General features: G+C 63.4%; 97 protein-coding genes (1 of these 97 running past the window's edge). 39 read left to right on the plus strand and 58 right to left on the minus strand.

What is annotated here, in order from left to right:
* Positions 1–137: 137 nt before the first annotated feature.
* Positions 138–2,399 carry a TonB-dependent receptor gene (locus tag RLO07_RS01780; RefSeq protein WP_462290417.1) on the minus strand — a complete coding sequence of 754 codons (2,262 nt, stop codon included), beginning with the start codon at positions 2,397–2,399 and terminating at the stop codon, positions 138–140.
* A 405-nt stretch (positions 2,400–2,804) separates the two neighbouring features.
* Between RLO07_RS01780 and RLO07_RS01785 the strand changes: the two genes are divergently transcribed.
* Positions 2,805–3,491 (plus strand): GntR family transcriptional regulator, encoded by a 687-nt coding sequence (locus RLO07_RS01785; protein WP_462290418.1) that lies wholly within the window; start codon positions 2,805–2,807, stop codon positions 3,489–3,491.
* Positions 3,492–3,503: 12 nt separating this feature from the next.
* Here the strand turns inward: RLO07_RS01785 and RLO07_RS01790 are convergent, their stop codons facing one another.
* Together RLO07_RS01790 and RLO07_RS01795 are read right to left on the minus strand one after the other, a co-directional pair.
* Positions 3,504–5,615: a serine hydrolase domain-containing protein gene (locus RLO07_RS01790; RefSeq protein WP_462290419.1), complete on the minus strand. Its 2,112-nt coding sequence runs from the start codon at positions 5,613–5,615 to the stop codon at positions 3,504–3,506.
* Positions 5,530–7,860, minus strand: coding sequence for a serine hydrolase (locus RLO07_RS01795; protein WP_462290420.1), 2,331 nt, complete (start codon positions 7,858–7,860; stop codon positions 5,530–5,532). The genes RLO07_RS01790 and RLO07_RS01795 overlap by 86 nt, the downstream gene beginning before the upstream one ends.
* 305 nt (positions 7,861–8,165) lie before the next feature.
* Between RLO07_RS01795 and RLO07_RS01800 the strand changes: the two genes are divergently transcribed.
* From RLO07_RS01800 to RLO07_RS01815, 4 genes are all read left to right on the plus strand, one after another.
* Positions 8,166–8,864: a GntR family transcriptional regulator gene (locus RLO07_RS01800; RefSeq protein WP_462290421.1), complete on the plus strand. Its 699-nt coding sequence runs from the start codon at positions 8,166–8,168 to the stop codon at positions 8,862–8,864.
* Positions 8,865–9,181: 317 nt separating this feature from the next.
* Complete coding sequence (locus RLO07_RS01805) at positions 9,182–9,937, plus strand: Ntn hydrolase family protein (RefSeq protein WP_462290422.1); 756 nt, start codon at positions 9,182–9,184, stop codon at positions 9,935–9,937.
* A 4-nt stretch (positions 9,938–9,941) separates the two neighbouring features.
* Positions 9,942–11,528: a thymidine phosphorylase family protein gene (locus tag RLO07_RS01810; protein WP_462290423.1), complete on the plus strand. Its 1,587-nt coding sequence runs from the start codon at positions 9,942–9,944 to the stop codon at positions 11,526–11,528.
* Positions 11,528–12,424: a ribose-phosphate diphosphokinase gene (locus tag RLO07_RS01815; protein WP_462290424.1), complete on the plus strand. Its 897-nt coding sequence runs from the start codon at positions 11,528–11,530 to the stop codon at positions 12,422–12,424. Before RLO07_RS01810 ends, RLO07_RS01815 begins: the two co-directional genes overlap by 1 nt.
* A gap of 36 nt (positions 12,425–12,460) precedes the next feature.
* On the opposite strand, the gene RLO07_RS01820 is transcribed toward RLO07_RS01815, so the two are convergent.
* From RLO07_RS01820 to RLO07_RS01830, 3 genes are read right to left on the minus strand one after another with little or no spacing between them, the layout of a single operon-like run.
* The gene (locus RLO07_RS01820; RefSeq protein WP_462290425.1) at positions 12,461–13,528 is read right to left on the minus strand and encodes a zinc-binding metallopeptidase family protein; all 1,068 of its coding nucleotides are present in this window, start codon (positions 13,526–13,528) and stop codon (positions 12,461–12,463) included.
* Positions 13,525–14,463, minus strand: coding sequence for an alpha-E domain-containing protein (locus tag RLO07_RS01825; RefSeq protein WP_462290426.1), 939 nt, complete (start codon positions 14,461–14,463; stop codon positions 13,525–13,527). Before RLO07_RS01825 ends, RLO07_RS01820 begins: the two co-directional genes overlap by 4 nt.
* Positions 14,460–15,908: a circularly permuted type 2 ATP-grasp protein gene (locus RLO07_RS01830; protein ID WP_462290427.1), complete on the minus strand. Its 1,449-nt coding sequence runs from the start codon at positions 15,906–15,908 to the stop codon at positions 14,460–14,462. Before RLO07_RS01830 ends, RLO07_RS01825 begins: the two co-directional genes overlap by 4 nt.
* Before the next feature lie 134 nt (positions 15,909–16,042).
* On the opposite strand from RLO07_RS01830, the gene RLO07_RS01835 reads away from it, so the two are divergent.
* Positions 16,043–18,169 (plus strand): molybdopterin-dependent oxidoreductase, encoded by a 2,127-nt coding sequence (locus RLO07_RS01835; RefSeq protein ID WP_462290428.1) that lies wholly within the window; start codon positions 16,043–16,045, stop codon positions 18,167–18,169.
* Here RLO07_RS01835 and RLO07_RS01840 read toward each other — a convergent pair.
* On the minus strand, positions 18,135–19,511 hold the full coding sequence (locus tag RLO07_RS01840) for an MATE family efflux transporter (protein ID WP_462290429.1): 1,377 nt from the start codon (positions 19,509–19,511) through the stop codon (positions 18,135–18,137). The two genes, RLO07_RS01835 and RLO07_RS01840, sit on opposite strands and share 35 nt — an antisense overlap.
* A 172-nt stretch (positions 19,512–19,683) precedes the next feature.
* Here RLO07_RS01840 and RLO07_RS01845 point away from each other — a divergent pair, with 172 nt between their 5' ends.
* From RLO07_RS01845 to RLO07_RS01860, 4 genes are all read left to right on the plus strand, one after another.
* Entirely contained in the window at positions 19,684–20,280 is a 597-nt protein-coding gene (locus RLO07_RS01845) for a LemA family protein (protein ID WP_462290430.1), read from the plus strand.
* Between the two features lie 35 nt (positions 20,281–20,315).
* The gene (locus tag RLO07_RS01850; protein ID WP_462290431.1) at positions 20,316–22,292 is read left to right on the plus strand and encodes a M48 family metallopeptidase; all 1,977 of its coding nucleotides are present in this window, start codon (positions 20,316–20,318) and stop codon (positions 22,290–22,292) included.
* 240 nt (positions 22,293–22,532) lie between these two features.
* Positions 22,533–22,928 carry a helix-turn-helix domain-containing protein gene (locus tag RLO07_RS01855; protein WP_462290432.1) on the plus strand — a complete coding sequence of 132 codons (396 nt, stop codon included), beginning with the start codon at positions 22,533–22,535 and terminating at the stop codon, positions 22,926–22,928.
* 67 nt (positions 22,929–22,995) lie between these two features.
* A complete protein-coding gene (locus RLO07_RS01860) occupies positions 22,996–23,379 on the plus strand; it encodes an MAPEG family protein (protein WP_462290433.1) in 384 nt (127 codons plus the stop codon).
* A gap of 18 nt (positions 23,380–23,397) precedes the next feature.
* Here the strand turns inward: RLO07_RS01860 and RLO07_RS01865 are convergent, their stop codons facing one another.
* From RLO07_RS01865 to RLO07_RS01920, 12 genes are all read right to left on the minus strand, one after another.
* On the minus strand, positions 23,398–24,693 hold the full coding sequence (locus RLO07_RS01865; protein ID WP_462290434.1) for an adenylosuccinate synthase: 1,296 nt from the start codon (positions 24,691–24,693) through the stop codon (positions 23,398–23,400).
* A 23-nt stretch (positions 24,694–24,716) separates the two neighbouring features.
* Positions 24,717–25,886 (minus strand): ATP phosphoribosyltransferase regulatory subunit, encoded by a 1,170-nt coding sequence (locus RLO07_RS01870; protein ID WP_462290435.1) that lies wholly within the window; start codon positions 25,884–25,886, stop codon positions 24,717–24,719.
* An 8-nt stretch (positions 25,887–25,894) separates the two neighbouring features.
* The gene (locus RLO07_RS01875) at positions 25,895–26,110 is read right to left on the minus strand and encodes a DUF2065 domain-containing protein (protein WP_462290436.1); all 216 of its coding nucleotides are present in this window, start codon (positions 26,108–26,110) and stop codon (positions 25,895–25,897) included.
* Between the two features lie 99 nt (positions 26,111–26,209).
* On the minus strand, positions 26,210–27,085 hold the full coding sequence (gene hflC, locus RLO07_RS01880; RefSeq protein ID WP_462290437.1) for a protease modulator HflC: 876 nt from the start codon (positions 27,083–27,085) through the stop codon (positions 26,210–26,212).
* Position 27,086: 1 nt separating this feature from the next.
* The gene (hflK, locus tag RLO07_RS01885) at positions 27,087–28,250 is read right to left on the minus strand and encodes an FtsH protease activity modulator HflK (protein ID WP_462290438.1); all 1,164 of its coding nucleotides are present in this window, start codon (positions 28,248–28,250) and stop codon (positions 27,087–27,089) included.
* Positions 28,251–28,309: 59 nt separating this feature from the next.
* Positions 28,310–29,587: a ribosome rescue GTPase HflX gene (hflX, locus tag RLO07_RS01890; protein WP_462290517.1), complete on the minus strand. Its 1,278-nt coding sequence runs from the start codon at positions 29,585–29,587 to the stop codon at positions 28,310–28,312.
* A 56-nt stretch (positions 29,588–29,643) separates the two neighbouring features.
* Complete coding sequence (hfq, locus tag RLO07_RS01895) at positions 29,644–29,895, minus strand: RNA chaperone Hfq (RefSeq protein WP_462290439.1); 252 nt, start codon at positions 29,893–29,895, stop codon at positions 29,644–29,646.
* 152 nt (positions 29,896–30,047) lie between these two features.
* Positions 30,048–30,992 (minus strand): tRNA (adenosine(37)-N6)-dimethylallyltransferase MiaA, encoded by a 945-nt coding sequence (miaA, locus tag RLO07_RS01900; protein ID WP_462290518.1) that lies wholly within the window; start codon positions 30,990–30,992, stop codon positions 30,048–30,050.
* 38 nt (positions 30,993–31,030) lie between these two features.
* A complete protein-coding gene (gene mutL / locus RLO07_RS01905; RefSeq protein WP_462290440.1) occupies positions 31,031–32,836 on the minus strand; it encodes a DNA mismatch repair endonuclease MutL in 1,806 nt (601 codons plus the stop codon).
* 21 nt (positions 32,837–32,857) lie between these two features.
* Positions 32,858–34,174 (minus strand): N-acetylmuramoyl-L-alanine amidase, encoded by a 1,317-nt coding sequence (locus RLO07_RS01910; RefSeq protein ID WP_462290441.1) that lies wholly within the window; start codon positions 34,172–34,174, stop codon positions 32,858–32,860.
* A gap of 30 nt (positions 34,175–34,204) precedes the next feature.
* Positions 34,205–34,678 (minus strand): tRNA (adenosine(37)-N6)-threonylcarbamoyltransferase complex ATPase subunit type 1 TsaE, encoded by a 474-nt coding sequence (gene tsaE / locus RLO07_RS01915; RefSeq protein ID WP_462290442.1) that lies wholly within the window; start codon positions 34,676–34,678, stop codon positions 34,205–34,207.
* Positions 34,675–36,186, minus strand: coding sequence for an NAD(P)H-hydrate dehydratase (locus tag RLO07_RS01920; RefSeq protein WP_462290443.1), 1,512 nt, complete (start codon positions 36,184–36,186; stop codon positions 34,675–34,677). Before RLO07_RS01920 ends, tsaE begins: the two co-directional genes overlap by 4 nt.
* A 90-nt stretch (positions 36,187–36,276) precedes the next feature.
* On the opposite strand from RLO07_RS01920, the gene queG reads away from it, so the two are divergent.
* Entirely contained in the window at positions 36,277–37,362 is a 1,086-nt protein-coding gene (gene queG / locus RLO07_RS01925; RefSeq protein ID WP_462290444.1) for a tRNA epoxyqueuosine(34) reductase QueG, read from the plus strand.
* Positions 37,363–37,437: 75 nt separating this feature from the next.
* Here queG and RLO07_RS01930 read toward each other — a convergent pair whose 3' ends face one another.
* Together RLO07_RS01930 and orn are read right to left on the minus strand one after the other, a co-directional pair.
* The gene (locus tag RLO07_RS01930; RefSeq protein WP_462290445.1) at positions 37,438–38,178 is read right to left on the minus strand and encodes an FHA domain-containing protein; all 741 of its coding nucleotides are present in this window, start codon (positions 38,176–38,178) and stop codon (positions 37,438–37,440) included.
* Between the two features lie 254 nt (positions 38,179–38,432).
* Positions 38,433–38,996 carry an oligoribonuclease gene (orn, locus tag RLO07_RS01935; protein WP_462290446.1) on the minus strand — a complete coding sequence of 188 codons (564 nt, stop codon included), beginning with the start codon at positions 38,994–38,996 and terminating at the stop codon, positions 38,433–38,435.
* Between the two features lie 83 nt (positions 38,997–39,079).
* Between orn and rsgA the strand changes: the two genes are divergently transcribed.
* Positions 39,080–40,096: a small ribosomal subunit biogenesis GTPase RsgA gene (rsgA, locus tag RLO07_RS01940; RefSeq protein ID WP_462290447.1), complete on the plus strand. Its 1,017-nt coding sequence runs from the start codon at positions 39,080–39,082 to the stop codon at positions 40,094–40,096.
* Here the strand turns inward: rsgA and asd are convergent.
* From asd to RLO07_RS01960, 4 genes are all read right to left on the minus strand, one after another.
* Positions 40,084–40,971 carry an archaetidylserine decarboxylase gene (asd, locus tag RLO07_RS01945; RefSeq protein WP_462290448.1) on the minus strand — a complete coding sequence of 296 codons (888 nt, stop codon included), beginning with the start codon at positions 40,969–40,971 and terminating at the stop codon, positions 40,084–40,086. The two genes, rsgA and asd, sit on opposite strands and share 13 nt — an antisense overlap.
* Positions 40,968–44,078 (minus strand): efflux RND transporter permease subunit, encoded by a 3,111-nt coding sequence (locus RLO07_RS01950; RefSeq protein ID WP_462290449.1) that lies wholly within the window; start codon positions 44,076–44,078, stop codon positions 40,968–40,970. The genes asd and RLO07_RS01950 overlap by 4 nt, the downstream gene beginning before the upstream one ends.
* Before the next feature lie 2 nt (positions 44,079–44,080).
* A complete protein-coding gene (locus RLO07_RS01955; RefSeq protein ID WP_462290450.1) occupies positions 44,081–45,211 on the minus strand; it encodes an efflux RND transporter periplasmic adaptor subunit in 1,131 nt (376 codons plus the stop codon).
* Between the two features lie 128 nt (positions 45,212–45,339).
* Positions 45,340–46,776, minus strand: coding sequence for a PhoH family protein (locus RLO07_RS01960; protein WP_462290451.1), 1,437 nt, complete (start codon positions 46,774–46,776; stop codon positions 45,340–45,342).
* Positions 46,777–47,075: 299 nt separating this feature from the next.
* Between RLO07_RS01960 and RLO07_RS01965 the strand changes: the two genes are divergently transcribed.
* On the plus strand, positions 47,076–49,052 hold the full coding sequence (locus RLO07_RS01965) for a ribonuclease R family protein (RefSeq protein WP_462290452.1): 1,977 nt from the start codon (positions 47,076–47,078) through the stop codon (positions 49,050–49,052).
* Between the two features lie 21 nt (positions 49,053–49,073).
* Here the strand turns inward: RLO07_RS01965 and asnS are convergent, their stop codons facing one another.
* A complete protein-coding gene (gene asnS / locus RLO07_RS01970) occupies positions 49,074–50,471 on the minus strand; it encodes an asparagine--tRNA ligase (RefSeq protein ID WP_462290453.1) in 1,398 nt (465 codons plus the stop codon).
* Positions 50,472–50,653: 182 nt separating this feature from the next.
* Between asnS and qhpG the strand changes: the two genes are divergently transcribed.
* Positions 50,654–51,991 carry a flavin-dependent monooxygenase QhpG gene (gene qhpG, locus RLO07_RS01975; protein ID WP_462290454.1) on the plus strand — a complete coding sequence of 446 codons (1,338 nt, stop codon included), beginning with the start codon at positions 50,654–50,656 and terminating at the stop codon, positions 51,989–51,991.
* Positions 51,992–52,015: 24 nt separating this feature from the next.
* Here the strand turns inward: qhpG and qhpE are convergent, their stop codons facing one another.
* The 9 genes from qhpE to RLO07_RS02020 form a co-directional block, all read right to left on the minus strand.
* Positions 52,016–52,714, minus strand: coding sequence for a subtilisin-like serine protease QhpE (gene qhpE, locus RLO07_RS01980; protein WP_462290455.1), 699 nt, complete (start codon positions 52,712–52,714; stop codon positions 52,016–52,018).
* The gene (locus RLO07_RS01985; protein ID WP_462290456.1) at positions 52,693–54,411 is read right to left on the minus strand and encodes an ABC transporter ATP-binding protein; all 1,719 of its coding nucleotides are present in this window, start codon (positions 54,409–54,411) and stop codon (positions 52,693–52,695) included. The genes qhpE and RLO07_RS01985 overlap by 22 nt, the downstream gene beginning before the upstream one ends.
* A 3-nt stretch (positions 54,412–54,414) precedes the next feature.
* Positions 54,415–55,572, minus strand: a complete 1,158-nt coding sequence (peaD, locus tag RLO07_RS01990; protein ID WP_462290457.1) for a quinohemoprotein amine dehydrogenase subunit beta — start codon at positions 55,570–55,572, stop codon at positions 54,415–54,417.
* 11 nt (positions 55,573–55,583) lie between these two features.
* A complete protein-coding gene (gene qhpC, locus RLO07_RS01995) occupies positions 55,584–55,910 on the minus strand; it encodes a quinohemoprotein amine dehydrogenase subunit gamma (protein WP_462290458.1) in 327 nt (108 codons plus the stop codon).
* Complete coding sequence (gene peaB / locus RLO07_RS02000; protein WP_462290459.1) at positions 55,910–57,334, minus strand: quinohemoprotein amine dehydrogenase maturation protein; 1,425 nt, start codon at positions 57,332–57,334, stop codon at positions 55,910–55,912. Before peaB ends, qhpC begins: the two co-directional genes overlap by 1 nt.
* A 20-nt stretch (positions 57,335–57,354) precedes the next feature.
* A complete protein-coding gene (peaA, locus tag RLO07_RS02005; protein WP_462290460.1) occupies positions 57,355–58,974 on the minus strand; it encodes a quinohemoprotein amine dehydrogenase subunit alpha in 1,620 nt (539 codons plus the stop codon).
* Entirely contained in the window at positions 58,971–60,677 is a 1,707-nt protein-coding gene (locus RLO07_RS02010; RefSeq protein ID WP_462290461.1) for an AMP-binding protein, read from the minus strand. The genes peaA and RLO07_RS02010 overlap by 4 nt, the downstream gene beginning before the upstream one ends.
* 76 nt (positions 60,678–60,753) lie before the next feature.
* The gene (locus RLO07_RS02015; RefSeq protein WP_462290462.1) at positions 60,754–62,373 is read right to left on the minus strand and encodes an AMP-binding protein; all 1,620 of its coding nucleotides are present in this window, start codon (positions 62,371–62,373) and stop codon (positions 60,754–60,756) included.
* Positions 62,374–62,403: 30 nt separating this feature from the next.
* Positions 62,404–64,629, minus strand: coding sequence for a TonB-dependent receptor (locus RLO07_RS02020; protein ID WP_462290463.1), 2,226 nt, complete (start codon positions 64,627–64,629; stop codon positions 62,404–62,406).
* Positions 64,630–64,929: 300 nt separating this feature from the next.
* Here RLO07_RS02020 and RLO07_RS02025 point away from each other — a divergent pair, with 300 nt between their 5' ends.
* From RLO07_RS02025 to RLO07_RS02035, 3 genes are read left to right on the plus strand one after another with little or no spacing between them, the layout of a single operon-like run.
* The gene (locus RLO07_RS02025) at positions 64,930–66,438 is read left to right on the plus strand and encodes an aldehyde dehydrogenase family protein (protein ID WP_462290464.1); all 1,509 of its coding nucleotides are present in this window, start codon (positions 64,930–64,932) and stop codon (positions 66,436–66,438) included.
* A 59-nt stretch (positions 66,439–66,497) separates the two neighbouring features.
* Positions 66,498–67,631 (plus strand): FIST signal transduction protein, encoded by a 1,134-nt coding sequence (locus RLO07_RS02030; RefSeq protein ID WP_462290465.1) that lies wholly within the window; start codon positions 66,498–66,500, stop codon positions 67,629–67,631.
* Positions 67,628–68,944: a hybrid sensor histidine kinase/response regulator gene (locus RLO07_RS02035; RefSeq protein WP_462290466.1), complete on the plus strand. Its 1,317-nt coding sequence runs from the start codon at positions 67,628–67,630 to the stop codon at positions 68,942–68,944. Before RLO07_RS02030 ends, RLO07_RS02035 begins: the two co-directional genes overlap by 4 nt.
* 151 nt (positions 68,945–69,095) lie before the next feature.
* On the opposite strand, the gene RLO07_RS02040 is transcribed toward RLO07_RS02035, so the two are convergent.
* The 4 genes from RLO07_RS02040 to RLO07_RS02055 all read right to left on the minus strand — a co-directional run bounded on the left by RLO07_RS02040 (position 69,096) and on the right by RLO07_RS02055 (position 72,792).
* A complete protein-coding gene (locus RLO07_RS02040; RefSeq protein WP_462290467.1) occupies positions 69,096–70,409 on the minus strand; it encodes an IS1380 family transposase in 1,314 nt (437 codons plus the stop codon).
* Between the two features lie 217 nt (positions 70,410–70,626).
* Positions 70,627–71,283: a response regulator gene (locus tag RLO07_RS02045; protein WP_462290468.1), complete on the minus strand. Its 657-nt coding sequence runs from the start codon at positions 71,281–71,283 to the stop codon at positions 70,627–70,629.
* Between the two features lie 13 nt (positions 71,284–71,296).
* On the minus strand, positions 71,297–71,836 hold the full coding sequence (locus RLO07_RS02050) for a lipid-binding SYLF domain-containing protein (RefSeq protein WP_462290469.1): 540 nt from the start codon (positions 71,834–71,836) through the stop codon (positions 71,297–71,299).
* Positions 71,837–71,838: 2 nt separating this feature from the next.
* On the minus strand, positions 71,839–72,792 hold the full coding sequence (locus tag RLO07_RS02055) for an SDR family NAD(P)-dependent oxidoreductase (RefSeq protein WP_462290470.1): 954 nt from the start codon (positions 72,790–72,792) through the stop codon (positions 71,839–71,841).
* A 72-nt stretch (positions 72,793–72,864) separates the two neighbouring features.
* Between RLO07_RS02055 and RLO07_RS02060 the strand changes: the two genes are divergently transcribed.
* Positions 72,865–73,263, plus strand: coding sequence for a PPOX class F420-dependent oxidoreductase (locus RLO07_RS02060; protein WP_462290471.1), 399 nt, complete (start codon positions 72,865–72,867; stop codon positions 73,261–73,263).
* Here the strand turns inward: RLO07_RS02060 and RLO07_RS02065 are convergent.
* Positions 73,227–74,429 carry a tetratricopeptide repeat protein gene (locus tag RLO07_RS02065; protein WP_462290472.1) on the minus strand — a complete coding sequence of 401 codons (1,203 nt, stop codon included), beginning with the start codon at positions 74,427–74,429 and terminating at the stop codon, positions 73,227–73,229. The genes RLO07_RS02060 and RLO07_RS02065 overlap by 37 nt on opposite strands.
* A 171-nt stretch (positions 74,430–74,600) precedes the next feature.
* Here RLO07_RS02065 and RLO07_RS02070 point away from each other — a divergent pair, with 171 nt between their 5' ends.
* Positions 74,601–74,735 carry a hypothetical protein gene (locus RLO07_RS02070; RefSeq protein ID WP_462290473.1) on the plus strand — a complete coding sequence of 45 codons (135 nt, stop codon included), beginning with the start codon at positions 74,601–74,603 and terminating at the stop codon, positions 74,733–74,735.
* Between the two features lie 20 nt (positions 74,736–74,755).
* Here the strand turns inward: RLO07_RS02070 and RLO07_RS02075 are convergent, their stop codons facing one another.
* Entirely contained in the window at positions 74,756–75,382 is a 627-nt protein-coding gene (locus RLO07_RS02075) for a phosphoadenosine phosphosulfate reductase domain-containing protein (RefSeq protein ID WP_462290474.1), read from the minus strand.
* Between the two features lie 208 nt (positions 75,383–75,590).
* Between RLO07_RS02075 and RLO07_RS02080 the strand changes: the two genes are divergently transcribed.
* On the plus strand, positions 75,591–76,718 hold the full coding sequence (locus RLO07_RS02080) for a nitronate monooxygenase (RefSeq protein WP_462290475.1): 1,128 nt from the start codon (positions 75,591–75,593) through the stop codon (positions 76,716–76,718).
* A gap of 86 nt (positions 76,719–76,804) precedes the next feature.
* On the opposite strand, the gene RLO07_RS02085 is transcribed toward RLO07_RS02080, so the two are convergent.
* From RLO07_RS02085 to RLO07_RS02100, 4 genes are all read right to left on the minus strand, one after another.
* Positions 76,805–77,593 (minus strand): ParA family protein, encoded by a 789-nt coding sequence (locus RLO07_RS02085; RefSeq protein ID WP_462290476.1) that lies wholly within the window; start codon positions 77,591–77,593, stop codon positions 76,805–76,807.
* A 93-nt stretch (positions 77,594–77,686) separates the two neighbouring features.
* On the minus strand, positions 77,687–78,850 hold the full coding sequence (locus RLO07_RS02090; protein WP_462290519.1) for an iron-containing alcohol dehydrogenase: 1,164 nt from the start codon (positions 78,848–78,850) through the stop codon (positions 77,687–77,689).
* A 5-nt stretch (positions 78,851–78,855) separates the two neighbouring features.
* The gene (locus tag RLO07_RS02095) at positions 78,856–79,488 is read right to left on the minus strand and encodes an FKBP-type peptidyl-prolyl cis-trans isomerase (protein ID WP_462290477.1); all 633 of its coding nucleotides are present in this window, start codon (positions 79,486–79,488) and stop codon (positions 78,856–78,858) included.
* 79 nt (positions 79,489–79,567) lie between these two features.
* Positions 79,568–80,143, minus strand: coding sequence for an NUDIX domain-containing protein (locus RLO07_RS02100; protein WP_462290478.1), 576 nt, complete (start codon positions 80,141–80,143; stop codon positions 79,568–79,570).
* 122 nt (positions 80,144–80,265) lie between these two features.
* Here RLO07_RS02100 and RLO07_RS02105 point away from each other — a divergent pair, with 122 nt between their 5' ends.
* Positions 80,266–81,549 (plus strand): CinA family nicotinamide mononucleotide deamidase-related protein, encoded by a 1,284-nt coding sequence (locus RLO07_RS02105; RefSeq protein ID WP_462290479.1) that lies wholly within the window; start codon positions 80,266–80,268, stop codon positions 81,547–81,549.
* Here RLO07_RS02105 and RLO07_RS02110 read toward each other — a convergent pair whose 3' ends face one another.
* From RLO07_RS02110 to RLO07_RS02120, 3 genes are read right to left on the minus strand one after another with little or no spacing between them, the layout of a single operon-like run.
* Entirely contained in the window at positions 81,550–82,005 is a 456-nt protein-coding gene (locus RLO07_RS02110) for a lipocalin-like domain-containing protein (protein ID WP_462290480.1), read from the minus strand.
* 34 nt (positions 82,006–82,039) lie between these two features.
* Complete coding sequence (gene pdxH, locus RLO07_RS02115; protein WP_462290481.1) at positions 82,040–82,678, minus strand: pyridoxamine 5'-phosphate oxidase; 639 nt, start codon at positions 82,676–82,678, stop codon at positions 82,040–82,042.
* 28 nt (positions 82,679–82,706) lie between these two features.
* A complete protein-coding gene (locus RLO07_RS02120; protein ID WP_462290482.1) occupies positions 82,707–83,012 on the minus strand; it encodes a hypothetical protein in 306 nt (101 codons plus the stop codon).
* Positions 83,013–83,098: 86 nt separating this feature from the next.
* Between RLO07_RS02120 and ggt the strand changes: the two genes are divergently transcribed.
* The gene (ggt, locus tag RLO07_RS02125; RefSeq protein ID WP_462290483.1) at positions 83,099–84,841 is read left to right on the plus strand and encodes a gamma-glutamyltransferase; all 1,743 of its coding nucleotides are present in this window, start codon (positions 83,099–83,101) and stop codon (positions 84,839–84,841) included.
* 19 nt (positions 84,842–84,860) lie between these two features.
* Here ggt and RLO07_RS02130 read toward each other — a convergent pair whose 3' ends face one another.
* Positions 84,861–85,670: a thioesterase family protein gene (locus tag RLO07_RS02130; protein ID WP_462290484.1), complete on the minus strand. Its 810-nt coding sequence runs from the start codon at positions 85,668–85,670 to the stop codon at positions 84,861–84,863.
* A 154-nt stretch (positions 85,671–85,824) separates the two neighbouring features.
* Here RLO07_RS02130 and RLO07_RS02135 point away from each other — a divergent pair, with 154 nt between their 5' ends.
* Genes RLO07_RS02135 through RLO07_RS02195 form a run of 13 tightly spaced genes read left to right on the plus strand, consistent with a single transcriptional unit; the run spans position 85,825 to position 100,028 of the window.
* The gene (locus RLO07_RS02135; RefSeq protein WP_462290485.1) at positions 85,825–86,991 is read left to right on the plus strand and encodes a hypothetical protein; all 1,167 of its coding nucleotides are present in this window, start codon (positions 85,825–85,827) and stop codon (positions 86,989–86,991) included.
* Positions 86,975–88,042 carry a hypothetical protein gene (locus RLO07_RS02140; RefSeq protein WP_462290486.1) on the plus strand — a complete coding sequence of 356 codons (1,068 nt, stop codon included), beginning with the start codon at positions 86,975–86,977 and terminating at the stop codon, positions 88,040–88,042. Before RLO07_RS02135 ends, RLO07_RS02140 begins: the two co-directional genes overlap by 17 nt.
* Positions 88,039–89,235 (plus strand): hypothetical protein, encoded by a 1,197-nt coding sequence (locus tag RLO07_RS02145; RefSeq protein ID WP_462290487.1) that lies wholly within the window; start codon positions 88,039–88,041, stop codon positions 89,233–89,235. The genes RLO07_RS02140 and RLO07_RS02145 overlap by 4 nt, the downstream gene beginning before the upstream one ends.
* Positions 89,236–89,270: 35 nt before the next feature.
* Positions 89,271–90,806 (plus strand): coiled-coil domain-containing protein, encoded by a 1,536-nt coding sequence (locus RLO07_RS02150; RefSeq protein ID WP_462290488.1) that lies wholly within the window; start codon positions 89,271–89,273, stop codon positions 90,804–90,806.
* Positions 90,807–92,876 (plus strand): PEGA domain-containing protein, encoded by a 2,070-nt coding sequence (locus tag RLO07_RS02155; RefSeq protein ID WP_462290489.1) that lies wholly within the window; start codon positions 90,807–90,809, stop codon positions 92,874–92,876.
* Positions 92,877–92,882: 6 nt separating this feature from the next.
* Positions 92,883–93,092, plus strand: coding sequence for a hypothetical protein (locus tag RLO07_RS02160; protein ID WP_462290490.1), 210 nt, complete (start codon positions 92,883–92,885; stop codon positions 93,090–93,092).
* 9 nt (positions 93,093–93,101) lie between these two features.
* Positions 93,102–93,899, plus strand: coding sequence for a MotA/TolQ/ExbB proton channel family protein (locus tag RLO07_RS02165; RefSeq protein ID WP_462290491.1), 798 nt, complete (start codon positions 93,102–93,104; stop codon positions 93,897–93,899).
* 1 nt (position 93,900) lies between these two features.
* A complete protein-coding gene (locus RLO07_RS02170) occupies positions 93,901–95,181 on the plus strand; it encodes a hypothetical protein (protein WP_462290492.1) in 1,281 nt (426 codons plus the stop codon).
* Positions 95,182–95,187: 6 nt separating this feature from the next.
* Entirely contained in the window at positions 95,188–96,276 is a 1,089-nt protein-coding gene (locus tag RLO07_RS02175; protein WP_462290493.1) for a vWA domain-containing protein, read from the plus strand.
* 9 nt (positions 96,277–96,285) lie between these two features.
* Positions 96,286–97,284 carry a VWA domain-containing protein gene (locus RLO07_RS02180; protein ID WP_462290494.1) on the plus strand — a complete coding sequence of 333 codons (999 nt, stop codon included), beginning with the start codon at positions 96,286–96,288 and terminating at the stop codon, positions 97,282–97,284.
* Complete coding sequence (locus tag RLO07_RS02185; protein WP_462290495.1) at positions 97,256–97,924, plus strand: hypothetical protein; 669 nt, start codon at positions 97,256–97,258, stop codon at positions 97,922–97,924. Before RLO07_RS02180 ends, RLO07_RS02185 begins: the two co-directional genes overlap by 29 nt.
* A complete protein-coding gene (locus RLO07_RS02190) occupies positions 97,921–98,598 on the plus strand; it encodes a hypothetical protein (protein WP_462290496.1) in 678 nt (225 codons plus the stop codon). Before RLO07_RS02185 ends, RLO07_RS02190 begins: the two co-directional genes overlap by 4 nt.
* Positions 98,595–100,028, plus strand: a complete 1,434-nt coding sequence (locus tag RLO07_RS02195; RefSeq protein WP_462290497.1) for a M48 family metalloprotease — start codon at positions 98,595–98,597, stop codon at positions 100,026–100,028. The genes RLO07_RS02190 and RLO07_RS02195 overlap by 4 nt, the downstream gene beginning before the upstream one ends.
* A 515-nt stretch (positions 100,029–100,543) precedes the next feature.
* On the opposite strand, the gene RLO07_RS02200 is transcribed toward RLO07_RS02195, so the two are convergent.
* The 4 genes from RLO07_RS02200 to RLO07_RS02215 all read right to left on the minus strand — a co-directional run bounded on the left by RLO07_RS02200 (position 100,544) and on the right by RLO07_RS02215 (position 103,750).
* Complete coding sequence (locus RLO07_RS02200; RefSeq protein ID WP_462290498.1) at positions 100,544–101,194, minus strand: MBL fold metallo-hydrolase; 651 nt, start codon at positions 101,192–101,194, stop codon at positions 100,544–100,546.
* Between the two features lie 3 nt (positions 101,195–101,197).
* Positions 101,198–102,484 carry a dicarboxylate/amino acid:cation symporter gene (locus RLO07_RS02205; RefSeq protein WP_462290499.1) on the minus strand — a complete coding sequence of 429 codons (1,287 nt, stop codon included), beginning with the start codon at positions 102,482–102,484 and terminating at the stop codon, positions 101,198–101,200.
* A 9-nt stretch (positions 102,485–102,493) separates the two neighbouring features.
* Positions 102,494–102,619, minus strand: a complete 126-nt coding sequence (locus RLO07_RS02210) for a hypothetical protein (RefSeq protein ID WP_462290500.1) — start codon at positions 102,617–102,619, stop codon at positions 102,494–102,496.
* Between the two features lie 291 nt (positions 102,620–102,910).
* Positions 102,911–103,750, minus strand: a complete 840-nt coding sequence (locus tag RLO07_RS02215) for a pirin family protein (RefSeq protein ID WP_462290501.1) — start codon at positions 103,748–103,750, stop codon at positions 102,911–102,913.
* A 104-nt stretch (positions 103,751–103,854) separates the two neighbouring features.
* On the opposite strand from RLO07_RS02215, the gene RLO07_RS02220 reads away from it, so the two are divergent.
* Positions 103,855–104,733 carry a LysR family transcriptional regulator gene (locus RLO07_RS02220; protein ID WP_462290502.1) on the plus strand — a complete coding sequence of 293 codons (879 nt, stop codon included), beginning with the start codon at positions 103,855–103,857 and terminating at the stop codon, positions 104,731–104,733.
* 98 nt (positions 104,734–104,831) lie between these two features.
* Positions 104,832–105,803: a glutathione S-transferase family protein gene (locus tag RLO07_RS02225; protein WP_462290503.1), complete on the plus strand. Its 972-nt coding sequence runs from the start codon at positions 104,832–104,834 to the stop codon at positions 105,801–105,803.
* A gap of 104 nt (positions 105,804–105,907) precedes the next feature.
* Here RLO07_RS02225 and RLO07_RS02230 read toward each other — a convergent pair whose 3' ends face one another.
* Complete coding sequence (locus RLO07_RS02230) at positions 105,908–106,405, minus strand: SixA phosphatase family protein (protein ID WP_462290504.1); 498 nt, start codon at positions 106,403–106,405, stop codon at positions 105,908–105,910.
* A 152-nt stretch (positions 106,406–106,557) separates the two neighbouring features.
* On the opposite strand from RLO07_RS02230, the gene RLO07_RS02235 reads away from it, so the two are divergent.
* A complete protein-coding gene (locus RLO07_RS02235) occupies positions 106,558–108,894 on the plus strand; it encodes a Tex family protein (protein ID WP_462290505.1) in 2,337 nt (778 codons plus the stop codon).
* Between the two features lie 65 nt (positions 108,895–108,959).
* Here the strand turns inward: RLO07_RS02235 and RLO07_RS02240 are convergent, their stop codons facing one another.
* The 4 genes from RLO07_RS02240 to RLO07_RS02255 form a co-directional block, all read right to left on the minus strand.
* Positions 108,960–110,774: a hypothetical protein gene (locus RLO07_RS02240; RefSeq protein WP_462290506.1), complete on the minus strand. Its 1,815-nt coding sequence runs from the start codon at positions 110,772–110,774 to the stop codon at positions 108,960–108,962.
* A gap of 34 nt (positions 110,775–110,808) precedes the next feature.
* On the minus strand, positions 110,809–112,089 hold the full coding sequence (locus RLO07_RS02245; RefSeq protein WP_462290507.1) for a putative bifunctional diguanylate cyclase/phosphodiesterase: 1,281 nt from the start codon (positions 112,087–112,089) through the stop codon (positions 110,809–110,811).
* A gap of 25 nt (positions 112,090–112,114) precedes the next feature.
* The gene (locus tag RLO07_RS02250; RefSeq protein WP_462290508.1) at positions 112,115–113,347 is read right to left on the minus strand and encodes an HD-GYP domain-containing protein; all 1,233 of its coding nucleotides are present in this window, start codon (positions 113,345–113,347) and stop codon (positions 112,115–112,117) included.
* 93 nt (positions 113,348–113,440) lie between these two features.
* Entirely contained in the window at positions 113,441–114,403 is a 963-nt protein-coding gene (locus tag RLO07_RS02255) for a hypothetical protein (RefSeq protein WP_462290509.1), read from the minus strand.
* 67 nt (positions 114,404–114,470) lie between these two features.
* Here RLO07_RS02255 and RLO07_RS02260 point away from each other — a divergent pair, with 67 nt between their 5' ends.
* Positions 114,471–115,343: the 5' end (the start) of a PQQ-dependent dehydrogenase, methanol/ethanol family gene (locus RLO07_RS02260; protein ID WP_462290510.1), read on the plus strand. Its footprint extends 1,236 nt past the window's final position; only the first 873 of its 2,109 coding nucleotides appear in the window; the start codon lies at positions 114,471–114,473; its stop codon lies off the right edge, out of view.

The following is a 115,343-nucleotide window of genomic DNA, read 5'->3' on the forward strand; positions in this document are numbered from 1 at the left end:
GTTGGGGGAGCTGTGCCTGAAAAAAGCAAAAACTCCAAAAACGACGAAAAAATGTACAGATGAAGGCGTGACTGCGCGCTACGGAATCGCTACGGCAAAAATATCGCCTTCACCGGCACACTCGTGCAACATTGGGGCTAGAAGGCATAGCTCAGAGCCACACCAACCCGTCTCGGTTCGTTGGCGTACCCAACGCCACTCACTCCTGTTCCGGCGTTAACCGTATAACCGTTCAGATATGTGTACTCGTTTAACAGATTGTTGACGTACACATTCAAGGAGATGTTTCCTCGAGTAAATTCTGTGTTGAAATCCACCAGGAAATAGTCCTCTATCGGAAACTCAAACGTACCAAGGCTGACATCCATAGCAAACTCTGAGCTATACCCCCCCAAGTACACGGTATTATAGTCACCAACATAGCGAACACCGAGAGTCGAAATTGCGCTAACCGAACCAAGTTCAAAGTGGAAATTACCCTGTAACGATGCGGTCCAGTCAGGTATTTCGCGCGTCTTCTCACCGTCTAGAGCCCCCAGCGCCGGGCTGTCACCCTGCAGCTCGCTTCTGACACGAGCAATACCGAGCGAAATATCCAGTTGGCTGTTCAACCGTACCTGCACGCTGCCTTCAAACCCTGATGCAACTACAGGAGAGTCGCTGTTACCGCCAGTGTTCACGCCACCCAGCCTGAGTGTTGACTGGAAATCCTCCCAGTCAGCGTACCAAAGTGACAGCTCGTACGAGACCCGGTCGTCGAAGGAGTTCCCTTTAACGCCAATCTCGTAATTCCATAAACTGTCGGAATCGATAATAGTCGACGAACTCGCACCGGTATTGGGATCAGTGATTGGCGTGTTGACGTATGCCGGTCGGTATCCGCTGGCGATACTGGCATACAGTGACATCTCGTCGGAGGGTCGCCACCTCGCATTGAGCAGATAGGTGGCGACCTCATCACTTACGTCGGCTTTCATTACACTCTGAGGCCCCACAAGGAAACCACCAAAGGCAAATTCCGAGTCGAGGGAATTTTCACTAAACCTCAGCCCCACGGTAAAGTCGATCTCGGGAGTCAGGTAATAGGTGATGTCTCCAAAGAACGCGAGTTCTTCGTAGGTTGAGGGGAATGACACATCTATCAGGGAAGCGCCGGATGGTGCTGCTCGCACATCCTGTATATTATTGGTCTCTTCATGCGCGTAGAAAATTCCGGCTATCCATTCAATTTTTTCGTTGTTCAGGGAGCTGAGTCTCAACTCCTGAACAAAACGTCTGGAGTCGCGGTAGAACGTAGTCGGAATGCCGGTGGTTGTGCCAATCGGAACACCCAAAATCGAATCGACAAAGGCATTCAGGCCCGGTATGTTCCCCTGATTGATAACTGTTGGAGTCTCATATTCGGAGTAACCAGAGACGGCGGTGAATTCAGACCAACCCAGATCATAGTTGAATGTCATGCTGGCAGCCGTGTAATCCAGACCAACGCTACCCGGTTCATCGGCCGCCAGGGACAACTCTCCATCGACCCTCGAAAAGTCAGGCTTCGAATTGTCGAGTTCCGGAGAGAACAGCGCCACCTCGTTGGTGCCGAACGTCTCTGTTTCCTGCCTGAGACCAGAGAATTTCACGCGAGCTCGATCATTGATATTCCACAACACGGCGGCGCTGAAGCCTGATATTTCAGCTGAATTGTAGTCCTTTTCCACCACATCCAATGTCGCAGGGTCCAACCGATCGATGTAGCCGCCCTTGTCATTCCAGAATCCGCTGAAGGTAATGCCCAGACGATCCCTGACCACGGGAACGCTTATCATCCCGCGATAGATCTGGCTGGTATCACCATCCTTGATGGTAGCCATATTCACCGAAAGATTGCCGCGCATTTCGTCCGTGGCAGGCTCTCGGGTCACATACTTCACCACCCCACCCATGGCGCCAGCACCATACAATGTCCCTTGCGGACCTTTAACAATCTCTATTCTCTCGAGATCCCCCAAGAGCCCATCAAAGAAGAACGAGTTGGCAGCGGCAAATGGTGACGCCGAAGTAATCGGCACGTCGTCAATGTAGATACCGGTAACCGGTATTTGACCTTCCTGACCGATACCCCGCAGGACCACCTGCCCCTGCCCAGGGGCGGCTCCGTTCACAAAATTGGCGCCCGGAGAATAATCGATCATGTCTTCGATCGAAGACAGGCCCGTCTTGAGAAACTTCTCTGGATTAAAGGTCGTCACCGACGCCGGAACATCCTGTAGGCTTTGCTCGCGCCTGCTCGCTGTCACTATCACTTCTTCCAGTGCAGCGCCCTCTCCATCCTTTGCCGCAGCCTGACCCGCCGGCGCACAAGCGCAAAGCACACCCGCGAAATATATCCAAGTACTCATACTGTTCATGGCTTCCCCTCTCTACTGGCAAGTGGATGGATTACACCGAGCCTATTGCGGAGCTATTGTCATGCATCCAGCCGCATATTATGACTGTCATGTAATTTACTAAAACGATTTGTGACGGTCTAGTTTTATTTTAATGTATTTTATGACTGACTTGAATTCCTGCACTTTCATTCCGCCAGGCCAATTCAGGCCCACCCGGAACACATATAACCTTTTCTTATATTTAAAGTTTTTTTATTCTGCTTTCGACTATCATGGAACATCGGAGCGCTGTCCGCACCCATTTGGGTTTGCGGGAAGAGGGACTTGCGGTGACGAGGCCTCGACTCTATTCGAAAAGAAAGGCACGCATTCGGTGTACAATCTCGCGGATTAGTCTGCGGGTAAAGCCAAAAAGGACTCTCAATGTCTGCACGGGATTTCAGAAGTCACGACGAGGAAAGCGCCTACGAAGCCATAATGGATGCTATCGTAACCCAGGAACTCGCCCCCAATCAGAAGGTGTCTGAGCATATTTTCAGCGACATGTTCAGCATCAGTCGCAGCACTGCACGTACCTTGATTGAGCGGTTGATATCAAAGCAGTTTCTTGTCTCAAACTCTCCTCGGGTCACAGTGGTTACGCCTTTGAGGGCACTTGAAGTGCGCCAAAATTTTACCCTGCGCAAGATCCTGCTGCCACCGCTTTGGACTAAAGCAGCAAGCAAAGTAGACCACAAAAAGCTTTGCAAATTACATCAGGAAATCAAGCAGCTGCATCCAATTGACAGTGACGACACCGCACTGCAGCTACTCAAGAAAAACAAGGAATTTAATATGAATATCTGCGAGAAGACTGGCTTTCCAGTGGCTGTGGAGTGGGCAAGCCAGCTGGAAGACACGGCAATGCGCATATATTGGCTATATATAAAGCTTAACAGGCAATCCCCTTATTTGCCGGAACATCAAGGGATGTTGATAGAGCAATTGCGGGCATATGACCCTGCTCGAATTCAGTCTGCGGTGCACGACATCATTACCCAAGCAGAAGACAACGTTCTTGATTCACTGTTCTCCAGTCAGCAGTTTAATAGCCACGAGCTCCGGAACTAAATATCGCAAGGCCTAGTTTATGTAGTTGAAGCCTAGAAGGTGAATGGCGTTCAACTGCGCAACAAGTAGCCAGACAGCCAATACAAGCAGGGTGTAGTAACATCGCCATCCGATTGACCACGCTTTCTCGCGCCAAAGCAGGATAGCTGTCCAAGTGGGAAGCAGTGCCACCAGGCAAGCAACGATGCCGATCGCCAAGGCACCAACCACAAGTTGAGACGGGAACTCAGTAATAAGGTCATTCGCCCAGATATGCTTGATTATTCCTGCAATCAATGCAACAAAGAAGGCGCCCCAGACCGTCAGGCTTGCTAGAAGCCGTCGCCGAGCTTTTTGGAGCAAGGCCCCATCTTTCCGGGAAAATCGACCCAATGAGCGTATCCCCAGGACAACATACCCCACACCCAGGAAGACAAGCGTCGCTGCCAGCAGTAGCAAGCGGTTCTCTGGCGCTTGGTGCCAAGCCACCTTGTCGTGGGACGCCATGGTCTTCAAATAAAGGACATCGCCAGATTTATCTTCAACAAATTCGAAATATTCATCCTTATCGACTGCCCGAAAGAGGTTTGGCTTCACCTCCGCGGCCTTGACCGGCTCTGCGTCCGAATTGATGACCAGATAACCTTCTGAATCCACCGTGACCTTCACCGATCCTTGAAAAAGCGAATTCAGCACTTCAATGCTACTATAGTTCCGCCGCGTGGACTGGTAATAACCAACATACTTGTCTGCACGAGCCGCAAAATCACCCGGGGGCTCAATGGCTTCGGGCATGACGGTGTTGTCGCCAAACATCCATTTGACTATCGTTTCTTCCATGTGTTTATAAAGCTGCGGCCCTGTGTTTGTGTTGGTGGACATTAGAAAGGCGAAATCCAGATCAGGATACAAGCTCATTTGTGAATGGAAAAATATCGTGCCGCCATTATGCCAAAGACGGTCATGTCCACCGATCGAATAATCCTGGAAAAAGCCGTGATTGTTGCTCATCTTGCCGCCCGCATTCAACGGCAACAGGCCAGAATGCATAAGCGTGCAAGTCTCTGTCTGTAGGATGCGAGCACCGTTCAAAGCACAGTCTTCGAGATGCGCACGGGCAAATTTCGCCATGTCGATTGCGGTCGAGGAGATTGCACCAGCCGGCGCGACCTGGCTAACAAAGGTAAATCCGTCAATTTGCCGAGGTCCGTTTTCCGCTGCCAGAAATCCCTTGCTCACTCGCTCGTATAGTCTTGGCGCCATGATGTCACCAAAGGCTTCAGGCAGCGGCTCGAGGAACGTGGTGTCCGTCATATCCAATGGCCTGAAGATATTGGCCTGGAGGTAGTCCTCAAATGACATACCGGTAACATTCTCGACGATGTGGCCAGCCAAGGCGGAACCATAATTTGAATAGGCGAGAGCTTCGCCTGCAGGTCGGACACGATTTGGCCGATACTTGAGTAGATAATCCTTGAGGGTAAGCACTTCCTCAGGGTTCTTCTCAAATAAATAGCCAAGGCCTCCATCTTCGAAGCCAGGTGTGTGCGACAACAGATGTTTCACGCGTATGGGACCATCAAAAGCAGGAGGAATAGAGACCTCATCAAGATATTCGTTTACATCAGCCTCAAGGCTTACCTTGCCCCGCTCCACCAACTGCATAATTGCAGTCCAGGTAAAAGTTTTTGAGATCGATCCCCAGCGAAATAGCGTCTCCTCGGCAACAACCTTTCTCCCTGCCTCGACGTCGGCATCCCCGAAGCCTCTAGCGTAGATAACTTCTCCGGCGCGGACGAGCGCCAAGGTAGCTCCAACAACTTTGAACTCCCGCATCTTTTCCTGCATCTCACGCTCAATAAACGCTTCCAGCGGTTCTCCCGCCTCTGACGGAGGCTGATCTGGCAATGGCGCAACCTCTGTTAGCGCAGCCGCACTACCAGCATGGAATGCCAGCAATAGCGTTACGACAGACATGACCTTTGCCAGGGTCACTTCGATTTTCTGTTCCATTTTGCCAAGCATTACATTCCCTACTCTACTGGGAGAAAAAGCCGTCTTACTCAATATTTTCAAGTGCTTCAAAGGTCTCGTTTCCGAGCGGGTATTGCTCCCAGCCGTCGAAATCGAAATGCCACCATTCATACTCGTACACCTTGAAGCCGCCGCGCTCCATTTCCTGCATAAGCAAATCACGGTGCCAACGCTGCAACGAGGATCCGCCCGGATAGTGCGGGTATGAGCGCTCCGACATTTCATCGTAGACGCCAACCATCTCGATCGGTTTACCAGTTTTCAGGTCATATAAAGTGAGGTCAACGGCACACCCGCGGTTATGGCGAGACCCGTCCGCCGGATTGGCGACGAATATTTTCTTGTCTTCAGGTGTCGCCTCCCAAAACACCCGGGTTACGTACCAGGGACGGTAGGCATCATGGACTAGAAGTCCATAGCCCAACGCCTCCAGGCGCTTGCTGATCAGAGCGAGGGACTCTGCCGCTCTGCGCTGCAAGAACGCCTTTGATCTTGAATAGACAGGCGTGCCAAGAAAGTTATCGTTAGAAGCATACCGGATGTCCAACTTGACGTTGTCTACAAAGTTCGTGATATCGACCAGATCGGATTTCACGAAATCACCCTCCTCTTGTGGAGGGGCAACCAGCAGCGCTTCAGCCACCAGCTCGCTCACAGGCCGCTGCGGGGAAATTCGGTACACCCCGTCGCTTACACCAACAGTGTCGCGGCGATGGAACAGGATACCTCCCAGGTCTGCGGCAACCACATCGCCGTTACTCTCTGATCTGCGGAAACGGATCGTCTCATGGGGATAAAGTCCATAGTCGGGAAACTTGAAAACATCCTTCCCCACCAGTTCCAGCGGATACTCTGCTTCCCATTCAATGAGCGCGTGAAGCTTGCCGTACTTCTCGCTAATGTAGAGAATATTGTAGTCCTCGCCATATTCACCGAAAAACATGTCAAGGCCTGTGGTATCGTAATCCGGCATTTTTGATGGGATGCGGTCATAGACAGAACCAGACACTTCAATCCGATCCGGGCCTATATGCACGCTGTCATCGTAGGTCATGAGACCATCCACGATCACACGCTGTCCGGTTTGCATCAGCTCCAGAGGAAAGCCGCCAACGCGCTCCAGGAATAGCTTTCCATGCCTCTTCTTTACTGACACACGCTGGCCCTGAGCGCTTTGAAACTCTCCCTCCAGGGCAAGCGCCATTTGCGCGCTGATGGGCTGGGATATTTCGAATCCAGGGGCCGCGTCACCATTTGACAGGGCCAGGGCATAGCGCAGAGCATAATCTGCCAATCTGTTCACCGCTCCATTGGCAAAATCCATGTTTGTTGAAACAACCACACCAAGTTTGCTCGCTGGCAACACCTTGAGTTGTGAAGAAAACCCGTATATTGCTCCGCCATGCCCGACAGACAATTCCCCCTCAAATTCCTCCAGGATAAAGCCGAGACCAAACTGGCGGTTCCTTGCGCTTTGGGTAGCACCAGCTGGTGTCCACATTAGCGTTAATGTCTCTGGCTCCAGAATTTTCGCATTCTCTCCCTGCCCCATATGGAGCAGCGCCCAGACCAGTTTTCCCAGATCATTCATGGATGTGTAGAGATTGCCGGCAGGTGAAATTCCCAAGGTGAAATTTGGGGCAGGAAACGGGCGAGCATGGTAGGGCCGCATATACCCGACTGGCATCTTGGAGTTCAGGCTTTCTGATTGCTCAAAACTACCCTCCATGCCTAGTGGCAGCAGAAGACGACTATGAATGACTTCGTTAAAGGGCTTTCCCCTCATAACCTCGACGATCCGTCCAACAACAGTCACTGCCGCGTTGGAATATTGCATCCGGGTACCCGGCTCATACACCAGTTCTGTGTCATTCAGGCTTTCGACAATTGCTTTGATCGTAGGCTCGGTGTCATCAAAGTAATTGCCTAGCGGTGGTTCACGTACCAACCCAGAGCGATGAGACATCAACGCCTCAACCGTGACCTCGGCCTCAAATGGATTTATTGGCGAAAACGAAGGCAGGTAAGTGGAAACCGGGGCGCTCAAGTCAACGATGCCTTCCTCGACGAGCTGCATCAATGCGATATCAGTGAACAACTTCGAAATCGAGCCGATACGGTAGACCGTGTTGGAATCCACGGTTGCTTCCCCTGGCTCCGGCGTGGCGGCAAATCCCGCTGACCAGAGAGGACCATGTTCGTTCACAATCTGAATGGATAGAGCTGGAAGCTGTTTTTGTTCAACAAACTCCTGGATATTTTTCTCCAGGTCCACGTAGTCAGTCTGTGCGACTGAGACCTGTGCAAGCCCGAAGAAGCCCCAAAAAAACATGATCGCCTTAAGATAGTTGGTCACCACCTTCCTCCTCGCTTTTCCTTTCGAATCTCACTGGGTTTCGCCCTCCTTGGTTATACAAAGGGGTATCGGACCCGATTTAGAGCCCACAATACCCTGCAGCCGCCCAATACCATCCCCCAGAACAGGCCCGACAAGCCAAGGGCGACGTGAGATACCTGAGAAACTAAACCATATTGATGCCTCTTGTACAGCTTTATTATCATTTATGGCTGCATTATTATTCATTGTAATAAATTTAATCAGTGTTTGCAGCGGGGTGCTTTGCTATCCTACTTTCAGAGAAGGATCGAGGGCCACGAAAAATGAAGCAACCAGAAATCAAGGAAGACAATAGAATCAATGACCTGGAAGCTGCTTCAACTATTATCATGGACGCGATCGTCACTCAGGCACTGGCGCCGGGGCAGAAGGTATCTGAGAATATCCTGAGTGATAGTTTCGGTATCAGCCGAACCATCTCCCGCAATCTTATAGAGCGCCTGATTGCCAAGCATTTTCTGACAACAGTCTCTCAGCGAGTGACCCAGGTGTCCGCTCTGACACTTCTGGACATCAAGCAGAATTTCATTCTCCGTAAAACACTGCTCCCTGAAATCTTCTCTTTGGCTTCAACCAATATAGATCATGAACACCTGATGACGCTGAACGGCCGGATTGACACGCATCTGCCAATCACCGGCGACAGCACCGCGCTTGATATCCTGAAGACGAACAAAGAACTGAATATAGCCATTTGTGAAAGGTCAAGTTATCCGCTAATGCTCGATTGGGCCGAACAACTTGAGGATATGGCGATGCGGATCTATTGGCTTTACATTAAGACCACAAGCCATTTCCCCTATTCCAGCGAGCAACAGGCAACAATAATCGAGATTGTCAGGAACGGAGATGCAGCAGCGATCCGCCGGGCCATTCACGACATGCTTTCCCAAACCGAGGATAGAATCCTCAATGCGATTTTTTCACATGAACGGTTCTATACACAGAATCTGACTTTATAGATGCGGTGCGGTTATTCCGTCGCTTGCAGCAGGGAGTAGACTGACGTTCCGAGGATTATCCTCAAGACCGAGTCTCGGAACTTCGAATTCCTGGCCAATCTGGCCATTGAGAAAAGCCCCTGGCTGGTGGCCTCCCGTCCATGAAGCCAGCGAAAACAGAAATAACACCACCAGTTCCCCCACATCTCCACCTGCTATTTTTCTACCCGAATCTATCGCCGGCTGGGAGACAAGGTAAGGTCCGCGCCTGTAGCAATAATCCTCTGCTGCCAGTATGCTTGCGCGCAGTAGCAGCCGATGGACCCCGACCCCGCCCCATGACCTATTGCCTCGCCATCGCCGTGGAAGACGGCCTGATCTTCTGCTCCGACTCAAGGACCAATGCAGGCCCCGACCGCGTCAGCACCTACAGCAAGATGCACCGGTTCTCGGTGGCCTACGATCGTTCCCTGATCCTGCTCAGCGCCGGCAATCTGGCCACCAGCCAGGCGGTGATCGCCCAGATCCAGCGCGATCTGGAGGAGGACGCCAAGTTCAACATTCTCAAGGCCCGCTATGTCGCCGATGTCGCTGACTACGTCGGTGAAATCAGCGTCCGCGAGCAGGCCAAGTACACTGCTTCCAGCGCGCCGGTGGCGGGACCGGGGTTCAACGCCTCGGCCACCTTTATCCTCGGCGGGCAGATCAAGGGCCACCCGCAGGCCCTGTACCTGATCTATCCGGAGGGCAATCACATCACCGCCTCCGAGCTGTACCCCTATCTGCAGATCGGCGAGACCAAGTACGGCAAGCCCATCCTCGACCGGATCGTGCGCCCGGACACGCCCTACGAGACCGCCATGCGCTGCGCCCTGGTCTCCATGGACTCCACCATTCGCTCCAACGCCACCGTGGGCCCGCCGCTGGAGTGCCTGTACTACCGTAACGACAGCCTCAAACCCTACGCGCGTTACTTCACCCTGGAGGAGCACCACCCCTATCTGGCGAAGCTGCGCCAAAGCTGGGATGACAACATACGCGAGGCCTTCGAGAAACTGCCCTCCCTGAGCGAAGTGCTGGAAGACGACGACTAGGCCGATGAAGAAAACCGCGCCCGGATCCGAAGCAGAAAAAGCTGCCCAGGCCGCCTCTACCCTCGCCCTGCGCCGGGTAGGCATCGATACCTACCGCGAAAACGTGGCCTATCTGCACCGGGAATGCGAGCTGTACCGGGCGGAAGGCTTCCAGGCGCTGGCCAAGGTGGAGGTGAGCAGCAATGGCCACCGCATTCTGGCAAGCGTCAATGTGGTGGATGACAGCGCGATCGTGGGCTGCAACGAGCTGGGGCTGTCCGAGGACGCCTTTGCCCTGCTGGGGCTGGATGAGGGGCACCAGGTCCATGTCTCCCAGGCCGAACCGGCCAGCTCCATCCCTGCCCTGCACCGCAAGATCGCCGGGGAGCGCCTCACTGCGAAGGACTTCCAGGCGATCGTCAGTGACATCGCCGAACACCGGTATTCCAAGATCGAGCTGACCGCCTTCGTGGTGGCCTGCAACCAGTCGGAACTGGACCGGGAAGAGGTCTTCTTCCTGAGCGATGCCATGAGTCGTGTCGGTCGGCGTCTGAACTGGGGCGAACATCCGGTGGTGGACAAACACTGTATCGGCGGCATCCCCGGCAACCGCACGTCCATGCTGGTAGTGCCCATTGTCGCCGCCCACGGCATGCTGTGCCCGAAGACCTCCTCCCGGGCAATCACCTCCCCCGCCGGTACCGCCGACACCATGGAGATGCTGGCGACAGTGGAGCTGCAGTTCGAGCAACTCGAGGACATCGTCCACACCCACCGCGGCTGCCTGGCCTGGGGCGGGACCAGCGACCTGTCGCCGGCGGATGACGTCCTGATTGCAGTGGAGCGGCCGCTGTCGATCGACTCGCCGGGACAGATGGTGGCCTCCATCCTGTCGAAGAAAATCTCCGCCGGTTCCACCCACCTGGTCCTGGACATCCCCATCGGGCCCACCGCCAAGGTGCGCTCCATGCCGGAGGCCCAGCGCCTGCGGCGCCTGTTCGAATTCGTTGCCAAGCGGATGGGGCTTACCCTGGACGTGGTGATCACCGACGGCCGCCAACCTATCGGCAACGGCATCGGTCCGGCGCTGGAGGCCCGCGATGTGATGCGGGTGCTGCACAACCACGAGAAGGCGCCCAATGATCTGCGCCAGAAGGCCCTGCGCCTCGCTGGCCGTATGCTCGAATTCGATCCGGACGTACGCGGCGGTGACGGCTTCGCCATCGCCCGGGACATTCTCGACTCGGGGCGGGCGCTGCAGAAAATGCAGGACATCATCGCCGCCCAGGGGACGAAGTCCTTTGACCCGGAACACCCGCCGCTGGCGCCCCTGTGCTTCGACATCCACGCCGGCCAGTCCGGCACGGTTATCGGCATCGACAACCTGCAACTGGCACGGATCGCCCGCCAGGCGGGCGCTCCCCGGGCCACTGGCGCCGGCGTCGACCTGCTGGCCAAGCTGGGCAGCACGGTCGAAGCGGGCGATCTCCTGTACCGGGTCTATGCCGCCTATCCCACTGAACTCGGTTTCGCCCGCCAGCTCTGCGAGCGCGCCACTGGCTTTACCGTGGGCGACGCCGCCGCCATACCGCCACTGTTCGTGGAGTTCTGATGCCTGCCCAGTTGCTGCACTTTGCCGAGGATCGGGGCGCGGCCGAGCGACTGGCCCGGGCCTGTGCCATGCCGGCGGCCGAAATTGCCAGCCACCGGTTTCCGGATGATGAACTCAAGCTGACGCTGCCCGCTGCAGCCGCTGATTCGCCACCGAACACCCTGGTGATCTACCGCGGTCTTGACCGGCCCAACGAAAAACTCGTCGAACTGCTGCTGGTGGCCCGGCATGCGCGGCAACTCGGCGTGCGGCGACTCTTGCTGGTAACACCCTACCTGGGCTACATGCGCCAGGACATCGCCTTCCAGCCGGGGGAAATTGTCAGCCAGAAGATCATCGGCGGCTTTCTGGCAGAGCTGTTTGACGGCCTGATCACCGTGGATCCTCATCTTCATCGCATCAATCGCCTGCAAGAGGCCGTGCCGCTGGCGCAGGCCATAGCCCTGTCCGCCGCGCCCAGCCTGGCAGAGCTGGTGAGCCAGCGCAGGGAACGGCCGCTGCTGATCGGTCCGGATGCGGAGTCCGCACAGTGGGTTGAAAGTGCCGCCCGGGCAGAGGCCCTTGAACACGCCGTGTGCCGCAAGGTACGCCGCGGAGACACCGAGGTGGAGATCGCGCTGCCGGCCATCGACGTCAACGGCCGCGCGGTCGTGTTGCTGGATGACGTCGCCAGTTCCGGGCGCACCCTGGCCGCTGCCGCTGGCCTGTTGCTGGCGGCGGGAGCCCGCTCCGTCGATGTCGCCGTGACCCACGCCCTGTTTGCCGGGGATGCGCTGGAGGTAATGGCCGCCGCCGGCATCGGCGAGGTGTGGAGCACAGACTGCATCGCCCACCCCAGCAACGCAGTGCCCATGGCGCCGCTGCTGGCACAGGCCCTGCTCAAAATGGAACCCTGATAAAGTGGCGCCGGTTCGGACCTGGCCCCCACTTTCTCACATGGTCTGCAGCCGCCGAATTGCCTTCTCCACGAAACAGAGCTTGGACTCTACGAAACTGTTGATGACGAAGGGATAGGCATCGCCGCGGCCAACGCTGCGGTTGAGCTCATTCAGGGTGATGCTGAGGTCGCGCCAGAGGGCTATGCGGGCATTGATGTCCAGGCTATTGATGTCCTCGCTGGTCACCCCGTAGGCCGCCGCCGTCTCCAGGGCATCCTCGATGTGCAGATAGTGGCCCCAGGTTTCGGCCCAGTCCTCCGCGGGGTGGGCGCTGGCATAGGCACTGATGTAGTAGTTGCGCCACTCGGGTGACGGCCCTTCCCGGTAGTGCCGGGCCAGGGCGCCGGCGTAGTCCATGGTCTCGTCGCCAAACAGTTCGGCGAAATCCGCCCGCAGGTCGCTGTCGCGCCAGAGCCGCGACCAGTAGTAGTGTCCGGACTCGTGGCGCAGATGGCCCAGTACCGTGCGGTAGCTCTCGTTCATCTGTTCCCGCGCCGCCACCCGGGCCACTTCGTCGGCCTCCAGGGTGTTGATGGTGATGACGCCACCCAGAAAGCCGGTACTGACGAACGTCTCCGCATAATCGTCGCGGCTGCGACCATCCTCGATAAAGTCCAGCAACAGACCGTTGCGCGGGTCACGCCAGCCGTCCACCAATGGCAGGCCGAGGCTGAGCAGGGTATAGAACAGCCTCTTCTTGCCCTGCTCCAGGATCCACCAGCGCTGGATATTGCCGGGCAGGGACAGATTGGGGATGACGCGGTTGAACTGGCAGCCGAAACAGAGGGGGTGGGAGTCCTCGGCCGGGGGCGCCTCAGCCGGGCGTACCTCAGCCGGGCACACCTCAGCCGGCCGCAACCAATTACAGACGTCCCATTGGGTGGCGTTGTCGCAGAAGCGGTAGTAGCCGCCGTTGGCGCCGAGGTAGAGCCCGTCGCCCTCGGGCTGCAGGCTCTGCATGCTCAGGGTTGCGGGATCAAAACCCAGTCTGGCACCGCAGCGCACGCAGTCCCGGCTCTCGAAAAAGACCTGGCTGCCGCAGGCACACTGCAGGCGCTTCATGGCGTGTCCGGGTGGAACCAGGTCGCCGTAATCGCGCGGTGCAATTCGCTCAGCAATGACTGGAATTCATCAATATAGCGGTGCAGCTGCTCCCGCGACATGGCCTCGGCATCCAGTCGCGACAGCTTGCGGCGGCCGCGGTCGAGCACCCGCAGGGCCGCCTGGTGATTGGGCAGCGGCTTCAGCTCCTCGCGCACACCGGCGAGGCAGAACGCCACCGAACGCGGCAGTATTGCCTCCCGGAATACGAACTCCACTACCCGCTCGGCCTCCACCAGCGGCCCGATCATGCGCCGGTAGGCACCGAAAGCCGACAGGGCCTGCAACAGGGACGCCCAGATCAGCGGATCGATGGCGCCGTGGGTGCCGTCCCGGGCCAGGATTTCCCCTGCGCCAACGTCCATCAGGCGCGTTGTCATGTCCGACCGCTCCAGCAAATGGCCCAGCCTGAGAAAGCGGAAGGCGTGATCCCGCGGCAGGGTGGAGGCCAGCATGCCGTTGATCAGCTGGCAGCGGTTGACGATTTCTTCCAGGAAGGCCTGGCGATTGCGACGGCCCACGGACTTTTCCGCCGCGTCGTTGGTGTAGAGATAGAGTTCGTTGATCTGCTCCCAGGTTTCCTCGGGCAGCACATCGCGGGTCGTGCGCACGTTTTCCCGGGCCCAGCGCACCGAGAAGGGAATGCTGGATACATTGTCCTTCTCGGCCAACAGGTAGCGCAGCACGTTCTGCTCATTGCCCACACGATAATGCTCGTAGAAGGCGGGCTCGGCATCGAGAATGCGGATCAATACGTCCCAGCCCAGTTCAGAGCCCCGGGGGATATCCATGATCAGGTGGTTGTAGGCCGCCACCAGGCGCGCGGTATCCTCCGCACGCTCCAGATAGCGCGCCATCCAGTACAGGCGTTCAGCAACGCTGGAGAGCATGGTCATGTCTTGCCCTCCACGATCCAGGTATCCTTGCTGCCACCCCCCTGTGAGGAGTTCACCACCAGGGAGCCCCTGACAAGCGCCACCCGCGTCAGGCCCCCGGGAGTCACCCAGCTGTCCTTGCCCTGCAGGATAAAGGGGCGCAGGTCCAGGTGACGCGGCTCGACGGCATCGTCGATGTAGGTGGGCGCCGTGGACAGGGACAGGGTCGGCTGGGCCACGTAGTTGCGCGGGTTTTCCTCGATCAGGCGGGCGAACTTGCGCCGCACCGCGGCGCTGCTGTGTGGGCCGACCATGATGCCGTAGCCACCGGATTCGTTGGCGGGCTTCACTACCAGCTTGTCCAGGTTCTTCAGTACATACTCCCGGTCCTTCTCCCGCATGCACAGGTAGGTGGGGACGCTGGCCAGCAATGGTTTCTCCTTCAGATAGTAGCGAATCATCTCCGGCACGTAGGCGTAGATAACCTTGTCGTCTGCCACGCCGCTGCCGGGAGCGTTGGCAATGGCGACCTTGCCCGCCTTCCAGGCCCGCATCAGGCCGGGCACACCAAGCATGGAATCCGGCCGGAACACCTCCGGATCCATGAACTCCTCATCAATGCGGCGATAAATCACATCCACCGGCACCGGCCCGTCAACCGTGCGCATGTAGACACAGTCATCGTCCGCCACCAGCAGGTCGCTGCCCTCGACCAGTTCCGCGCCCATGCCCTGGGCGAGGTAGGCGTGCTCGAAATAGGCGGAGTTGTAGATACCCGGGGTCAAGACCACGATGCAGGGACGGCGGCGCTCCCGCGGCGACAGGGAAGCCAGGGTCTGGTAGAGCTTGGATGGATAGTCGTCCACCGGCAGGATGCTGTAGTTCTCGAACAGCTCTGGCAGCACGCGCTTGGTGATCTCGCGGTTTTCCAGCATGTAGGACACGCCCGACGGCACGCGCAGGTTGTCCTCCAGTACGTAGAACTTGCCGTCGCCATCGCGCACCAGGTCCGAGCCGCAGACGTGGGCCCAGACACCAAAGCGCGGTGACATGCCGGCACAGGGCGCCTTGTAGTTACTGGACTCCAGCACGATGTCCGCCGGCACTACACCATCGGCGAGAATCGACTGCTTGTTGTAGACGTCGTCAATGAAACGGTTGAGGGCGCGGCTGCGCTGGCGCAGGCCATCGCTGACCGCCTGCCACTGTCGTGCGGAGATGACCCGCGGGATGATGTCGAAGGGCCAGGCGCGGTCAATGTTGCCGCCTTCGGTATAGACGGTGAAGGAAATGCCCATCTCGCGGATGGCGAGTTCGGCGGCGGCACGGCGCGCGGCCATTTCCTCCAACGGCAGCTGCTGCAACAGCCTGATCGCGCCGCGGGCCGCTGCCCGGGGTTGCCCCTTGGGGGTGATCAGTTCGTCGAAAAAGTTGCCCGTTTGATAGGACTTCCAGCTCTCGTTCATCGTTTCCCTGACCGCTGTGGGGCATCTCGCCCGAGGTTACACAAAAGCTGCAGGCACCGCCAGCGGCAGCTGCTTAACCGCCCCGCCGAAACCCGCTACACTGCACTCACTCTCATAACCATAACGTTGTGCCCATGACCAGAGCTATCCACCATCGTGCCTGCCATCTCTGTGAAGCCATCTGCGGCCTGCTTATTGAAACCGACGGTGAGCAGGTGCTGTCAATCAAGGGCGATCCGGATGACCCCCTGAGTCGCGGCCACATCTGCCCCAAGGCGGTGGCCCTGCAGGATATCCACGAGGACCCGGACCGGCTGCGCGGTCCGGTGCGCCGGATCCGGGGCGCAAACGGCACGGCGGACCAGTGGCAGGACATCAGCTGGGACGAGGCCCTCGACACCACCGCCCGGCGCCTGGTGGAGATTGCCCAGCGCGACGGGGTCAATGCCATCGGCATCTACATGGGCAACCCGACCGTCCACAACTACGGCATGATGACCCACCAGAAGAACCTGTTCCGTCATTTCCGCACCGACAACCGTTTCTCCGCAACATCGGTGGACCAGCTGCCGCACCACCTGGTAGCGATGTGGCTGTTCGGGCACAAGTCCCTGTTTCCGATCCCGGACATCGACCGCTGCGACTATTTCCTGATGCTGGGTGCCAATCCCATCGCCTCCAACGGCAGTATCTGGACCGTGCCCGACGTGCGCCGGCGCATCAAGGATCTCAAGCGCCGCGGCGGCAAACTGGTGGTGGTGGACCCGCGGCGGACGGAAACGGCACAGCTCGCCAGCGAACACCTGTTCATCACCCCGGGCACCGACGCCCTGTTCCTGCTGGCAATGCTGCAGACGCTGTTTGCCGAGGATCTGGTCGATCCCGGCGCGCTCAACGGCTTTGTCACCGGGCTGGATACCATCGCTGCGGCCTGCGCCGACTTTACCCCCGAATTCGCCGCTGCCCACACGGGCATCAATGCAGAGACCACCCGGCGTATCGCCCGCGAACTGGCCGCCGCCGGCGCCGGGATCTGCTATGGCCGCATGGGGGTGTCCACCCAGGCCTACGGCACCCTGTGCCAGTGGGTGCTGCAGCTGCTCAATATCGTCACCGGCAATCTCGACAAGCCCGGTGGCTCCCTGTTCACCCTGCCGGCGGTGGACCAGGTCAGCAGCATCAGCCCCGGCGGCTTCGGGCGCCACCACAGCCGGGTGCGCAAGCTGCCCGAGTTCGACCGGGAACTGCCCGCCGCGGCCATGGCCGAGGAGATTACCACCCCCGGGGAGGGCCAGATCCGGGCCCTGTTCGTCGGCGCCGGCAACCCGGTGCTGTCCACCCCCAACGGTCGCCAGCTGGATACGGCACTGGAGCAGCTGGAGTTCATGGCCTGTCTCGACCCCTACCTGAACGAAACCACCCGCCACGCGGACATCATCCTGCCCCCCACCTCGCCGCTGGAGCACGACCACTACGACCTCGGCTTCCACATCAACGCCATCCGCAATACCGCCCGCCACAGCGAAGCGGTGTTCACCAAACCCGACGGCGCCCTGCACGACTGGGAAATCTTTGCCGAACTCGGCAATCGGGTGGCGACACTGCTGGGCCAGGCCACCCAGCCGCCGCTGCCACCACACCAGATTATCGACATGGGCCTGCAGATGGGGCCCTACAGCGAGCGCCAGGGCAGCCCCCATGCCCTGAGCCTGGCCAGACTGCGGCAGCATCCCTCGGGCGTTGACCTGGGCCCGCTGCAGCCACAGCTGCCCCAGCGCCTGCATACCCGGGATAAAACCATCGACTGCGCCACCCCGCAGCCGCTGGCGGACCTGCAGCGACTGCGTGACGAATTCGCCGAAACCGGGGATGGTCTGCTGCGACTGATCGGGCGACGCCATGTGCGCTCCAACAACTCCTGGATGCACAACTACCGGCGGCTGGTGAAGGGCAAGGACCGCTGTACCCTGCTGATGCACCCGCGGGACATGCACAGCCGCGACATCCGCGACGGCGCCGAGGTCACACTGCGCTCCCGGGCCGGCGCGGTCACGGTGAAGGTAAAGGCGAGCGAGGACATGATGCCCGGTGTGGTGAGCCTGCCCCACGGTTTCGGCCACGACCGTCCCGGCATCCGCATGCAGACCGCGGTGCGCCATGCCGGGGTCAGCTGCAACGACGTCACCGATGAACTGGCGCTGGACGTGCTGTCGGGCAACGCCGCGGTCAACGGCGTGCCGGTGACCGTCGCGATGGCTTGAGCTCCGCCGCCGCAGGCCGGATGCTGCGCCGCAGCGCCGGGTAGTAATACAACAGCGCCACGGCCCGCAACAGCACCAGCGCAATAAATGCCAGCCACAAGCCGGTCACGCCCAGTGCTGCCGTCAGCGGAAAGCTCAGCAGGAAAAAGGTGACCGTCGCGGCCAGGGTCGCGTTGCGCATCTCCGCGGTGCGAGTGGTACCGATAAAGATGCCATCCAGCTGGAACGCGGCAAAGGAGAGCAGGATATAAACTGCCACCGGCAGCAGCTGGTCAATGGCCGCGAGCTGCACCGCGCTGTGGCCGGTCAGGGCCCGCACTGCGAACTCGCCACCGAGCAGCACACCTGCCGCCAGCAGCAGGGCACTGCCGGCTGCCAGCTCCGTGCTGCGCCGCACCGCGATGTCAAAGCGCCGCCGACGACCGCTGCCAGCGGCGGCGCCGGTCACGGCTTCGGCGACAAAGGCAAAGCCGTCCAGGAAAAAGGCCGAAAAGGAAATCAGCTGCAGCAGGATATGGTTCGCGGCCAGCACCGCGTCGCCAAACTCGCCACTCTGCCGAACGAACCAGGCAAAACTGGAGACCAGCAACAGGGTGCGAATCATGATATCGCTGTTGGCGCCCAGGGTGCGGCGCAACGGTGCCAGCGCCCGCACCCTTGTCACCGGAATAAAGGGTTCCGCGTCCCGGTGCCGCTCGCGCAGCAGACGCCAGACGATCAGCAACGCGAACAGCAGGCTGCACCACTCTGCCAGCGCGGTACCCAGGGCGATGCCATCGGCCCCCATGTCCAGGACCCCGGCGAAGAGGATGTCCAGGGCGATGTTGAGCCCGTTGAGAAACAGCTGTACCAGCAGCAGGGTCTTGCTCTTGCCGAGGCCGATCAGAACGCCCACCAGCGCAAACAGCCCCAGCGTTGCCGGGGCGCCCCAGATGCGGATGGAGAAATAGCTGCCGGCCAGTTCGCTGACCGGATCGCTGCCGCCGAGCAGGAACAGGGCGCTGTCTCTTATCGGCACCTGCAACGACAGCAGCGTCAGGCTGATGGCCAGCGCCAGCAACAGTGCCCGCACCAGCGCCGCGCGCACCTCGGCTTCATCGCCAGCCCCCGCGGCCTGGGCCACGAAGCCAGTGGTGCCCATGCGCAGGAAACCAAAGCCCCAGTAGACGAAACTGAAAATCACCGAGCCGAAGGCCACCGCGCCCAGGTCCTCCAGGCTGGCGAAATGACCGATCACCGCGGTATCCGCCAGGCCCAGCAGCGGCACGGCGGCGTTGGCCAGAATAATGGGCCAGGCCAGGGACGCGATGCGACCCCGGGTCAGGCGCTCAGTACCACGCATTGTGGAGGATCCGCTACGATTCAGGAGGTGACGGCACAGTGCCGACGCCAATGATACCGCCATTCGGAGTTTCCGCGAAAACCCCCCCTGGACCAGCGGCAGGCAAACACGGCAGGGCTGGCGATTCTGGGATAGAATCCCGGTGACAACAACGCCTCGGGAGGGCGCAGGCATGGAAATCTCCACCATCATATTCTGGCTGGTATTGCTGGCGCTGGTGATTTACATCATCGGCATCTACAACCGGCTGGTCACGCTGAAGAACCGTTTCCAGAACGCGTTTGCCCAGATCGAGGTGCAACTCAAGCGCCGCTACGACCTGATTCCCAACCTGGTGGAAACCGCCAGGGGCTACATGAGCCACGAGCGGGAGACGCTGGATGCAGTGACCACAGCGCGCAACGAGGCCGCGGCCATCCTCAAGTCACTGGGCGCCGGCAACGTCGGTGGGGCGGACATGGCCAGGCTGGCGGGGGCGGAAAACGCCCTGCAGGGTGCGCTGGGCAAACTCAGCGTCACCATGGAAGCCTACCCCGACCTGAAAGCCAGCGACAACATGCAGCAGTTGTCCGAAGAGCTGACCAATACCGAGAACCGGGTGGCCTTCGCGCGCCAGGGCTACAATGACGCCGTGATGGCGTTCAACACCTATCGCCAGAGTATGCCGCCGGTGCTGCTGGCGGCCACGTTCGGCCATCCCGATGACGCCCAGCTGCTGGAGTTCGACGACTCGGTGCAGATCCAGGCGGCACCGAAAGTCAGCTTCTGAGCAGCCAGCTCGCAGCACCCGCCTGAGGGCTCGCAGTGGATTTCTTTGCCCAACAGGATCTCGCGCGACGCAATACACGCCTGCTGACCATTCTGTTCCTGGCCGCCGTGGCAGGCCTGATCCTGCTGACCAACGCCATGGTCGCCGCTTTCCTCTGGTGGGGCGACAGCTATAACCTGTATGCCGGCCAGCGCGGGGGCTGGCGCGAGTTTCTCTCCTACTTCAGCTGGCAGCGCTTTGGCGGTATCGGCCTCGGCATCGGCGCCACCGTGGCCTTGGTCTCGCTGGTCAAGTGGCTGCAACTCGCCTCCGGCGGCAAGGTGGTGGCAGAGGCCATGGGCGGCACCCGGGTACTGCCGCAGACCCGGGACCGGGCGGAACGCCGCTGCCTCAATATCGTCGATGAAATGGCCCTGGCCGCGGGCATGCCAGTACCGCCGGTCTATGTCATGAACGGCGAGCGCGGCATCAACGCCTTTGCCGCCGGTGTCAGCCCCGCCGACGCGGTCATTGGCGTCACCCGCGGCACCATTGAACACCTCAAGCGGCACGAACTGCAGGGCGTTATCGCCCACGAATTCAGTCACATCATCAATGGCGACATGCGCCTCAATATCCGCCTGGCAGCCCTGCTCAAGGGGATTACCTTCATCGGCGATGTCGGCTACCTGCTGTTGCGCTCCAGCCGCCATCATCGCACCGGCAATGATCGCGACCGCAAATCCGGTGGCCCGGCCCTGCCCCTGCTGGGGCTGGGGCTGTGGATAAGCGGCTGGCTGGGGGGGTTGGCTGCAGGTTTCATCAAGGCCGCCATCAGCCGCCAGAAGGAATACCTGGCGGATGCCTGTGCGGTGCAGTACACCCGCGACAACAGCGGTATTGCCGATGCCCTCAAGGTCATTGGTGGCTATGTCCCGGGCTCGCTGGTGCACGCCGCCCGGGCCGACGAGATGTCACACATTTTCTTCGGCCAGATCCGGCACCAGTTGTGGCAGCTGTTCGCCACCCATCCGCCGCTGTCGCAGCGGATCAGGCGCCTCGATCCGCAGTGGAACGGCCAGTACATTGAGCGGAAGGTAGAACATTACCGGGAACATGCCAGCAGGCCGGGGGCCGGCGAGGCAGGCGTCGGGCGTGCGGCCCTGGTGACCGCGGCCCTGGCTGCCACAGAGATGGCGCGGGAAGCCGCAGAGGATAACCCGGAAGCCGATGCCGATTTCGGTCCCGAGCCGGATCAGCTGGAGCAGGCAACCGCTGCCCGCCATGATCTGCCACTGGCCTTTGTCCGCCACAGTCATGAACCGCTGGGGGCCACCGCGCTGGTCATGGCCCTGCTGCTCAGCCCCGATACCGCGGTGCGCAAGGCTCAGTATGCACTGCTCCGGGGCACCGGCATCCAGGGCCTGGAGGATCTGGCCCACACGTTCCACGAGGGGGTGGCACAACTGGACCCGGGCCTGCGCCTGCCGCTGCTGGAACTGTGCCTGCCGGCACTGAAGAGTCAATCCGCACCCCAGTACCAGCAGTTCAAACGCACTCTGCTGGGCCTGATCCGGGCCGACCGCCGCACCGACCTGCGGGAATGGTGCCTGTACCAGCTGCTGCGCCACTATCTCGATCCCGAATTCGTGCAGGTCAAACCGGCCACCGCGCGCCACCGGAGCCTGGACAAGGTGCGTTATTCGCTGCGCGTGGTGCTGTCGATGCTGGCCTACCATGGCAGTGGCGAAACGGAAACAACGTTCCGGCTGGCGGCGGACAAGCTCGGCTACCCCGCGCTGCAGTTGCTGCCAGCGGAAGACTGCAGCCTCCAGGCATTTGCCCGGGCAGTGCATCAGCTCGCCGATTGTTACCCCCTGCTCAAGCCGCCGGTGCTGAAAGCCATGAGCAGGGCGGCCAGTGCCGATGGCACTCTGAGCGCTGTGGAACGGGAGTTGCTGGCCAGTATCGCCGCAGTCATGGACTGCCCTCTGCCCGATGCCCTTGGTAACCAGGCCACAACCCGCCAGTAACCTGCCTCCCAAGTAGCACTGCCTTCCGCGCGGCTGTGCGGCCCCTGCCGGTGCCGGCACCGCCTTTTCACCAATTGTGTCCAACCACGGGGGCCCCGCGGCAGAGCCGCTGATTCTCTGCTATCTTTTTGGTCCGGCGCCATCAAACTGCCTGCCTGCTGCTCCACGGACGGAGCCAGCAGTGCCGGCTGGGCGCCGCCAACAGTGACTTGCAATGACCTGAACAAGGAGGTTCTGGTAATGGAACACACTCAGACTGCACTCAATCCGGTCCGCTGGCGCGATGCCCGCCCCACCACCAGCGTCAGCCACCACTCCGAATCCCGCACCACCGACCGGGTGCTTCACATCCTGCTGCGTGGGGACCTGTCGCGACTGCGGGTGGATGCGGTGGCCGCGCAACTTGGCATGAGCGCCACCACCCTGCGGCGACGCCTGCGGAGCGACCACACCCACTATCAGTTCCTGCTCGACCGCGCCCGGCAGTACCGCTGCGAGCAGGCCCTGCGCAGCAACTGGCGACCGGGGAAATGCCTGGCCCATGAGCTGGGCTATCTGGAGGTCAACAGCTTCTACCGGGCCTTCCGCCGCTGGACCGGCATCGGTTTCAGCGTCTGGAAGCAGCGCCACTGCTGACAGCGCTGGACAAGCCGGCAGCGTGGGCGGTATAAGAAGAGCCCACACACAGTCCGGAACAACCCGCATGGCTCTGGTAGCGTTGATCACCCTGTTGATTCTGTTGCAGTACCTGGCTTTTACCATGCTCTGCGGGGTCGAGCGCGGCCGCTCCGGCCTGGCCGCGCCGGCCATGACCGGCGATCCCGGCTTCGAGCGCGCCTACCGGGTGCAGATGAACACCCTGGAGCAGCTGCTGGTGACCTTGCCGGCCCTGTGGTTGAGCGGCCTGTACTTCATCCCCGAGGTGGCCGCGAGCCTCGGGCTCGCGTTCATCATCGGTCGCATCCTGTACCGCAACAGCTACGTCAGGAACCCTGCGAAACGGGGACCGGGCATGATCATTGGCTTCCTCGCCAATATCGGGTTACTGGCTACTGCCCTGTGGGGCCTGGTGCCTCACCTCTGGTAGGCAGCAGCCGCAACGCGCTCAGGCGTCGAAGGGGTGGCGCAGGACGATGGTCTCTACCCGGTCCGGGCCCGTGGAGATGATGTCGATCGGCGCGCCCACCACGTCCTCGATCTTGTGGATGTAATCCCGGGCCGCTTGCGGCAGCTCGTCGAGCGTGCGCGCGCCGACGGTGGACTCCTTCCAGCCCGGAACCTCTTCATACACCGGCACCAGGCCGTCGTAGTCGTCCGAGTCCACCGGGTTCGGCACCGGGTTGCCGCTGCTGTCGGCATAGCCGATACAGATCTGGATCGTCTCCAGCCCATCCAGCACATCCAGCTTGGTCAGGCACAGCCCGGATACCGAGTTGATGTTCACGGCATTGCGCAGGGCCACGGCGTCAAACCAGCCGCAGCGGCGGGGGCGACCGGTGGTGGCACCGAACTCGTGACCGCGGGATGCCAGGTGGGCACCCGTGGCGTCGAACAGTTCGGTGGGAAACGGGCCCGAACCCACCCGCGTGGTATAGGCCTTGGTGATGCCCAGCACGTAGTCCAGGAACAGCGGCCCGAAACCGGAGCCGGTGGCAGTGCCGCCCGCGGTGGTGTTGGAGCTGGTGACAAAGGGGTAGGTACCGTGGTCGATATCCAGCAGGGAGCCCTGGGCACCCTCGAACATGATGTTGGCATCGGTCTTCCGGCACTCGTGCAGAATGGCGGTGACGTCGGCCACCATGGGCAGCAGCTGGGTCGCCATGGCCAGGGTTTCTCGCAGTACCGTGTCGTAGTCCAGTGGCTCGACCTTGTAGTAATGCTCCAGCTGGAAATTGTGGTAGTCCATGACTTCCCGCAGCTTGTTGGCAAAACGCTCCGGATCCTTGAGATCGCCGAGGCGAACGCCACGGCGGGCGGCCTTGTCCTCATAGGCGGGGCCAATGCCGCGCCCGGTGGTGCCAATTTTCTCCACCCCGCGGCGGACCTCCCGGGCTACATCCAGCGCCACGTGGTAGGGCAGGATCAGGGGGCAGGAGGGGGAAATCCGCAGGCGCTCGCGCACCGGCACCGCCCTGGCTTCGAGCTCACCAATCTCCTTCAGCAGGGCATCTGGCGCCAGCACCACACCGTTGCCGATCAGGCACTGGACATTGGCCCGCAGGATACCCGAGGGAATCAGGTGCAACACCGTCTTCTGGCCGTCGATAACCAGGGTGTGGCCGGCATTGTGGCCGCCCTGGAAGCGAACCACGGCGTTGGCCTGGTCGGTCAGCAAATCAACGATCTTGCCTTTGCCCTCATCGCCCCACTGGGTACCGAGAACCACTACATTCTTGCTCATGAACATCCAACTCGTGTGATTGATCAGGAAGCGAGCGACTGCACCAGCCACTCGCCAGCAACTTCCACCAACTCCCGGTCGCAGCGCGGATCCGGTTCAGCCCCCAGGCAGTTGATGACGACCTCGCCAGCGGCACGCAGAGCCGCAACGCGAGCCAGCAGCCCGGGGGCATCGGCCGCCGGTGCGCTGATGGCGCCGCGCTCGGCGGCCGCAGCCGGGAACAGGGCCATCAGGGACTTGAGATCGGTGGCGAAGCCGGTGGCGGGCCGGGCCCGACCGAAAACCTTGCCGACATCGTTGTAACGGCCGCCGTTCGCCAGCGCCTGGCCGTGACCGGGCACATAAGCGGCAAATACCATGCCGGTATGATAGTGATAGCCGCGCAGCTCGGCGAGATCAAAGTAGATCGCCAGGTCCGGGTGGCGGCGCGCAACCGCCACGGCCACTGCCTCCAGAGCTGCTACCGCGGCCAGGGCGTCGGGTGCGGAGCTGGCCAGCTGCTCCCGGGCCCGCCCCAGCACGGAAGTGTCGCCGTGCAGGTCGAGCAAGCCCGTAATCAGCGTTGCCACCGGCTCGGCCAATCCCGCGAGAGCCTGTGCCAGGTCCGGCCGCGACTTGCGCTGCAGGGCATCGAAGACTTCCGCTTCCTGCTCGGCCGTCAGGCCGGCCACCGCCAGCACGGCCTCATAGACCCCTACGTGACCCAGGTCCAGGGTTATTTCGGCAAGTCCGGCATGCTCCAGCGTAGCCAGCATCAGTCCGATCACTTCCACGTCGGCGGCGAGACTGTCGTCGCCGTAGAGTTCGGCACCCAGCTGGATCGGCGAGCGGGAGGCGAGCAGGGATTGGGGACGGGTGTGCAGGGTGGAACCCGCATAGCAGAGGCGGGTGACACCTGGCTCGGCCAGGCTGTGGGCGTCAATACGGGCGACCTGGGGGGTGATGTCGGCGCGGATCCCGAGGGTGCGGCCACTGATCTGGTCGGTCATCTTGAAGGTGAGCAGGTCCAGGTCTTCGCCCAGGCCGATCAGAAGGGATTCGGTGAACTCCATCAGGGGCGGGATCACCAGCTGATAGCCCCAGCTCTGATAGAGATCCAGCAGCTCACGCCGCAGACGCTCCACCACCAGCGCCTGCTCGGGCAGCACCTCCTCGACCCCGTCGGGTAATTGCCAGCGATCCACTGTTGTCATAACCAGCCTTAATGCACCCAATACAAAAGCGCCAACCCGAACAGCATGCTGCCCAGGCCAACGTTGCGGATAACCCGGTCCGGCTGCTGGGCCACCCCGAGCACCATTTGCCGCCAGGCCCTGGGGCTCAGGAACGGCACAATGCCCTCGATAATCAGCACCAGCGCCAGGGCTACCGGCAGAACCTGCCAGAACTCCACATCAACCCCCTGCTGCGCGGTCATAAAAAAACCGCGGTTCCGGCGTTTGTGGGTAAAACGCCGGATCCCACGGTTATCGAATTCTACCACAGGCGCTGCTGAAGGCACCTGCGTTTTTCCGACCTATTTGCCGCCCGACGAGTCCTTCAGGTAACGGAAGAATTCGCTGTCAGGCTGGATCAGCAGCAGGTCACCGCTACCCTGGAAGGCGTCCTGATAGGCACGCAGGCTGCGGGTAAAGGAATAGAACTCGCGGTCGGCGTTGAAGGCGCTGGCATAAATCGCGGTCGCACTGGCGTCCCCTTCCCCGCGGATGAGTTCCGCATCGCGGTAGGCGTTGGCCTCGAGTACCGTCACTTCACGGTCGGCGGCTGCCCGAATGCCCTCGGCCAGCTCCTGACCCTGGGCACGATGCTCGCGGGCTTCCTTTTCCCGCTCGGCGTTCATGCGCCGGTAAACGGACTCGGACACATCCGGCGGCAGGTCGATCTGCTTGACCCGCACATCCAGCACCTCGACCCCGTACTCCTCGCGCGCCACCACAGTGAGCTCCGAGGTCAGCGCCTCCATCAGCTCATCGCGCTGGCCGGACACCACTTCCTGAATGGTCCGGATCGCCACCTGGTTGCGCAGGCCGTCGTTGATCCGCTGCCCCAGCAGGGCACTGGCGCGAGCCTCTTCACCATTGGTGGCGGTGTAGAACTTCGCCGTATCCGCCACCCGGAACTTGGCGTAGGAATCCACGATCAGGGCCTTTTTCTCCTGGGTGAAGAAACGCTCGGCGGTGGCGTCCACGGTCAGCAGGCGCGCCTCGAACTTGCGCACACTATTGACGAAGGGAACCTTCACATGCAGCCCGGGCCGGATGTCGGGATCGACCACCTCGCCGAACTGCAGCATTACCGCGCGCTCTGTTTCCTTGACCACAAAGACCGTGTTGCTGAGCACAAACAGCGCCAGCACCGCGACCAACATCCAGGTCATACCTTTACCGCCCATCTTAGCGACCTCCTCTGCGGTTGTTGGCCGACGCGGCATCCTGCCGCAGCTGCTCTGTCACGGCGTTGGTCAGCTCGCGAATGGTGTTGGGGTCCAGCCTGCCGCCACTGCGGGGCACCGCCGGCCCGGAGGCCTCCGTCATCTTGTCCAGCGGCAGGTACATCACGTTGTTGCCGCCCTCGACATCGACCATGACCTTGCTGGTGTTGCGGAATACCCGCTGCACCGCATCCAGGTACAGACGCTCGCGTGTGACTTCCGGCGCCTTGGCGTATTCCGCCAGCAGCGCCTTGAAGCGTTCCGCCTCGCCTTCGGCTTCCGCCACCACCTGCTCGCGGTAGGCGCTGGCTTCCTCGATCACACGCTGGGCGCGACCGCGGGCCTCCGGAACGATGCCGTTGGCGTAGGCCTGGGCTTCGTTTTTCAGCCGCTCCTCATCCTCACGGGCCTTGATCACGTCGTCAAACGCCGCCTGGACCTGGCTCGGGGGCTTGGATTCGTCGATGTTGACCTTCACTACGCGGATGCCGGTCTCGTACATGTCGACATAGCGCTGCAGGCGAGTCTGTACGTCGACACCGATCTGGGCGCGGCCTTCAGTCAGCACCGAATCCATGCTGGTGTCGCCCACCACGTGCCGCAGGGCACTCTGGGCAGCGTGTTGCAGGGAATTTTCCGGATCGCGCACCTTGAGTACGAAACTGGTGGGGTCGAGAATCACATACTGCACCGACATCCGCACCTCGACGATATTCTCGTCCCGGGTCAGCATGATTTCGCGGAAAGTCGCCGCGCGGACCTTGGTCGTATTGACCTTGATCACCTCGTCGATCAGCGGCGGGTTCCACTGCAGGCCCGGCTGCACCGTGTCGTAGTACTTGCCAAAGCGAAGCACCACCGCCCGCTCCTGCTCATCGACCTGGTAGAGACCCATCAGGCCCCACACCACCACTGCGACCAGGGCAGCAACCACGAACAGGCTGGCCGGGATACCCTTGCCACCGCCGGATTTGCCGCCGCCGCTGGCACCGCGACCACCAAAAATGCCGCCCAGTTTTTCCTGCAGCTTTTTCAGCGCCTCGTCGAGGTCTGGTGGTCCCTGCTCGCCGCCACCCCAAGGGTCCTTGGGCTTGTTGCCGCCACCACCCGGTTCATTCCAGGCCATACCAAACTCCTGTTAGCAAAGTCGACGCAGTCTATCAAAAAATCACTGGCGCAGGGGTTTTACTCCCAGGGCGCCGGCTCTGGTGCCAATTTCATCAGGCGGTTCCAGTCCGCCCGCGGCAAACGCACGTTCAGATGGGCAACACCGTCATCGCCATAACGCTCGGCGGCAACTGCGCCGAGGCGGTACAGGGCCGCTCGCAGGCTGCCCTGCTCCGGTTCCAGCTGCAGCTCCTCCTCGACCATGTCATCGCCGACCAGTTCGGCAATGGCCTTGAGCAGCAACTCGCAGCCGGCGCCAGTGGACGCACTCAGCCACACGCGCTCGGGTCTTCCACCCTCATCGTAATCAATCCGGGGGGCCTGCTCCAACAAGTCCAGTTTGTTGTAGACCTGCAGCAGCGGGATGTCGGCTGCACCAATCTCCTCCAGCACGGCCTCGACCTGGTGGATATTGTCCTCCCGAGCCTCGGCGGCAACGTCGATTACGTGCAACAGCAGATCGGCACTGACAGTTTCCTCCAGGGTGGCCTTGAAGGCCTCCACCAGCTTGTGCGGCAGATGGGCGATAAAACCCACGGTATCCGCGAGGATGACCGGGCCCGCCTCCTCCAGGTCCAGCCGTCGCAGGGTCGGATCCAGGGTGGCAAAAAGCTGGTCGGCGGCAAAGACCGAGGAACCGGTCAGGCGGTTGAACAGCGTCGACTTGCCGGCATTGGTGTACCCCACCAGCGCAATCGTGGGCACCTCGGCCCGGCGTCGGGAACGCCGCCCCTGGTCGCGCTGGCGCTGCACTTTCTGCAAGCGGCCCTGAATCGACTTGATTCGCGCCCGCAGCAAGCGACGGTCGGTCTCAAGCTGGGTTTCCCCCGGGCCGCGCAGGCCGATGCCTCCCTTCTGCCGCTCCAGGTGGGTCCAGCCCCGCACCAGCCGGGTACTCATGTGCTGCAACTGCGCCAGCTCCACCTGCAACTTGCCTTCATGGGTGCGCGCGCGCTGGGCGAATATGTCCAGAATCAGGCCGGTTCGATCCAGCACCCGACACTTGAGCTCACGCTCCAGATTGCGCTCCTGGCTGGGGCTGAGAGCATGGTTGAACATGACAATCTCGGCTTCGTGCAGCTGCACCTCATCGGCGATCTCCTGCAGCTTGCCGGAGCCGACAAAAGTACGCGAATCCGGCACGCTGCGACTGCCCATGACAAAGGCCACGGGATCGCCGCCCGCGGACAGGACCAGTTCCTCGAACTCGCGGGGATCTTCCCGCTCGTCTTCGCTGGCTATCGTGAGGTGGACCAGAACTGCGCGCTCGCCGGACGCCGGACGCTCAAAAAACAAGCGCACCTCGAGTGCAGCGGGCAGTAGCTGCGACGCCGGAGCGCCACAGGCCGCCGCTAGCTATCGGCTTCATCATCTTCCGGCGGATTCTGCATGGGCATGCGCACCACGCGGGAAGGCACAACGGTAGAGATGGCATGCTTGTAGACCATCTGGCTGACGGTGTTCTTGAGCAGGACGACAAACTGGTCGAAAGACTCGATCTGGCCCTGCAACTTGATACCGTTCACCAGATAAATGGAAACGGGGACGCGTTCCTTACGCAAAATGTTCAGGTAAGGGTCTTGTAGCGTGTGCCCTTTTGACATAATTCTCTCCTTGGTCGGCTCAACAGGAGCCCAAAATGATTGATTGTTTACGGTCCCCGCTCATCCCCGCTACCGGGTTGAACCTGGCGCACGAAGCACACCGCAGATCGTGTTTCACCGCCCCTGCTACAGTATAGAACAGGTTTGCAGCTTTACATGGGGTCTACACCCAGGTACTTCAAGGCTGCCCGCAGCGGAATATCTTCCGTTTCCCGGCCCCCAGCTTCTGACTCTCCAGCAGCGCAAACGTTCCCCGTCGCATCAGTCAGCAGCCAGTGCAGCCCCGGCCACTTGCGCAACCAGGTCAACTGCCGCTTGGCCAGCTGTCGGGTGGCCGCCAGGCCCTGCTGTACTGCCTCCTCCAGGCTGCACTCACCGTCGAGATGGCGCCACAGCTGCCGGTAGCCAACGGCGCGTATCGCCGGCAGGCCGGGGTGCAGGTCCGGGCGCCGGTGCAGCGCCGCCACTTCCTGCAGGAACCCCTGCGCCAGCATCGACCGGAACCTGAGATCGATACGGCGATGCAACTCTGCCCGCTGCTGCGGACACAAGGCCAGCTGCACCACCCGGTAGCGAACCGCCGGACTTACTACAGGCCGCTGGTGCCACTCGCTCAGGGGAATGCCACTGCCTGCGAACACTTCCAAAGCTCTGCTTATACGCTGTGAGTGGTGCGGATGGATTGCCGCCGCGGCAATCGGATCGATCTCCGCCAGCCTGGCATGCAGTGCCGGCCAGCCCTCGCGCCCGGCCGTTGCCGCCAGCTCCGCGCGAATGGCGGGGTCGCTGGCGGGCATTGCCGCGAGTCCCTCGAGAAATGCCCGGAAGTAGAGCATGGTGCCGCCGACCAGAATCGGGGTGCGACCGCGGCCGACAATGTCCGCTACCACCCTGCTCGCATCCGCGACAAAATCGGCCGCCGAGTAGCTCTCGGCCGGATCGCGAATATCGATCAGATGATGGGGGTAGTCGGGCTTGGCGCTGCCAATATCCAGGCCGCGGTACACCAGGGCGGAATCGACGCTGACCAGTTCACCGTCCAGCGCCTCGGCCAGGCCCGTGGCCAGGTCGGTCTTGCCCGCCGCCGTGGGTCCCATGACACACAGCAGCAGCGGCTTGTCCGGCGTGTGGCCCACTAACGCCCCCGCAGGAACAGCTTGTCCAGTTCCTCCAGTGCCAGCCGGGTCCAGGTCGGGCGGCCATGATTGCACTGCCCGGCGCGCTCGGTCTCCTCCATGTCCCGCAGCAGGGCGTTCATTTCCGGGATGGTGAGCCTGCGGTTGGCGCGCACCGAGCCGTGGCAGGCCATGGTGGAGAGGATTTCATCCATGTGCGCCTCGATGCGATCGGAGCTGCCGTACTCGAGGAGGTCCGACAACACATCCCGCACCAGGGCTTCAACATCGGAGTCGCGCAGACTGACCGGAATCTGCCGCAGCAGCAGGGACTCCTCACCTGCCACGTCCACCGCCAGACCCAGGCGCTGGAACAGTTCCGCATGTTCCTGGGCCAGCAGCGCCTCGCGCTGGCTCACCGCAATAGCCTGCGGTACCAGCAGGGGCTGGGCGGGAATGGCATCCAGCGCCCGGGCCGCCTTCAGGCGCTCGTAGGTAATCCGTTCGTGGGCCGCGTGCATGTCGACCAGCACCAGCCCCTCGGCGTTTTCCGCCAGGATGTAAATGCCTTTGAGCTGCGCCAGGGCGTAGCCCAGCGGTGGCACGTCTTCCGGCGTCTCCTGCTCCTGCAGGCGCGGGGGATGCAGGCCGGAGTAGCTGCGCACCTGTTCCAGTGCCCGGCCCGGCGCTGGCGTCGCCGAGGGGCGGTAGGCCGGCGCGCCGTCACCCCAGCCGAGACCGGGCTGACGCGCGATCTCGCCGGTGTGGCTGTCCACCGCCAGGCCCTCCGGCGTGACCAGGGGAGCCGGAGCCGATGCCGGCCGCACCTCCGCCAGGGCCCGATGCAGGCCGCTGAAGATGCACTGGTGGACCGCGCGGCTGTCGCGGAAACGCACCTCGTGCTTGCCCGGGTGCACATTGACATCGACCTGCGCCGGATCCAGCTCCAGGTACAGCACGAACGCCGGGTGGCGGCCGTGGTAGAGCACATCGCGGTAGGCCTGCTTGACGGCGTGCGCCACCAGCTTGTCGCGGATCACCCGGCCATTGACGAAAAAGTACTGCAGGTCCGCCTGGCTGCGGGAAAAGGTGGGCAGTGCCAGCCAGCCGTGCAGGCGCATGTCACTGCGTTCCGTTTCTATATGCAGGGCCTGCTCCATGAAGGCCGGCCCGCAGACCGCCGCTACCCGCCGCTGCTGCTCGGCGGTGCTGGCGGCGCTGCCCAGGTTATGGATGAGCTTGCCGTTGTGACGCAGGCTGAACGCGACTTCAAAACGGGACAGGGCCAGCCGCTTGACCACCTCTTCCAGATGATTGAACTCGGTCTTTTCGGTGCGCAGGAACTTGCGCCGGGCCGGGGTGTTGAAGAACAGGTCGCGCACTTCCACGGTAGTCCCGCGGGGATGGGGGGCAGGCCGCAGTTGCACCTCCATCTCGCGCCCCTCGCAAAGGGCGCTGCAGCCCTCGCTGCTGTCATCGCGGTGATTGCTGGTGAGGGTCAGGCGCGACACCGAGCCAATGGAAGCCAGGGCCTCGCCGCGGAAACCCAGGCTGCCGACGGATTCGAGGTCCTCAAGCGAGGCGATCTTGCTGGTGGCGTGGCGGGCCAGGGCCAGCGGCAGGTCATCCGGTTCCATGCCGGCGCCGTTGTCGCGGATACGAATCAGACGGGTACCGCCGGACTCGACGTCGATTTCCACCCGGGTGGCACCGGCATCCAGGCTGTTCTCCAGCACTTCCTTGGCGACGGAGGCAGGGCGCTCGACCACCTCACCGGCTGCGATCTGGTTGGCGAGCCTCGGGTTGAGACGATGGATTCTGGACATGGGCCGGCGGCGCCAAAGCGCTCAGGTAGTGGGGATTTTCAGCGTCTGGCCCACCAGGATGCGGGAGTCACGGAGACCGTTGTGATCCCGCAACCGGTTTACGGGCACGTTGAAGCGCTGGGCGATATCCGACAGTGTATCACCCCGGGCGATGACATACTCCTGATCGCCCTGCTGCTTGCGCCAGGCCAGCAGCGTACCGGGTGGCGGCTGGGCAATAAACCAGTCGCGGATGCCGGCGTGAATGGCCTGCGCCACCTTGCGCTGGTATTCCCGGGTGCCCAGCTTCTGGGCCTCGCCCGGGTTTGATATGAAGCCGGTTTCCACCAGGATCGAGGGTATGTCCGGCGACTTCAGCACCGCAAACCCGGCCTGCTCCACGTTGCGCTTGTGCAGGCGCGCCACCGTGTCCATGCGCCGCAACACCTTGTCGCCCACTTTCAGGCTGTGGTCCAGGGTATTGGTCATGGAGAGATCGGTGAGAACGCTGGCCAGCACGTCGTCCTTGTCCGAGAGCCGGACCCCGCCCACCAGGTCTGCCTCGTTTTCGCGCCGGGCCAGATAACTGGCAGTGGTGCTGGTGGCGCCGCGGGTAGAGAGGGCATAGACCGAGGCACCGTTGGCCTCGCGGCGGGTGAAGGCATCAGCGTGGATCGATACAAAAAGGTCCGCCTGGCGCTTGCGGGCAATATCGCGACGTCCCTTGAGACTGATGTAGTAATCCCCGGTCCGTACCATGGTTGGACTGAAACCTTCATCCCGTTCCAGCAGCGCGTGCAGTTCCCGTGAGATCGCCATGACCACGTCTTTCTCGCGCAGGCGGTTGGGCCCTGTTGCGCCGGGATCCTCGCCACCGTGGCCGGCATCAATCGCGATAATGAGGTCCCGACGCCCGGACCGGGCTGCGGCGCTTTTGCTCACCTCCGCCACCGCCGGCTTCTTGCCCGGAGTGCGGTCGTAAAGATCCAGTACCAGCCGGTCTCCGGCCTGGGCGTTGGCCTTGAGAGCAAAACTGCGGGGATCGACACCTTCCTTGATATCGAACACCACGCGCAGGTCGCGCCCATCGCGGACGCCAGAGCGCACCAGGGAGATCGGGGTATTGGTCAGATCGAGGTCGGTGAGGCTGGCCTTGAGGGTTGCGATAGAGAGGTCGAGGACAATGCGGTCCGGATTCTCCAGGGTCAAGAGACGGTGCTCGGCGGGCCCGGTGAGGTCAAACACGACGCGGGTGTGGTCCGGAGCGCGCCAAAGGCGCACATCGTGCACCTCCACCGCCAGCGCGGGGGAAACCACCAACCACGCCAGGACCAGCCTGATCCAGAAAGCCCTGCTCATTTCACTCCAGCCGATTATCGGTCGCTTTGTTCAGGCACCGGGTTGCCAGCGCGCCAGAACCCTACTTCCCGGTACCGACCCGGCTCGCGCCCTGACACTGCGGCTGCTGCCGGCAGACACTATAGTAATCGCTAAGTCCGCAGGGGGTAAAGCACCGACGCCGCGCTCTGGCCATTCGACCAGGCACAGACTGTCAGCGGTGAAGTAGTCGCGAATGCCGATAAATTCGAGTTCGGCGGGATCGCCGAGGCGATAGAGGTCAAAGTGAAATACGTCCAGTTGCCCCAGCCGGTAAGGCTCCACCAGCGTGTAGGTAGGACTCTTCACTGCGCCGACATGCCCCAAACCCTGGATAAAGCCCCGACAAAAGGTCGTCTTGCCCATGCCGAGATCGCCCTGCAGATAGACCACCAGACCCGGCTCGCTGGCGTCGGCAAGCGCCGCACCCAGCGCAACCATGGCGTCCTCGTCGGGGACCTGCCAGCAGGCCTCGCCCGGGCTCATCCCAGCAGTCGCCGCAGCGGCACCATCAGGTCGCTGGCAAGCAGGCCGCGCTGCCCCTGCTCCGCGGCGGCATCGGCTGCGGCGCCGTGCAGGCACACGCCCAGGGCGGCGGCTGCGCTGCCCTCCAGGCCCTGGGCCAGCAAACCACCGACGATGCCGCTGAGGACATCGCCCATGCCGCCCGATGCCATGCCCGGGTTGCCGTAATCGGAAAGCAGGCGCTGGTCACCTGCGACGACCAGGCTGCCGTTGCCCTTGAGTATCATCGTGCCGCCCAGCTGCTCCTGCAACCGCACCGCTGCAGCAAACCGGTCCGCCTGTACCTCGGCGGTGCTCACGCCCAGCAGGCGGGCGGCCTCGCCTGGATGCGGGGTATAAAGCCAGTGTTCACGGCGCTTCCGCGCCAGCACGCGACCCTCGGCCAACAGGTTGAGCCCGTCCGCATCAAGAATACAGGGCAGATCGCTCGCTGCTGCCGCCTGCAGCAGTTGCTGCGACCAGCTGCTGCGGCCCAGCCCCGGCCCCAGCACCAGCACATCCGCAGCGGCCAGCAAAGGCTGCAAATCCTGGCCCGAGCGCACACCGGTCACCATGGCCTCGGGGGTGCGGGCAATAATGGCTGACAGGTGTTCCCGCTGCGTCGCGACTCGCACCAGGCCAGCACCGCTGCGCAGGGCAGCCTCCGCTGCCAGCGCCACGGCACCGGGCATGCCAACATCCCCGCCTACCACCAATACCGTGCCAAAACTGCCCTTGTGCGCCATCGCCGGCCGCCGCGGCCACTGCGCCAGCATCTGTTCAAGACACAGCCGGCGCCACTCTGGCGCCACCGCCCGGTAAGCCTCAAGGGGCACGGCCAGATCGGAAAATTCCAGTGCCCCGCAGCAGTCGGGACCATCCAGGGTGAACAGGCCGCGCTTGTAGCCAATAAAGGTCACAGTGAGTTCGGCAGCAACCGCGCACCCCAGTATCCGCCCGCTATCGCTGCACAGGCCGGAGGGAATATCCACCGCGACCACAGGCAGCCCGGCTCCGTTGCAGGCATCGATGGCGGCAGTAAACGGCGCCCTGACCTCGCCCCCCAGACCGGTACCCAGCATGGCGTCGACCAGAACGCCGGATTGCTGCAGGGCATCGGGACTGAATGGCAGCACCGCGACGCCGTTGGCCAGTGCCTGTTCCCGGGCTCGCAGCGCATCGCCGCCAATCTTCGCCGGGTCACCCACCTGCAACACCTGCGCGGAAATGCCGCGGCGGTGGGCCTGGTCGGCGACCAGGTAGCCGTCGCCACCGTTGTTGCCGGTGCCGCAGAGGACCTGCAGCAGCCCTGGCTCGGGCCAGCGCCCCAGCAGCTGCTCCAGGGTGGCGGCGGCAGCTCGGGACATCAGCAGAGCACCGCTGACGCCGCCCTGGTCAATGGCCCAATGGTCCAGCGCCCGGGTCTCCGCCGCGCTGTACAGGGCCTCATGGTCCGCCCAGGTAAATCCCAGCCTGCCTGTCGTCGCCAAATCAAACTCCACGCTGCTACACTGCCGGATACTGAAAGTTATCGCAAACCCGCGAATTATAGGCAGGTTTCACTGCCCCGGCCCAGCCCCATGGCAACGACACTGACCCAGGAACAGCAATCCCGTTTGCGCCGGCAGCTTGAGCTGTGGGCCGTCGAGCTCGGCTTCGCCCAGCTCGGGATCAGCGACATTCATCTGCAGCAGCACGAAGCCTACCTGCAGAAATGGCTGCAGGCAGGCCACCACGGCAGCATGGATTACATGGAGCGCCACGGCGAGAAACGCGCGCGCCCGGCGCAGCTGATCCCGGATACCTGCCGTGTCATAACCCTGCGCATGGATTACCTCGCCGCGGATTCCCGGCCGGAAGCGGTGCTGGAAACCCCGGAAAAAGCCTATATATCCCGCTACGCCCTGGGGCGCGACTATCACAAGCTGGTCCGGAAGCGCCTCGCGCAACTGGCCACGCGGCTGCAGCAGGCGGCAGGCGGCGGCCAGTACCGCGCTTTCGTCGACAGCGCCCCGGTGCTGGAGCGTGCCCTGGCCGAGCGCGCGGGCATGGGCTGGATCGCCAAGAACACCATGTTGATCAATGAGCGTGCCGGTTCCTGGTTTTTTCTCGGTGAGATCTACACCGATCTGCCGCTGGCGGCGGACCCGCCGCGGGAGGCAAAACACTGTGGCAGCTGCACTGCCTGCCTGACCGTGTGTCCCACCGATGCCTTCGTCGGTCCCTTCCAGCTCGATGCGCGGCGCTGCATCTCCTACCTCACCATTGAGCACAAGGGCAGTATCGACGAGGCCCTGCGCCCGCTAATGGGCAACCGTATCTTTGGCTGCGACGACTGCCAGCTGGTCTGCCCCTGGAACAAGTTTGCCCGGCACAGCAATGAGCCCGATTTCCAGCCCCGCCATGGTCTCCAGGACAGCGACCTGGTGGAACTGTTTCTGTGGGATGAAGCCACCTTCCTGGCCCGCACCGAGGGCTCGGCCATTCGCCGCATCGGCCACGAACGCTGGCTGCGCAACATCGCCGTGGCCCTCGGCAATGCGCCGCCAGCCGCAGCGGTCGTTGCGGCACTGGGTCAGCGCCTGCAGCACCCTTCCGCCCTGGTCCGCGAACACGTGACCTGGGCCCTGCAGCGGCAGCGCGACAAGGGTTCCCACCAGTGCTAGCATCCAGATCCGAACAACGCACCCAGGACTCCTGAGTCGGCGCCAGTGCGGTGCATCACCCTGTTGGGCATTACACTAGTGGGCGCCGCCGGTGTTGTCCCGGCTGCCAGTGCTTTCAATCGTGGTGGTGTCGTCCAACCCTGTTCCGGGCGGGACCCAGGCACTATTGCGGCTCACCCGAAAGATGATGTCGTGAAAGCGGATTTCATCCTGGTTTTGCAACGCGCAACGCCCTGTCATGGGGCGCCCGTTCACCACCGTACCGTTTGCGGAGCCCAGGTCCTCCAGCATGAGCTGGCCAGCATCCAGATCCAGGCGCGCGTGCTGGCGCGACACATGGGGGCTGACCACGGCTATATCGCACTGCAGGGAGCGCCCCAGCACCAGCGAGCGGTCCACTCCAAAACTCAGCCCCGCCAGGGGGCCCGTCTCGGCGGCAAGGGTCCACTCAAAATCCGGCGCGACTTCGCTTTTGCGAAAATAGCGGAGCTGGCCGCCGGTATGACGACGATCGTTGAGTGGCGGGACATTGGACAGCACCCGCCGCTCGACAAACGGGGTTGAACGCACGATTCCGTTGGGGGTGATCTGGAAGAACCAGGCCAGGGCCAGTGTCAGCGGGAAACCCGCCATGGTCACGACCACAATGATCCGGGAGATCCTGTCGCCATCAAGATCCAGCAGGGGGAACAGCACATCGACTATCTGCAGACTGCCCCAGACCGCGAAGAGGTACAGAAAACAGGTCTGGAACACCTTGCGCCGCCGCAGTTCACGGTACAACGCCAGCGCCGTGGACTCCCTCGAATGGCCCATCCCGCGAGTCAATTCAGCTGCCGCGGCCGGTGTTGCAATGCAACCGCCTGCGCCCGGTAAAGTGCTGCATTGTCATGCTCCGGATCCACTGTCGGCAACCGGCCCCAGAGGCCAATGGCCCGCCCATCCAATCACTGCTTGTCTCACGCGAATCCCCTATCCCCCGAAGGTTCGGCCAAGGTCAGGTCAACCGGTTTACTCTTTTCCTCACTATAGATTACCGCCAACGATCTGGGAAAGCGCGAGAGTTGTTTTTATCTGCCACCAGGGTCGGCGCCGGCCCGTAAAAAGTGCTGCCGGTAGTAGCGCAGCTCCGCTATGGACTCGCGAATGTCCTCCAGAGCCTGGTGACTGCCAGCCTTGACGATGCCCTGCTCCAGCTCGGGACGCCAGAGCTGCATCAATATCTTGAGCGTGCTGACATCGAGGTTGCGGTAATGGAAGTAGCGTTCGAGACGCGGCAGGTGCCGGACCATGAAGCGGCGATCCTGGCAGATGCTGTTGCCACAGATAGGCGAACTGCCGGCAACCACCCACTGCTGCAGGAAAGCCAGGGTCTGGTCTTCGGCGGCCGCTGCATCAACGGTACTTGTGCGAACCCTCTCGACCAGGCCGGAGCGCGTGTGATGCGTGGTATTCCAGTCGTCCATGGCTGCCAGCACCACATCTGGCTGATGGATCGCAATCACGGGACCCTCAGCGAGAGTGTTGAGCTCGCTGTCGGTAACAATGGACGCAATTTCAATCACCACGTCCCGGTCTGGATCGAGGCCCGTCATCTCGAGATCCACCCAGATCAGGTTGTCCGGTCGCTGCATGTACCCGTTCTCTTCCCGCATTCCTGGCCGCAGTGTAACAAATTGCCTGTACAGCGCCATGCCGGCACCCAATAATGACCCGCATGAGCAAACGCAAACTGAGCCGTCAGCAGAGCTGGCGCATCAGCAAGATCCAGGATGAACGCACGGCCCGGGCCCAGCGCCGCGGAGCGCGTGGGGAAGATGTCCTCGGCGCGGGTGAGCTGGGTGCCGAGCAGACTGGCCTGGTGATTGCCCACTTCGGCACCCAGGTCGATGTAGAGGCCGACGATGGCAGCACCCGGCGCTGTCACCTGCGGGCGAACCTCGACGGCCTGGTCACCGGCGACCGCGTTATCTGGTGCGCCGGCGATACCACGGGGGTCGTTGTCGCCCGGGAGCCACGCCACAGCGAGCTGCGGCGCCCGGACCCCTACGGGAAACTGAAGCCGATCGCGGCCAATATCGACCAGATCCTGGTGGTGATTGCACCTTTTCCTGAGCCTCACGCCAACCTCATTGACCGCTACCTGGTCGCTTCCGAGGCAGTGGGTATTGAGCCGGTCCTGGTATTGAACAAGTCGGACCTGCTGGACCTGGATCCTGACCTGCGCGTGCGGCTGCAGGCGCTACTGGCCATCTACCCGACCCTGGGCTATCGGTTGCTGGAGGTGAGCAGCCACAGCGGCAGCCTGACCCTGCTGAAGGAGGCACTGCGGGACCGGATCAGCATTTTTGTCGGCCAGTCGGGGGTCGGCAAGTCCTCGCTGGTCAATGCCCTGCTGCCCGCTGCCGGTCTGCGGGTCGGAGCCCTGTCAGAGTTGCGCCAGAAAGGCGTGCATACCACGACTACCGCCCAGTTGTTTCACCTGCCAGCCGGAGGCAGCCTGATCGACTCGCCGGGGATTCGCGAATTCGGCCTCTGGCACATGAGCCGGGAGCAGGTCGAGCAGGGTTTTCGGGAATTCAAGCCACTACTGGGCCACTGCCGCTTTCGCGACTGCAGCCACGAGCACGAGCCGGGCTGTGCGATCCTGGCCGCGGTCGAGGCCGGCGCCATCAGCGCGACCCGGCTGGCCAGTTACCGCCATATCGTGACTACGCTGGGTCAGCCCGCCTGAGCCGCCGCAGGGTCTTCCGCCGGTTGGGCGGCGAGACTGCCCAGAGCCTCGCCCAGGCGCGTTGCAGAATCTGCGACATAGTCAGGCGACCAGTCCACGCGACCTTCCGGGAACAGCAGAATAACGGTTGAACCGAGCTTGAAGCGCCCCATTTCCTCACCCTTGAGCAGACGCACCGGAGCCGGCAACTCGCGATAATCGCGGTGCAGCATGGCCCGGGGCGGTGGCGCCACCTGCCCTTCCCACACCGTTTCTATACCTGCCACCACCATCGCGCCTACCAGCACCATCGCCATGGGCCCCGCCGCGGTGTCGAAATAACAGACCAGGCGCTCGTTGCGAGCGAACAGGCGCTCGACTCCGGCCGCCGTCGTTGCATTGACCGAGAACAGCTTGCCGGGGATATAGCGGGTAGCCACCAGTTCACCATCAATCGGCATGTGTACCCGGTGGTAATCCCGGGGCGACAGGTAAATGGTGGCAAAGTGGCCGTTGCGAAACTGTGCCGCACGCGCCTCATCACCGCCCAACAGGGCCCAGGTCGAGTAGCGGCGACCCTTGGCCTGCAGCAGGCTGAACTCTTCACTGCGGCCGATCTGGTTGATGCTGCCATCTGCCGGGCAGACGATATCGGCCGCCGCCAGGGGCCTCGCGCCGGGGCGCAGAGGCCGGGTAAAGAAGGCGTTGAAACTGGGATAGGCCTCGGGGTAAGGCTCCTCGGCCTCTGCCATGTCCACGCCGAAGGCCCTGATAAAGGCGCTGATCATCAGGTCCTTGAGCCAACGGGGATGGCGCAGTTCCGCCAGGGCCCCGGTGAGCCGGGACAGCAGCTGCTGCGGCAGGAAATACTGCATCATCACGAACAGGGTTTTCATGAGCTCAGATGCTCCTTCTGTACCAGCTGGCGGTTCCGGGCGGCGACATCACGGCCCAGGTACATGTAGACAGCGGGCAGTACATAGAGGGTAAACAGGGTGCCGATCGTCATCCCGGAGGCGATCACCAGCCCCATGGAAAAGCGCGCGCCGGCCCCGGGGCCCGAGGACAACAGCAGCGGCACCATGGCCAGCACCAGCGCCGCGGTGGTCATCAACACTGGCCGCAGGCGCACCGAGGCCGCCTCCTCGATGGCCTCGCGCTTGGCCATGCCTTCATCCTGCAGGCGGTTGGCGAATTCCACAATGAGGATGCCGTGCTTGGAAATCACTCCAATCAGGGTGACGAGCCCGACCTGGCTGTAGATGTTGAGAGTGGCACCATTGACCTGGAACAGGGCCAGAACATTCAGGCACAGCAGCGCTCCGGAGATCGACATGGGCACGGTCACCAGCATGATGAACGGGTCGCGGAAGGATTCGAACTGGGCCGCCAGCACCAGGTAGATCAGCAGCAGCGCAAAGAAGAAGCTGGCAATCAGGGTGCTGCCTTCGGTCTTGAACTGGCGGCTCAGCCCCGCATAGTCGACACCGTACTCGCGACCCAACTCCCCGGCGACGATGGTTTCCAGGGTGGCCAGGGCCTCGCCCAGCGGCACGCCGGGGCGCGGCAGTCCGCTCAGCGTCACCGCGTTGAGCTGCTGGAAACCTGGTAACACCCGCGGTGTCACCTCATCGTCCAGCGTGACCAGGGTCGCCAGCGGGATCAGCTTCCCGCTTCCGGTACGCGTATGATAGTTGTCCAGGTCTTCCGGGTTCAGGCGCTGGGTCCTGCGCACCTGGGGGATAACCTTGTAGGACCTGTCGTGCATGGCAAAGCGATTGACGAACCCACCCGACAGCAGGGCGGAGAGGTCATCACTCAGGGTCTGCATGCTCACCCCCAGCAGGGCGGCCTTTTCGCGGTCGACACGAATGCGCTGCTGCGGCTTGTCCAGTTGCAGGTTCTGCTCGATGAAGATGAATTTGCCACTGGCACGGGCCCGCGCCAGCACTGTCTCGGCGCTGTCGTACAGCACCCGGTAATCCAGCGTACTGTTGATCACGAACTCCACCGGAAAAATGCCGGGGGAAGGCAGCGGCGGCGGGTTCACCGCGTTGACCTGGAGCCCGGCTATGGCCGCGGTGAGTGGCTGGATGGTTTCGTTCAGCACTTCTGTGGAGCTGCGTTCGCGCTCGCCCCAGGGCTTGAAGATGAAACCGCCAAAAGCGCCATTGTTGCCGCCACTGCCCCCGGGATTTTCTCCATTGAACAGGAAGTTGACCACGATTTCCGGCGTGTCGCGGGTAATCCGGCCGATCTCCGCGCTGTATTGCTCGATGTATTCCAGGGTCACGTAGGGGTCTGACTCGGCGAGGTAGAAGATCAGGCCCAGGTCTTCCGCCGGGGCCAGTTCCGCGGGCGACCTGACGAACAGAAAGTAGCAGGATGCCAGGATCACGGCCCCGAACACCAGCACCCCCGCGCGGTCATCCAGCACCCGGTCCAGGTCCCGCTGGTAGACCCGGCGCAGGGCCTCGAAGCGCCGATCCAGCCAGCGCTCAAGGCGGTTGTCGGCGCTGTCCTCAGTGCTTTGCAACATCTTCGCGCACATCATCGGCGACAGGGTCAGGGCCACCACGCCGGAGATCAGTACCGCGCCGGCCAGGGTGAAGGCAAATTCAGTAAACAGGGTCCCGGTAAGGCCACCGATAAAGCCGATGGGCAGGTATACCGCCACCAGGGTGGTGGTCATGGCGACGATGGGCCAGGCCAGCTCCCGCGCACCCTTGAGCGCAGCCTCTGTGGGCGTCATGCCATGTTCGATGTGACGGTGGATGTTTTCCACCACGATAATGGCATCGTCCACCACGATGCCAATGGCGAGGACAAAGGCAAGCAGCGTTAACAGATTGATACTGAACCCCATCAGCAGCATCAGGAACAGGGCGCCGACCAGGGACAGGGGCACCGCCACTGCCGGGATCAGCACTGAACGCATGGAGCCCAGAAACAGGAAGATCACCAGGATCACGATCAGCATCGCCTCGACGATGGTAGCCTGGACCTGGCTGATGGCGGCCTCGATATAGACCGTGGCATCGTAGTTGATACTGCCCTCTATTCCCTGCGGCAGGCTGGGAACGATGTCCCGCTCGTAGACTTCCCGCACCCCCGCGATCACCTCCAGGGCATTGGCGTCACTGGCAACACTGATGGGCACGAAGACCGCGCGCTGGTCGATGACCATGGCAGAGCTGCTGTAGGCTTCGGAGCCCAGCTCCACCGTGGCCACGTCCTGCAGGCGGATGATGGCGCCATCCTTTTCCCTCAGCACGAGCTGGCGAAAGCCCGCCTCCGAGGTGATGTCCGTGTCCGCCTTGAGCGTGACCTCGACCATGCTGCCGCGGGTCGCCCCCACCGCGGAGAGCACGTTGTTCGCCTGCAGCGCCGCGCGCACGTCACTGGCGGTGAGATCCAGCGCCGTCAGCCGCTCGCTGTCCAGCCAGATGCGCATGGCGAAGATATCGGTGGTATCCGCGCTGGCGCGCTGCACCCCGGGCAAAGTCGCGAGCTTGGGCTCGACCTCCCGGATCACGTAGTCCGCGACCCGGTTGATGGGCAATTCAGTGCTGGAGAAGGAGATGTACATGGTGCCCACCTGCTCTCCCACCGCGAGGGTCAGCACCGGGTCCTCCGACTCCCGGGGCAGCTCGTTGCGCAGCTTGTTGACCTTGGTGACGACCTGGGTCAGCACTTCGTCCGGATTGGCGCCGGCACGCACATGGGCCGAGATCACACTGAGTCCGCGGGTGCTGTTGGAGGTCAGGTAATCGATATTCTCCGCGGTGGCAATCTCCCGCTCCAGGGGCGTGGTAATAAACCCCTTGATCAGCTCCGCGTCGGCACCGGTGTAGGTGGTCGACACCGTGATCACCGCGTTTTCCAGCAGCGGAAATTCGCGCACATTGAGTTCCCCGGCCGCGCGCAACCCCAGCACCACCAGGAACAGGCTGACCACGGTGGCCAGCACCGGCTTGCGGATAAACAGGTCGGTGAATGCCACGGTCAGCGATTTTCCGGTTGCGGCTGCAGGCTGCTCGCCGGAGGTGAGCTGTTGTCCACCTGCACCGGCACCCCGCCATCAAGCTTCAGCAGCCCGCTGGTAGCCACCACCTCACCGGCTTCAAGGCCTGACGCCACCGCAATCATGTCACCCCGCGGCGGGCCCAGCTCGACAAAACGCTGCCGCACCGTACTCTGGCCGTCGTCCTGCTGCTCCACTACGTAGACAGAATTGCCGTAGGGACGATAGGAAATGGCCGTCGCCGGCACCACGATCTGGTCGCGCGGCTCCCCGAGAAGCAGGCTGACCCGGGCGAACATGCCCGGCCGCAACTGCTCGCCAGGATTGTCGACCAGCGCCTGCAGGGCGATGTTGCGGGTATCCGGGTCAACCGCCGGAGCGATGGCGTTGAGGGTGCCACTGAAGGTTTCCGGCCCCAGCGCCTGGACCCGTGCCGTCAGTGCCATCCCGGGTGTGAGTTGCGGGATGTGGCTGTCGGGCAGGGTGAAATCGAGGTAGAGCCGGTCCAGCGCCTGCAGCTCGACAATCGGATCCCCCGCCAGCACATACGCACCGACATTGACGCGACGAATGCCCAGCCGGCCCGCAAACGGGGCGCGCAGTGTTTTTTGTTCAATCCGCGCCTTCTGCGCCGTGACCCGGGCCCGGGCCTGGTCCAGCTCGCTGGCACGCCGGTCCAGTTCCGACTCGGAAATGTTGCGCTCGCGCAGCAGGGACTCCGCCCGCTTCAGCTCCGCAGCTGCCAGGGCCTGCGCCGCTTCCAGCACTGCCAGTTCGGCCCGGTCCGGCGCCGCGCTGAGCTCCAGGATCACATCCCCCGCCGCCACCGTGGCACCATTGTCGAAGTTCAGCCGGGCGATGATGCCGGGCACCTCCAGCGCCAGCTGCGCGCCGTTGATGGGCGCCAGGGTGCCCACGGCATCCACGCCGGGTTGCCACTGCACCCGTTCTGCCGCCGCTGCGGTGATGGTCACCAGCTGCCGCGGCATGTTGTCCATGGCCCGGTTCATCATCTGCTGGCCATACCACTGCATCGCGAACAGGCCGCCAAACACCAGCAGCGTGGCCAACAGCATGAGCCACATGCGCTTGCCAAAGAGGAACTTTTTCATGGGTACCCAGTTACAGAAAAGGACAGGATGCTCGGAACGCGCCCGTGCTTGCCGGACGCAATGATACTGATTCGATGGCCCGAGTGAAACCGCGGCGCGGCGCTACCGCCGCGCCGGGATGGGAAAGACTACAGATTTTCCTCTGCAAAAGCTGCCAACCTGGAGCGCACGATACCATTGACGTGCATGATGCCGGCGTGGGGATAGGCCTTGGTCTTTTCCACCAGGTAGGTGAGACCCGAGGTCAGGGGTGAAATGTACTTGTTGTCGATCTGCGCAAGGTTGCCCAGCACCACGATCTTCGAGTCGGCCCCGACCCGGCTGATCACCGATTTAAGCTGGAATTGGGTCAGGCCCTGGGCTTCGTCGATGATGATGTAGGCGTTGTTGAAGGAGCGTCCGCGCATGAAGTTGAGCGACTTGAACTGGATGTTGGCCCGCTCCTTCACATAGGCGATGCTGCCATGGCAGGACTCGTCGGTGCCGTGCAGGATCTCCAGGTTGTCGTCGAAGGCCGCCAGCCAGGGCGCCATCTTCTCCTCCTCGGTACCCGGAAGAAAGCCGATATCCTCGGCAATGGGCGGGGTGGAGCGGGCCACGATAAGCTTGCTGAACCGCTTCTGCTCCAGGATTGCATGCAGGCCATAGGCCAGGGCCAGCAGGGTCTTGCCGGAGCCCGCAGGCCCGGTCATCACCGTCATGTCGACATTGTCGTTCTCCAGCAGGGACATGGCCATGGCCTGCTCCAGATTGCGCGGTGTAAGCCCCCAGAAGCGGCGGTGCATCAACTTGTCCCGGCTGTCACAGCGCAGGTAGACATAGTCACTGTCGATGCGCTTCACAAAGGCCATGAAGTCCTGGTCGTCGTAAACGAACATATTGGGGTAGGCGCCGGGCAGCGAGCGCCGCGGAATCCGGTGCAAGGTGCAATCGCCCTCGCGCAGGGTGTCGACCTCGGAGATCCCGGACCAGAAGTCACCCTCCACGTGCTCGTAACCGCGGGCCAGCAGGTCGATATCATCCAGCACCCTATCTCGGCGATAGTCCTCCACGTGCACCAGACCCGAGCCCTTGGCCTTGATCCGCATGTTGATGTCCTTGGTCACCAGGCAGACGAAGGCGCCGGGATTTTCCGCCTGCAGGCGCAGGGCCACGTTGATGATGCGGTTGTCGTTGGCCTGGTCCTGGGTGGCGTCGAGGTAGGGAATGTCGCTGGCATCGCTGAGCAACTGGTCCGGGTAAATGGCGAGAGTGCCCAGCGCCCCTTCCAGGTTGCTGCCCGGAATCGGCACGCCCTCCTGAATATCCCGGGGCGAGGCGACGTCCACCACCTTGTCGATGATCTGGATCGCGATCCTGGCCTCGCGGCTGACGGTCTTCTCGTGCCGGTCCTTGATGTGGTCCAGCTCCTCCAGCACGGTCATGGGGATCACGATGTGGTGTTCATTGAAGGCGGTGACAGCGTTGGGGTCGTGCAACAGGACATTGGTGTCCAGGACATAGGTTTTCTTGACCACGGCTTTGAGGGTGGTTTTTTCTACGCGCAGGGGCGAGCCTGGGTCCATAGCGGATTCCTCATGAGGGCGGGTGACGGTGACAGGGGCAAGGGGGTCGGGCAGGATACCGGCAACGGGGGCCGGGCAGGGGTTGGACGAAGCGAACAGCGTGTATTCAAAAGCGCTTCCCGGTTGGGGCGAAACCACAGCGTTGGCTTGATTACAAACCCTGCCCGGGAGAATGTCAACGCACAATACCGCCCCAGTTCGGTGCATGTGCCCGCCTCGCACAGCGAATCCTGACAGGGCCGATCTTTTCGGCTACGATAGCCGGCTCATCCATTCCCAGCCAAAGACGTTACCCCGCGATGCTCAACCCGGACTCACTCGCCCAGCTGAAGGGCCTTAAATCCCAGATGGAGGCCGAGAAAGAGCGGGCCGAAGCGGTGATCAAGGGCACCCAGTCCCGCTACGGCTTCGCTGTGCTTGACGACGGTCGGGAAGTCTTCATTCCGCCGGACGAGATGCTCAAGGCATTCCCGGACGACAGGGTGTGGGTCTGTATCCGCCCCTCCGGCGACAACAAGACCATCGCCGCTATCGAAAAGCTTGTCGACAGCCCGCTGGGGGACTTCAGCGGCCGCTGCGTGCGCAAGGGCAATGCCCTGTTCGTGCAGCCGGACCTGCCCCAGCTCAAGCGCTGGCTGTTCATTCCCCCTCACGCCCGCAACGGCGTGCGCGAGGGCGACTACGTCCGCTGCGCCATACTTCGCCACCCTATCCGGGATGGCAAACCCCAGGCCAAGATCCTCCAGGTGCTGGGCAATGACGACACCCCCGGCATCGAAAACCTGTACTGCATGGCCAAGTACCGGCTGGCTCCAGCCTGGAGCACACCGGCGCTGAAGGACATGGAGAAGCAGCTTGCCGAATGCCGGCCGCTGGCAACCGAGCGCCGCCGGGACCTGACCGATCTCGAGTTCGTCTCCATCGACGCCGCCAAGACCCAGGACATCGACGACGCTCTCTACGCCGATATCAGCAGCGACGGCTGGACCCTCTACGTTGCCATCGCCGACCCCACCGCCTGGATTCCCGAGGGTTCCAGCCTGCAACAGGACATCGCCGCCCGCAGCACCTCGGTCTATTTCCATGGCGACGTGCTGCCGATGCTGCCGGAGCAGATGGCCCAGGACACCTGCGCGCTGTCCGAGGGCAATGACCGCGCCGCCCTGGTGTGCAAGGTCGCTGTCAGCGACAGCGGCGAGGTCGGCAGTTTCGAGTTTATCGAAGCCACCGTGCGCTCCCGGGCCAAACTGTCCTACTTCGCGGTGGACCGCTACCTGAACGGGAATGGCGACGACCTGATGAGCCACGCCACCCCGCTGGAGGCGCTGTACCAGGTTTATCGGGCCCTGCGCGGTCGCCGCGAGGCCGATGAACTGGTGATGGAGGATCGCCGGGAGTTCCGCTGGATCCTCAATGACCGCAAGCAGATTGAGTCCATCGAGCCCCATGACAAGCTGCTGTCACAAAAGCTGGTGGAAGAGTGCATGATCGCTGCCAACCGTTGCGCGGCCCGCTTCCTGGCCGAGCGCGAGGCCAGTGGCCCCTTCGTCACCCACCCTGGCTTTCGCGCCGATCGTATCGACGAGTGCCGCAAGTTCCTGACCCTGCATGCACCGGAAGCCGCGGAGCTGGACCCGGCCAGCCGCGAGGGCTATCGCGACATCATGCGCCACCTGGCGGGCAGCGCCAATAGCCTGCCCCTGCGCGCCATGGTCAATCGCCTGCTGACCCGGGCCGAGCTGTCCACCAAGGCCGGATTGCACATGGGCATGGGGCTGGAGTGCTATACCAATTGCACCTCACCGCTACGCAAGTACGTCGACTTCCTGGTCCACTTGCAGATCAAGGCCGCACTGCACGGCAAGCAGCCGGATCTGGTGACCCGGGAACAGCTGGCCGTCCTCAAGGAACGACTTGCCAACGCCCGCGCCGCCACCCGGGAAGCAGAGCGCTGGCTGGCGAGCAAGTACCTGGCGCGCCAGGCGGCGTCGCAGCCGACAGGTTTCAGTGGCCGTATCATCCACGTCAACAGTTCCGGCTTCAGCGTACGCCTGGTGGACTGCGGCCTGGAGGGCTTTGTCGACCTGCGCAAGGACCCGGAGAAATTCAGCTACGACAAGTGGACCGCCAGCCTGACCAGCACCACCCGCCGCTTCCAGCTGGAGCAGGTGGTGGAGCTGGACTATATCGGTACGGACACCGACAACGACTACCAGGCGCTGTTCCGCCTGCGCCCCGACAGCGGCCTGAAGCCGCCCAAAACCGCTGCGGAATAAGCGCGGCAGGATGCTCCCGGCCTAAAAACTGGCGTTGCCCGGCGTGCGCGGGAAAGGAATGGCGTCGCGCACGTTTTCCATTCCGGTCACGTAGTTCAACAGGCGCTCGAAACCCAGGCCAAAACCGGCGTGGGGGACGGTGCCATAGCGGCGCAGATCCCGGTACCACCAAAGTTCCTCGCGCAAGTGGGGGTCCATGCGTGCATCCAGCACCTCCAGGCGCTCCTCCCGCTGGCTGCCACCGATGATTTCGCCGATGCCCGGTGCCAGCACGTCCATCGCCGCCACCGTGCGCCCGTCATCGTTCAGGCGCATGTAGAAGGCCTTGATTTCCCTCGGGTAATTCATCACCACCAGGGGCCGCCCGACATGGGTTTCCGCCAGGTAGCGCTCGTGCTCGGAGGCCAGGTCCACACCCCAGGCCACCGGGAACTCGAAGGATTTGCCGCAGTTCTCCAGGATGCGGATCGCTTCGCTGTAGTCCAGGCGCTCAAAGGGGCTGTCGATCACCGTGCGCAGCCGCTCGATCACCGTGCTGTCCACCCGCTGCCGGAAAAATGCCATGTCGTCCTCGCGCTCCTCCAGCAGCCGCGTGAACAGATGCTTGAGCAGGCTCTCCGCAAGGTCGGCATTGGCGTCGAGATCGGCAAAGGCAATCTCCGGCTCCACCATCCAGAATTCCGCCAGGTGGCGGCTGGTATTGGAGTTCTCCGCGCGGAAGGTCGGACCAAAGGTATAGACCTTGCTCATGGCCAGGCAGTAGGCCTCCACTTCCAGCTGCCCGGAGACCGTCAGGAAGGCATCACCGGCAAAGAAATCCTCGCTGTGGTCCACGCTGCCGTCGGGCCTGCGCGGCAGGTTGGCCAGGTCCAGGCTGCTGACCCGGAACAGCTCCCCCGCCCCCTCACAGTCACTGCCGGTGATGATCGGCGTGTTGATCCAGTGGAAGCCGTGATCGTAGAAGTAGTTGTGAATGGCGTTGGCCAGGGTATTGCGGACCCGGGTGATGGCGCCGAAGGTATTGGTCCGCGGGCGCAGGTGGGCCTGGGTGCGCAAATATTCGAACGTGTGCCGCTTCTTGGCGATGGGGTAGGCCTCGGCATCCTCCACCCAGCCCACCACCTCGACTTCGCTGGCCTGGATTTCCAGCGCCTGGCCCTGGCCCTGAGAGGCCACCAGTTCACCGCGTACACAGACCGCGCACCCGGTCGACAGCTTCAGTACTTCACTCTCGTAATTACCCAGGCTTGCCGGCGCCACTGCCTGTATCGGGTCGAACGAAGAACCGTCGTGAACGGCGAGGAAGGAAATACCCGCCTTGGAATCGCGCTTGCTGCGCAGCCACCCGCGAACAGTGACAGTGCTGCCCAGGGGCAGGTCACCCCTGAGGGCGGCGGCGACCGAAACGTGTTCAAGCATGACCATTGTCTCCCGGGAGGATAGAGCGAGCGGCGCAGGATACCCAAACCGCGGGATACCCGCCAGTGCCGGGCCCAGGCGGAGCGCGTTGCCCTGAACGCCCGCCTCCGATTGCCAGCCGGGGCACCCGCTTCTATGATGCTCTCTACCCAGCGGCACAGAAACCGGGAACCGTCACAGCAGTGAACAGATCATCGGACATCGTGGTCGCCGGAGGCGGCCCTGCAGGCTGCTGCGCAGCGCTGGGTTTGCAGCAACTGGGTTATCGGGTGCTACTGCTGGCGACACCGCGCCCCTGGCCGAGCTGCGAGGGCTTTTCCGCCCGGGCGCTACAGGGCCTGCGCCAGGCGGGCCTGCCCTCGGCGGTGGCCTGCGCCAGTGCTGCCAGCCCTCGATGCGCGACCTGGAACGGCACCAGCAACGATGCCAATAGCGAACACCTGGTACTGCGGGAGGCGCTGGACCAGGCACTGCTGAGCGATGTCAGCAGCGCCGGCGTCGAGATCGTGGCGGGACAGCTCGGATCAATCCACGCACCGGAGGGCGGTGGCTGTGAGCTGCGAGTCAGACTGGCCCGCGGTGGCAACACAGCGCTGGCATGCAAGTTCCTCATCGATGCCCGCGGGCGCGCGGCGACGGGAGGGGGCAACCGGCTGCGCGGCCCGGAATCGGTGTCGCTGGTACAGGTGCGGCAGGGGCGACCCGGGGCTGGAAGCAGCTATTTATGCAGCCTGCCATCAGGCTGGGCCTGGCTTGCCCGGACTGATGGCGGCAGGCTGTTTCTGCAACTGACAATCAGTGCGGAGGATGGTGCACTCCCCCCCCGCAAAGACCTGGACAGTTGGTTCAACGACCTGCTGCAGCCCAACCAGGACCTCCTGGACCGGATCGCCGGCACCTCGCCGACGGGGCCGGTATTCGCGCGGGGCAGCACCTCAATACTGCGGGACGAGTTGGTCACTGGCGCGGTGCTGCGTGTCGGTGATGCTGCAATGGCCGTGGACCCGCTTTCCGGCAACGGCGTATTCCAGGCCCTGTCCTCTGCGCTGGCTGCGCCGGCCGTAGTCAATACCCTGCTGCAATACCCCGACGACCGTCCTGTGGCGGAAGCGTTTTACCGGCAGCGGGTGGAACACCTGTTCCTGCGCTTTGCCCGGACAGGACGCGATTTCTATCGGCTGGAACAACGTTGGCCACAGGAACCCTTCTGGCGCCAGCGGCGCGACTGGCCCGACGATGAACCCTCCCACAGCGATATCCCGCCCCGCTTTCTCGGCCTGCAGGCAGGTACCGTGCTCGACGGCGACAGAATTCGCGCAGCCGCGGTGGCCGTCACCAGCGACCAGCCCCTGGGCGTCTGGCATGTGGCGGGCATCAGACTCGCGCCATTGCTGGAAAACCTGCCAGACACTACCGAAGCGCGGCGTCAAGCGCTGCTCGACAGGATAAAGCAGACCGTTTCCGAGCCGCAGAAAGCGCAGTTGGTGCGGGCCTGGCTGCAGCGGTATGGACTCCTGTAGCGTTCCACCCTGCGTGCCGCACCATCAATGCTGGCGATGTTCCGGCCCGTGAAACCGGGCACTGGCAGCCAGTTGACCGTGAATCTCCTGCAGGCTCGCATCGGGCTCCTCGAGCAGATACTGCGCCACCGCGACAGTGACGTGGGCACAGCCGATGCTGGCGCCAGCAAGCCCTGACCCCGCGGCGCGTACGCAGGCCCCGAAATCCGCCTGCGAACTGCCCAGGTGGGAAAGCTCTCCCGGGCCACAGCGCGCGTCTCCCGTTGCCCGGATAACCCCGGGATAGCTGGCGGGAAACACCGGGGCGCCACGAGCCGGGCTGGCGGCAACGAGGACGATGCCCTGTGCCAGGGCCCGGGCACAGGCCCCGGCAAGCTCGGGACAATCCCGCAACAAGCCGAAACTGAGGTTGACCAGGCGTACGTCTTCAGCCATCAGCCAATCCAGTGCCGCCACCACCTGGCGACTGCTGCAGGTCAGCCGGTCGTCAAACACCTGCGCGTTGAGCAACGCCATGTCGGGTACCTGCTGCAGAAGTACTCCTGCAACGGCACTGCCATGGCCCAGCCGGTCGACGTGCGGCTCCGCGGCAGTCACTGCGCCGGGGCCAGCACCCGTGATCCTGAAGGCCCGACCCGCCATGACAGCAGGCAACAACGCAAGGTCCAGGCCACTGTCCACGATGCCAACACGCAGGGGTTTCACCTGCTGCCCCGGTGCCATCGCAGTTCCAGTTTGCGATCAACGATCGACAGACGACCATCACAGTGTGCCAACGCGGAATCCCGATGACTTATCAATAATCGGGTCTGCCCCGAGAAAACCTCGTCCACCATCGCCAACACGTCCTGCTCAACTTCCCGGTCAACCGCCGAGGTTGCCTCGTCGAGGATAACCAGCAACGGCCGCTGCAACAGCGCACGGGCGATGGCAATACGCTGCCGCTCACCACCCGACAAACGCGTGCCGCGATCACCCACCGGGGTATCCAGGCCGAGGGGCAGGCGCTGTACCAGCTCCCCGAGCCGGGCCCGCTGGGCCGCTTCCTCCACCTCCACACCGGTGGCGTCGGGCCTTGCGTAACGGATATTGTCGCGAATGGAGCCCCTAAACAGCACGATGTCCTGGGCCACCAGGGCGATGCGGCTGCGCCACAGACCCAGGTCAAATTGCCGCAGGTTGATGCCGTCCACCAGGATGGTTCCCGCCTGGGGATCGTAGTGGCGCAGCAACAGGTCGACGATAGTGGTCTTGCCCGACCCAGAGGGGCTCTGCAGGCCAATGCTGCTTCCGGCGGGGATTTCCAGGGAAGCACCCTGCAGCACATCCTCATCGTGCAGGGGATAGTGGAAACTCACCGCATCGAGCACAATTCCCTGCCGCAGCTGTTGCGGCGGCTCCACATCTCCTCCGGCATCGACATCGGGAGGCGCGTCAAGCAGGTAGCGCACACGGTCGAGGCTGACCTGTACCCGGGCCAGCGCCATGTAGAGGCCCAGCAGGCCCTGCACCGGCCCCGCCGCCATGCCCAGATAGCTGGCAAAGGCGACCAGCGAACCCAGTTCCAGCTGCCCCTGGATCACCCAGTAGCCCCCTATCAGGAATACAGCGGCACGGCCCACCGACGTCAAGGTGTTGGGGACGGCCGCCGTCGCGAACTCGACCAGCTGCAGGCGCAACAGCCGGTCCAGGTAGCGAGCGTTGAGCCCGCCCAGGCGGCGGGACTCCCGGCGCTCACTTGCCATGCCCTGAATGAATTTCATCGCCGGCAGGGTTTCCACGAGGAATGCCGAGATATCGCTGGAGCGCTCGCGCAGCAGGCGCGTCTGGTCCTGAACTCGCGGGCGCATGAATCTGAGATAGAACCACTGCAATGGCGCGATAACAGCCAGCACCATGGTCAACTGCCAGCTCAACAGCAGCATGAACCCGATCGTGCCCACCAGCCCGAGCAGCGCGCTGACCGCTGCAAACAGGCTGTCGACCGAAAAACGCTGCAGTTCCGCCACATCCCCATCGAGACGCGCCAGGATGTCTCCGCTACGGTTGCGGCTGAAGAAGGCCGGTGACAGGGTCTGCAGGTGACGGTAAACCGACTCCCGCAGGGCAAACAGTACCCGCCCGGACAGGCGAGTGTAGTAGTACCGGTTGACGCCGGACAGCAGTGTTGCCAACAGGCCGGCGCCCAGGATAAGGCCGACAATGACCAATAGCGCATCGACCCGTCCTGCAAGCAGGGCGTCGTCTATCAGCAATTTTGTCAGGTAGGGCTGGACCAGGACCAGCAGGGACGAGGTGATCGACAGCAACAGCAGCCCCGCCAGAGCGATCCGGTGGGGCAGGAGAAACCCCGCCAGCCAGCGCAGGCCCGCGGCACGGCTGGCGGATTGCGGCGGCCGGGGGCTGTCGGAGAACAGCAAACGCTATAGCACCCGCCTGAACACCTGGGCAGTGGCCAGCGACATGTCCCCGCCGGGGAGCTGGATATTACCCAGCTTTTCCAGGGTATCGGGGTCATAGATGGCGATATCGTTGAATGTGCCGGCCAGATACAGCTCGCTGCCGTCGCTGGCAAAGTTGATGCAATAATAGCTGTGCTCAAGATCAACCGAGCCGAGCTCCTGGGCGGTCGCCACATCAAACTTCTTCAACTGCGTCAACACACCGAAGAACTCCTGCGGACGGCCTGGCCTCGCCATCCCGGAGAACAACACCACTTCCAGCGGACCAAACACCCGGTCCTCGGCAACGCCGGTACCCAGATCGATACGCTCGTAACCCCAAACCCAGTCCGCGGTTTCCATATCCTGCGACTCATCCTGGAACCGCGCCGCAGAATACATTCTCACCATCTCATTGTTGACCGAACCGAGGGGCCAGATTGACAACACATCGCGCTGGCTCTCCAGTGCTATATCCGCGCTTTGGCTGGGCAGGGCCACATGAACATCCCCGCTGGCGGGGTTCATGGCGAAGATATCGCGACCACCGAGGTAAACGGTCCCATCCTCACCGGTGGCCATGATGGTAACCTGGCGCGGGGCCGGATGAGTCCTGACCGGCAGGCTGTCAAGACCACCGGTAGTGTCGTACACCGCCAGGCGGGCACCCTGGACCTCGTAGCGATCCGTCAGCAGCCGCGTGGGACTCTGGTGGGTATAGAGTTCCCGCCCGTCCTTGCTGACCGCTATACCGGCGAAGCTCTTGACCCGCTCCTGGCCGTGGGACTGGCGTGCGGAAAACACGATTTCGCAGCTATCGATGGCGACGCCATAGACATTTTCAAAGCGGTTGGTAAGGGCATAGGCCGTTTTGCCGTCGGGGGCCACGACCACCGTCCCAGGCCCGAAGTCCCCCGGCAGTTCGCAGGTCCTGAGCACGCGCCGCTCACCGAGATCAATCACATGCAGATTGTTGGGCCTGTTCATCACCACCATCAAGTCACCAGCGGTGCTCTCCTGCCGCGAGGCATCGGACTGGGTCCCTGTATCACAGCCTGCCGCCAGCAGTGCCATGCTCATCACCAGCAGGGCGCGGGTGGTGCGGCCGAACCCAGCACCGTTTCTGAATCCTCTCAACATGTCTGCCTGCCTCATGAATCGCTGTCGGGAAAAACGGCGTCAAGCTTGCGCCAGTCCTTGCCTGCGGAAGGTGCCTGACCATCCCAGTCGGGATAGCTCACCATGACATCCGGGACCTGCGCGGGCCACCAGCACGGGTCCGCACAGCCGTAAAGATCTGCCTCCATGGGCTGACAGAGACCCGCGACACCGCCAAACATGTCGACCTCCCAGCCTGGATCCGTGGTCGAGGTGCAGCCCACCACGCTCTGCATGGCAACGACCTCATCCATCCCCTCGGGGCCAGCTGCCTCGTCCAGCAACCGTGCCTTGTGATTCAAAGGCTTAAGGTGTTTCATCAGCTTGCCCTCCGGGGGGTGATGTAATCGGTAAAGAAACGGGGGTTGGCGGCGGCGATACGGGCGTAAGCGCGCACCCCGAAGTCTACCCAGTCACGCATCAGCTCACAGTAATGATAAACAGGGTGCGCCGGATCGTTGTAGCGCTGGTAACTCTCGTGATAGCAGCCACCAGAGCACAGATTGCGGATATGGCAGGTACTGCAGCCGGTGTCACTGCGATCGAGGCGCTGGGAAAGGAATTCTCCAAGGGCCGCCACATCGAGGCCACGACCGTCGCTGACGGAACCAAAGGTCGGCAGCTCGGAACCGGTGAAGCGGTGGCAGAGATTGACGCCACCATCCTTGTCGACCGCCACCATGGAATACCCTGCGCCACACGGAAGTGCCTTCTTGGTACCTTCGTGGATATCCGTGAGCAGCTGATGCAGGTTGGAAAATCCGATATTGCGGTGCTGCAGCGCCTCCTCGACATAGCGCTCGCCCAGGCGCTTCATGCCGGCAAACACCGCCACCAGCTCTTCTTCGCCGAGATTGAAACTGTCCATGTCACCGGCTGTTACAGGTGCAAAGCCCACTTCCGCAAAGCCCAGTTCATTGAACAGGTGATCCCAGATAAGCTCGATATCCGTGGTGCCACGGGTGAGCGTGACGCGCGCACCTACCGGCCGGGAACGATAGCTGGACAACAGGAGCTCCACCTTGCGAGCCACGGTTTCGTAGGTACCCTGACCGCCGACAGTGATCCGGTTACGATCGTGGATGGCCTTGGGCCCATCAATGCTTACGGCGATGCCGAAGCGATGGCTATCGAGATAGTCAATGGTGCTGGGGTTCAGCATGGTGGCGTTGGTGGTAAGGGAGAAGTCAACGCGTTTGCCCAGGGCTCCGAAACGCTGCTCGGCAAAATCCACTACTTCGCGAATCAGGGGCAGGTTGGACAGGGGCTCGCCGCCAAAGAAAACCACATTGTAGCGGGGCTGCTCCGGTGACTGCGCCAACAGCATTTCGAGGGAATCAACAGCCGTTTGCAGCTGCATCTTTTCCCCCGCTGTCGGTGTCGCCAGATCCTCCTTGTAGCAATAGGTGCAGCTCAGGTTGCAGCCCGTATTGACGTTGAGGACGACAGTAGTCAGGGGCAACTTGTCGGGTATCGACAGGTGTCCCGCAGTGCCGACAACAGCGCCACTGACAATCCCCAGGCTGTCGAGCTCGGCGACAGCCTCTGTCACCGAGACACCTCCGAGCCGCTTGCCAAGCTCCTCCGCTGACAGTGGCCCCCACTGCCGCAGCCCGGCAATGACCCGGTCCAGGGTCTCGTCGGCCTCGAACAGGCTGCTGCTGGGGATATGAAACAGGAGCTGGCGACCTTCCACTTCCACCTGGTGAAAATTGTTTTCGTTCAGATTCAAAGCCACGCCCATGGTGGTTGCTCCCCGGTAAACTAGCGTATGGGTGGATTATTCCAGCGCTGTACAGTCACTATAAGTTGGCCCTCGGCATTGAGGAGAGCATCTTCCTGCGCAACAGTCGCCAGCACCTTCAGGTTGCCCGCATTGTTGGTCTGGTACTTGCGCTCGGGATTCGGGCCGGCCGCTCCCGGCGTGAACACCCCGGAGTCCGCGTCCATGGCGCCGGCAAAACGTACATCCTCATCCGCCGCGGCCTGCGCATCGAACGGGGCAACCGACCACTTTGCCGGCAGCGGCCCCACTTTTATATCGTCCGCGGTACCGGCTTCACCATCGGGACCGTCGCTGAAACCAATAGCATCGAACATGGCCTCCACCACCGGCTGTGAACCACCGTTGCCGCCCACCCGTGCCACCGCGTAGGCAGGCTCTACTGCAACCCGGTCCAGGGCACGATAGATCGTCACCAGCCCTTCTGCCCCAGCCTCGCCGACACTGACGGTGCGCTCTCCCTCCGCGGCGTCCGCTGCGGCGCGAACCTGCAACAGCATGCCGTCGGCGCTGCGGTCAGTGACAGCAATGACTTCCAGACCCTCTCCCAGGCCAATCTCGGCTTCCGGGTCCAGCCCGGCACCCACCAACAGCAGCTGCTGCTCGGTGCCGGCGCGGATATAAGATGGCTGCATGGCCAGTAACCGGGCTTCACCGTCCGCCCGGACAGCCTGCATGCGCAAGCCCCATTCCACGTTGTCGCGACGGAACATGCGGCCGTCGAGCTGGCCGCTGTCGGGCTCCGCCATCAGCACCTGTTGGTAGACCTCACCGTCCAGGGTCAGGCTGGCGCGCCACTCATGACCACTGTAGACCAGCGCCTTGCCGGCACCTGCCAGTGGCTCCCCGGCTTCGAACGCACCATCAAGCTCCACCTGGTAGTCACCGTCACTGTCGTTCGTCACTACCATGTTGCCCGCAAACAACCCCTTGCCCGGCATGTGGCCGCTTACCCGCCAGCGTCCCGCAAACGACTCCCGCGGCAGGGACTGCCACTGCGTCCAGGCATCGCTGTCCAGGGCAAACTCGCGCGCCAGCCAGGGCACCATGTCATTGAGAGCGACACCCAGCCAATCCCGATCCCGCCCCATGAGCGAGTACTCGGCCGAGGGGAACTGGCCCAGGTGGAAGTGCACCAGATGACGCCACTCCTCTTCACTGCGGCGCTGCAGACCAACCCTTGCACCCGAGTGGCAGCGCGCACACATTTCCGTGAACATTGCAGAATCATGCTGTTCAATGGTATTCAATTCACGCTCCAGCACATAGCGCCAGGGAGCGCTTTCAGCCGGAGTCAGCCCCTGGGTGTCGGCCAGATGCCGGACCAGCGTGCGCATCGCGGCGCCGGCTTCGCCACCTGCGGGGTCAACGATGCTGGCACCGTGTATCTCCTGCATTCGCACCAGCGTCATCTGCCAGCCCTCGGGAGTCTTGCGCTGTTCGCTGATGCGACTCCACCGGCCGCTGTCATCCTGACTGTGACAGCCGGCGCAGCTCGCCGCCATGATGGCTTCCGCCGATCCTGCGGCCTGTGCACCCAGGTGACACGCCAGCAATACTGCCGCCACCAGTGAAGAAATCAGTCGAGTCTTGTTGGTCACGTTTCGTCTCCAGGGTTACCTGTCTCAATACCCAATTCGCGGGACATGTGCTCCCGCATGAGGAATTTCTGGATCTTGCCGGTCACGGTCATGGGGAATTCGTCCACCAGGCGCACATGCCGGGGAACCTTGAAATGGGTGATCTGCCCGGCACAGTATTCCAGGATATGCTCCACTTCCACGGAAGAGCCCTCCCGCAGCTTGATCCAGGCGCAGACCTGCTCGCCGTAGCGGTGGTCGGCGACCCCGAAGACCTGCGCTTCCTGTATCTCTGGATGGGTATAGAGAAATTCCTCGACCTCGCGCGGGTAGATGTTCTCGCCACCGCGAATGATCATGTCCTTGATCCGGCCCGTGACCTGGGTATAGCCCTCCGCATCCATGACCCCGATATCCCCGGAATGCAGCCAGCCATCGCGGTCGATGGTCTCCGCAGTGCGCTCCGGGTCATCCCAGTAACCGCGCATGACCCCATAGCCCCGGCAACAAATCTCACCCTTCTCGCCTACCGGCACGATCTTGCCTTCGGCATCGACGATCTTGATCTCGCAATGGGGGGCCGGGCGACCGACGGTGCTGACGCGCTTGTCAATAGAGTCGTCGGACGAGGTCATGTGATTGACGGGGCTGGTCTCGGTCTGGCCGTAGGCGATCAGCACATCCTCCATGTGCATTCTGCCTACTACCCGCTTCATGACTTCTACCGGACAGGTAGCACCCGCCATGATCCCGGTGCGGAGACTGCTGAGATCGTAGTCATTGAAGTCGGGGAGATCGAGTTCGGCAATGAACATGGTGGGGACGCCATGCAGCGCCGTACAGCGCTCCTCGGTCACGGTGGCCAGCGTTGCCGCCGGATCAAAGGCTTCTCCGGGAAATACCGCGGCCGCACCGTGAGTGATGCACGCCAGGTTACCCATCACCATGCCGAAGCAGTGGTACAGGGGCACAGGAATGCACAGTCGATCGTGCTCCGTCAGGCGCATGCCATCGCCCACGAGCTTGCCATTATTGAGGATATTGAGATGGGTCAGGGTGGCACCCTTGGGATTGCCGGTAGTACCGCTGGTGAACTGTATATTGATCGCATCAGCTGGCGACAGCGATTCCGCCCGCTGCCGCAGTGCCCGTCGGTCAGTACCAGCACCGCTGGCACAGACCGCGGCAAAATTGAACATGCCCGGCGTGCTGTCCGCTCCCATACTGATCACCCGCTGCAGGTCCGGCAAGCGCTGTGAGCGCAGCGCGCCCGCCGCGCAGCTCTCCAGTTCGGGCGCGAGAGTCTGCAGCATGCCCAGGTAGTCGCTGGTCTTGAAGTGATGCGCGGTGATGAGCGTTCGACACTGCACCTTGTTCAGCGCATATTCCAGCTCATAAAGGCGATAAGCGGGATTGATGCACACCATGATGGCGCCAATTTTTGCGGTGGCGAACTGGGTCAGGCACCACTCGCTGGAATTCGGCCCCCAGATCCCGACCCGCTCTCCCGCTTCCACGCCCAGGGCCAGCAGCCCGCAGGCGAGGTCATCCACACGCTGCTGGTACTCGCGATAACTCCAGCGCACCTCCTGATGCCTGACCACGAGAGCTTCATGATCCGGGAATTGCGCGACCGTTGCATCAAAAGCCTCACCGATGGTCTGGTAAAGAAGAGGCTGGTCCGTGGGGCCATCCGCTGCACTGAGTGCAAGTTGCCTGTTCATTGTTCTGTGTGTCCTGTCCTGTTGGCGAGGCTGCCGCGGGCAGCGCCCCCCCGGGAGATTGCCACCGTGTATTCGCTCAAACCCTGCCCCACTCCTTCTCGCGCAGCTCCACCCGACGGATCTTGCCGCTGACGGTCTTGGGCAACTCCGCGACGAACTCGATGCGGCGGGGATATTTGTAGGGTGCGGTGACCGCTTTCACATGGTCCTGCAGCTCGCGACTCAAGGCCTCGCCAGGTTCATGCCCCGGTGCCAGCACGACAAAGGCCTTGACGACTTCCCCACGCTGCTCGTCCGGACTCGCGACTACTGCCGACTCGGCCACGGCAGGGTGTTCGATCAGAGCGCTTTCCACCTCAAACGGACCGATCCGGTAACCCGCGGAAAGAATGACATCATCGGCACGGCTGACAAACCAGAAGTAGGCATCATCATCCACGCGAGCCCGGTCTCCGGTGATATACCAATCCCCGCGGAAACTGCGGGCGGTCTTGTCCGCCTCCCCCTTGTAGCCGACGAAGAGCCCCAGCGGTGGCTCCGGCCGGACCCGAACCGCGAGGTCTCCCTCTACCCCCGGGGCCACAACATTGCCGTCATCGTCGATAACCTGCAGGTCAATACCCGGCGCCGGCTTGCCCATGGAACCATAGCGCGGCTCCATCCCGCGATAGTTGCCGCACAGCAGTACGGTCTCCGTTTGCCCGTAGCCATCGTGGATAACGATTCCGGTATGCCGCTGCCAGGCGCCGATAACTTCCGGGTTCAGCGGCTCACCCGCACCCACGCAATGCCGCAGGGCGGCGAAGCGATAGTTTTCCAGGGGTTGCTGGACGAACATCCGGTAGATCGTGGGAGCACCGCAGAAGGTGGTCACCGGATACTGCGACAACAGCTCCAGGGTTCGCTGTGGGTTGAAGCTGGCGCTGTGGTGCACGAAAAGGGCCGCACCCTGGTACCAGGGTCCGAAGTAGCTGCTCCAGGCCGCCTTCGCCCAGCCGGTATCGGAGCAGTTCCAGTGCAGATCATCCGGCCCCAGGTCCAGCCAGTACTTGCCGGTAGTCTGGTGTGCCAGGCCGTAACCGTGACTGTGCAGGCACATCTTGGGGAAGCCTGTAGTGCCGGAAGTGAAATAGCACATGGCCTCGTCGCTTGCCAGGCTTGCAACCGCCGGAAAGCTCACGGGCTGACGGGGCACTGCGTCACGATAGTCTATCCAGCCTTCGCGAGTGCCATCCACCAGCACCCGTGCCCGCAGTGCAGGCAGATCGGCCAGCACCTCGTCGACCTTGCCGGCATTGGCGCTGTCGGTGACCACGCAGGTAGCAGCCGCGGCCGCGCCCCGGTAGGCGATATCCTTGGCCGACAGCTGAGTGGTACCGGGGCTGATAACGACACCCATGCGCAGGGCAGCGGTAAACACCTCCCACCAGGCAATCTGCCGCCCCAGGATCATGAGCACATAATCGCCCCGCCTGACTCCCGCCGCCGACAGCAGATTGGCGACACGACAGGAGCTTTCTGCTATCTGGGCAAAAGTGCGTCGCTCCTCATGCCCTTCGTCATCCACCCACAGCAGTGCCAGCTTGTCCGGATTCTGTGCCGCCCAGTAATCGACCACGTCAGCGGCAAAATTGAAGTACTCCGGACGCGGCCACTGGAACTCCCTGTAGGCGGTCTGATAATCGTGTTCTGGCATTATTCTTATACTCTCCGCTGACAATTGTACTTATCCGCCCCAGTTATAGCGCAAGGATAAACCCCACCAGCGCGGCCTGCCATAGTACTGCTCGGTAATGCCAAACACATCCAGTCCTGACAAGTCGAAGGTCTGAACCAGGTATTCCTCGTCAGCAAGGTTCTTGACGAAGGCCGTTGCCTGCCAGCGCAGGTCGGTTGAAGTCCAGGACAATGAGGCATTGGTCACCGTATATCCGGATTCGGTTACGGTCTCAGCCTCGGTCAGGGCGAAATAATGCTCGGAACGATACACTGCGTCCGCCTGCACAGCCAGCTTGCCACCGAGCGCGGGCCACTCATAGCGGATGAGCGCATTCAGGTTCCATTCCGGGGACTGCACAGATGACACGGTTCTGCCATCAAGGTCCACATCGATATCATTCCAGGCTGCGCCCAGGAGAATATCCAGGCCCGGGATGGGGTTGGCCTGCAGTTCCAGTTCCGCACCTACACTCTCCGCATCGGTGTTGAAAGTTATGGTATCGATGCCAATAATGAAGAATGCCTGATAATCATTGTAGTCGTAGTAGTACGCCGCACCATTGAGCTGTGCGAGGCCACCTGCCAGGGTGCTCTTGAATCCGACCTCAAAAGCATCCAGTTGCTCGGGGTCATACGACATGGTGGCGTCGTCGTAGTCGAGTGGCGGCGACAGCGGGAAGATCGGCGCATTGAAGCCACCCCCACGGACCCCGCGGTTCCAGCCCCCATACACCAGCAGGTCGTCACCCGCCATCCAGTCGAGTTGCAGTCTTGCCGACCACTCCTTGTCCTCGCGGCTGCCCTCATAGGCAGCAAGTTCGACCACATTGGCGAGATTACCTCCCGCGTTGAATCCCCGGGCGTCGGGATCCAGGAATTCGACTGCATTGGTGCCATAGGCGAACTCCTTTTCGTCCTGGATATAGCGACCACCGACAATCAGCGTCAACTCATTGCTGAGCGGAACATCCAGCTGACCGAACAGTGAAATCGACTCCAGCTCGGAAACATAGGCGTTGTTAAGTCCGGCCTCCGCGCCCGGTGTCCGGGCGATACCAATGTCGTCGTAAACCGGGCCAATGAAGGGTTCGGTGATGGCGCCATTGGTATCGTTGATCTTCAGGTCCATGTAATAAAGACCGGCCACCCAGTCGAAGGACTCTGTTTCGCCATCCAGCCGCAGCTCCTGCGATACCTGCTCGGCATCGGTCGTCAGGTAGAAATTAAATACCGACACTGGCGAGGCATCTGAGTCCTCAATGTAAACACGCTCCACATTGGAGATGTCGCTGATCGATGTCAGATTGAAATCGTCGAAGCGCCAATTGAGAGTCGCACTAAAGCCATTGGTCTCCAGGTCATTGAAGCCGGGATCGTCGTAGTCGCCGGCGTAGACATCGCCATCGTTATCGATGTATCCAAGAACCGGGTTTAACTCATCCGGCGTCAGCTCGCCAGAGCGTATTGACGAAACATTTTCAAAGAAGCCGGTGCGTATGTCCTGTTCCGACATCCTTGCGTTGAGAAGAATGTCGAGGTTCTCCTGCGGGGAGAACAATACCTGCATTCGTGCCGCGAGATCATCGGCATTGTTCAGCTTGGTGCCGGGGTCCAGGCGATTGGTGATATAGCCGTCATTCTCGTGGTAGGACGCTGTCAGACGCGCGGCAACTGTCTCAGTACCGCCCCCGATCGCACCCTCGACCTTGAACTGGTCATAATCACCGACTGTTCCCTTGAGGTAGCCATCCAATTCGGCGGTCGGTTTGCGAGTGATGTAGTGCACCAGGCCGCCCGTGGCATTGCGGCCGAACAGGGTGCCCTGGGGTCCGCGCAGAATCTCCACCCGCTCCATGTCAAACAGCATGAAACCGGCGCCCGACATCTGGCTGACGTAAACCTCATCGACATAGAGTGCCACCGGGCTCTCTACATTGGTGGTGAAGTCGCTGGAAGCGACACCCCGCATCGCAATCGCATAGTTGGCTTCGCCGTTGGGCTGGATCGTATGCACCCCCGGTGCCATGGCAGTCACCTGCTGCGCATTATCGAATCCAAGCTGCTCCAACTGGTTGCCTGTGTAGGCTGAAATCGCGATTCCCACGTCCTGGGAACTTTGCTGGCGCTTGGTGGCAGTCACGAACACTTCCTCGAGTACTGACGCCTGCAGGCAGGCAGGCACAACTGCAAGGGATGTTGCGAGCGCGAGTACACCTGGCTTCGATCTGATCATGGGCTGATATCTCCGGTTATTTGTCGTCTGCTCCAGCGCTGATCATTCCGCAGTTCCCACTGCCCCCCTAACCAGCTTCATGCAGGGTAGACAGCCGCGGATGCCGGCGACAATTGGCCAAAGGGAGCATGACGAGGAAAAACCTGCTACTAAAGTAGCAAACGCACAGGAGTATCGGCCCCCTGTCAGGTACCTCGGTACTATTTACCTTTGTTCGCCAGGCTCTATGCTGACTCAAACCGACGCACAGCTGCCCGCAAGGCAACAGGTATCGGCAAATAACCAGCGGAGAAAGCCGTAATGACCGTAGCAATGAATAATCTGGACGCCATCAACCCCGCCACCCGGGAATTCCTGCAGGCAACTCACCACAATTACATCAATGGCCACTGGCACCCTGCCGCCAGCGGCAAGACTCTGGCGGTGCAGGATCCGGCCACAGACAAGACAGTAACTCATGTCGCCGAGAGCGATGCCGCGGATATTGACGTTGCCGTGGGCGCGGCCCGCCAGGCATTCGAGAACCATGGCTGGCGCACCATGAAACCAGCGCTGCGGGAACGGCTGCTGCACCGCCTCGCCGACCTCATGGAAGCCAACACTACCGTGCTCGCGGAACTGGAGTCCATCGACAACGGCAAGTCCGCGGCGATTGCCGCCGCAGTCGACATCGCCTGCGCCATCGACTGTGTGCGTTTCATGGCCGGGATGCCGTCGAAACTCAATGGCAGCACCCTGAAGCCGTCCGCACCCTTCCTGCCCGATACCGAACTGTTTGCCTGGGCGAACCATGTACCCATCGGCGTGGTGGGGGCCATCATTCCATGGAATTTCCCGACACTGCTGTTTTGCTGGAAACTGGCGCCGGCGCTGGCGGCAGGCTGCGCCATCGTGATCAAGCCGGCAGAGGAAACACCGTTGACCGCCCTGTATATGGCACAACTGATCGAGGAGGCGGGCTTTCCCCCTGGCATTGTCAATGTTGTAACAGGGTACGGCCACACCGCCGGAGCCGCCATTTCCTCACACCCCGGGATAGACAAGGTGACCTTCACCGGCTCTACCGAGGTGGGTCGCCTGATTCTCCAGGCCGCGACCGGAAACCTGAAGAAAGTCACCCTGGAGTTGGGTGGCAAGTCACCGGCGATCGTCATGCCCGATGCCGACCTGGACATCGCCATCCCCGGGGCCGCAAGTGGCATATTCTTCAACCACGGGCAGGTCTGTACCGCCGGCTCACGTCTCTATGTGCACCGCTCAATATTTGACAAGGTCGTGGAGGGCGTCGCCGAGATCGCTCGCAACATGAAAGTGGGCCCGGGGCTGGATCCGGCCACGGAACTGGGGCCACTGGTGTCGCGCACCCAGCAAGAACGCGTTTGCGCCTATATCGCCGCGGGCATGGAAGGGGGCGCCGAAATCCTGGCGGGGGGTACCACCCCGGACAGCAACGGGTTTTTCGTCAACCCGACGGTCTTCGTCAATACCCGTCACGACATGTCGATTGTGCGCGAGGAAATCTTTGGTCCGGTACTGGTCGCCATGCCTTTCGACGACCTCGATGAGGTGGTCGCGCAGGCCAATGATACCCGCTTCGGTCTGGCGGCCAGCATCTGGTCGCGCGACATTTCATTGGTACACAAGCTCGCGCCGCGCCTGCGGGCGGGCACGGTCTGGGTGAACTGTCACAACGTCATCGACGCCGCACTGCCCTTTGGCGGCTTCAAGGAGTCCGGGTGGGGCCGGGAAAACGGCATGGACGCAGTCAAGGCGTTTACTGAAACCCAGACTACTGTCATTTCGCTCTAGCGCTGGCGCAGCCGCAAAGCAGCTTCCCGCTGGCGACAGTCATCGGCTATGCTTGCCCCATGGCCAACGGCATCCTTACAGCCCACTCCTGCAATCCCGTAACGGCCGCGGCCGTTGCGGAAATTGACGCGGCTACAGCACCGGCGAAAGCGGCTTTTACCCTGCTGTTCCACGGCCCCAACCACGCTAACGCCGACCTGGAACAGGGACTGGCCTCCATGGAGGGGAGCAACGTTTACGGGTGTTCCACCTCCGGCGAAATCACTCCCGGGGGCTATTTCGAGAATTCGCTTGTAGCGCTGTCCTTCGCCAGGAAACACTTCAGCTGTGTCGCCCGGAGCATCACCGATCTCGACAGCTTCGGGCTGCAACAGGCACGGGAACTGGTGCTGTCCATGCAGTGGGAATTGCGGGAACGCGCCGCCCAGTCGAATTCTTCCAACACCTTCGCCATTCTGCTGATCGACAGCCTGGTCCAGGTGGAGGAGTTCGTGGCGGCGGCACTGGGCGGCGAACTGGGCAATACCCACCTGATAGGAGCCTCTTCGGGCGACAACTGGCGCCTGCAGCGAACACCAGTGCTTTTCAGGGGCCGCTTGCAGGACGCCGCCGCGGTCGTGCTTCTGGTCCATACAGCGCTGGAATTTCGCCACTACAATTTCCACAATTTTGTTCCCAGCAAACAGCGCGGCGTGATCACGTCTGCCACCCCGTCACAACGCGTGGTGCACGAGATCAACGGGCGTCCCGCCTGCAGTGAATATGCCCGCTTGTGTAATATCGATATTGCCGAGTTTGACCGGGAAAAGCTGTCACTTTTCCCCGCAATCATAACAGTCGGTGATCGCGCCTATCCCCGAGGCTTTCTGGAAATCCTTGCGGATGGCTCCCTGCGCTGCGCCTGTGCCATTGACGAGGGCGTGGTATTCCGGGTCGCTGACCAGGTGGACTACGCAGAACAATTGCAGACCGCGCTCGGTCGGATACGCAGGGATCTCGGCAATGATGCCGTGCTGCTCGGTTTCGAGTGCGCGGCGCGCAAGCAACTGGTCCAGCTTTACGAACTCGAGGCGCCGGTCACCGCGCTATTCGGTGAGTATAACGTCTGGGGCTTTTCTTGCATGGGTGAGCAGTCCAGTGTTCTCAATGTGAACAACTCGTTCAACTGTATCGCCTTTCGTGCCCATCGATGAACGACGGGAACCCGCCAGCGTTGACCGCCAGGGAGACGACCGCCGAAACCAGGCTACGACAACTGGAGGATGAAGTCGCCAGCCTGAAAAAAACCAACCGGATCTTGATGGACCGCGTGGAACACCGGATCAACGTCGAGGGAGGCGCCTTCGCCGCCTTTCAGGTGGCCAGCAATCTGGAGAAGACTGTAGCGGACCGCACCACAGAACTGCGCAGGCTCAATGAGCGCATGGAACATGAGCTGGACCTGCGGCGCAGCTTCGAAAATGCCCTGCTGCGCGCCAAGGAACAGGCCGAGGAAGCCACCGCCAGCCGCACCCGCTTTGTGGCCGCCGCCAGCCATGACCTGCGCCAACCTCTCAATGCCGCAATGCTGTATCTGGAGACCATCAAGGGCGACAGCCTCCACCCCGCCGACCGCGAGGGCCTGCGGGGCGTCGCCCTTGCCCTGGAAACCCTGAACCGGCTGCTGAGTGCACTGCTGGACATCTCGCGCCTGGACAGTGGCGGCCTGCACCCCGAGCCGAGGCATTTCAGCCTGCAACTACTGTTCGAACGGCTGGCGACCGAGTACCGCTCGGTGGCAGAGGCCAAACACCTGGGACTGAAAGTCATCCCGACCTCCTGCACCGTTCACAGCGACCCCATGCTGGTCGAAACCATCCTGCGCAACCTTATCAGCAATGCCATCAAGTATACCCGCCATGGCCGCGTACTGATGGGCGTGCGGCGCAGAGGCAATCGCATAGCGATAGAGGTTCGCGACACGGGGGTCGGAATCAGCCTGGAGCACCAACACAGAATCTTCGAGGAGTTCTGGCGTGCTCCGGGCGCGAGCATGGGCCGGGAAGGCAGCATGGGCCTCGGACTTGCGATTGTGGAGCGGATCTGTCGCTTGCTGGGCACCAGTATCGCGGTCCAGTCCGCTCCCGGTAGAGGCAGCAGTTTCTCCCTGGAACTGGCGGTCGGGGCAGCCGATGCCGTCACCGCGGTGGAGGCGAGCGCAACAGCTCCGGGGCCGGTGGGCTTCAATCAGTGTCCCGTGGTGGTGATCGATGACAACGTCCATGTCCTGCGGAGCATGGTGCGACTGCTGGAAGGCTGGGACTGCAAGGTAATCGCAGCTCCGGGTTACGAAGAAGTGCTGACCAAGATCATCGACCAGGACCTGCTGCCAAGACTGCTGCTTACCGACTACCATCTTGCCGAGGGCGCCACAGGCCTCGAGGCCATTCGCAGCATCAATGCGGAGCTTGCACGGGAAGCTCCTGCCATCATGATTAGCCCCAATGTTGCACGAGTGTGCCGGTGAAGGCGATATTTTTGCCGTAGCGATTCCGTAGCGCGCAGTCACGCCTTCATCTGTACATTTTTTCGTCGTTTTTGGAGTTTTTGCTTTTTTCAGGCACAGCTCCCCCAACCCCCATTGTTTATCAACGTGCCGGGGCAGCACTCATGAGGGACTACGTGGTGTTGAGGCGCTGGGCCACGATACGGAAGAGATCCTGATGCGGGCAGGCACTGCTCAGCAGGATGCGGATCCGGCGAGTGTTCCGGATCACCACCGCGCCGATTTTCAGAAGGGTCAGTCGCAGGGTGTTGGGACTGGCGGTCGCCAGCCGGGTGTTCAGGAGGGCGCGGCGGCGCAACCCTTCAAACAAGGTGTATGCCAAGCCCGACAACAACTGCCGGAACTGATTCGGCCACCAGCGGTGGCTTGAGGTACGACCTGCAAACAGGTCGAGCTGCTGATCCTTGATGCGATTCTCCATGTCGCCGCGGGCGCAGTAGAGCTTGTCGTATAAGTATTGACTCGTCTGCGGGAGATTGGTGACTACGAAGCGGGGATTGGCACCGAGACGGCTGTGCTCAGCCTTGACGATCACCCGTCGCGGCCTGTCCCAGCTGAGGGCGCCATAGCGAACCGAGGCGAACAAACGCTGCTTCTTGCCCGTCAGCTCGTACAATGATTCGGCCATGTTGAGCCACTGGGCCGCCTGTGCCTTGATCCGTGCGTTCTTGGCCAGTCCAACGATGTAGCGCACATCATGCTGCTCGCACCAGCGCAGAATTCTCCACCGGCAGAAGCCGCTATCACCGCGGAAGACAATCTCCACCTTCGGCCAGTGTCTGCGCAGCGCCTTGACCAGCAGCGACAGGATCGCCCAGGTGTGGCGAGCCGGATCGCTGTCGCTGCGGCGCAGGTAGCTCACCAGCAGGTGGCGACCACAGAAGACATACAGCGGCAGGAAGCAATAGTGATCGTAATAGCCGTGGAAGAAACGGCCCTCCTGATCACCGTGCAGCGGCGTGTCCGTGGCATCAAAGTCCAGGATCAGTCGGCGGGGCGGCTTGTCATGCGCTTTGACAAACTGTTCGAACAACACCTCGTGGATAGCAACCGCGGTCTGGCGATCGGTGCGATGTTCCAGTCGGCAAAGAGTCGAAGGGCTGGCCAGCGTCTCGATCCGTGAGGTGGCGGTTTGCAGCGCCAGGTCGTTGCGCAATTCCTGGTGGTCGTTCAGATCCTCATAGCCCAGCGCCAGGGCGTAGATCCTCTGCCGCAACAGTTCCAGCAGGGAGTGTTCGCAGCTGGCCTGCCGACGACTATCCCCGATGACTTTGGCCACTGCCTGGGTCAGCCCCATCTGCCGATCGACCTGCGATAGCAGCGGGATACCGCCGTTGCTGGTGATGTCGCCGCCGCTGAAATCAGCTTCAACTTTACGACGTTTAACGGATGGAAATTCGAGGGAAGTCTGGTAGCATTCTGTCACGGCGGAAGTCTCTTTTGAATCAATGGTCGCACACTGATTTTTAAGGAGTTTCCGCCGTTTTTCTACCCCTACTTATGAAATATTCGGGTTAGCAGTGACAGCTCCACACCCCTGCGAGAAGAGCTGAGGTCCCTGGGTATACCGCTGCTGACCAAACCGATCGATCCGGCGCGACTGCGCGCCGCCATGCGCCACCTGCTCGCTCCGGCGCCCGACTTCAGCCCTTGAGCGCGCGGGCAGCAACCACTGCCTGTACCCTGTTATCCACCCCCAGCTTGCGCAGGATCGCGGATACGTGCGCCTTGACGGTGATCTCGCCGATCCCCAACTCGCGGGCAATGAGCTTGTTGGACATGCCCTGCTCCAGTAGAGCGAGCACGGCCTGTTGCCGCGGCGTGAGATCGGCAGTCGCGCTTTCTGCGGGATTCGGCTCCCGGGACCGGGGCGAGGGCACTGTAGCGGCAGTCATGGCTTCCCCCAACGCCTCGGTCGGCACATACACGCCACCTCCGCGCACCAACTGCAATGCGTGGCGGGTAATGTGGGTACCCGATGATTTCGGCAAGTAACCGGACACACCCAGCTTGAACGCAGCACGGACAAGCGCGGGATCATCGTGAGCGGAGCAGACAATCATGGGGCAGGTGGGACTGGCATCCCGCAGCCGCCGCACGCCATCCAGATCCTCCGTATCCGGAAGCCCGATATCCAGCAACATCAGGTCCACAGCTGACCTCTGCAGGCATTCGAGGGCGGACGCGATATCCTCGCACTCGAGTACTTCAACATCCGCAAATGCCTCCAGTACCACATTGCGAAGGGCGTCGCGATAAAGCGGATGATCGTCTGCAATCAGAACCCGGTATTTATCCACTGTGGCCCCCGACTCAGCGAGCGATTCGGTTGATCGTATTGCCGTTCAGGTCCAGGCCCTCCATCAACCCCAGATCAGAGAAGCCGAGGGCCAACACCGGATGCTCCGCCCGTGCCGGACGCACCGTGTCACCCACCACCCGGACCAGGTCCACCTTGCCGTGCACCCCTATCTGCCAGCCAACCGTATTGCGAAAAGACACCAGCGCATCATCCGTCATGAACAAAATGACCTTGGCGGTACGCAATGCGCCCTCTGGGAGTTGATGACGGGATCCGGTAGTGGCGTAATAGGCGACAGTCTCTCCTCCCACGAGCAGCGCGCCTTCGCCATACTGGCCGCCGGTGCCAAACCCCATGCCGACGATATCGGGAAATACCAGCACACCACTGGCCCTGCGCAGCAGCCTCTGCACGTCCGGTGCAAACTGGCGCAACTCCAGCAGCGCTGCACCCGACTTGCTCTCAATCTGATCCCGGCTGTCGGCGTGCGCTACAGCTGTTGCCAGAACCAGCGCCAAGCCAAGAATGCCCAGAGTGCTCCTGTGCCGCATGGTTATGCCTCGCCTCCGTACACCCACCGCTCCGAAAGCAGCCACAGTCGCTCGGCCGCAGCGGGATCCACGGCCCAGGGCTGCACCCCTCCGGAACTGTCGGCGTCAGCCAGGTCGGCAACATGACAGTCCTCCAGATAGAGACCGCCGCGCCCCTCGAGCTCCGGTGCGGTCGCCGCCCAGACACTGGTGGCAGCGCCCTGGGGAATACTCTTGAACGCCATCTTGCCGCCGGGAAAGCTGGCGGCGATGCGGGCCATGTCATCACTGTCCATGTGGCGCCCCAGTTCGGTGGAGATTGCCCCCGGATGTACCGCGAATGCCCGCACGCCAGAATCCCTGGTGCGCGCATCCAGCGCCACCGAGAACAGGACATTGGCGGTCTTGGATTGTCCATAGGCCTGCCACTTGTCGTAGGGCCGCTGGCGATAGTTGGGATCCTCGAAGTCGAAGGCGGAGAACCGGTGCCCGGCCGAGCTCAGATTCACCACACGCGCCTCTCGACCCTCCGCCGCAGCAGCCTTGAGCGCGGGCAACAGCAGGCCGGTGAAGAGGAAGTGCCCGACATGATTGGTGCCCAGCTGCATTTCAAAGCCCTGCGCGGTCTCGGCGTGAGGACAGGCCATGACACCGGCATTGTTGACCAGCAGGTCAATCCGCGGACAGGTATCGAGCAGCTGCGCCGCCGCCGTGCGCACCTGGTCCAGATCGGCCAGGTCCAGCAGGGCGGACTCGAGGCGCCCCGGCAGTGACTCCGCCTGCAGTGTCGCCAACGTGGTGTCCAGCTTGGCGCGGTCACGCGCCAACAGCCACACCGTCGCCCCCGCGCCCGCGAGCGTTCGGGCCGTTTCCACGCCCAACCCGGCCGAGGCCCCTGTAACCAGCGCCACGCGCCCGCTCAGGTCCTGTCCTGCGATCACTTCCGCCGTGGTCGAGTCAAAACCGAATTCCCGCATTTGCACACTCCCTCTTGTCGCAGTTCTGTTATCGTGGCTGACATTGTGCAACAAGATACCACTGGACACGCCATGGACAGCAAATTACTTGCGCGCCTGGAGCGCGGGGCCTATGTCAGTTTCGCCACCCGCAAACGCAGCGGGGAATTTGTACCCACCCCGGTCTGGTTCGCACCCGGAGACGGCGGTTACTACCTGTTTTCCGCCGGCGATGCCGGCAAGGTCAAGCGGCTGCGCAATTTCAGTGAGTGCCGGTTGGCGCCCTGCACGGTCACCGGCCGCGTCACCGGGGACTGGCTGCAGGCCCGGGCCTTTCTGCTCGAGGAACCCGGGGATATAGCCCGGGCCCTCGCCGCCCTGCGCCGCAAATACGGCTGGCAATTGCGCCTGCTGGACACCCTCTCACGGGTAGCGGGCAAACTGGAGCGCAGGGCCTATATCCGGGTTGAGCCCGACCCGGATGCCGGCTGAACCTCGGCCAACTGGCGCTGCCTGACCACCTCCAGCTGGGCTTGATAACCCTGGATATCGCTGCGCAGGCTCGCCGCGGCAATGGCCTGCTCAATCAGGCGCTCGGCGGCCGCGTATTGCTGCAGGCGGAAGTGGATGATGCCGGTGGCGTAGAGCAGGGCGCTATCGTCTGGATGCAGCTTGAGCGCAACGCGATAGTGCGCCAGCGCCGTCGTCCAGTCACCGGCCTCACCCGCCCTGTCTCCGAGCCAGGCGTGATACCAGGGATTCCGGTCGCGGTAGCGATTGATGCGGTCGACCCAGTAGTCGCGCTCGTCGGTGCGACCCATTTGTCCGTATAGCACCACCAGGTTGTTCATCGCCGAGCGATCGGCACGATCAATGGCCAGGGCCTGCAGCAGGCTCCACTCGGCCTCGCTGAACTGACCGGCGTGGCGGTACACGGCACCGAGATTCACCCACAGATGGGGCAGGCCGGGACTCAGCTGCAGTGCCCGTGCCAGTTCGATCCACGCGGCCTCCAGATCGCCCCGAGAAAGCGCCTCGACGCCAATGTTATTGTGGTCCAGCGCCGCCGCATCCGCGTCCTCCAGCAACCTGGAGGCGGCAATATCCCGCGACTGCAATGGATCGATATCCACCATGAACTGCTCGCCCGAGGGCATCTGCACCATCACATTGACATGCAGGCGCACCGCGATGCGCTCTCCCAGGCGGGTCCACTGCGGGCGCACTTCCAGCCACTGGTATTGGGCATCAAGCCCCGCCTCCCGGGCGAGGGCAACAAACAGATGGGCAAAGGACAGGCAATTGGCGGCCCCCGTCCGGAACACCGTTGCCGCCGTGCCGTCGGCGAAGGGATCGTAGGCGACCCCCAGGGCTCCCTGCCCCTTCACCGCCTCGTGCAGGCTCAACAGGCGCTGGCGTGCGCCACCGCGGGGAGGTGCGTAGCGCGCCACGAAGGCCTGCATCTCCGGCGTCAGCGCCAGCAGGTCGGGGGCAGGAGCACGAGTGCCGACCTCCGCCAGGGTGACGGGAATGCCGCCGTGCACCAGCGGCGGCAGTTGGCCCGCAGCGACCGCGGGGCCGTCGAGTGTCGAACAGCCTGTCGACACAAGCAGGCACGACAGCAGCGCTGCGGCCCGCAACCAGGAAACCTGTGTCATCGCAACCTCCCGGCCTGCCCCACGGGCACGCCTGCCCCTATTATAGCGCGCCGAGACCTCCGCTGCCCCGCTTGCAACAGGCGCGGATTTCTTGACCCGCATCAAGGCGGGCCGGCATCTGCTTTGCCAGACTTGGCAGACAATCCGTCTGACAACAATCAGGAGGCAGCGATGACGACACAGCATTCGCTACAGAAAAACGCCCTCGAAGATCAGAAAACGCTGCGGCGGCTCGGTACCGTGGTTGGACTGTTCATTCTGGCGACCGCGGCCATGGCCCTGGTGATCGGCATCACAATGGGCTGAGACGCGATCCGGCGATCCGTTCAGGCCGCGGTATGGAGGCCGCACTCGCGGCCGTCGTGAACCTTGGTCGGGTCAAAGTAGTGGCGACAGGTGGGTAGCTGGTGCTGCGCCATATACTGTTCCACATCCTGCTCCGACCAGTAAAACAGGGGCGCCACCTTGAGGATCCCGCGGTCATCGAGGGACACGATATCCAGGGTCCTGCGGTATTCTGTTTCTTCCCGCCGGATGCCCGTAAACCAGACTTCCGGTTGCAGATCCGCCAACGCCCTGGCGAAGGGCTCCAGCTTGACCTGACGGGTAAACTCCCGGTGCCGCTCTTCCTCGTCCACCGTGGGTATGCCGCCCATGATCGCATTGCGCCGCTCGGAGGTCATGAGTGGGCTGTAGACACGGATATCCAGAGCCAGGTCCTGAATCAGCCGTTCCGCCACAACATAGGTGTCGCGCAGGTTGTAGCCAGTGTCCACCCATACGGTGGGCACCGCGGGGTCCGCGGAGCTGACCAGGTGCAACATGACCGCCGCGTTGCGACCCATGCTGGTGGTGGCAATGGTGGGCTTGCCCAGCGCCAGCGCCCACTGCACGATGGCGGACGCACTGGCCCCGCGGAGGGCTTCGTTGGCGCTTTTCAGGTCAATACTCACGAGCGGTCGGGGCTGCCGTTATGGACGAAGACCGGCAACTCTAAAGAATCAGAACAGCAGTGACAAATAACCAGTTTTTATAAGGTTATTCGCAGCCGCACCCGGCCTGCTGAGCAGATGGGCCAGTTTTGCTGGCCCATTGCCACCATTGCCCGGGAGGGCACAAACTACAATACTGAGGTCCCGAACCCGTATCCGGAGGAAACCCGTGGCCAACTCACTGAGCGCTCGCCTGGGCATTGACTACCCCATTTTTGCCTTCACACATTGCCGCGATGTCGTGGTCGCTGTCAGCAAGGCCGGCGGCATCGGCGTTCTTGGCGCTGTCGGCTTCAGCCCGGAACAGCTGAAAGAGGAACTGGACTGGATTGATGAGCACATCGGCGACAAGCCCTATGGCGTCGATATTGTCATCCCGCAGAAGTACGAGGGCATGGAAGCCGTGTCCGCGGAAGAGATGGAAAAGCAGCTCTGGGCCCTGGTGCCGCAGGAGCACATCGACTTTGCCCAGCAACTGCTGGCCAACGCCGGCGTGCCGGAGTGGCCCGATGGCAGCAAGACCATGGGCCTGATGGGCTGGACGGACGCCACCGCCACGCCCCTGCTGGAGGAGGCCCTGACCCGCCCCAAGTGCAAGCTCATCGCCAACGCCCTGGGAACGCCGCCTGCGGAAAAAATCAAGCAGGTGAAGGATTCCGGCCGCCTGATCGGGGCACTCTGCGGCAAGGTCAAGCAGGCCGTTGCGCACAAGGAGGCAGGGCTGGACTTTGTCATTGCCCAGGGCGGCGAGGGCGGCGGCCATACCGGCGACGTCGGCTCCATTGTACTGTGGCCGCAGATTGTCGACGCCATCGGCGACCTGCCCATGCTCGCCGCGGGCGGTATCGGCAACGGCCGCCAGATCGCCGCCGCCATGGCCATGGGCGCCGCTGGCGTCTGGACCGGCTCCCTGTGGCTCACCGTCGAGGAGGCCCATTCCCAACCAGCGCAGAAAGAGTCCCTGCTCAGGGCCACCAGCGAGGATACCGTGCGCTCCCGGTCCTGGACCGGCAAGCCCTGCCGCATGCTCAAGAGCGAGTGGACCGAAGCCTGGGACCGGGCCGATACGCCCGACCCGCTGGGGATGCCCCTGCAGGGACTGGTGACCTCGGACGGCATCCGCCGCACTGCGGTTTACGCCGACAAGGGCGAATGCCAGAAGGTTGCCTTCAACCCCTGCGGCCAGGTCATTGGCCAGATCAACAGCGTCGAGTCCTGCCGCCAGGTCATTTACCGGCTGCTGGACGAATACGTGGACGCTGTGCAGAAAGCCGGCAGCCTGCTCCCGGAGACCTGAGGCGGCGGCGCGCCGCGAGTGAACAACCTATTGCGAGATCACCGCTAGGCGCCCCGAGCTACGCGCCCCGAGCTACGCGCCCCGAGCTAGGCGCCCCGACCCTCAAGCTCGTCGTACAGTTCGAGGAACTGCAGGGTGAGCTTGTGGCTGGGCGCCATGTCCACCAGCGGCCGGTGTTCCCGGTGTGACTCCTTCATCTTCACCGAGGTGTTGAGGTAGGTGCGACACACCGGATAGCCCTCCTCCTCCAGCTCCGCCACCAGTTCGCCGGGCAGCCGCGCCTGGCTGTTGAACTGGTTGATGACAATGCCCTCGACCTCGAGATCGGGATTGTGGTCCTCCTGCAGCTCGGCGATGTTTTCCATCAGCGAGTACAGACTCTGGCGGGCGAAACTGTCGCAGTCAAAGGGGATGAGCACTACATCGGCGGCGATCAGCGCCGATTTGGAGTAGAAATTGAAGTTGGGCGGAGTATCAATATAGACCCGGTCGTACTCCTCGTCCAGCTTCTCCAGGGCATCGCGCAACTTGTAGATCTTGTAGCGCGACTCCAGCTCCTTTTCCAGCTGGGTCAGCACCGGGCTGGAGGGCAGCAGGAACAGGTTTTCCCAGGGAGTCTCCCAGACGAAGGAATCCGGGTTCTGGCGCATCTTGCGCGAACCCACTGTCTGCTTGAACAGCCCGGCCACGCCCTGGGCCTCCGCCGGGAACGTCTCCGCGTCGATCTCGCCGACTAGGTAGTGGGTACTGTTGCCCTGCACATCGAGGTCGACCACCAGCGTCCGCAGGCCGCGGGCAGCGCTGATTGCCGCCAGGTTGCAGGTAATGCTGGTCTTGCCAACCCCGCCTTTCTGGTTGAAAACGACACGTTTCATGCTGGAGGATCTCCCGGGATTATTGCTGGAAGGGTCGCGCAGTGTAGCCAAAGCGGGCCGGATTGGGTAGATGACCGGGGCAGGCGGCCGACGTCAGCCCGCCCAGACCCGGCGGTACAGCCCCTCGATATCCGCCGCGTCGGGAATGCGCGGGTTGTTGCCCGGCGAACCCGACGCCAGCGCCTGTTGCGCCATCGCCCCCAGGGCCCCAAACCAGTCGTCCTCGGCTATTCCCCACGCCCCGGGGCCGGGCACCTGCAGATCGGCCGTCAACTGCCGCAAACCGGCGACCAGCTTGTCCAGCGCCAGCGCGTCGCTGTCACCCGCGGCCGCCATGTCCATGGCGCGGGCACAGCGGGCATAGCGTTCCGGGGCGTGTGCCACCGACCAGGCGGTGACCTCGGCCAGCAACATGGCGTTGCTGAGCCCGTGGGGCACATGGAACAGGGCGCCGATGGGCCGGCTCATGCCGTGGATCAAGGTCACCGAGGCGTTGGCGAAGGCGATCCCGCCCTGGGTGGCCGCCAGCATCATTGCCTCCCGGGCCGCACGGTTGTCCGGCTCGGCCCACGCAGTGCGGATATGCTTGCTGATGCTCTGCATGGCGGCGAGGGCAATGCTGTCGGTGAAGGGGTTGGCCCTGCGGCTGACATAGGCTTCGATGGCGTGACAGAGGCTGTCCAGGCCGGTGTCCGCGGTCAGCCGGGGCGGCATGCTCAGGGTCAGCTCAAAGTCCACCAGTGCCGCCAGGGGCACCAGCCCCAGGCCCATGCAGAGCATTTTTTCCTGGTTCGCGGTATCGGTGATGACCGCGGCGCGGGTTACCTCGGCACCGGTGCCGGCAGTGGTCGGAATGGCGATGACGGGGAGACCACTGGCCACGCTGGCGGGCATCTTGTAGTCGCGCATCTCGCCGCCGTGCAGTGCCAGCACCGATACCGCCTTGGCGGTATCCAGGGAACTGCCGCCGCCCAGCGCCACCAGGCAGTCGTAGTCACCGCCATGCAGCACCTGCAGGCAGGCGGCGACGCTGTCAGTGGTGGGGTCGGGCACACAGTCAGCAAACATCCCACAGGAGACCCCCGCTGCCGCCAGTGGCGCCAGCAGGCGCTCGCTGAAGCCCTGCTGTATCAGAAAGGGATCGGTGACCAGCAGGGGCCGCGCCAGTCCCAGTTCCCGCAGTGTCGCCACCAGGGTCTGGCTGGCACCGGCGCCGATGCGGAGGATCCTCGGCAGCTGTATCGCCGCGGCCGACATCCGCGTCAATCCCTGATTTCCAGCAGATGGATCTCGAATACCAGTGGCGTATTGGGTGGAATACTGTCTCCCGCACCCTGCTCGCCGTAGGCCAGGGCCGGTGGGCAGGTAATGCGCCACTTGTCGCCGATGCCCATCAGCTGCAGGGCCTCGGTCCAGCCAGGTATGACCTGGTGAATGCCGAACTGGGCAGGCTCACCGCGCTGCACCGAACTGTCAAAGACAGTGCCGTCGACAAAGGTGCCGTGATAATGCGTCACCACGGTACTGCGCGGACCGGGGCTGGCGCCGCCGCCGGCTTCCAGCACCTCGTACTGCAGGCCGCTGGTGGTGGTGGTCACTTCGGGCCGGGCAGCATTGGCCGCCAGGAACTTCTCCGCCAGCTGCTGCTGCTGAACGGCCAGGGCGCTGGCCGCAGCCTGCTGCCTGGCCTTGATCACATCGTAGCTGGGATTCAACTCGCCGTCGGCCAGCAGGGACTGTTGCTGCTGGTACCAGTGCTGCATGCCGGCGATGACCGCCTGCAGGTCGAGCCCGTCGAATCGGTTGCGCAACAACTGGTCGCCGAACTGCAGGCCAAAACCGTAACTGACTTTCTGCTCATCGGTGGCCAGTTCCACCTCGGGGAGTAACGCCATGAATACCGTCCATATGCGGCTTGGGGGGAGATCCGCAGCTTAACATAGTCGCCCACAGGATGCCGCCGACGCGCCCTGCTCAGTGCTCCTGTCGAACCTTGTGGCGTTGATAGCGGGCGGCCGTCATTTCCGTGTGCCAGATGGCAAACGTGCCGGAATCGAGGTCGTCATAGGCCTGGATGATGGCGTCGTTCACCTCGGGATAGGCGACCTCGTCCCAGGGGCATTCCTCGCGGGAAAAGTAGCGACAGGCCAGGGATTCGCTGCCGGCAAAAGTGTCCTCAGTGGCGACGCGGGCGCGAAAGGCCACGTAGATCTGGTTGATGAAGGTGATCGTGCCCATCATGTAGAACTCAAGCTCCGCGGGCGGCAGCACCACGCCCGCCTCTTCCCGCAGTTCGCGGGCGGCGCCCTCTGCCAGGGTTTCGCCCAGCTCCATGAAGCCGCCCGGGATCGCCCAGGCTCCCTGCTTCGGAGGCAGCGCGCGCTGCACCCACAGCAGGCGCTTGCCGCAGGCGATAAAGGTGGTCAGCACAATCATGGGGTGGTCGTGGTGCAGGCGGCCGCAACCCGTGCAGCGCCAGTGATTGCGCAGCTCGCCGCCGACCCGGTTGCGCGCCAGGACGGCGCCACATTGCGGACAATAACGGGTCATCGGCTTGCTGTCCTCACCTTCGCGGAACGCCTGTTGGATCATGGAGAGAGCAAAAATAGCACTTTGCCCCGGGAAAAGCATTGGCACTACACTGACGCTTCTTTATCTCAAGGAACACACCCGTGCAAAGCGATCCCCAGGTGCAGCTGCTGCTGACCGGCAACGAAATCATGAGCGGTGATACCGTCGACTCCAATTCCGCGATGATCGCCCTGCGCCTGGCCGAGATTGGCCTCGGCGTCTACCGCAAGGTCACTGTGGGCGACAACAGCGAGCTGCTGCGCACAGAGCTGCTGGCCATGGCCGGGCAGGCAGATACCGTCATCATCAATGGCGGCCTCGGCCCCACCGTGGACGACCTGACGGCCGAAATACTGGCGGCAGCGGCCGGTGTGGAGCTGACCGAACACCCCGAGGCCCTGGCCCATCTGCAGGACTGGTGCGCACGCCGCAACCTGCCGCTGAATGCCGCCAATCGCAAGCAGGCCCTGTTGCCAGCGGGCGCCCGTGTCATCCCCAACCCGATCGGCAGTGCCGTGGGCTTCGAGCTGAACCTCGGACGTTGCCGCGTAATCTGCACCCCGGGCGTACCGGGTGAGCTGCGGCGCATGCTGGACGGCATCATCGACGACCTGGGCCGTTCCCTGGCACGGCCCACGCAGCGCCATATCCTGCGCCTGCAGACCTTTGGCCTGGGAGAGTCCACGGCGCAACAGATGATCAGCGATGCCCTGCCGAACTGGCCCCCGGCGGTGGAACTGGGTTTCCGCGCCGGCGCGCCGCAAATGGAGATCAAGCTGGCAGTGACAGACGCCGCCGACCTGCCGCTGCGGACCCAGTGTGAGCAGCAGTTGCGGGAGCTGTTCGGCGACCACATCATCGGCGAGGGCGATAGCCAACTGGCCGGGCGCGTACTGGAATTGCTGCAGGCACAGGGCAGGACCCTCACCACTGCCGAGTCGTGTACTGGCGGCCTCATTGCCAGCATGCTGACCCGCATTCCCGGCTCGTCAGCAGCTTTTCACGCCGGCTTCGTCACCTATGCCGACGACATCAAGACCGCGGTCCTGGGGGTGCGCGCGGAGACCCTGGCGGCACAAGGCGCGGTCAGCGAAGAAGTGGTCCGGGAAATGGCCCTGGGAGCCCTGCAGCGGTCCCGGGCGGACTACGCCATCGCCGTATCCGGGATCGCCGGACCCGACGGCGGCAGCGCCGACAAGCCGGTGGGCACGGTGTGGCTGGCCTGGGGCAGCGCCGACCGGCTGCAGACGGCCTGCCTGCTGTGGCCGGTGGAGCGCGGCCTGTTCCAGACCATGGTTGCCGCCACTGGCCTGGACCTGATCCGCCGGCACCTGCTCGGCATTGCCAGCGAACCGCGCTATGTCAGCCAGCGCCGGACGCGCTGATCAACCCGCGCCGGGACTGGTCGCCGGCGCCCGGTGCCAGACCAGGGTGTGGAAGCGTGTTACCCCGCGCACCTCGTCCTTGCCACTCAATACCAGCGTCTGGCCATCCAGCTCGGCGTGCCGCAGCTGCTCGGTACCGGGAAAGTTCGGATTCAGGCTCTGGGTCACGTAGTGCACCACATCGCCATTGATCACCCGGTAGCGGCCGGCGTAATGGAAGTAGCTGCTGTAGGCGCTGGCCTTGACCGCATCCGGCATCTTGCGGGGGCTTTCGTCTTCCGGCAACCGGGCCCGGTCATGCCGGCAGATGGACGCGCTCATCCAGCCATCTTCGCTGTAGAGCAGCAGGCCGCGCGGGTCCTCGCCGAAGGGGTTGCTGATGTCATCGCGGCCGGCAAAGCCGATGGACCAGGACTCAAGTTGCCAGGTCCCCACCAGTTGCTGTTGTTCAATCATCTCGTTGCCTTGCTCCTGTGTCTGAATTCCCGGTCTACGGTTGCAGGCGCTCAATACGCCAGCCGTCAGCATCTTCCCGATAATAGCGGAATCGATCGTGCAGCCGATGGGCCCCACCCTGCCAGAACTCCACGCGCTCGGGCAGTACCCGGTAACCGCCCCAGAAATCCGGAACCGGCACCTCGCCGCGGGCGAACTTCTCTTTCAGGGAGTTCATCTGTGCCTCCAGCAGGGAGCGGGCGGAAATCGGCCGGCTCTGCCTTGATGCCCAGGCGGCAAGCTGGCTCTCCCGTGGCCGGCTGAGAAAATAGCGCGCAGACTCTGCCTTCGACATGCGCTCGGCGCGACCGGCGACAATGACCTGTCGCTCCAGCATGTTCCAGGGAAATAACAGAGACACCATGGGATTGTGGGCGATGGCACGGGCCTTGCCACTGCTGAAATTGGTGTAGAAGACGAAGCCGCGGGTGGAGACGCCCTTGAGCAGGACGATGCGCTGCCAGGGGCAGCCGGTTTCATCGGCGGTCGCCAGCACCATGGCCGTGGGGTCGCTGATCTCGCCGCTCACCGCCTGTTGCAGCCAGCGCTCGAACTGTTCGATCGGGCAATCCGCGAGCATATCCCGATCCAGCCCGCCGGCCAAGTATTCGCGCCTGAATTCCTCGTAGTTCACAACGGTTTCCCTGTGTTGACGGCGGGCATTATAGATCATCCCGGGTGCTGGGAAAGACGGGCGCCCTGCGGGCCATCGCGGGAATCTGCGGAAAGGGGAAGAATGACCGCCAGTCCTCGCCCAGGTCATCCTCCAGCGAATGACCGAACGCTTCCCGGTAGCGGGACTCCAGCAGGGTCCGCAACTCCGTCTCGGTGGCAACGTCCACCAGCCGCGCCGCCTCCATGAGGCCCTCCAGCCGCAAACGCTGTCCCGGGGGAGCATCCAGCCCAGCGGCCAGCCGGGACAACAGGTCCACCAGCCGCTGGTCTATGTTCTCCATCAGTTTGTGCATACCATCCCCCGTTCGCCAGACCCGGAGTATGCGTTGCCGGGCAAAACAGTTAAAGTCGGGCTTTGGCCACAAGGAATCCTGCCACCGTGAGATTGTCGCGTCACCTCACCACCTTTTTCTTCCTCTGCCTGGCGTTTGCCCCCGGCACCAGTGCCCGGGAAACCCCCGCCGCCGAGACACCCATCATCGACTTCGGCAGCAGGTTCCTGCCGGTGGTGGCTCGCCAGGGCATGGTGGTCGGGCCGGAGCGGTTGGCGGCGGAAATCGGCCGCGAGATCCTGGAACAGGGTGGCAACGCGGTGGATGCCGCTGTCGCCACCGGTTTTGCCCTGGCTGTCAGCTATCCGCGCGCAGGCAACCTCGGCGGCGGCGGCTTCATGCTGGTGCACCTGGCCGAGGACAACCGGCAGACGCTGATCGACTACCGCGAAACCGCCCCTGCCAGTGCCGGGCGCGACCTGTTCCTCAACGAGGCCGGCGAGGTGGACCGCGAGCGCACCTACTTCAGCCACCAGGCGGCGGGCGTTCCGGGCACCGTTGCCGGCCTGGTACTGGCCCAGGCACGCTACGGCACCCTGCCCCTGACGCAGGTAATGGCTCCCGCCATCGCCCTGGCCGAAGACGGCCTGCCGGTATCCTTCGCCCTCAACCTGGAGATCAGCGCCCGGGCCGAACGCCTGGCAATGAACCCGGAGGCGCGCAGGCTGTTCCTGACCCCGGAGGGAGCAGCCCCCGAAGTCGGCACCACCTGGCGCCAGCCGCAACTCGCCTGGACTTTGCGCCAGATCGCCGAGCACGGTCACGAGGGCTTCTACGAGGGCGCAGTCGCCGCCCGCCTGGTCGCGGAAATGGAGGCCGGCAAAGGCCTGATCACCGCGGACGACCTCGCAGGCTACCGGGCCCTGGAGCGGGCGCCGGTGCGCGGCAGCTTCCGGGGTGTCGAGCTTGTCTCCACGCCGCCGCCCTCTTCCGGCGGCGTGCACATTATCCAGATGCTGAACATCCTCGAAGACTTCGACCTGGCGGCGATGGGGCACAACAGCGCCGCCTATATCCATCATCTGGCGGAATCGATGAAACTGGCCTACGCCGATCGCAGCGAGTACCTGGCAGACCCCGACTTCGAGCCGGTACCGGTGGCGAAGCTGATCGACAAGGACTACGCTGCCCGCCAGCGGACCCTGATCGATCCCACCCGCGCCACCCCCTCGGCGATGGTTGCCCCCGGCAGGATGCTGGTGGACGAGAGCCATGACACTACCCATTACACTGTCGCCGACCGCTTCGGCAACGTGGTGAGCAACACCTATACCCTGAACTTCAGCTTCGGCTCCCACATCGCCGTGCCCGGAACCGGAATGTTGCTGAACAATGAGATGGCGGACTTCGCCGCCAACCCCGGCCAGCCCAATGCCTTCGGCCTGGTGGAGAGTGAGGCCAACAGGATAGAGGGCGGCAAACGACCGCTGTCATCGATGAGCCCCACCATGGTATTCCGGGACGGCAAGCCCTGGCTGGCCACCGGCAGCCCCGGGGGCAGCCTGATCATCACCGCGGTGTTGCAGACCGTGCTCAATGCCACTGCCTTCGACATGAACATCGCCACCGCGGCCGCCGAAGCACGGGTGCACCACCAATGGCAACCGGACAAGCTGGTGGTCGAGCAGGGCATCAGCCCGGACACCCTGCGGCTGCTGCAGGGCATGGGCCACAACGTGGACGTGGCGCCGCGCACCCTGGGCCGTACCCAGTCGATCATGCTGGAGCGCGGCTACCTGCTCGGCGCCACCGATACCCGCAGGCCCGGTGGCCATGTCGCGGCGTACTAGGGCGCTAACGGTTTGAGCACTAGGGTCGCGGCAGCCTGACCTTGGCCGTCTGCCGGCTGATTGCCACCAGCCGGCCCTCACTGTCCCAGTACTCGCCGTCTTCCTCCACCACGCCCTCGGTCAGGTGCCGCGAAAACAGCCGCGCCTGCAGGGGCCCCGGCGCCGGATGCGCGCGCACCTGCACCGTCAGCTCCACCGTCGGCACCCAGCCGACCAGGCCCACCACATCGAAGACCGGAGGCGGGAAGGCATCGGCAAACATCAGCAGGGAAATCACGTCCGCATCGGCGCCGTCGACGTGTCGCACCCAGCCGCGGAATTCGCCGCGGCCACCGGGGGCTTCACCGCGAAACACCCCGGTGCCGTCCACGAAGCGGATATCCACTCGCTGCCGAAACTCCAGCTTGCTGTCACCACCGGCGACACAGTCTTCCCAGCCGGGGTAGACCGGGCGTGGCTCGGCGGACCAGACGGGGCCCTGTTGCTGCCCCAGATCCGTGTAGGCTGCGGTCACCTGCACCTTCAACTCCCCCTCCTGGTACAGCCTGGCCATGGCGTGGGTAGTATTGCGCCCCGCCCGCAACAACTCGACACGGCATTCAATCGGCCCCAGGGTGGTGGGTGCGAGGTAGAAGGCGTTGATCGCAAGCGGGTCCTTGTGCGGCAGCGCCTCTCTCAGGGCACGACCGGCAACTGCCAGCACATAGCCCCCGTTGGGGACTGCGCCGATCCTCCAGCCCGCGTGCAGCTCACCCAGCCAGAGGTCTTCGGCCTGGCGCCGGACGGCGGTTTCAACGGCAAACTGGCTGCTCTGGTCAGGCCGGGGCATGGCACCTCCACTGGACAATTCATGAACGAAAAACAGCACCGAAAACGGTGCCGGGCCGTATTTTGTGTGGGACTCCGGGAAATGTATATACTTGGGGGGAACTCGTCGCCAGACATCGGTACTCGCAAGCGCGAACGCGAGGGTGACATTTGCCATGAAAGCACTGCGATTAAAGACCCTGCTGCTCACCGGCTCATTGCTGGCAACGCCCCTGTTCGCGGACCAGCAGCACCGGGAAGCCATCGCCCTGCTGGAGAGAGAGCACGGTGCCTACAGCCCGGCGCTGCCAGAGCGCCTCCTCAGTCTCGGCCTGTCCCTGCAACAGGAAGGACATCACGCAGAAGCCGCTGCGGTCTTCAAGCGGGGCACCCACCTGGCGCGTGTCAGCAGCGGGCTCTACAGTACCGAGCAACTGCCCCTGCTGGAATCCGAGATAAGAAGCCTGCATGCGCTGGCGGACTATCGCGCCGTGGACGAGCGCCAGCGCTACCTGTACCGCGTCCAGGAGCGGGCCCTGCAGGATCCTGTACAACGGGCGCCGGCGCTGCTGCAGCAGGCCGACTGGCAACGCCAGGCTTACCTGCTGAGGCTGGATGAGGAACCCGCGCAGCGCTTGCTACAGATGTGGGAGTTCAATCGCCTGGCTCTGAACGACATTCTGGCGGCGGAGGGAGAGACCTCCATCAAGCTGCTGCAGCCGCTGTACGGCATGTTGCAGGCACAGTACCTGGTCTCGGACCTGCAATGGCAGGATGGCCCCGGTTTCAGCACTGGTCAGGGCTTTCACGAGCAGTCCTCGCGGCCCCGCGTCGGCAGTTACCGCAAGGACAATTACAACAAGGGGGTGGCCGTACTCAAAGCCATTTACGATCTGGAACGCATCCACAGTGAACGCGATCCCGCCGCCCCCGCCCGGGCCCTGACCATGCTCGGCGACTGGATGCTGTGGCACGGTGAACGGGAGGAGGCGGTGGCAATCTACCGCGAGGCGATCGGGGAACTTGCCGGCAATGCCGATGCCAAACCGGTAGCAGCGGAGCTGTTTGCGGATCCGGTGGCGTTGCCGTCCGTAGCAGGGCTGGATCAACACCCGCCACTGCCGGGCAGTGACGGTGGCGATATACTGCTGGAATTCGCGGTAACCGCCGACGGCAAGGTCACGGGGCTGAGCCGGGTGGACGAGAATGATGAAGCTGACGGATTCGCCAACCGGCTGATGCGCAAATTGCGCAAGACGCCTTTCCGACCCCGTTTTGACCTTGAAACCGGCGAGCCGGTGGACACTGAAAACCTTGTAGTGGCCTATGACAGCAAATCCTGACAGCAGCAAACTCCTCTCCGGCTTGCGCGGCGCGGCCACGGTCGGCCTGTGCCTGTTGCTGGCCGGCTGCCCCAGCGCCAGCAATCCCACCCAGCCCCAGTCCCAGCCGCCTTCGCCCTCTGCACCGGGCGCCAGCACACCCCCACCCTCGAGCAGTGGCAGCAGTGGCAGCCAAAGCAGCCCGGCCAGCGCGGGCAGCTCCGCGCCGCCTGCGGGCAGTGCCGCCACTGCGGGTGGCGCGCCTGCCACTGGCACCGACGGCGACCAGACGACGGGCGGCGGGGTACCAGCCGGCGGCAGCAGCGATGGCGACATTGCCAGCCGCGGCCAGGCCGATGCCAGCGCCGGCAGTCCCGCTGGCGCCGCGGACGGGCAGGCTGGCGCCGAACCCGGCTTTGGTGACAGTGCCAGTGCCGGCACTGAAGCCCTGCCGGACATGCGCGACACCCCGACCATGGACGCCGGTGTACTGGCCGCACTGGAGGCGGCCATGGGTGCTTCCGGTGACGGTACCCAGGACAACGGGGGCGGCGAGGGCGGCGGCGAGGCCGGTAGCGGTGCTGGCGGCGATGGGGACGCCGCGGGCAATCTGCCCGGCGCGCCAGGTGGCATGGGATCCGGGCCGCTGACACCCGCCGAACAGGTAGCGATTCTCGACGCGCGCCTGGAGTCCAGCAGCGGCGATTTCGACAGCATGATCCTGGAAGAACAGGCCCGCCAGCGCAGCGCCAGGCGCAGCAGTAGCCGACCAGACGCGCCGGAGCCGGAGGCGGCCGGCGGTGGCGCGGGCGGAGGCCGCGAAGGCCCCTACGGCGAGGAAGTCGCCGCGGCCGGCAGTGCTGGCGGTGGCGGCAGGGGCAGCGTCAGTACTCCTGGCGGCTCCCCGCCGGCCAATCCCGCCAAGTACCCGCCGCCTGAGGACATCCCCAGTGGCAATGACGATGACGTGGTCGCCCGCCAGCTGCGGGAAGCCGCCATGCGCGAGCCCGATCCCGCGGTGCGGGAAAAGCTCTGGGATGAGTACCGCAAGTACAAGGGCATCAAGCCATGACGGCGAGATTCCGACTGCCTGTGGCGCTGCTGTTGCTGCTGCTGTTGCCAGCCTGTATCAGCCAGACCATCAAGACCACTGCGGTGCCCCCGCTGGAACGGCCGGCGCAGGCACTGCCGGAAGAACTGCTGCTGGACGTCGGTATCCTGGTCTTCGACCCCGGCCTCGACGACTACGACGAAAAGCAGCAAATCTACCCGGAAGTGCGCAAGGCCGAGGCGCGCTTCATGCCCCGCCTGCTGGCCGAGGCAATGCAGAACAGCGGCGGCTGGGGCGCGGTGCGGGTCATTCCCAGCGACCGCCAGGCGGTCGACCTGCTGGTACAGGGCACTATCCTCAGCTCGGACGGCGAGGAACTGGCGCTGCACATCCGCGCCAGCGATACCCGCGGCCAGCAGTGGCTGGACAAGAACTACTCCGCCCACGCCAGTCGCTACGCCTACAACAGCACCACCCGCAGCAGCTACGACCCGTTCCAGGCGATCTATCACATGATCGCCAACGACCTCCTGCGGCAGCAGCAGAGCCTGAAAACAGCCGAGCGGGAAGATATCCGGCTGGTTACCGAACTGCTGTTTGCCCGCAGCTTCTCCCCGGAGGCTTTCGACGGCTACCTGCAGGAGAACCGCAAGGGCAACCTGGTGGTCAAGCGGCTGCCGGCGGCTGAAGATCCCATGCTGGAACGGATCCGCAGTATTCGCGAACGCGACCAGCTGTTCGTCGATACGCTGCAGGAGCACTACGGCCATTTCAGCGGCGAAATGCAGGTGCCGTACCAGGAGTGGCGCCGCATGAGCTATGAGGAAGCCATTGCCCTGCAGGAGCTGCAGGCCGAAAGCCGGCGTCGCATGATCGCGGGTGGCGCCGCCATCCTCGCCGGTATCTACGCGGCGGGCAGCAGCGAACGGTCCAGCCGGGCGGCCGGAAACGTCGCCATCATCGGCGGCGGCTACATGCTCAAGAGCGGCCTGGAGAAACGCGCGGAAGCGCAGATTCATGTCGCTGCGCTGGAAGAGCTGGGGATGTCCCTGGAGGCGGAGATTACCCCCCAGGTCATCGAACTGGAGGACCGCACGGTCATGCTCAGTGGCAACGTCGAGGAACAGTATGCACAGTGGCGGGAACTGCTGGCCGATATCTATCGGGCGGAAGTTGGTATGCTGGAGCTTCCTGACGCCCCGACCACCCCCTGACTCCCGCACCCCAGCGGCAAGGCCCCCAAGACTGCATGTCCAGCCCCAACGAACCCGTCAAACCGACTCCCTTCGCTGTCGCCGAGCCGCAGGCTGGGACCGCTGCCTTCAGCACCGCGGCACCGGCCGCCGGCAGCCAGCGTTGGCTGGTACCTGCACTGCTTGTCCTGCTGGCCCTCGCCCTGGCAGTCATTTTCTGGCTGCCAGGACAGTTGCAGCCCCCGGTGGCAACGCCGGCAGCGGCGCCTGACACGCGCGGCGGCAACGCCAGCGCCCAGACCGCCCCGCCCCCCCGGGAGCCCACTGCGGAACCGGCCGCCAGCCCCTGGTCCGACGCCCAGCAGGCCCGGCTGCGCAAGGAGGCCCAGGATGTGCTCGCCCAGCTGCTGCCATTGCAATTCGAGCTTGAGGAACGCGGTGCCGCCAGCTGGGCGACGGCGGCTCTGACGAGCGCCACCGAGGCGGCAGCGCGCGGTGACGCCCACTACCAGGCGCGCGAATTCACCGCTGCCAGGGAACAGTACGAGGACAGCCTCGCCCAACTGCAGGCACTGGAAGCTGCCATGCCGGATATTCTCGAGGATGCGCTACAGCGCGCGGCGGCGGCGCTGGAGGCCGGCGACAGGGAAGCGCTTGCTGCACCCCTGGAGCAGGCGGCCCTGCTTGAGCCCGACAACGCCGAGTTGGCTGCGCTGACAACCCGCGCGGAGTCAATGAAGGCTCTGCAGGCACTGCTGGCCGCGGCGGCTGCAGCCGAGGCTGATGGTGACCTGGCCGCGGCGGAGCAACAGCTCCGGGACGCGGCGGAGCTGGACCCGGCCAGCCAGCGTGCGCAAGAGCAACTGGCTCGAGTAACGGCGGCCCACAACCAGCAACGATTCCACCGCGCCATGAGCGAGGGCTACGAAGCTCTGGACCAGGGCAGCTTCGACAAGGCCGGCAGTGCGTTCCAGCGCGCCGGCACGCTGCAGGCGGACAGTGCCGAGGTCAGCACTGCGCTGGCGGAATTGCGCAGCGCCGAGACCGCTGCCCGCCTTGCCGGCCTGCGCCGCGAGGGCCGCAGCCTCGAGGACAGCGAGGACTGGGAAGATGCCGTGGCTCGCTATCAGGAGGCACTACAACTGGACGCCACCATCGTCTTCGCCCAGGAGGGCCTGGCGCGCGCGCAGCCCAGGGCGCGCCTGGACCGGCAGCTGCGGGATGCGCTGGACGCTCCCGAGCGGCTGGCGGACCCGGCCGTGGCTGCGAGCCTGGAGAAGGTCCTGCGGCAGGCGCGGACGCTGTCGCCACTGGGTCCGGTCCTGGCCGGGCAGCTGGCCGAACTGGAGCAGGCGCTGGTGCAGGCCACGACACCGCTGACAGTGACCCTGCGCTCGGACCAGCAGACGGAAGTGCTGGTACAGCGGGTGGCCCGCCTGGGGCAGTTCGCGGAGCGCATCCTGGAGCTGCGGCCCGGCACCTACACCGCTGTCGGCAGCCGCGATGGCTACCGGGATGTGCGCCAGACCTTTACCGTTCGCCACGGCGAAGCCCCGCCACCAATATTCATCGCCTGCACGGAACCGATCTGAATGACAGCGCCCGGAAACCGCAGCGAAACCATCACCCCCAGCGCCTTCCAGCCCCTGGACAGCGCTGCCGCGCCGCCTCCCCGAACCGGACCCAACTGGCGCCGCTGGCTGGTTCCCGGCGCAGTGCTGGTGTTTGCCCTGGCCATGCTGTTCCTGTTCACCGCCCGCTCGGTAGAAATCAGCGTCGACTCCACGGCCCCCGCTGACGTCAGCCTGGGCGGACTGCACCTGCCCTTTGGCGGCCGCTACCTGCTGCGCCCGGGCGAGTACAGCCTGGACATCAGCGCGCCCGGCTATGAACCCCTGACCACAAGCGTCACCGTCACCAAAGCGGACAGCCAGCGCTTCGAATTCAGCCTGCAACCGCTGCCGGGACTGGTTGACATACGTTCGCAGCCACCCGGCGCAGCGGTCAGTCTCAATGGCGAGCCGCTCGGGGATACGCCGCTGGAGTCGCTGGAGCTCGCCCCGGGTGAATACCAGCTCGCGCTGAGTCACCCCCGCTACCTGCCGGTGACCACTACACTCTCGGTCACCGGCAGGGGCAAGTCGGAAACGATAGAGCAGGTGCTGGCGCCCGCCTGGGCCGCTGTCGACATCAGCAGCGAGCCCGCCGGCGCCGAGATCCTGGTCGATGGCGAACCCGTCGGCCTCACCCCGGCAACCCTGGAGCTGCTTCAGGGCGAGCGCCAGTTGCTGCTGCGCCTGCCCGGCTTCGCCAGTTGGCAGCGGACGCTGGCTGTGACTGCCGGTGAGGACACTGAGCTGGACACCGTCCAGCTGCTGCCCGCCGCGGGTATACTGGAGCTCAGCAGCACCCCCAGCGGCGCCAATGTCACCCTCGACGGCGAATTCCAGGGGCAGACGCCTCTCAGCCTGAATCTGGAACCCGACCGCGCCCAACGCCTGATGCTGACCCGTCCCGGCTACCGGCGCCACAGCGAAACCGTGCAGCTGGCGGCGGGGGTCAGCGAGCACAAAGCGATCACCCTTGCGGCTCAGCTCGGCGCCATCGACCTGCAGGTCAGCCCGCCGGAAGCGGAAGTCCGGGTCAACGGCCGCCTGCTGGGACGCGGCAGCCAGTCCCTGTCCCTGCCGGCGGTGGAACACAGAGTGGAGGTCAGCCTCGCGGGCTATCGCAGCAGCAGCCAGCGCCTGACCCCGCGGCCGGGCCTGGAACAGCGCATCGACATCGCCCTGCAGACTGAGCAGGAAGCCAAACTGAGCAAACTGCAGCCCGAAGTCACCACCGCCCTGGGCCAGACCCTGAGCCTGTTCATCCCCGGGGAATCCGGCCCCGCCGAGTTCACCATGGGTGCCTCCCGGCGCGAGCCCGGCCGGCGCGCCAATGAAGTGCTGCGGCCGGTGAACCTGCGGCGCATGTTCTACCTGCAGACCACCGAGGTCACCAATGCCCAGTTCCGCCAGTTCCTGGCCAGCCACAACTCTGGCCAGGTACAGGGCAACAGCCTCAACCGCGAGCACCAGCCAGTAGCCCAGGTCAGCTGGCAGCAGGCCGCCCAATTCTGCAACTGGCTCAGCCGGCGCGAGGGACTGGAGCCCTTCTATACCCAGGCCCAGGGCATTGTCACCGGGTTCAACGCAGCGTCCACCGGCTACCGCTTGCCCACCGAGGCGGAGTGGTCCTGGGCAGCGCGGGTCGATGGCGAGCGCTTGCTGACCTACCCCTGGGGAGACACGTTCCCACCCACCGCGGTAGTGGAGAACTACGCCGACAGCAGTTCCGCCTACGTCACCGGGCGCACCATCAGCGGCTACAACGACGGCCAGGTGGTAAGCGCCACAGTCGGCAGCTTCCCGGCCAATCATCACGGCCTGTTCGACCTCGGCGGCAATGTCGCCGAGTGGGTGCACGACGTCTACCAGATAGCCCCCGCCAACGCCGCCGCGGAGACCGATCCCACCGGTCCCCAGGGCGGCGACAACTACGTCATCCGCGGCGCCAGCTGGGCCCTGGGCCGGCTGTCGGAACTGCGCCTGTCCTATCGCGATTATGGGCAAGCCGGACGCGATGACGTAGGATTCCGGATTGCACGCTATGCGGAGTAAGTGCCCATGCTGAGTCCACGCCGCCGCTTGCCGCTCGCCCTGCTCGCGGCCCTGTTGCTGGCGCTGCCCCTGGCCGCCCAGGATGCCGATCCCGAAGAGCCCGAACCCGAGCCCGAAACCACGGCGCCCGCACGACCTGCCGGCTCACCTTTTGAGTACGAGGCCTCGGAGCAGATCTCCGAGGATCTCTCGGTCTCGTTTCCCGTGGATATCTAGGAACCAATGATGAAAACAAAACTGTCCCCGGAATTCACCTACCAGCTGTTTGCCCTGCTGATCGCGATTATCGTGGTGCACGCACTGTACGTCGGCGTGATCCGGCCCAGCGCCGATACCCAGCTGCAGGAGCAGATGACGCGGCAGGCGGCGGGGGAGGACTTCGTGCCCAAGCGCACCATCGCCGTGGTGATTCGCGACTTTGAGCAGGAGGCCTGCTTCATTCTGCTGCTCTGGGCGCTGGCGATCATGGCCTACAAGGGCCGCGGCGCCCTGCGCGAGCAGGCGCTGCTGGAACGCTCGCTGCTGGATATTCCCGAGGGCACCACCCTGCTGCCGGAGGATGCGCGCGAGTACAGCCGCTCGCTGGAGGCACTGCCGGCACAGGAGCAGGAGTACCTGCTGCCGCGCACCCTGCTCACCGCACTGCAGCGCTTTGCCACCACCGGCAGCATTCAGGCGGTATCCGACACCATCAGGGAGCAGTGTGAAGTGGAGTCGGACCGGCTGGATTCAGAGCTGTCGATGGTGCGCTATATCGCCTGGGCGATTCCCTCCATCGGCTTCATCGGCACCGTACGCGGTATCGGCGACGCCCTGTCCCAGGCCTACAAGGCGGTGGAAGGTGACATTTCGGGAGTCACCGTCAGCCTGGGCGTGGCCTTCAACAGCACCTTTGTGGCGCTGGTACTGAGCATCATCATCATGTTCTGCCTGCACCAGCTGCAGCAGTCCCAGGAGAAGCTGGTGCTGGACTGCCAGCGCTACGCCGACAAGCGCCTGCTGCGGCACCTGGTGGCGCACTGACATGGCCGTGGCCTGCCTCGACATCAACGACAGCAACCTGCAGCTGTGGCACGGGGACAAGCGTCTGCAAAGCCCGGGCTATGCCCTGCTGGAAGGCGGCCGCTACCGGTTTGGCAGCGATGCCCGGGCCGCCGCCCGGCTGCGCCCGCGGGAAGTCTCCACCCGCTACTGGTGGCAGCTGAGTACCGACCCCCTGCAACCGGCCCTCGGCCCCGCCCGCCACAGCGCCGACCTGGTCCATGCCCACCTTCTGGACCTGCACAGCGCAGCCGGCAGCCCCGGCGAACTGTTGCTGGCGGCCCCCGGCAGCATGCACAAGGAGCAGCTGGCCCTGTTGCTGGGAATCATCCAGCAGTGCCCCTTCGATGCGGTGGGACTGGTCAATCGCAGTGTTGCCCTGGCCAGCCTCCACGCCGCCGACGGCCCCCTGTTCCATCTGGAAATCCAGCTCCACCAGGCTCTGCTCAGCGAACTGCGGGCAGAGAACGGCACGGTAACCTTCCAGCGGGCGACAGCCCTGCCCGCCAGCGGGCTGCTGCAATTGCAGGAGCGGGTGGTGGAAGCCGCGGCCACGGCCTTCATCCGCCAGACACGCTTTGACCCCCGGCGCCGGGCGGAAACCGAGCAACAACTCTACGACGCCTTGCCAACAGTGCTGCAGCAGTTGCAGCAGAGCAATGAAGCCAGCCTGACGGTGAACGGCTATCACGCCCGTATCGCCCGCGGCGACCTGGAGGCCGCCAGTACCACCCTCGCCAGCAGCGTCAGCAGCGCGCTGGGCGAGTCCGGCGTCACCCTGCTGCTGGACCCGCTCACGGCGCTGCTGCCCGGTCTGCGGGAACGCCTGTCCGGGACACTGCTGCACGCAGCCGACCTGCCGCGGGCACTGGCGGCCCACGAGGCCCTGCTGGTGCAGCGCTCCGAGGCGCTGGTTTTCGTCAACAGCCTGCCCCAGTTGGGAGGGCAACGGACCAGCGACGCAGAGTCCGCCGCGCCGACACCCGCAGCGGCCGCTGCACAACCGGTACCTCCGCAACCAACCCATCTGCTGCAGGGCAGTCGCGCCCGCCCCCTGCTCGCTGATGGCGCCTCCCTGGGCGACGGCTGGTCGCTGCTGCAGGGGGAGAACGGACACTGGCGGCTGCATGCCGCCCGCGGGGCCGGTGTCCTGGAGCGCAACGGTCAGCCCGCCAGGGACAGCGAAGTCGTCGCCAGCGGTGACCGTCTGCGCCTGCCGGATGGCACGGACGCCCTGCTGATCACCGTCAGCACCCAGGCGTAAACCACCATGGCCAGGCGCAAGCGCGGCTTTACCACTTTCAACCTGAGCTTCCTGGACATCATGTCCTGCGGTTTCGGGGCCGTGGTGCTGGTGTTCCTGATCATTGACCACTCCATTGAAGTCCAGTCCCGTGAGCTGAACCGGGACCTGCTTTCCGAGGTCAACCTGCTGGAGGAGGATATCAGCGACGGCGAGGCCGGGCTGGTGCGGCTGCGCAATGCCCTCGACGAGGTCGATCTGCAAATCGTCGAGGCCCGGGGCCGGGCCACACGGGTCACGGAGCAGATCAGCGAGTACGAGGCGTTGATCGCATCACTGCGGCAGGACAGCAGCGACAGCACTGACCTGGAACGGCTGAAGGCCGACATCCGGGCCCTTGAGGAGGAAGTAAAACGGCTGCGGGAATCCGCCGAGGAAACCACCGGTCGCAGCGCGCGCGAGTTCACTGGCGACGGCAACCGCCAGTACCTGACCGGGTTGAATCTGGGCGGACGCCATATCGTCATTCTCTTCGACACCTCCGCCAGCATGCTGGCGGACCGCGTGGTCAATATCATCCGCCTGCGCAACATGGGGCCCGATCTGCAGCGCCGGGCCGAAAAATGGAGCCGGGCACTGAATACGGTGGACTGGCTGACGGCGCAGTTGCCGGTCGGGGCCAATTACCAGGTCATCACCTTCAACACCGAAGCCCGGCCGGCGCTGGCGGGCACCGCGGGCCAGTGGCTGGAGGTCGCCAATCAACCGCAGTTGCAATCCGTCAGCAAGGCTCTGCGTGAACTGCTGCCCCAGGGCGGCACCAGCCTCGAAAACGCCTTCCTGGCCCTGAACCAGTTGAGCCCGGCACCGGACAACGTCTTCCTGATAACCGACGGTTTACCCACCCAGGGCACCAGCCCGCCCCGCGGCAACACGGTGAGCGGCAAGCAGCGCCTGGACCTGTACCAGCAGGCGATCCGGCGCTTGCCGCGCAACCTGCCGGTGAATGTCATACTGGCGCCGATGGAAGGCGACCCCATGGCCGCCTCCGCCTTCTGGCAACTGGCCCAGGCCACCCGGGGCAGCTTCATGACGCCCTCGCGTGACTGGCCCTAGGAGCTGCTGATGCGCACGCGCCGCCGCGGAATTGAAGAGTTTTCCCTGTCCTTCCTGGACGTGATCTGCTGTGGCTTCGGCGCGATCATCCTGCTGCTGATGATCACCAAGACCGTGCAACCGCAGATCATCGAGGCCTCGACCGTCAACCTGCAGGGCAAGGTAGCGGACCTGCAGGCCCAGGTGTTCGAGATTCGCGGCGAAGCCCGCATTCTCAATCGCGACCTCAACGCACGCCGGGAGCAGCTCTCCGAGCACACCGAGCGCATCGCCATCCTGCAGGCGCAGTTGGCCGCCACCCGCTCCCGCCACGACAGTCTACAGGTCAGCAGCAACACCAACGACATTGTCTCCGAACAGCTGGCGCTGGCACGGCAGTCGCTCACCGAGGAACAGAAACGCCTGCAGGCGCGGCAGCAACAGGTCAACAACAACTATATCGGTGGCATTCCGGTCGACAGCGAGTACATTATCTTTGTGATCGACACGTCCGGCTCCATGTTCTATTACGCCTGGGAGCGCGTTCTGCGGGAACTTGAGTCGGTCCTGAGCATCTACCCTGAGGTAAAGGGTATTCAGGTGATGAACGACATGGGCGATTACATGTTCAGCCGCTATCGGGGCCAGTGGATTCCGGACACCCCGGCACGCCGCAGTGCCATCATCCAGAATCTGCGCAACTGGAACGTGTTCAGCAATTCCAGCCCGGTGGAGGGTATTACCCAGGCGATCCGGACCTTCTACGACGGCCAGAAGCGAATCAGTATCTACGTCTTCGGCGACGACTTCACCGGCGGCTCCATCAGCCAGGTACTGGGCGTTGTCGACCGCCTGAACCGGGACAGCGGCGACCAGCGCCTGATACGGATCCACGCGGTCGGCTTTCCCGTACTTTATTCGCAGGCTCCCGCCCAACAGAATACCGCGCACCGCTTCGCGGCCCTGATGAGAGAAATGACCTATCGCAATGGAGGCACCTTTGTCGGGCTCAATGACTACCGGCCCTGAGCGCTGGCTGGCCCCCATCCTGCTGGCCCTGGCGCTGGCCGCCTGCGGCACCAAGCAGGTCATGGTGCAGAGCGAGTTCCCGTCACCGGTAATGAACAAATTGCCGCTGACCATCGGCGTCTGGTACGACGACGAGTTCGCCAATCACGAGTTCTTCGACGAGGCCAGCGGTCGCGCCGAATCCAGCTGGCTGGTCAATACCGGCCAGGCCCAGGTGGAGCTGTGGGACACTCTGCTCAAGGGCATGTTCCGCAAGGTAGTCTACATGAATGGCAAGCCGGGGCCAGGGCAGATGAATCCGGTGGTGGATGCGGTGCTGCTGCCTGAGGTGGACGAGCTGCAGTACGCCATCCCCGCCCATACCAATGTCAAGGTCTACGAGATCTGGATGCGCTACCGGCTGCAACTGGTCACTACCGGCGGCGAGCCCATCGCCGACTGGACCATGCCCGCCTATGGCAAGACCCCGACCGCATTCATGCAGAGCGATGAAGGCGCGGTACGACTGGCCGCCATTGTCGCCCTGCGGGATGCCGGCGCCCACTTCGCCAGCAGCTTTACCCGTGTGCCGGCTGTGGCGCAGTGGCTGGACAGCCTGCCCCGCGCCGGGGAACCCGCCAGACAGGGGGCGCAGCCATGAATCTGCGAGGTCTCGCCATCGGCGCCTGCCTGCTGCCCTGGCTGGCGGGCTGCGTCAACTCCACAGTGGACCAGATGGTGTTCAACACACCCGGCGCCGAGGGCATCGGCGATGCCTCGGTAGTGATCCTCGGGCGTCGCCATGCCAGTGACTATGAAACCGAACCAGACTTCATCCGCTGCGTCGGCAATCATGTCTCGTCGCGGGACGAGTCCATCAGCGTGATTGGCGAACTGGAGTTCCTCAACGCGCTGTACCCGTGGTTTGAACCGCGCACCGCACCCCTGCGGCCGGCCGACCTGGAACGGCTGCTGGAGCACGATGACGTGGCACGCACCTTCGCTAACCTGCAAACCCAGTACATGATCTGGATCGACGGCAGCACCGTGCGCAATGACTCCGCCGGCTCCATGACCTGCGGAATCGGTCCGGGGGGCGCCGGCTGCTTTGGCTTTGGGACATGGTCCAACGACGCCAACTATGAAGCCACCATCTGGGATTTCAGCAACCGCGCTGAAGTCGGACGCATCAGCACCACTGCCAGCGGCCAGTCCTACATGCCGGCAGTAGTGGTACCCATCCCGATCATCGCCCCGGTGCAGGGAACGGCCTGCGACAGCATCGGCGACCAGCTGCTGGAATTCCTCTCCCCGAACTACCCGGAGACACCATGAGCCACGTCCTCGTCCTGCCCTTTGCCCTCGTCTCTGCCCTGCTGCTTTCTGGCCTGGGCGGCTGTGCCAGCAATCCCGCCACCGGCGGTGCCAGCGTGGTGGTCATGAGCCAGGGCAAGGAGGCGAGGATTGGCGAGGAGATGCACCAGGAGATTCTCAGGGAGGGTGCCATTTACGATGACGCCGAGTTGCAGGCCTATGTCACCCGGGTCGGCCAGCGCCTGGCCGCGGTAGCCGACCGCCCCGACATGAACTTCACTTTTACCGTGATCGACAGCCCCGACATCAATGCTTTTGCCACGCCCGGTGGTTACGTCTATATCAACCGCGGCCTGCTCGCCTATCTGGGCTCGGAAGCCGAATTGGCCGGCGTGCTGGGACACGAACTCGCCCACGTCACCGCCCGCCATGCCGCGCGCCAGCGCGCCGGCTCCATCACCACCTCGGTTCTCGCAGTTACCGCGGGCGTGCTGACCGGCAGCCGCGACATCATGGACTCCGCCGGCATGTACGGCACCGAGCTGGTGCGGGGCTATGGCCGCGAGCATGAACTGGAAGCCGACGGCCTCGGGGCCCGGTACATGCACCTGGCCGGCTATGAACCGGACGCGCTGCTGCGGGTGATCGGCGTGCTCAAGGACCAGGAACAGTTTGCGCGCCTCAATGCCCGCGCCGCCGGCAAGCCCGCGGGCACCTACCACGGCCTCTACGCCACCCACCCGCGCAATGACCAGCGGCTACAGACCGTGATCCGCGCCGCCAACGAGTTGGACCGCGGCCAGGTACTGGAGGATCCCGCCCTGCCCGGTGAATTCCAGCGCCGTACCGATGGCCTGCCCTGGGGTCCCAGGATCCAGCGCGAGGACGACCGCTATTATCACAACAAGCTTGGCTTCAGCTTCGCCCATCCCCCCGGCTGGCAGGTCCAGAGCAGCAGCTCGGCAATCGTCGCCAGCGCCCCGGACGGCAGTGCCCGCATGACCCTGACCCTGAAGCGACCCGATCCGGGCCAGACCACGGAACAGGCGCTGACGGCGGCGGCTGCCGGCAACCTCAGTGACGGCACAGCGCTGGAGCAGGCGGGACTGGAGGGCTATACCGCCATCGCCCGCAGTGGCGACGAGGCGCGCCGTGTGGCAGTCATCAACCACAACTGGCAGTACCTGTTCGAGGGCAAGGCGGACGACTTCAGCGCCGCTGACAGCGCGCTGCTGGCGCTGATCGAAAGCTTCCGCCCGTTGCATCCGCAGGAGCGGCAGGCGGGCGAGCAGCGCCATGTCCGCTACATCCAGGTACCCCGCGGTGCCACCTTCGCCAGCCTCGCCGCCAGCATCCAGATCCCCGAGGCCGAGGCCCGGCTGCGGCTCCTCAACGGCTTCTACCCACGCGGCGAACCGCGGACTGGGGACTGGATCAAGATCATTCAGTGATCACAGGAGAGCAACACCCGGTGTCGAAACGAGGGCGCTCTGGCAGGGATGGACGCCGCCGCGTCTGGTCCCGCGTGGGACACGCCGTGAATACATCCCTGTAGGCTCGGTGACGGCATCCATGCCGTCAACGGTCCCACGCGGGACCAGACGCACCGCCGTCCTCACGCGCTCGAAGATTGGCACCTTGTTAGCTGGGAAACACCGCTATGCGGGGCGAAGCTGTGCCTGCGAGCGTAGTTCCTGACATGGCACACGGCAACTTGGCGAGGCTGCTCCGCCAGACGGACGCACGCACGCAGGATCAGTGCGCGAAGCAGGATTGACCGGGGCCGTGGGAAGTGAATTGCAAGGGGATTCATCGCAAAGCAGGAGCCATGTGGGGCGAACCTGTGCCGGGACCGTTGAGCGCATGGATGCGCGATACGAGCCTACAGGGACGTATTCACGGCGTGTCCCGGCACAGGTTCGGCGCGCATGGTGACGGGCTACGAAGCCGCCAATACCACGAAGCTTTACCCGTACCGCGCATCCGCCACAAACGGATTGGTCCGCCGCTCCTGGCCGAAGGTGGAGGTGGGCCCGTGGCCCGGCACGAAGGTGATGTCATCGCCCAGCGGAAACAGGCGCTCGCGGATACTGCTGAGGAGTTGGGCGTGGTCGCCGCGGGGAAAATCGGTGCGCCCGATGGAGCCCTGGAACAGCACATCGCCGACCCAGGCGACACGCTGCTCTGCGTGCAGGAACACCACATGGCCGGGGGTATGTCCGGGGCAGTGGAATACCTGCAGGGTCTGTTCACCAACGGTGACCGTATCACCCTGCTCCAGCCAGCGGTCCGGCACGAAGGCGTCGGCGTGGGGGAACCCGGCCATCTGGCACCACTCGGGCAGCCTGGCGATCCAGAAGTCATCGGCTTTCTGCGGCCCCTCGATCTTCACCCCCAGCTGTTGCCGGAGCACATCGGCGGCGGCACAGTGGTCCATGTGGCCGTGGGTCAGCAGGATCTTCTCGATCACCACGTCCATCTTGCGCACCGCCTCCAGTATCTGCTCAATATCGCCACCGGGATCGACTACGGCGCCGCGGCCGCTGGCCAGGCACTTGATGATGGAGCAGTTCTGCTGGTAGGCCGTGACCGGCACGATGGTCACCTGAATGGACATGCGCTATTCCCGATTGGATTCCAGATCAGCCCGCGGGTCGTTGAAGACGGCCTCATCGAGCTGATTTTCACTTTTGCCGACAATGACGGCGACGGTGGCGTCACCGGTGACATTGACCATGGTGCGCACCATGTCCAGCAACCGGTCGACGCCGATGATGAGTGCCACACCCTCGACCGGCAGGCCAGCCTGCTCCAGCACCAGCGCCAGGGTGACCAGGCCGACCCCGGGGACACCCGCGGTGCCAATGGAGGCCAGGGTGGCCGTCAGGATAACCGTGAGGTAGGCAACCATGGACAGCTCCACCCCGTAGACCTGGGCAATGAACACGGTGGCCACGCCCTGCATGATCGCCGTGCCGTCCATATTGATGGTGGCGCCCAGCGGCACGGTGAAGCCCCCGACCGTGTTGTGCACCCCCAGGCGATGCTCGACCGTGCGCATGGTGACCGGCAATGTGGCGCCGGAGGATGCGGTGCTGAAGGCAAAGGCCCAGACCGGACGCATTTTGGTCAACATCACGCGCGGTGACATTCCCGAGAACAGCTTCAGCAGCAGGCTGTAATTGACCAGACCGTGGAACAGCAGTACGCCCAGGACGGTAAAAAAGTACGCGGCCAGATCCATGATTGCGCCGATGCCCATTTCCGCAAACAGTTTCGCCAGCAGGGCAAACACCCCGTAGGGCGCGAAGCTCATCAGGATGAGCACCATCTTCATGATCACCGCTTCGGTGTCGCTGAAGAAACTGGCTATCCGGCGCCCGGATTCCCCGGCGTGGGAGATGGCGTAGCCGAACAACAGGGCGAACACGATGATCTGCAGCATGTTGCCTTCCGCCATCGCCTGGATCGGGTTGGAGGGCACGATACCCACCAACACGTCCACCAGCGGCGGCGCCTTGGCGGCGACAAAATCGGCCTCCCCCGCCAACTCCACCCCCGACCCCGGGCTGATGGCCACAGCCACCAGCAGGGCCACAGTAATCGCCAGCGCGGTCGTGGCGAGGTAGAAGCCAATGGTCTTGAGGGCGATGGGCCCCATGCGCGCACTGTCGCCCAGGGCACTGGAGCCGCAAATCAGCGACACCAGTACCAGCGGCACCACCAGCAACTTGAGCGAGGCGATAAAGATGCGGCCGATGACATCCAGGATCCCGTTGACCAGCCAGTCATTGACCACCATGCGATAGCTGTCCGCGAGCGCGGCACCACCGAGCATGACATTGAGCAGGGACCCGAGGAGAATACCCGCGACCATGCCGATGAGAATGCGATTGGTCAGGCTCATGATGCACTCTCAATCATCGGCACAGGCTCCAGGCAGGTAGCCGACCACGCTGTCGTCGGCGCAGGCGTTGCAGGGCGAGGAATACATGCTGACGCCTCCGTCCCCAAGTCGGGCGCAGACCGGATTGTATTCCATGGTGCAGACCTGGGGCCGCGGCGAAGAGCACTGTAGCATTGGACTCTCCACGGGCGCAGGCTCGGGCGGCGGTGGTGGCGCGGATGGCTGGCTGGCACCGCAGCCTGTCAGCATTAACACCAGGATGACGGCCAATGTTCGCCGCATCGCGCAGTTCTCCCCCAGACAAAAGCGCTAGCCTAACACTGCCGGCCGGCAAACGCAGCTGCGGCAGCCGTTGCTGCGGCAGCCGTTGCTGCGGCAGTCGATGCTGCGGCAGCCGTTGCTGCGGCGATCGGGGACTCCCGGCTGTCAGCCGAACAGCCCGCTCTGGTAATCCCTGATAGCCTGCTCAATCTCCGCCGCGGTGTTCAGGACAAAGGGCCCATACTGCGCCACGGGCTCCCGCAGGGGCTCACCGCGCAACAACAGCAGGGATGCACCCGTTGTCCCCGGCTGCAAAGTCCAGCGCTCGCCACTGCTGGTAACCAGCAGATGACACTCGCCCAGTGACCTGTCCGCATGCCTCAGAGCACCCTCGTAGATATAGGCGAGCAGGGTTTCAGTGGCCGGCAGCTCCAGGCTGATCTCGGCTCCCGCCTGCAAATGCAGGTCCAGCACACCGGCCCGGGGCGCCAGCTCGTGCAGCGGCCCCGTTACCGTACCTCCTGCAAGCTGCCACTCGCCAGCGATCGCCAGCGCCCGGAACCCGCGCCCGTCCAGTGCGGTGAGTGCGCTTGCGGGAATATCCCGGTAACGGGGCTCGCCCATTTTCTCCGCCGCCGGCAGGTTGATCCACAGCTGGAAGCCGTGCAGACCCCGGGTGTCCCGGGTCGGCATCTCCGAGTGAATGATGCCGCGTCCAGCCGACATCCACTGCACCCCGCCACCGCGGATTTCGCCACGGTTGCCGCGACTGTCCTCATGAATGATGCCGCCGTGCTTCATGTAGGTCAGGGTTTGCATGCCCCGGTGCGGGTGTGACGGGAACCCGCCACCGAGGTCTTCGCGGCGCTCGGCACGCAACTCATCCAGCATCAGGATGGGGTCCATGGCCGCGTGTTGCATGCCGGCGACACGCTGGATGGCGACCCCGTCGCCATCGCGGCTGGGGTGGGCGCGGCGGACTTCCTGGATGGTACGGTCGGACATGATCAACTCTCCCTGGTGAATGCTGAGAGTACTCTCGTATTTTTGGGACATAAATCGCATAATTTCGCCAAATTCTTTCGACTTTATAGAACCTTGGTGAACCCATGAATCGTACAACCCTGGAACAGTGGCGCATGCTGCAGGCGGTGGTCGAACACGGCGGTTTTGCCCAGGCCGCAGCGGCTATCCACAAAAGCCAGTCGACCATCAATCATGCCGTGCACAAGCTGCAGGACCAACTCGGCCTGCCTCTGCTGGAGGTCGTGGGACGCAAGGCGCGGCTGACCGAAGCCGGCGCGCTGATGCTGCGGCGGGCCAATCAACTGCTGGCCCAGGCGACGCAACTGGAGGATATAGCCGGCAGCCTGTCCAAGGGCACCGAGGCGGAAATCAGCCTGGCCGTGGATGAACTCTACCCCTGCCAGCAACTGGCAGCCGTACTGCAAACCTTCTCCGAAGCCTACCCCAATACCCGGGTGGAGCTGTTTGAGACCGTGCTCTCCGGGGGCGCAGAGTTGCTGCACGCGGCCGCAGTCGACCTGCTGGTGGCGGCGGAAGTCCCGGGCGGATTCCTCGGCGATCCAGTCCTGCGCACCGAGTTTGTCGCCGTCGCCGCCAGCGGCCATTCGCTGCACCAGCTCGGGCGCCCGCTCACTCTGCAGGACCTGCAGCGGGAGCGTCAGATCGTGATTCGTGACTCGGCGCTGGGCCGACGCGCAGACGCCGGCTGGCTGGGGGCGGAGCAGCGCTGGACGGTAAGTCATGTTGCAACCTCGGTAGAAATGGTGAGCCGCGGCCTGGGTTTCGCCTGGCTGCCACTGTCCCGGGTAAGCGCCGGCCTCGCCAGCGGCAACCTGCGGGAACTGAAACTGGAGCAGGGCGCGCGGCGCCACGCGACGCTCTACCTGACCTTTGCGGACCGCGACCGGGCCGGCCCTGCCACCTGCCACCTGGCCGGGCTGTTTGGGCAGGCCCAGCGTTAGTTTCGAATTTATCGAATCGTACTTGCGTATTATTGCGATTTAATTTCTTCCTGGTCGAACACAAAATAACGATTTGTCACGCAAAGAGGAAATCGACCATGGGAATGCTGATCGACGGCAACTGGGAGGACGTCTGGTACGACACGGACAGCAACGAGGGTCGCTTCGTCCGCGAGAGCGCCCGCTTTCGCCACTGGGTCACTGCTGACGGCAGCGCCGGACCCAGCGGTGACAGTGGCTTTGCCGCCGAGAGCGGGCGCTATCACCTGTATGTCTCTCTCGCCTGCCCCTGGGCACATCGAACCCTCATCGTGCGCAGCCTGAAAGGTCTGGATGAGCTGATTGACGTATCAGTGGTCAGCCCGCTGATGCTGGAGCAAGGCTGGACCTACAACAAGGCGGAAGGCAGCACAGGCGACCGCGTCCACGGCCACCAGTTTCACCATCAGATCTATACCCGTGTGGATCCGGACTACACCGGCAGAGTGACCGTGCCCGTGCTCTGGGACCGGCAGCGGGACACTGTCGTCAGCAACGAATCCGCCGACATCATCCGCATGCTCAACAGCGCATTCGACGACCTCACCGGCAACACCCTGAACCTGTACCCCGGGACACTGCAGCAGGATATCGAGCGCTGGAATGAACGGATCTACCCCGCGGTCAACAACGGCGTCTACCGGGCCGGTTTTGCGACCACCCAGGACGCCTACGAGGAAGCCTATCGCGAGCTTTTTGCTGAACTGGACCACATCGATTCGCATCTGGGCGGCCAACGCTATCTCGCCGGCGACAACCTGACCGAGGCGGATGTGCGCCTGTTCACTACCCTGATCCGCTTCGATGCCGTCTATCACGGGCATTTCAAGTGCAACCGCCAGCGCCTTGAAGACTACCACCACATTCCCGGTTACATCCGCGACATCTACCAATTGCCCGGTATCGCCGACACGGTGGACTTCCAGCACATCAAGACCCACTACTATGCATCCCACCGCAACATCAACCCCAGCGGTATCGTGCCCGCCGGGCCAGCCATCGACTACACCAGCGCCCACCGGCGCGCCTAGCCGGGGGCGCCTAGTCGGGGTCCCGGCCGGGGACACAACCGGCCGCACCTGGCCGGCCGCACCTGGCCGGCCGCACCTGGCCGGCCGCACCTAGCCGGCCGCACCTACCCAAGGTCGCGGGGAAACAGCTCCAGCAGCACCTCCCCATCGCAGTCGCGCAGCTCACGCCAGTGGTCGGTGGCCAGGTGCAGCTGGACGTAACCTGCCGTCGGCAGGTTCACCAGCCCGGCCTTCGGCGCCAGCCAGTTGACCAGATCGGTCAGCCCGGGGTTGTGACCGATCAGAAACAGCGATGCCTCGCTGTCCGGCTGACTCTCCAGCCATGCCAGCAGGTCGCCCACGGAGAAGGTGTACAGGGCCTCTTCCGTGCGGTGGGAGAGACCGGCAACAGCTGGCCAGCCCGAACAGACACCGGCCAGGGTCAGCTGCGCCCTGCGCGCGGGACTGACGGCGATCACCTGAGGCCGCAGGCGTTGTGCCAGGGCAGCGCCCATAAGGGGCGCATCCCTTTCACCGCGGGCATTGAGACCACGATCGCGGTCGTCGACTCCGGGTCCACTCCAGTCCGATTTGGCGTGGCGCAACAGGTGCAGGGTCTTCATGAACAATTCTCCCGGTTGCCTGCCACCAGTATAGGCCAGTCCTGCGAAGCGCAAGCCACAGCCACAAATCCGCCGAAAAAACCAGATCGTTTTCCCACCGCGGCTCGCGCATAATGCCCTTCCCGCAACATCTCCGGATACCCAGAACCAGCATGACCAAAACAGTCTCACAGCGCATTGCCGAAGAACTTGCCGTCAGGGAAAGCCAGATCAGCGCCGCCATCGGCCTGCTCGACGAGGGCGCCACCGTGCCCTTCATTTCCCGCTACCGCAAGGAGGTGACCGGCGGCCTGGATGATACCCAGATGCGCCATCTGGATGAACGCCTGCGCTACCTGCGGGAACTCGACGAACGCCGTGGCGCAATCATCAAGTCGATCACCGAGCAGGACAAGATGACCCCGGAGCTGGAGCAGGCGCTGTTGGCGGCCGACACCAAGAACCGGCTGGAGGATCTTTATCTGCCCTACAAGCCCAAACGCCGTACCAAGGCCCAAATCGCCCGCGAGGCCGGCCTGGAGCCACTGGCAGATGCGCTCCTCGCCAACCCCGGACTGGACCCGGAGCAGGAAGCCGCGGCCTTTCTCAATCCCGACCAGGGCGTGGCTGACAGCAAGGCCGCCCTTGACGGGGCGCGCCAGATTCTCATGGAGCGCTTTGCCGAGGACGCCGACCTGCTGGCACAGCTGCGGGACTTCCTGCAGCAACACGCCCTGCTGGCCTCGCGCCTGGTGACCGGAAAAGAAAACGAGGGCGCCAAGTTCCGCGACTACTTCGAGCACACCGAAGCCCTGTCAGGGGTACCTTCCCACCGCGCCCTGGCCATGTTCCGCGGTCGCAACGAAGGCTTCCTGCAGCTCAACCTGGTCCTGGATGCGGAGGAAAAGCCCACCGACGCCCACCCCTGCGAAGCAATGATCGGCGACTACTGGCGGATCCGGGATCAGGGCCGGCCGGGGGACCGCTGGCTGGCGGAAACGGTGCGCTGGACCTGGCGGGTCAAGCTCCTGACCCACCTGCAGACCGACCTGTTGACCCAGCTGCGGGAACGCGCGGAGCGGGAGGCCATCGAGGTCTTTGCCAACAACCTGAAAGACCTGCTGCTGGCGGCCCCGGCGGGGGCGCGACCCACCATCGGCATGGACCCCGGCCTCCGCACCGGGGTCAAGCTGGCAGTGGTCGACGCCAACGGCAAGCTGCTGGATCACGGCGCCATTTTCCCCAACCAGCCCCAGAACCGCACCCGGGAAGCGGCCGCGGAACTGCTGCGGATGATCCGCGAACACCATGTCGAACTGATAGCCATCGGCAACGGCACCGCCAGCCGGGAGACCGACAAGTTCGTTGGCGACCTGCTGCTGCAGCAGCCGGAGCTGAAATGCCGCAAGGTGATGGTCAACGAATCGGGCGCCTCGATCTATTCAGCGTCCGAGTTTGCCGCGCGCGAGTTCCCGGACCTGGATGTCACCATCCGCGGCGCGGTCTCCATCGCCCGGCGCCTGCAGGATCCCCTGGCTGAACTGGTGAAGATCGAGCCCAAGTCCATCGGCGTCGGTCAGTACCAGCACGACGTCAGCCAGGTACAGCTGGCGCGACAGCTTGATGCGGTAGTGGAAGACTGTGTCAACGCAGTGGGCGTGGATGTGAATACCGCGTCAGTGCCCCTGCTGGCCCGGGTTTCCGGGCTGAACCAGAACCTTGCCGCCAATATCATCGCCCACCGCGACCAGGCCGGCAGCTTCGCCAGCCGCAGGGAACTGCTCAAGGTGGCACGTTTCGGCGACAAAACCTTCGAGCAGGCGGCGGGTTTCCTCCGCATCAGCAACGGCGACAACCCGCTGGACGCGTCGGCGGTACATCCGGAATCCTACCCCGTGGTGGAAGCGATCGCCGCACGCCAGCAGCGCCCCCTCGCCAGTATTATCGGCGACTCAGGGTTTCTTCGCGGCCTGCGCCCCCAGGACTACATCACCGACAGCGTGGGCTTGCCAACGGTGACCGACATCATCAGGGAACTGGACAAGCCCGGCCGGGATCCCCGGCCGGAGTTTCGCGTGGCCACTTACCAGGAAGGGGTGGAAAAGATCTCTGACCTGAAGCCGGACATGGTGCTGGAAGGGACCGTGACCAATGTCACCAACTTCGGCGCCTTTGTCGACATCGGCGTACACCAGGATGGTCTGGTGCATATCTCGGTGCTGGCGGACCGTTTTGTCAAGGACCCCCGGGACGTGGTCAAGGCAGGCGATGTGGTCCGGGTCAAGGTGATGGAAGTGGACCAGCCGCGCAAGCGCATTGCCCTGAGCATGCGCCTGAATGACAAGGCCGAGGCGAAGCCTCGCGAGCAGCGCCAGGACAGCCGCCGTGACGGCGGCAAGCCCCGGCCAGGGGGCAAAGACAGCCAGGGCCCGCGCAAGGGTGGGGACACGGCCAGGGCGCCGGCCACCGCGCTGGCAGCCGCCTTTGCCAGTGCCCGCAAGGACCGCTGATACCAAGGGCCGGGCTGCCGACGACTTCAGGGCTCTCGGCGCGGTGTGTCAGCGCCGGCGGCCCGCTAGTGGTGGCGGCAGACTTCCCTCAGTTCATCCCAGCCACGCAGGGCTGCCGCAAAGCCCCTGGCCCGCTGCCGGATCGCCGCGGCCACCGCCGCGCTGCCCATAGCCGCAGGCACCCCGGGCAGATCCGCCAGGCCGGACGACTGCTGCAGCGCAGCAACACAGGCCTGCCGGTTGCGCTCCAGATAGTGCCGCCAGTCCTCCCCGAGAGCGGACGAGTCCCGGAAACGCTCCTCCAGGGTCTGCAGGTGTGCGGCCTGCAGCCGCGCCAGCCCTGCGCGGAAACGGGCGGCAAGCCCCGCGTCCGAAAGTTCGCCGAGTTCCTCGAAACGACAACACAGCAATGCCATGCGCGTTGCCAGGCCGACACCCGGGTCCTCCGGCTGCACCTCGTCGATATAGCCCACGATCTGGTTCAAGCCCCCCCTGGGAACCGTTGGATCACCCGCGGGATTGCCTCTGCGCTCCTCCAGAGGCAGGTGCGGCACGGCCCAGTCGTACTCCAGGGTCAGCGAGTCCGGATGGAGGAAATCCAGCATGCCGCCAAACAATTGATCTTCCCCGCGCAGGGCGGGGAAGTAGGGCGGCAACAACGCCCGGTTGTCGAGTCCGGTTACCTGGGAAATCACCGGACGCACGGTGAAGGTGGGCTGCACCTGGCCCAGCCAGTTCTCGCGCAGTGACAGGGCAGCGCCAAGACCACCCGGTCGGGCCAGCATGCGCTGCAGCGAAGTCGGCTCCAGATTGACAAGCCAGCCGTTATTGCTGGTTCCCGGATCACCCAGAGAGCCGCTCTGGGTGACCAGCACCCGCGAGTCCGCATTGATGTGACCACACCAGCCAGCGCCGGCCTCTGCCAGGTGCGACTGCTCCAGGCTATCGTGCCCCAGGGTGTGCAGCGCCCGCTGCAGGCCCATGCCGAGGCAGCGGCCGTGGCCAACCAGCGGGTCGAAATCCTGCTTCACGGCAAGCTGCTGCCAGTCCCGGGCATCGCGGTAGAAATCCGCCTGCCGGCCACCGTCGTTAAAAGCCACACCTGCCTGCCGGTATGGCAGCGTATACGCTGCACACAGGACGTCGTCGTCCAGAATGATACAGCGCTCGCCCACAGTCAGCAGTAGTGCGAGGTTACGCGCGCGACCGTAAGTCGGCACCCCCGGCCAGAGTTCACGCTGCAACAGGAACCGGATCCCGGTTTCATGCCGGGGCAGCTGGGCAATGGCGTACTGGAGCAACTGTGCCTGCTCCTGCGGACCGAAATAGCGCATCGACGCTGGACTCAACAGGTTGAACCGTTCGACCGCCGCCGCGTTGGCTGTGCAGTTGGCCGCTTCGCGGGAGTCATCGATCAGTAGCAACTGCTTTTGCCGCGCCAGTTTGGCGCCGCGCAACAGTGATTCCAGCAGGCGCTCAACGGCTGCGGGGCGATCACAGGTAATGATGCAGGCCACCGTGCGATCGAGGTCGGCAGTGTCCGCCGTGGGCGCATTGACCTGCCCGCAAACCTGCGTTGCCGGCAGCAACAGACCGGCATCCCTGACCTGCTGCAGTACCCGCGTCACGTCAGCCACATTGCCACCAAGTTGGGGGAACTGCTGTACCAGATGTTGGGCGTGGTCATGCAGGGAACGGAAGGCCGTACACTGCTGCAGCGCCACAGCGACATCCGCGGTCACGCTGAGGCGGGCACCGGTGGCCCTGACCAGCAGCAGTACTGCACCGGCGACGGGCAGGCTGTCATGCGCTGCCATGGCATACAGCGGTTCGGCGGAAGTTCCGGGCGCTGTTGCACGCTCGGTCAGCGGGTCGGTCATGGCAAGGCCCCCGTGGCAAGGTCAAAAGTATTGGTCAGTTGGCCGCGATCCCGGGCCGTCCATCGCACTGCCGCAGCCAGGCCAGCAGCTCGCCCTCTGGCAGCGGCCGGGAGTACAGATACCCCTGCACGATATCGCAACCCAGGTCGCGCAGATACTCCAGGGTCTGATTGTCTTCCACTCCCTCGGCCACCACAGCGAAATCAAACAGATGAGCAATGTCGACAATAATGCCCACCAGCGCCCGATCCCTGCTGTCGCCAAGGATACGGCGAACGAATGACTGGTCAATCTTGATCTCGGTCGCCGGGATATGCTCGAAATAGGAGAGTGACGAGTAACCCGTCCCGAAATCATCGATAGACAGGCCCATGCCCAGTTCACGCAGGTGCAGCAGATTATTGAAACCCGCCTCCTTGTCCTCGATCACAGCGCCCTCGGTAACCTCCAGTGTCAGCATCGACGGCTCCACGCCCCAGATGGAGAGAGCCCCACTCAGCATGTTGGCGAGATCCGGGCTGTTCACCAGGCCGGCGGGAATGTTCACCGCCACAGGCAAGGCGACGGTATCCCGCCATTCGCGCATGGCGCGCAACGCCCGGTTCACTACCCATCGCGTCAGTTCATAGGTTTGACCGGAGGCTTCGGCCAGTTGTACCACGCGCTCAGGTGATACCGCGCCATGGCCCGGCAGGTGCCAGCGAAGCAGGGCCTCGGCGCTGCACACCCGCCCCGTTCGCAGGTCGACCTTGGGCTGGAAATGCAGGTCAAAAGCATTGTCATAGAGGGCCTCGGAAAAATGCTGCTCGAAGGCCGTGTCCTCCCGGGCGTCGTCGTCCTCGCCAATCATGGCGTCGATTTCCAGGGCATTGCCCTGCTTGACCTGCGCCAGGCTGGCCTCGGCGCGGGCCAGGGTAACCAGCGACGAGTGTTTCCCATGCAGATTGACCGCGAGGCCGATTCGCAGCTGCACCGGCAGGATCTCTTCGTCGATATACAGCGCCCCATCCAGCAGGCGCTGGACCCGGTTCATGGCAAGGGCGATGAATGCCGGCGTATTCAGCTGCGGCAGGATAAAGGCAAAGGTATGGCCGCCAATACGGAAGACGGTATCCGGCAGCTTGCTGGTAGCCAGCAGCTGCCGCCCCGCTTCCGCCAACAGCAGATCACCAATCCCGTAGCCGTGGCGGTGGTTGATCAGCCGCAGGTTGCTGAGGTCAATCAGCAGCAGCCCCAGATGGTCGCCCGCCCCGCGGGCCTGGGTAACAGATATGTCCAGCGCTGCGATGAAGCCCGCTCTATCGAGCACTACCACGGATTCAGTCACCTTGCCGGGCCGCTCACAGACGGATGCTGGTCATGTCGATGCCGTAGGCGTCAGCCTCCAGCGCCTGGATAATATCCAGTGGCCGGCCGCTGGCATCCTCGGTCTCGTGCAGCAAGTCAACGGTTCGCATGCTGGTCAGCGGCTGCTTGTCCGCATCCAGCAGGACCATGACCCTGGGGCGGAGGCGTCGGGTTCTGTACTCCGCGACCACCACCGCCACTTCACCGGATGACAGCTCCACCAGGGTACCCGCCGGGTATATTCCCACCGCCTGAATGAATTCCTCCACCAGCTCGGCCTGAAAATCCAGGTCCTTGGCGTTATAGAGCATCTTGATCGCCGTACAGGGAGAGATTGCCCGTGCGTAGGGCCGGTGGCTGGTGATGGCATCATAACAATCCACTATCGCCGCAATCCTGGCAAAAATCGGAATCTCGTCACCGCGCAGGCCCTGGGGATAGCCAGAGCCGTTGTGGCGCTCGTGGTGGTGTGTGACCATGGCAATCACATCGGTATTCATGAGTCCGGTCGCACCGATCATTTCCACGCCATGAATAACGTGGTTGCGCACCTGCTGGAGTTCCTCCGGGGTCAGCTGGCGCTCGGCACCCAACAGCTCGGGATCCACGCGCAACTTGCCGACATCGAACAACAGGCCACCTATCGCCAGCGAGCGCAGGTCGGAGCGCGGCAACCCCAGCTGACGGCCCAGGGCCACCGCCCAGACAGAGGCACCCAGGGAATGCTGGTAGGTATAGTGATCCTGCTGCTTCAGGCGCGCGAGCCAGATACAGGCGTCCGGGTTGCGGGAGATACTGTCAATCATGGGTTCAACCGAGCGCTTCACCCGCACTACATCCAGGGCAGCACCACCCGCGGCCTGCTGGAAGATCTCCTCTATGCCCGACGACAGTTCCGCGACCGCGGTTTCAGCGCGGGGGAACTCCTCTGCCCAGTCGGCGCTGTCCGTATAGGTCTTGAGTTGGCGCGTGGGAAACATCGTCTGCCTGGGAATGCGCGGCCGCTGGGTACGGACCTTGCGCCTCAGGGCATGCTCCTGCTGCGAGCTCTTTTCGGTATCGATAAAGACAAACTGGCAGAACCTGCGCAGGGTGCCAAGATCTTCTGCGGTCTCGATGCGAAACCCCTGCAGTAGAAAAGGTGTTTCCAACCACGGCCTGTCCAGGCCCGAAACATACATGCCCAGCTCAAGATCCGAGGTATTAATCTTGACTATCTCAATCATGCTATCACCAGGTCTGCGCCGTTTTGCAAGCTACCGCCAAGCATCTGTTCATGAATTTGGTTGCCGGATGATATCGCGTTCGGGAGTTCGCCGCTAATTCGCCCAGCCCAGCTCGCGCGCCTGCAGCACCAGACCGGGCGCTTCGCCAGTTTCCGCCAGCGAACGCAGCCAGGGGAGGAGGCGCGGCAGCAACGCGGGAGTGCTGTGCAGCAGGGGAACCGCGAGCAACAGACTGTCCCCCGCGCGGTTGAGGCGAATGCCGTGTTCGGGCCGGTGCGGGGTGGCGCTGATGGCCAGGGCGCTCCAGTCGGGTACTACGCCCTGCCGCAGCTGGCTGCGCAAATCAGCGATCAGCAACTGCAGCTCCGAGAACAGTTGCTGACACAAAGAGCGATACTGCGCGAGATTTCCCGCACCGCCCCCACCTGCCGGAAACTCTATTTGCAACCCACGCTGCTCGCACACGGGCCCCGAGCGGGAAAAACTCCAGCTTGGCGGTATGCCGGAAGGGCTCTCGAGAATGGGCCCGGGCGCACGCTCGACCTCGGCAGCCAACAGCTGCAGACAGTCCTCCTGCTCGCAAAAGGCTTGCAGAATGGCCTGTTCCAGCGCCTGCTGCTGGTCTCCGCGCGGATGACTGATAACCGTGCTGCGCCCTGCCACCAGAATACCCGCATGCGCAAGCAGCTCGGGCAACAGCACAACCGGGGCCCCCTGCTCGATCCGGTCGTGCAACTCCAGCAGTTGGCCAGCGTAGACTTCCACCGCCCGGGCCCAGCCGAGCAGGCGTTCGCGCTCCATGCTCTGCGCGGACTGGTTGCGTGCCAGCCCGGCTTCAGCGAGATGGACCTCCGCCATCTGCAGCAGGGCGGCGCGCGCAAAGCGACTGCGACTGGCGGGCTCGGCCCCCTCCAGGCTAGCCACCAGGCGCTGGAACCGCGACGGGTCCACGGCAGCTGCCTGACCTGGTAACAGCAGGGTGAACAGCACGAGGGCCTTAACCAGCGTGCTCAGCGCAACCGCTTTCGCGACCGCATGCGGTCCGCTGCCATGCATCAGAGTGCTTCCCCCCTGCCGCGACAATGCTCTAGACTTTAATGCTATCAATAATAAGGAACCTCCCATGTACCCCAAATTGCTCCTGCCTGCGCTACTCAGCGTCCTGCTGCTGACCGCTTGTGACCACCAAGTCGGTAGTGGCAATACCTCATCCGACACAGCAACGATGGCGCCAGCTGCCGCTGCAAGCGCAGCTGCAGATGTGGAATGGCGCCAGCACGGCGGCGATACCGCGGAAACCCGCTTCAGCACACTACAGGATATCAATAGCGGCAATGTGTCGGACCTGGGGCTGGACTGGTATTTCGATTACCCGACCCATCGCGGCATGGAAGCGACGCCACTGGTCGTCGACGGCGTCATTTATACCACAGCGTCCTGGAGCATGGTGTTTGCCCACGATGCCCGCAGCGGCGAGTTGCTCTGGTTCCACGACCCGAAGGTCCCACGTGAGTGGGCCGTGCACCTGTGCTGCGACGTGGTCAACCGGGGTGTAGCCCACGCCGACGGCAAAATCATCTCCGGCACTCTGGACGGCAGGCTGATAGCCCTTGACGCCGCCAGCGGCAAGCTGCTCTGGGAGACCCAGACCACCGATCGCAGCCGTCCCTACTCCATCACCGGAGCCCCGCGTATTGTCAAGGGACGGGCGATCATCGGCAACGGTGGCGGTGAACTCGGTGTGCGGGGCTATGTCTCCGCCTACGACCTGCACAGCGGCGAGCTCGTTTGGCGCTTCCACACCGTTCCCGGCAACCCGGAAGCCGGTTTCGAGAACGAGGCCATGGAGACCGCCGCCGCGACCTGGGGTGGCGGCCCCTGGTGGGAAATCGGTGGCGGCGGCACAGTCTGGGACTCCATGGCCTACGACCCCGAACTGGACCTGCTGTACATCGGCGTTGGCAACGGTGCTCCGTGGAATCGCCAGATCCGCAGC

The organism is Haliea sp., from assembly GCF_040221975.1.
Classification (GTDB): Bacteria; Pseudomonadota; Gammaproteobacteria; order Pseudomonadales; family Halieaceae; genus Haliea.

Coding starts and splice junctions, on each gene's coding strand:
- RLO07_RS01780 (WP_462290417.1), bottom strand. CDS start 2,399: ATGAACAGTATGAGTACTTGGATATATTTCGCGGGTGTGCTTTGCGCT.
- RLO07_RS01785 (WP_462290418.1), top strand. CDS start 2,805: ATGTCTGCACGGGATTTCAGAAGTCACGACGAGGAAAGCGCCTACGAA.
- RLO07_RS01790 (WP_462290419.1), bottom strand. CDS start 5,615: ATGAATGGTGGCATTTCGATTTCGACGGCTGGGAGCAATACCCGCTCG.
- RLO07_RS01800 (WP_462290421.1), top strand. CDS start 8,166: ATGAAGCAACCAGAAATCAAGGAAGACAATAGAATCAATGACCTGGAA.
- RLO07_RS01805 (WP_462290422.1), top strand. CDS start 9,182: ATGACCTATTGCCTCGCCATCGCCGTGGAAGACGGCCTGATCTTCTGC.
- RLO07_RS01810 (WP_462290423.1), top strand. CDS start 9,942: ATGAAGAAAACCGCGCCCGGATCCGAAGCAGAAAAAGCTGCCCAGGCC.
- RLO07_RS01815 (WP_462290424.1), top strand. CDS start 11,528: ATGCCTGCCCAGTTGCTGCACTTTGCCGAGGATCGGGGCGCGGCCGAG.
- RLO07_RS01820 (WP_462290425.1), bottom strand. CDS start 13,528: ATGAAGCGCCTGCAGTGTGCCTGCGGCAGCCAGGTCTTTTTCGAGAGC.
- RLO07_RS01825 (WP_462290426.1), bottom strand. CDS start 14,463: ATGACCATGCTCTCCAGCGTTGCTGAACGCCTGTACTGGATGGCGCGC.
- RLO07_RS01830 (WP_462290427.1), bottom strand. CDS start 15,908: ATGAACGAGAGCTGGAAGTCCTATCAAACGGGCAACTTTTTCGACGAA.
- RLO07_RS01835 (WP_462290428.1), top strand. CDS start 16,043: ATGACCAGAGCTATCCACCATCGTGCCTGCCATCTCTGTGAAGCCATC.
- RLO07_RS01840 (WP_462290429.1), bottom strand. CDS start 19,511: ATGCGTGGTACTGAGCGCCTGACCCGGGGTCGCATCGCGTCCCTGGCC.
- RLO07_RS01845 (WP_462290430.1), top strand. CDS start 19,684: ATGGAAATCTCCACCATCATATTCTGGCTGGTATTGCTGGCGCTGGTG.
- RLO07_RS01855 (WP_462290432.1), top strand. CDS start 22,533: ATGGAACACACTCAGACTGCACTCAATCCGGTCCGCTGGCGCGATGCC.
- RLO07_RS01860 (WP_462290433.1), top strand. CDS start 22,996: ATGGCTCTGGTAGCGTTGATCACCCTGTTGATTCTGTTGCAGTACCTG.
- RLO07_RS01865 (WP_462290434.1), bottom strand. CDS start 24,693: ATGAGCAAGAATGTAGTGGTTCTCGGTACCCAGTGGGGCGATGAGGGC.
- RLO07_RS01870 (WP_462290435.1), bottom strand. CDS start 25,886: ATGACAACAGTGGATCGCTGGCAATTACCCGACGGGGTCGAGGAGGTG.
- RLO07_RS01875 (WP_462290436.1), bottom strand. CDS start 26,110: ATGACCGCGCAGCAGGGGGTTGATGTGGAGTTCTGGCAGGTTCTGCCG.
- hflC (WP_462290437.1), bottom strand. CDS start 27,085: ATGGGCGGTAAAGGTATGACCTGGATGTTGGTCGCGGTGCTGGCGCTG.
- hflK (WP_462290438.1), bottom strand. CDS start 28,250: ATGGCCTGGAATGAACCGGGTGGTGGCGGCAACAAGCCCAAGGACCCT.
- hfq (WP_462290439.1), bottom strand. CDS start 29,895: ATGTCAAAAGGGCACACGCTACAAGACCCTTACCTGAACATTTTGCGT.
- miaA (WP_462290518.1), bottom strand. CDS start 30,992: ATGGGACCCACGGCGGCGGGCAAGACCGACCTGGCCACGGGCCTGGCC.
- mutL (WP_462290440.1), bottom strand. CDS start 32,836: ATGTCCAGAATCCATCGTCTCAACCCGAGGCTCGCCAACCAGATCGCA.
- RLO07_RS01910 (WP_462290441.1), bottom strand. CDS start 34,174: ATGAGCAGGGCTTTCTGGATCAGGCTGGTCCTGGCGTGGTTGGTGGTT.
- tsaE (WP_462290442.1), bottom strand. CDS start 34,678: ATGAGCCCGGGCGAGGCCTGCTGGCAGGTCCCCGACGAGGACGCCATG.
- queG (WP_462290444.1), top strand. CDS start 36,277: ATGGCAACGACACTGACCCAGGAACAGCAATCCCGTTTGCGCCGGCAG.
- RLO07_RS01930 (WP_462290445.1), bottom strand. CDS start 38,178: ATGGGCCATTCGAGGGAGTCCACGGCGCTGGCGTTGTACCGTGAACTG.
- orn (WP_462290446.1), bottom strand. CDS start 38,996: ATGCAGCGACCGGACAACCTGATCTGGGTGGATCTCGAGATGACGGGC.
- rsgA (WP_462290447.1), top strand. CDS start 39,080: ATGAGCAAACGCAAACTGAGCCGTCAGCAGAGCTGGCGCATCAGCAAG.
- asd (WP_462290448.1), bottom strand. CDS start 40,971: ATGAAAACCCTGTTCGTGATGATGCAGTATTTCCTGCCGCAGCAGCTG.
- RLO07_RS01955 (WP_462290450.1), bottom strand. CDS start 45,211: ATGAAAAAGTTCCTCTTTGGCAAGCGCATGTGGCTCATGCTGTTGGCC.
- RLO07_RS01960 (WP_462290451.1), bottom strand. CDS start 46,776: ATGGACCCAGGCTCGCCCCTGCGCGTAGAAAAAACCACCCTCAAAGCC.
- RLO07_RS01965 (WP_462290452.1), top strand. CDS start 47,076: ATGCTCAACCCGGACTCACTCGCCCAGCTGAAGGGCCTTAAATCCCAG.
- asnS (WP_462290453.1), bottom strand. CDS start 50,471: ATGCTTGAACACGTTTCGGTCGCCGCCGCCCTCAGGGGTGACCTGCCC.
- qhpE (WP_462290455.1), bottom strand. CDS start 52,714: ATGGCACCGGGGCAGCAGGTGAAACCCCTGCGTGTTGGCATCGTGGAC.
- peaD (WP_462290457.1), bottom strand. CDS start 55,572: ATGTTGAGAGGATTCAGAAACGGTGCTGGGTTCGGCCGCACCACCCGC.
- qhpC (WP_462290458.1), bottom strand. CDS start 55,910: ATGAAACACCTTAAGCCTTTGAATCACAAGGCACGGTTGCTGGACGAG.
- peaB (WP_462290459.1), bottom strand. CDS start 57,334: ATGGGCGTGGCTTTGAATCTGAACGAAAACAATTTTCACCAGGTGGAA.
- RLO07_RS02010 (WP_462290461.1), bottom strand. CDS start 60,677: ATGAACAGGCAACTTGCACTCAGTGCAGCGGATGGCCCCACGGACCAG.
- RLO07_RS02015 (WP_462290462.1), bottom strand. CDS start 62,373: ATGCCAGAACACGATTATCAGACCGCCTACAGGGAGTTCCAGTGGCCG.
- RLO07_RS02020 (WP_462290463.1), bottom strand. CDS start 64,629: ATGATCAGATCGAAGCCAGGTGTACTCGCGCTCGCAACATCCCTTGCA.
- RLO07_RS02025 (WP_462290464.1), top strand. CDS start 64,930: ATGACCGTAGCAATGAATAATCTGGACGCCATCAACCCCGCCACCCGG.
- RLO07_RS02030 (WP_462290465.1), top strand. CDS start 66,498: ATGGCCAACGGCATCCTTACAGCCCACTCCTGCAATCCCGTAACGGCC.
- RLO07_RS02035 (WP_462290466.1), top strand. CDS start 67,628: ATGAACGACGGGAACCCGCCAGCGTTGACCGCCAGGGAGACGACCGCC.
- RLO07_RS02050 (WP_462290469.1), bottom strand. CDS start 71,836: ATGCGGCACAGGAGCACTCTGGGCATTCTTGGCTTGGCGCTGGTTCTG.
- RLO07_RS02055 (WP_462290470.1), bottom strand. CDS start 72,792: ATGCGGGAATTCGGTTTTGACTCGACCACGGCGGAAGTGATCGCAGGA.
- RLO07_RS02060 (WP_462290471.1), top strand. CDS start 72,865: ATGGACAGCAAATTACTTGCGCGCCTGGAGCGCGGGGCCTATGTCAGT.
- RLO07_RS02065 (WP_462290472.1), bottom strand. CDS start 74,429: ATGACACAGGTTTCCTGGTTGCGGGCCGCAGCGCTGCTGTCGTGCCTG.
- RLO07_RS02070 (WP_462290473.1), top strand. CDS start 74,601: ATGACGACACAGCATTCGCTACAGAAAAACGCCCTCGAAGATCAGAAA.
- RLO07_RS02085 (WP_462290476.1), bottom strand. CDS start 77,593: ATGAAACGTGTCGTTTTCAACCAGAAAGGCGGGGTTGGCAAGACCAGC.
- RLO07_RS02090 (WP_462290519.1), bottom strand. CDS start 78,850: ATGTCGGCCGCGGCGATACAGCTGCCGAGGATCCTCCGCATCGGCGCC.
- RLO07_RS02095 (WP_462290477.1), bottom strand. CDS start 79,488: ATGGCGTTACTCCCCGAGGTGGAACTGGCCACCGATGAGCAGAAAGTC.
- RLO07_RS02100 (WP_462290478.1), bottom strand. CDS start 80,143: ATGACCCGTTATTGTCCGCAATGTGGCGCCGTCCTGGCGCGCAACCGG.
- RLO07_RS02110 (WP_462290480.1), bottom strand. CDS start 82,005: ATGATTGAACAACAGCAACTGGTGGGGACCTGGCAACTTGAGTCCTGG.
- RLO07_RS02120 (WP_462290482.1), bottom strand. CDS start 83,012: ATGCACAAACTGATGGAGAACATAGACCAGCGGCTGGTGGACCTGTTG.
- RLO07_RS02130 (WP_462290484.1), bottom strand. CDS start 85,670: ATGCCCCGGCCTGACCAGAGCAGCCAGTTTGCCGTTGAAACCGCCGTC.
- RLO07_RS02135 (WP_462290485.1), top strand. CDS start 85,825: ATGAAAGCACTGCGATTAAAGACCCTGCTGCTCACCGGCTCATTGCTG.
- RLO07_RS02140 (WP_462290486.1), top strand. CDS start 86,975: ATGACAGCAAATCCTGACAGCAGCAAACTCCTCTCCGGCTTGCGCGGC.
- RLO07_RS02145 (WP_462290487.1), top strand. CDS start 88,039: ATGACGGCGAGATTCCGACTGCCTGTGGCGCTGCTGTTGCTGCTGCTG.
- RLO07_RS02150 (WP_462290488.1), top strand. CDS start 89,271: ATGTCCAGCCCCAACGAACCCGTCAAACCGACTCCCTTCGCTGTCGCC.
- RLO07_RS02155 (WP_462290489.1), top strand. CDS start 90,807: ATGACAGCGCCCGGAAACCGCAGCGAAACCATCACCCCCAGCGCCTTC.
- RLO07_RS02160 (WP_462290490.1), top strand. CDS start 92,883: ATGCTGAGTCCACGCCGCCGCTTGCCGCTCGCCCTGCTCGCGGCCCTG.
- RLO07_RS02165 (WP_462290491.1), top strand. CDS start 93,102: ATGAAAACAAAACTGTCCCCGGAATTCACCTACCAGCTGTTTGCCCTG.
- RLO07_RS02170 (WP_462290492.1), top strand. CDS start 93,901: ATGGCCGTGGCCTGCCTCGACATCAACGACAGCAACCTGCAGCTGTGG.
- RLO07_RS02175 (WP_462290493.1), top strand. CDS start 95,188: ATGGCCAGGCGCAAGCGCGGCTTTACCACTTTCAACCTGAGCTTCCTG.
- RLO07_RS02180 (WP_462290494.1), top strand. CDS start 96,286: ATGCGCACGCGCCGCCGCGGAATTGAAGAGTTTTCCCTGTCCTTCCTG.
- RLO07_RS02190 (WP_462290496.1), top strand. CDS start 97,921: ATGAATCTGCGAGGTCTCGCCATCGGCGCCTGCCTGCTGCCCTGGCTG.
- RLO07_RS02195 (WP_462290497.1), top strand. CDS start 98,595: ATGAGCCACGTCCTCGTCCTGCCCTTTGCCCTCGTCTCTGCCCTGCTG.
- RLO07_RS02200 (WP_462290498.1), bottom strand. CDS start 101,194: ATGTCCATTCAGGTGACCATCGTGCCGGTCACGGCCTACCAGCAGAAC.
- RLO07_RS02205 (WP_462290499.1), bottom strand. CDS start 102,484: ATGAGCCTGACCAATCGCATTCTCATCGGCATGGTCGCGGGTATTCTC.
- RLO07_RS02210 (WP_462290500.1), bottom strand. CDS start 102,619: ATGGAATACAATCCGGTCTGCGCCCGACTTGGGGACGGAGGCGTCAGC.
- RLO07_RS02215 (WP_462290501.1), bottom strand. CDS start 103,750: ATGTCCGACCGTACCATCCAGGAAGTCCGCCGCGCCCACCCCAGCCGC.
- RLO07_RS02220 (WP_462290502.1), top strand. CDS start 103,855: ATGAATCGTACAACCCTGGAACAGTGGCGCATGCTGCAGGCGGTGGTC.
- RLO07_RS02225 (WP_462290503.1), top strand. CDS start 104,832: ATGGGAATGCTGATCGACGGCAACTGGGAGGACGTCTGGTACGACACG.
- RLO07_RS02230 (WP_462290504.1), bottom strand. CDS start 106,405: ATGAAGACCCTGCACCTGTTGCGCCACGCCAAATCGGACTGGAGTGGA.
- RLO07_RS02235 (WP_462290505.1), top strand. CDS start 106,558: ATGACCAAAACAGTCTCACAGCGCATTGCCGAAGAACTTGCCGTCAGG.
- RLO07_RS02240 (WP_462290506.1), bottom strand. CDS start 110,774: ATGACCGACCCGCTGACCGAGCGTGCAACAGCGCCCGGAACTTCCGCC.
- RLO07_RS02250 (WP_462290508.1), bottom strand. CDS start 113,347: ATGATTGAGATAGTCAAGATTAATACCTCGGATCTTGAGCTGGGCATG.
- RLO07_RS02255 (WP_462290509.1), bottom strand. CDS start 114,403: ATGCATGGCAGCGGACCGCATGCGGTCGCGAAAGCGGTTGCGCTGAGC.